Source organism: Natronorubrum sp. A-ect3, from assembly GCF_041821125.1.
In the GTDB taxonomy this organism is placed as follows: Archaea; Halobacteriota; Halobacteria; order Halobacteriales; family Natrialbaceae; genus Natronorubrum; species Natronorubrum bangense.
In genome coordinates this window covers 1-115,343 of the sequence record NZ_JBGUBB010000007.1, presented here as the reverse complement: position 1 = coordinate 115,343, position 115,343 = coordinate 1, and the positions used below count along the sequence as shown (strand labels likewise).

At 55.2% G+C, this 115,343-nt stretch carries 92 protein-coding genes and 9 pseudogenes (1 of these 101 running past the window's edge); 49 read left to right on the top strand and 52 right to left on the bottom strand.

What is annotated here, in order from left to right:
* The 6 genes from ACERJA_RS17045 to ACERJA_RS17020 all read right to left on the bottom strand — a co-directional run.
* On the bottom strand, positions 1–964 hold the 5' portion of the coding sequence (locus ACERJA_RS17045; RefSeq protein WP_373609440.1) for a signal peptidase I. Its footprint begins 20 nt before the window's first position; 964 of the gene's 984 nt are visible here — the first part of the coding sequence; its start codon is at positions 962–964; the stop codon falls past the left edge of the window.
* A complete protein-coding gene (locus ACERJA_RS17040; RefSeq protein WP_373609439.1) occupies positions 965–1,930 on the bottom strand; it encodes a hypothetical protein in 966 nt (321 codons plus the stop codon).
* Entirely contained in the window at positions 1,927–2,634 is a 708-nt protein-coding gene (locus ACERJA_RS17035; protein ID WP_373609438.1) for a hypothetical protein, read from the bottom strand. The genes ACERJA_RS17040 and ACERJA_RS17035 overlap by 4 nt, the downstream gene beginning before the upstream one ends.
* Positions 2,635–2,906: 272 nt before the next feature.
* Positions 2,907–4,262 carry a SipW-dependent-type signal peptide-containing protein gene (locus ACERJA_RS17030; protein WP_373609437.1) on the bottom strand — a complete coding sequence of 452 codons (1,356 nt, stop codon included), beginning with the start codon at positions 4,260–4,262 and terminating at the stop codon, positions 2,907–2,909.
* A gap of 121 nt (positions 4,263–4,383) precedes the next feature.
* Entirely contained in the window at positions 4,384–6,114 is a 1,731-nt protein-coding gene (locus tag ACERJA_RS17025; protein WP_373609436.1) for a SipW-dependent-type signal peptide-containing protein, read from the bottom strand.
* Positions 6,115–6,258: 144 nt separating this feature from the next.
* Positions 6,259–7,008, bottom strand: coding sequence for a SipW-dependent-type signal peptide-containing protein (locus ACERJA_RS17020; protein ID WP_373609435.1), 750 nt, complete (start codon positions 7,006–7,008; stop codon positions 6,259–6,261).
* 363 nt (positions 7,009–7,371) lie between these two features.
* On the opposite strand from ACERJA_RS17020, the gene ACERJA_RS17015 reads away from it, so the two are divergent.
* A complete protein-coding gene (locus tag ACERJA_RS17015) occupies positions 7,372–7,899 on the top strand; it encodes a hypothetical protein (protein ID WP_006067120.1) in 528 nt (175 codons plus the stop codon).
* A gap of 412 nt (positions 7,900–8,311) precedes the next feature.
* Here the strand turns inward: ACERJA_RS17015 and ACERJA_RS17010 are convergent, their stop codons facing one another.
* Positions 8,312–9,043 carry a DsbA family protein gene (locus tag ACERJA_RS17010; RefSeq protein ID WP_373609434.1) on the bottom strand — a complete coding sequence of 244 codons (732 nt, stop codon included), beginning with the start codon at positions 9,041–9,043 and terminating at the stop codon, positions 8,312–8,314.
* Positions 9,044–9,282: 239 nt separating this feature from the next.
* Here ACERJA_RS17010 and ACERJA_RS17005 point away from each other — a divergent pair, with 239 nt between their 5' ends.
* Positions 9,283–9,831: a hypothetical protein gene (locus ACERJA_RS17005; protein WP_373609458.1), complete on the top strand. Its 549-nt coding sequence runs from the start codon at positions 9,283–9,285 to the stop codon at positions 9,829–9,831.
* Positions 9,828–10,382 (top strand): hypothetical protein, encoded by a 555-nt coding sequence (locus ACERJA_RS17000; RefSeq protein WP_373609433.1) that lies wholly within the window; start codon positions 9,828–9,830, stop codon positions 10,380–10,382. Before ACERJA_RS17005 ends, ACERJA_RS17000 begins: the two co-directional genes overlap by 4 nt.
* A 205-nt stretch (positions 10,383–10,587) precedes the next feature.
* Here the strand turns inward: ACERJA_RS17000 and ACERJA_RS16995 are convergent, their stop codons facing one another.
* The gene (locus ACERJA_RS16995) at positions 10,588–10,806 is read right to left on the bottom strand and encodes a hypothetical protein (protein ID WP_373609432.1); all 219 of its coding nucleotides are present in this window, start codon (positions 10,804–10,806) and stop codon (positions 10,588–10,590) included.
* A gap of 351 nt (positions 10,807–11,157) precedes the next feature.
* On the opposite strand from ACERJA_RS16995, the gene ACERJA_RS16990 reads away from it, so the two are divergent.
* The 3 genes from ACERJA_RS16990 to ACERJA_RS16980 all read left to right on the top strand — a co-directional run bounded on the left by ACERJA_RS16990 (position 11,158) and on the right by ACERJA_RS16980 (position 12,589).
* Complete coding sequence (locus ACERJA_RS16990; protein ID WP_373609457.1) at positions 11,158–11,517, top strand: ArsR/SmtB family transcription factor; 360 nt, start codon at positions 11,158–11,160, stop codon at positions 11,515–11,517.
* Complete coding sequence (locus ACERJA_RS16985; protein ID WP_373609431.1) at positions 11,517–11,783, top strand: hypothetical protein; 267 nt, start codon at positions 11,517–11,519, stop codon at positions 11,781–11,783. The genes ACERJA_RS16990 and ACERJA_RS16985 overlap by 1 nt, the downstream gene beginning before the upstream one ends.
* Before the next feature lie 101 nt (positions 11,784–11,884).
* On the top strand, positions 11,885–12,589 hold the full coding sequence (locus tag ACERJA_RS16980; protein ID WP_373609430.1) for an SCO family protein: 705 nt from the start codon (positions 11,885–11,887) through the stop codon (positions 12,587–12,589).
* A 376-nt stretch (positions 12,590–12,965) separates the two neighbouring features.
* On the opposite strand, the gene ACERJA_RS16975 is transcribed toward ACERJA_RS16980, so the two are convergent.
* Positions 12,966–13,814, bottom strand: a complete 849-nt coding sequence (locus ACERJA_RS16975; RefSeq protein WP_373609429.1) for a hypothetical protein — start codon at positions 13,812–13,814, stop codon at positions 12,966–12,968.
* Positions 13,815–14,019: 205 nt separating this feature from the next.
* Between ACERJA_RS16975 and ACERJA_RS16970 the strand changes: the two genes are divergently transcribed.
* Positions 14,020–14,610: a hypothetical protein gene (locus ACERJA_RS16970; RefSeq protein ID WP_373609428.1), complete on the top strand. Its 591-nt coding sequence runs from the start codon at positions 14,020–14,022 to the stop codon at positions 14,608–14,610.
* 180 nt (positions 14,611–14,790) lie between these two features.
* On the opposite strand, the gene ACERJA_RS16965 is transcribed toward ACERJA_RS16970, so the two are convergent.
* Positions 14,791–15,351, bottom strand: a complete 561-nt coding sequence (locus ACERJA_RS16965) for a TATA-box-binding protein (RefSeq protein ID WP_136350985.1) — start codon at positions 15,349–15,351, stop codon at positions 14,791–14,793.
* A 257-nt stretch (positions 15,352–15,608) separates the two neighbouring features.
* On the opposite strand from ACERJA_RS16965, the pseudogene ACERJA_RS16960 reads away from it, so the two are divergent.
* Positions 15,609–16,433: pseudogene (locus ACERJA_RS16960) on the top strand (RNA-guided endonuclease InsQ/TnpB family protein); the annotation flags it as partial.
* 59 nt (positions 16,434–16,492) lie between these two features.
* Here ACERJA_RS16960 and tnpA read toward each other — a convergent pair.
* Positions 16,493–16,891 (bottom strand): annotated as a pseudogene (gene tnpA / locus ACERJA_RS16955) (IS200/IS605 family transposase).
* 53 nt (positions 16,892–16,944) lie between these two features.
* Here tnpA and ACERJA_RS16950 point away from each other — a divergent pair.
* From ACERJA_RS16950 to ACERJA_RS16920, 7 genes and pseudogenes are all read left to right on the top strand, one after another.
* Positions 16,945–17,100 (top strand): DUF2080 family transposase-associated protein, encoded by a 156-nt coding sequence (locus tag ACERJA_RS16950; RefSeq protein ID WP_373609427.1) that lies wholly within the window; start codon positions 16,945–16,947, stop codon positions 17,098–17,100.
* A complete protein-coding gene (locus tag ACERJA_RS16945; protein ID WP_373609426.1) occupies positions 17,097–18,377 on the top strand; it encodes an RNA-guided endonuclease TnpB family protein in 1,281 nt (426 codons plus the stop codon). The genes ACERJA_RS16950 and ACERJA_RS16945 overlap by 4 nt, the downstream gene beginning before the upstream one ends.
* A gap of 40 nt (positions 18,378–18,417) precedes the next feature.
* Positions 18,418–18,864: pseudogene (locus ACERJA_RS16940) on the top strand (RNA-guided endonuclease InsQ/TnpB family protein); the annotation flags it as partial.
* A gap of 69 nt (positions 18,865–18,933) precedes the next feature.
* Positions 18,934–19,482, top strand: a complete 549-nt coding sequence (locus ACERJA_RS16935; RefSeq protein ID WP_006067124.1) for a ribbon-helix-helix domain-containing protein — start codon at positions 18,934–18,936, stop codon at positions 19,480–19,482.
* Positions 19,483–21,004: 1,522 nt separating this feature from the next.
* Positions 21,005–21,427 (top strand): DUF2214 domain-containing protein, encoded by a 423-nt coding sequence (locus ACERJA_RS16930; protein ID WP_373609425.1) that lies wholly within the window; start codon positions 21,005–21,007, stop codon positions 21,425–21,427.
* The gene (locus ACERJA_RS16925) at positions 21,420–21,881 is read left to right on the top strand and encodes a hypothetical protein (protein WP_373609424.1); all 462 of its coding nucleotides are present in this window, start codon (positions 21,420–21,422) and stop codon (positions 21,879–21,881) included. Before ACERJA_RS16930 ends, ACERJA_RS16925 begins: the two co-directional genes overlap by 8 nt.
* Positions 21,882–21,983: 102 nt before the next feature.
* Positions 21,984–22,550 carry a hypothetical protein gene (locus ACERJA_RS16920; protein ID WP_373609423.1) on the top strand — a complete coding sequence of 189 codons (567 nt, stop codon included), beginning with the start codon at positions 21,984–21,986 and terminating at the stop codon, positions 22,548–22,550.
* Between the two features lie 114 nt (positions 22,551–22,664).
* Here the strand turns inward: ACERJA_RS16920 and ACERJA_RS16915 are convergent, their stop codons facing one another.
* The 6 genes from ACERJA_RS16915 to ACERJA_RS16890 form a co-directional block, all read right to left on the bottom strand.
* On the bottom strand, positions 22,665–23,426 hold the full coding sequence (locus ACERJA_RS16915; protein WP_373609422.1) for a hypothetical protein: 762 nt from the start codon (positions 23,424–23,426) through the stop codon (positions 22,665–22,667).
* Between the two features lie 81 nt (positions 23,427–23,507).
* Positions 23,508–25,844 (bottom strand): cytochrome c biogenesis protein CcsA, encoded by a 2,337-nt coding sequence (gene ccsA, locus ACERJA_RS16910; protein WP_373609421.1) that lies wholly within the window; start codon positions 25,842–25,844, stop codon positions 23,508–23,510.
* Positions 25,841–26,311, bottom strand: a complete 471-nt coding sequence (locus ACERJA_RS16905; RefSeq protein WP_373609420.1) for a thioredoxin family protein — start codon at positions 26,309–26,311, stop codon at positions 25,841–25,843. The genes ccsA and ACERJA_RS16905 overlap by 4 nt, the downstream gene beginning before the upstream one ends.
* A 120-nt stretch (positions 26,312–26,431) precedes the next feature.
* Entirely contained in the window at positions 26,432–27,748 is a 1,317-nt protein-coding gene (locus tag ACERJA_RS16900; protein WP_373609419.1) for a cytochrome-c peroxidase, read from the bottom strand.
* A 139-nt stretch (positions 27,749–27,887) separates the two neighbouring features.
* A complete protein-coding gene (locus ACERJA_RS16895) occupies positions 27,888–28,568 on the bottom strand; it encodes a heme exporter protein CcmB (protein WP_006067132.1) in 681 nt (226 codons plus the stop codon).
* A complete protein-coding gene (locus tag ACERJA_RS16890; RefSeq protein WP_006067133.1) occupies positions 28,568–29,323 on the bottom strand; it encodes an ABC transporter ATP-binding protein in 756 nt (251 codons plus the stop codon). Before ACERJA_RS16890 ends, ACERJA_RS16895 begins: the two co-directional genes overlap by 1 nt.
* Positions 29,324–29,379: 56 nt before the next feature.
* Here ACERJA_RS16890 and ACERJA_RS16885 point away from each other — a divergent pair, with 56 nt between their 5' ends.
* The 6 genes from ACERJA_RS16885 to hemE all read left to right on the top strand — a co-directional run bounded on the left by ACERJA_RS16885 (position 29,380) and on the right by hemE (position 35,059).
* On the top strand, positions 29,380–30,057 hold the full coding sequence (locus ACERJA_RS16885) for a cytochrome c biogenesis CcdA family protein (RefSeq protein ID WP_373609418.1): 678 nt from the start codon (positions 29,380–29,382) through the stop codon (positions 30,055–30,057).
* Between the two features lie 259 nt (positions 30,058–30,316).
* Complete coding sequence (locus ACERJA_RS16880) at positions 30,317–30,772, top strand: cytochrome c maturation protein CcmE (RefSeq protein ID WP_373609417.1); 456 nt, start codon at positions 30,317–30,319, stop codon at positions 30,770–30,772.
* Between the two features lie 8 nt (positions 30,773–30,780).
* Positions 30,781–32,277, top strand: coding sequence for a molybdopterin-dependent oxidoreductase (locus tag ACERJA_RS16875; RefSeq protein ID WP_373609416.1), 1,497 nt, complete (start codon positions 30,781–30,783; stop codon positions 32,275–32,277).
* A gap of 425 nt (positions 32,278–32,702) precedes the next feature.
* Complete coding sequence (locus tag ACERJA_RS16870; RefSeq protein WP_373609415.1) at positions 32,703–33,449, top strand: cytochrome c biogenesis protein; 747 nt, start codon at positions 32,703–32,705, stop codon at positions 33,447–33,449.
* 6 nt (positions 33,450–33,455) lie between these two features.
* Positions 33,456–33,599, top strand: coding sequence for a CcmD family protein (locus ACERJA_RS16865; protein ID WP_373609414.1), 144 nt, complete (start codon positions 33,456–33,458; stop codon positions 33,597–33,599).
* 455 nt (positions 33,600–34,054) lie between these two features.
* The gene (hemE, locus tag ACERJA_RS16860; RefSeq protein ID WP_373609413.1) at positions 34,055–35,059 is read left to right on the top strand and encodes a uroporphyrinogen decarboxylase; all 1,005 of its coding nucleotides are present in this window, start codon (positions 34,055–34,057) and stop codon (positions 35,057–35,059) included.
* Between the two features lie 64 nt (positions 35,060–35,123).
* Here the strand turns inward: hemE and hemH are convergent, their stop codons facing one another.
* Both hemH and hemG read right to left on the bottom strand, forming a co-directional pair.
* Positions 35,124–36,188, bottom strand: a complete 1,065-nt coding sequence (hemH, locus tag ACERJA_RS16855; RefSeq protein ID WP_373609412.1) for a ferrochelatase — start codon at positions 36,186–36,188, stop codon at positions 35,124–35,126.
* 72 nt (positions 36,189–36,260) lie between these two features.
* Positions 36,261–37,526: a protoporphyrinogen oxidase gene (hemG, locus tag ACERJA_RS16850; protein WP_373609411.1), complete on the bottom strand. Its 1,266-nt coding sequence runs from the start codon at positions 37,524–37,526 to the stop codon at positions 36,261–36,263.
* Positions 37,527–38,984: 1,458 nt separating this feature from the next.
* Here hemG and ACERJA_RS16845 point away from each other — a divergent pair.
* Complete coding sequence (locus ACERJA_RS16845; protein WP_373609410.1) at positions 38,985–39,863, top strand: ParA family protein; 879 nt, start codon at positions 38,985–38,987, stop codon at positions 39,861–39,863.
* Positions 39,863–40,303: a hypothetical protein gene (locus ACERJA_RS16840; RefSeq protein ID WP_373609409.1), complete on the top strand. Its 441-nt coding sequence runs from the start codon at positions 39,863–39,865 to the stop codon at positions 40,301–40,303. Before ACERJA_RS16845 ends, ACERJA_RS16840 begins: the two co-directional genes overlap by 1 nt.
* A 22-nt stretch (positions 40,304–40,325) precedes the next feature.
* Here ACERJA_RS16840 and ACERJA_RS16835 read toward each other — a convergent pair whose 3' ends face one another.
* The 3 genes from ACERJA_RS16835 to ACERJA_RS16825 all read right to left on the bottom strand — a co-directional run bounded on the left by ACERJA_RS16835 (position 40,326) and on the right by ACERJA_RS16825 (position 43,095).
* Entirely contained in the window at positions 40,326–41,552 is a 1,227-nt protein-coding gene (locus tag ACERJA_RS16835) for a tyrosine-type recombinase/integrase (RefSeq protein ID WP_373609408.1), read from the bottom strand.
* Positions 41,553–42,343: 791 nt separating this feature from the next.
* Positions 42,344–42,958 carry a GAP family protein gene (locus ACERJA_RS16830; RefSeq protein WP_373609407.1) on the bottom strand — a complete coding sequence of 205 codons (615 nt, stop codon included), beginning with the start codon at positions 42,956–42,958 and terminating at the stop codon, positions 42,344–42,346.
* On the bottom strand, positions 42,955–43,095 hold the full coding sequence (locus ACERJA_RS16825) for a hypothetical protein (protein WP_373609406.1): 141 nt from the start codon (positions 43,093–43,095) through the stop codon (positions 42,955–42,957). Before ACERJA_RS16825 ends, ACERJA_RS16830 begins: the two co-directional genes overlap by 4 nt.
* A 335-nt stretch (positions 43,096–43,430) precedes the next feature.
* Between ACERJA_RS16825 and ACERJA_RS16820 the strand changes: the two are divergent.
* Positions 43,431–43,655, top strand: a pseudogene (locus ACERJA_RS16820) (DUF1254 domain-containing protein); the annotation flags it as partial.
* Positions 43,656–43,795: 140 nt separating this feature from the next.
* On the opposite strand, the gene ACERJA_RS16815 reads toward ACERJA_RS16820, so the two are convergent.
* Complete coding sequence (locus tag ACERJA_RS16815) at positions 43,796–44,620, bottom strand: DUF4397 domain-containing protein (RefSeq protein WP_373609405.1); 825 nt, start codon at positions 44,618–44,620, stop codon at positions 43,796–43,798.
* A 31-nt stretch (positions 44,621–44,651) separates the two neighbouring features.
* Between ACERJA_RS16815 and ACERJA_RS16810 the strand changes: the two genes are divergently transcribed.
* The 5 genes from ACERJA_RS16810 to phnE (ACERJA_RS16790) all read left to right on the top strand — a co-directional run bounded on the left by ACERJA_RS16810 (position 44,652) and on the right by phnE (ACERJA_RS16790) (position 48,988).
* Positions 44,652–44,921: a hypothetical protein gene (locus ACERJA_RS16810; protein ID WP_006067150.1), complete on the top strand. Its 270-nt coding sequence runs from the start codon at positions 44,652–44,654 to the stop codon at positions 44,919–44,921.
* A 338-nt stretch (positions 44,922–45,259) separates the two neighbouring features.
* A complete protein-coding gene (gene phnD, locus ACERJA_RS16805) occupies positions 45,260–46,408 on the top strand; it encodes a phosphate/phosphite/phosphonate ABC transporter substrate-binding protein (protein WP_161569821.1) in 1,149 nt (382 codons plus the stop codon).
* 95 nt (positions 46,409–46,503) lie between these two features.
* On the top strand, positions 46,504–47,343 hold the full coding sequence (gene phnC, locus ACERJA_RS16800) for a phosphonate ABC transporter ATP-binding protein (protein WP_373609404.1): 840 nt from the start codon (positions 46,504–46,506) through the stop codon (positions 47,341–47,343).
* 17 nt (positions 47,344–47,360) lie between these two features.
* Positions 47,361–48,182, top strand: a complete 822-nt coding sequence (gene phnE, locus ACERJA_RS16795) for a phosphonate ABC transporter, permease protein PhnE (protein WP_006067153.1) — start codon at positions 47,361–47,363, stop codon at positions 48,180–48,182.
* Positions 48,182–48,988 (top strand): phosphonate ABC transporter, permease protein PhnE, encoded by an 807-nt coding sequence (gene phnE / locus ACERJA_RS16790; protein WP_006067154.1) that lies wholly within the window; start codon positions 48,182–48,184, stop codon positions 48,986–48,988. The genes phnE (ACERJA_RS16795) and phnE (ACERJA_RS16790) overlap by 1 nt, the downstream gene beginning before the upstream one ends.
* A gap of 7 nt (positions 48,989–48,995) precedes the next feature.
* On the opposite strand, the gene ACERJA_RS16785 is transcribed toward phnE (ACERJA_RS16790), so the two are convergent.
* The 8 genes from ACERJA_RS16785 to ACERJA_RS16750 form a co-directional block, all read right to left on the bottom strand.
* Positions 48,996–50,459: a PAS domain S-box protein gene (locus ACERJA_RS16785; RefSeq protein WP_373609403.1), complete on the bottom strand. Its 1,464-nt coding sequence runs from the start codon at positions 50,457–50,459 to the stop codon at positions 48,996–48,998.
* 170 nt (positions 50,460–50,629) lie between these two features.
* On the bottom strand, positions 50,630–50,911 hold the full coding sequence (locus ACERJA_RS16780; protein ID WP_373609402.1) for a helix-turn-helix transcriptional regulator: 282 nt from the start codon (positions 50,909–50,911) through the stop codon (positions 50,630–50,632).
* Positions 50,912–51,234: 323 nt separating this feature from the next.
* Entirely contained in the window at positions 51,235–51,441 is a 207-nt protein-coding gene (locus tag ACERJA_RS16775; RefSeq protein WP_124194674.1) for a cold-shock protein, read from the bottom strand.
* 225 nt (positions 51,442–51,666) lie between these two features.
* On the bottom strand, positions 51,667–52,851 hold the full coding sequence (locus tag ACERJA_RS16770; protein ID WP_373609401.1) for an MFS transporter: 1,185 nt from the start codon (positions 52,849–52,851) through the stop codon (positions 51,667–51,669).
* Between the two features lie 52 nt (positions 52,852–52,903).
* Positions 52,904–54,154, bottom strand: coding sequence for an ABC transporter permease (locus ACERJA_RS16765; RefSeq protein WP_373609456.1), 1,251 nt, complete (start codon positions 54,152–54,154; stop codon positions 52,904–52,906).
* On the bottom strand, positions 54,154–55,368 hold the full coding sequence (locus ACERJA_RS16760; protein WP_373609400.1) for an ABC transporter permease: 1,215 nt from the start codon (positions 55,366–55,368) through the stop codon (positions 54,154–54,156). Before ACERJA_RS16760 ends, ACERJA_RS16765 begins: the two co-directional genes overlap by 1 nt.
* Positions 55,365–56,138 carry an ABC transporter ATP-binding protein gene (locus ACERJA_RS16755; RefSeq protein WP_373609455.1) on the bottom strand — a complete coding sequence of 258 codons (774 nt, stop codon included), beginning with the start codon at positions 56,136–56,138 and terminating at the stop codon, positions 55,365–55,367. The genes ACERJA_RS16760 and ACERJA_RS16755 overlap by 4 nt, the downstream gene beginning before the upstream one ends.
* An 81-nt stretch (positions 56,139–56,219) precedes the next feature.
* Positions 56,220–60,275 carry a S8 family serine peptidase gene (locus ACERJA_RS16750; RefSeq protein ID WP_373609399.1) on the bottom strand — a complete coding sequence of 1,352 codons (4,056 nt, stop codon included), beginning with the start codon at positions 60,273–60,275 and terminating at the stop codon, positions 56,220–56,222.
* 248 nt (positions 60,276–60,523) lie between these two features.
* On the opposite strand from ACERJA_RS16750, the gene ACERJA_RS16745 reads away from it, so the two are divergent.
* From ACERJA_RS16745 to ACERJA_RS16735, 3 genes are read left to right on the top strand one after another with little or no spacing between them, the layout of a single operon-like run.
* Positions 60,524–60,787: a hypothetical protein gene (locus tag ACERJA_RS16745; protein ID WP_373609454.1), complete on the top strand. Its 264-nt coding sequence runs from the start codon at positions 60,524–60,526 to the stop codon at positions 60,785–60,787.
* Between the two features lie 28 nt (positions 60,788–60,815).
* Positions 60,816–61,934: a DUF4350 domain-containing protein gene (locus ACERJA_RS16740; protein ID WP_373609398.1), complete on the top strand. Its 1,119-nt coding sequence runs from the start codon at positions 60,816–60,818 to the stop codon at positions 61,932–61,934.
* Positions 61,931–62,944 carry an AAA family ATPase gene (locus tag ACERJA_RS16735; protein ID WP_373609397.1) on the top strand — a complete coding sequence of 338 codons (1,014 nt, stop codon included), beginning with the start codon at positions 61,931–61,933 and terminating at the stop codon, positions 62,942–62,944. The genes ACERJA_RS16740 and ACERJA_RS16735 overlap by 4 nt, the downstream gene beginning before the upstream one ends.
* A gap of 50 nt (positions 62,945–62,994) precedes the next feature.
* Here the strand turns inward: ACERJA_RS16735 and ACERJA_RS16730 are convergent, their stop codons facing one another.
* From ACERJA_RS16730 to ACERJA_RS16720, 3 genes are read right to left on the bottom strand one after another with little or no spacing between them, the layout of a single operon-like run.
* A complete protein-coding gene (locus ACERJA_RS16730) occupies positions 62,995–63,894 on the bottom strand; it encodes a hypothetical protein (RefSeq protein ID WP_373609396.1) in 900 nt (299 codons plus the stop codon).
* Entirely contained in the window at positions 63,891–64,382 is a 492-nt protein-coding gene (locus ACERJA_RS16725; RefSeq protein WP_006068187.1) for a hypothetical protein, read from the bottom strand. The genes ACERJA_RS16730 and ACERJA_RS16725 overlap by 4 nt, the downstream gene beginning before the upstream one ends.
* Entirely contained in the window at positions 64,379–65,836 is a 1,458-nt protein-coding gene (locus tag ACERJA_RS16720) for a DUF58 domain-containing protein (RefSeq protein ID WP_373609395.1), read from the bottom strand. The genes ACERJA_RS16725 and ACERJA_RS16720 overlap by 4 nt, the downstream gene beginning before the upstream one ends.
* A gap of 216 nt (positions 65,837–66,052) precedes the next feature.
* On the opposite strand from ACERJA_RS16720, the gene ACERJA_RS16715 reads away from it, so the two are divergent.
* On the top strand, positions 66,053–68,134 hold the full coding sequence (locus tag ACERJA_RS16715) for a hypothetical protein (RefSeq protein ID WP_373609394.1): 2,082 nt from the start codon (positions 66,053–66,055) through the stop codon (positions 68,132–68,134).
* A 233-nt stretch (positions 68,135–68,367) separates the two neighbouring features.
* On the opposite strand, the gene ACERJA_RS16710 is transcribed toward ACERJA_RS16715, so the two are convergent.
* On the bottom strand, positions 68,368–68,847 hold the full coding sequence (locus tag ACERJA_RS16710) for a type II toxin-antitoxin system VapC family toxin (RefSeq protein ID WP_373609393.1): 480 nt from the start codon (positions 68,845–68,847) through the stop codon (positions 68,368–68,370).
* Between the two features lie 11 nt (positions 68,848–68,858).
* Positions 68,859–69,128: an AbrB/MazE/SpoVT family DNA-binding domain-containing protein gene (locus ACERJA_RS16705; protein WP_006068183.1), complete on the bottom strand. Its 270-nt coding sequence runs from the start codon at positions 69,126–69,128 to the stop codon at positions 68,859–68,861.
* 155 nt (positions 69,129–69,283) lie between these two features.
* On the opposite strand from ACERJA_RS16705, the gene ACERJA_RS16700 reads away from it, so the two are divergent.
* The 3 genes from ACERJA_RS16700 to glmS all read left to right on the top strand — a co-directional run bounded on the left by ACERJA_RS16700 (position 69,284) and on the right by glmS (position 73,461).
* Positions 69,284–70,390, top strand: coding sequence for a DUF1616 domain-containing protein (locus ACERJA_RS16700; RefSeq protein WP_373609392.1), 1,107 nt, complete (start codon positions 69,284–69,286; stop codon positions 70,388–70,390).
* 105 nt (positions 70,391–70,495) lie between these two features.
* The gene (locus tag ACERJA_RS16695) at positions 70,496–71,671 is read left to right on the top strand and encodes a sugar phosphate nucleotidyltransferase (protein WP_373609391.1); all 1,176 of its coding nucleotides are present in this window, start codon (positions 70,496–70,498) and stop codon (positions 71,669–71,671) included.
* A complete protein-coding gene (gene glmS, locus ACERJA_RS16690) occupies positions 71,671–73,461 on the top strand; it encodes a glutamine--fructose-6-phosphate transaminase (isomerizing) (protein ID WP_373609390.1) in 1,791 nt (596 codons plus the stop codon). The genes ACERJA_RS16695 and glmS overlap by 1 nt, the downstream gene beginning before the upstream one ends.
* Positions 73,462–73,550: 89 nt before the next feature.
* Here the strand turns inward: glmS and ACERJA_RS16685 are convergent, their stop codons facing one another.
* The 6 genes from ACERJA_RS16685 to ACERJA_RS16660 form a co-directional block, all read right to left on the bottom strand.
* Complete coding sequence (locus tag ACERJA_RS16685; protein WP_373609389.1) at positions 73,551–78,836, bottom strand: CARDB domain-containing protein; 5,286 nt, start codon at positions 78,834–78,836, stop codon at positions 73,551–73,553.
* A gap of 3 nt (positions 78,837–78,839) precedes the next feature.
* A complete protein-coding gene (locus ACERJA_RS16680) occupies positions 78,840–81,299 on the bottom strand; it encodes a PQQ-binding-like beta-propeller repeat protein (RefSeq protein WP_373609388.1) in 2,460 nt (819 codons plus the stop codon).
* 530 nt (positions 81,300–81,829) lie between these two features.
* Complete coding sequence (locus ACERJA_RS16675; protein WP_373609387.1) at positions 81,830–83,023, bottom strand: hypothetical protein; 1,194 nt, start codon at positions 83,021–83,023, stop codon at positions 81,830–81,832.
* A gap of 3 nt (positions 83,024–83,026) precedes the next feature.
* Entirely contained in the window at positions 83,027–84,469 is a 1,443-nt protein-coding gene (locus ACERJA_RS16670; protein ID WP_373609386.1) for a hypothetical protein, read from the bottom strand.
* A 377-nt stretch (positions 84,470–84,846) separates the two neighbouring features.
* Positions 84,847–86,148 (bottom strand): PGF-CTERM sorting domain-containing protein, encoded by a 1,302-nt coding sequence (locus ACERJA_RS16665; RefSeq protein WP_373609385.1) that lies wholly within the window; start codon positions 86,146–86,148, stop codon positions 84,847–84,849.
* A gap of 1,506 nt (positions 86,149–87,654) precedes the next feature.
* Complete coding sequence (locus ACERJA_RS16660; protein ID WP_373609453.1) at positions 87,655–88,515, bottom strand: succinylglutamate desuccinylase/aspartoacylase family protein; 861 nt, start codon at positions 88,513–88,515, stop codon at positions 87,655–87,657.
* A 418-nt stretch (positions 88,516–88,933) separates the two neighbouring features.
* On the opposite strand from ACERJA_RS16660, the gene ACERJA_RS16655 reads away from it, so the two are divergent.
* Together ACERJA_RS16655 and ACERJA_RS16650 are read left to right on the top strand one after the other, a co-directional pair.
* The gene (locus ACERJA_RS16655) at positions 88,934–89,692 is read left to right on the top strand and encodes a PGF-CTERM sorting domain-containing protein (protein WP_373609384.1); all 759 of its coding nucleotides are present in this window, start codon (positions 88,934–88,936) and stop codon (positions 89,690–89,692) included.
* A gap of 486 nt (positions 89,693–90,178) precedes the next feature.
* Entirely contained in the window at positions 90,179–91,300 is a 1,122-nt protein-coding gene (locus tag ACERJA_RS16650; RefSeq protein ID WP_373609383.1) for a hypothetical protein, read from the top strand.
* Positions 91,301–91,422: 122 nt separating this feature from the next.
* On the opposite strand, the gene ACERJA_RS16645 is transcribed toward ACERJA_RS16650, so the two are convergent.
* Positions 91,423–91,905: a hypothetical protein gene (locus ACERJA_RS16645; protein WP_373609382.1), complete on the bottom strand. Its 483-nt coding sequence runs from the start codon at positions 91,903–91,905 to the stop codon at positions 91,423–91,425.
* A 203-nt stretch (positions 91,906–92,108) separates the two neighbouring features.
* Positions 92,109–92,444, bottom strand: coding sequence for a hypothetical protein (locus ACERJA_RS16640; RefSeq protein ID WP_373609381.1), 336 nt, complete (start codon positions 92,442–92,444; stop codon positions 92,109–92,111).
* A gap of 609 nt (positions 92,445–93,053) precedes the next feature.
* Here ACERJA_RS16640 and ACERJA_RS16635 point away from each other — a divergent pair.
* The 8 genes from ACERJA_RS16635 (at position 93,054) to ACERJA_RS16600 (ending at position 100,834) form a co-directional block, all read left to right on the top strand.
* The gene (locus ACERJA_RS16635) at positions 93,054–94,373 is read left to right on the top strand and encodes a nucleotide sugar dehydrogenase (protein ID WP_373609380.1); all 1,320 of its coding nucleotides are present in this window, start codon (positions 93,054–93,056) and stop codon (positions 94,371–94,373) included.
* On the top strand, positions 94,373–95,452 hold the full coding sequence (locus ACERJA_RS16630; RefSeq protein WP_373609379.1) for a glycosyltransferase family 2 protein: 1,080 nt from the start codon (positions 94,373–94,375) through the stop codon (positions 95,450–95,452). Before ACERJA_RS16635 ends, ACERJA_RS16630 begins: the two co-directional genes overlap by 1 nt.
* The gene (locus tag ACERJA_RS16625; RefSeq protein ID WP_373609378.1) at positions 95,445–96,338 is read left to right on the top strand and encodes a polysaccharide deacetylase family protein; all 894 of its coding nucleotides are present in this window, start codon (positions 95,445–95,447) and stop codon (positions 96,336–96,338) included. The genes ACERJA_RS16630 and ACERJA_RS16625 overlap by 8 nt, the downstream gene beginning before the upstream one ends.
* A gap of 2 nt (positions 96,339–96,340) precedes the next feature.
* The gene (locus ACERJA_RS16620) at positions 96,341–97,576 is read left to right on the top strand and encodes a GNAT family N-acetyltransferase (protein ID WP_373609377.1); all 1,236 of its coding nucleotides are present in this window, start codon (positions 96,341–96,343) and stop codon (positions 97,574–97,576) included.
* A 59-nt stretch (positions 97,577–97,635) separates the two neighbouring features.
* A complete protein-coding gene (locus tag ACERJA_RS16615; RefSeq protein ID WP_373609376.1) occupies positions 97,636–98,652 on the top strand; it encodes a glycosyltransferase family 4 protein in 1,017 nt (338 codons plus the stop codon).
* Entirely contained in the window at positions 98,649–99,752 is a 1,104-nt protein-coding gene (locus tag ACERJA_RS16610) for a glycosyltransferase family 4 protein (protein WP_373609375.1), read from the top strand. Before ACERJA_RS16615 ends, ACERJA_RS16610 begins: the two co-directional genes overlap by 4 nt.
* Positions 99,753–100,074: 322 nt before the next feature.
* Positions 100,075–100,455: a transposase gene (locus ACERJA_RS16605; protein WP_373609374.1), complete on the top strand. Its 381-nt coding sequence runs from the start codon at positions 100,075–100,077 to the stop codon at positions 100,453–100,455.
* Between the two features lie 100 nt (positions 100,456–100,555).
* Positions 100,556–100,834, top strand: coding sequence for a transposase (locus ACERJA_RS16600; RefSeq protein ID WP_373609373.1), 279 nt, complete (start codon positions 100,556–100,558; stop codon positions 100,832–100,834).
* Positions 100,835–101,130: 296 nt separating this feature from the next.
* Here the strand turns inward: ACERJA_RS16600 and ACERJA_RS16595 are convergent.
* The 4 genes and pseudogenes from ACERJA_RS16595 to ACERJA_RS16580 form a co-directional block, all read right to left on the bottom strand.
* Positions 101,131–101,519: pseudogene (locus tag ACERJA_RS16595) on the bottom strand (IS4 family transposase); the annotation flags it as partial.
* Positions 101,520–101,919: 400 nt separating this feature from the next.
* Positions 101,920–103,344: an oligosaccharide flippase family protein gene (locus ACERJA_RS16590; RefSeq protein ID WP_373609372.1), complete on the bottom strand. Its 1,425-nt coding sequence runs from the start codon at positions 103,342–103,344 to the stop codon at positions 101,920–101,922.
* A gap of 51 nt (positions 103,345–103,395) precedes the next feature.
* Positions 103,396–104,562, bottom strand: a complete 1,167-nt coding sequence (locus ACERJA_RS16585) for a glycosyltransferase family 4 protein (RefSeq protein ID WP_373609371.1) — start codon at positions 104,560–104,562, stop codon at positions 103,396–103,398.
* A gap of 27 nt (positions 104,563–104,589) precedes the next feature.
* Positions 104,590–105,423, bottom strand: a complete 834-nt coding sequence (locus ACERJA_RS16580) for a hypothetical protein (RefSeq protein ID WP_373609370.1) — start codon at positions 105,421–105,423, stop codon at positions 104,590–104,592.
* A gap of 141 nt (positions 105,424–105,564) precedes the next feature.
* Between ACERJA_RS16580 and ACERJA_RS16575 the strand changes: the two are divergent.
* Positions 105,565–105,985, top strand: a pseudogene (locus ACERJA_RS16575) (IS4 family transposase); the annotation flags it as partial.
* Between the two features lie 1,808 nt (positions 105,986–107,793).
* Here the strand turns inward: ACERJA_RS16575 and ACERJA_RS16570 are convergent.
* From ACERJA_RS16570 to ACERJA_RS16560, 3 genes and pseudogenes are all read right to left on the bottom strand, one after another.
* The gene (locus tag ACERJA_RS16570; protein WP_373609369.1) at positions 107,794–109,731 is read right to left on the bottom strand and encodes a hypothetical protein; all 1,938 of its coding nucleotides are present in this window, start codon (positions 109,729–109,731) and stop codon (positions 107,794–107,796) included.
* 78 nt (positions 109,732–109,809) lie between these two features.
* Entirely contained in the window at positions 109,810–110,493 is a 684-nt protein-coding gene (locus tag ACERJA_RS16565; RefSeq protein ID WP_373609368.1) for a hypothetical protein, read from the bottom strand.
* An 830-nt stretch (positions 110,494–111,323) separates the two neighbouring features.
* Positions 111,324–112,322: pseudogene (locus tag ACERJA_RS16560) on the bottom strand (transposase).
* 215 nt (positions 112,323–112,537) lie between these two features.
* Here ACERJA_RS16560 and ACERJA_RS16555 point away from each other — a divergent pair.
* Entirely contained in the window at positions 112,538–112,870 is a 333-nt protein-coding gene (locus ACERJA_RS16555) for a transposase (RefSeq protein WP_373609452.1), read from the top strand.
* Positions 112,871–113,702: 832 nt separating this feature from the next.
* Here ACERJA_RS16555 and ACERJA_RS16550 read toward each other — a convergent pair.
* Positions 113,703–114,527, bottom strand: a pseudogene (locus ACERJA_RS16550) (IS5 family transposase).
* Positions 114,528–114,879: 352 nt separating this feature from the next.
* Between ACERJA_RS16550 and ACERJA_RS16545 the strand changes: the two are divergent.
* Positions 114,880–115,094: pseudogene (locus tag ACERJA_RS16545) on the top strand (IS630 family transposase); the annotation flags it as partial.
* Positions 115,095–115,343 lie beyond the last annotated feature (249 nt).

Genomic DNA, 115,343 nt, shown 5'->3' with positions numbered 1-115,343 from the left:
GGCTGTCTGTCGCCACTGGTTCAGTCGTCTCCGCCCATTCGAGTTCCGAGTCGATCGCCGTCGCTTGCGCTGCTGCAGTGTTCTCCAACCCTGCCGGCGCAGACTCGAGCGTGTTCACGTCATCGCCACTCGAGCCGCCGTCCGTCGCTGGCGTTGAATCGTCTGCTACCGTTGAGGCGGCTGGTTTCATCGTCGCCTGGTCGGCTTCGCCCGTCCCAAGACGTGTGGCCAGCAACAGCCCACCGGCAGCGAGCGCCGAGAGCGTTGTCGCGAACGCGACCGAAATTGCCACCGTGGTCTGAAGTTCGAGGGCGACGTAAATCGTGTAAGGCGCGGCGAGTGCCAGAACGCCCGTCGAGAGTCGTAGGTCACTCGTGGTAATGGTGATCTCGCCGGTGGTCGCCGTGGCCGCAGGCGACGCCGTTTCGGCGCTGTCGCTGCTGTCGTCTTCAGTCGAGGGCTCATCAGTTCGGCCGGCACGGAACAGCGACCACAGCTCGGTCACGACAAGCAGCCCCATGGGGACGGCGACGAGCAGCACGAATCCGAGCGGCGTGCTCACGGCCTGGATTGCGTAGCCGAGGTATGGAATCGTCAGGACGACGACGCCCAGAACGTTCACTCCGGGGACCAGACTTGCGTCCACGTTGCTGTTTGCATCTCCTTTCGTTTCGAAGGCAAGTCCGTCCCCGGCCGTTTCGACACCCACGACACGGTGTGTTACCGGTGTCTCTTCGGTGCCTCGAGTGAACGTGACCACGTCGTTCGTTTCGATCGTTGCGGGATCTCGGTCAGCGACGATCACTACGTCTCCGGGTTCGATCGCCGGAGACATGCTTCCGGAGAGTACGACGAAACTGTACTGTGCGCCGATCACACCCGGAATCGCGTAAATAACGAACGGGATAACGAGGGCGATTAGGAGGAGCAATCCAACTCCGTTTGCGATTTTTCTGTAATTCATTTATTGAGTCACCTCACAGAGGTGGTTGCCCTCAGTGTCGACCGCCTCGAGGACGGTGAGGCTGTACGTGCCGTCAGCGATCACGAGCCCCGGACCGAACGGCTGTGAACAGCTGATGTGGAAGTCGCCGATGGTGGTTCCGTCGACGACGACGTCGAAATCGGGGCCGCCCGTGATTCCGGGCGGATCGTGGAAGATCGCAGTGAACGTATCCCCGGGTTCGACCGTTCGCTCTGGATTGTTCGTGCCTGGGCTCCGAACGAGCTTCAGGGGTACCTCACCGTCTGGACCGTCGTACTCGAAGGTGGCCTGTGAGATGCGGTTACCATCCTGTCGAGGACAGCTGAGACACGCTGGCGGCTCGTCACATGGAGCCACGCCCACGAAGGGGTCGACAACGCTCTCCTCGTCGATGTGGCGACACTGTTCGGCGACCAGTTCGACGGTGAAATCGGTCGTCTCACCCGCCAGTGCGTCCGATACGTCGGCGGGAAGTTCCCACGTAAGCTCGAGGTCGATCGACGTTCCGGGTTCAGTACACCCCTCGAGTTGGGTGCCAGTGGCGAGCGACCGCGACACGGCTGTCAGGCTATCTGCAGCGAGCGTCGCACCATCGATACGGACATCCACCTCGAGTGCGTCCCCGAGCGGATCGCTGGCGGGTGGACAGACCGTCCGGAGCCAGAGTCGTGCGGGATTCGTCTCGATCGCCAACGAGATGGTGACTGTGTCACCTTCTCCACGATCGATTCCATCGAACGAAAACGAGAGTCGATCGTCGATGATCGAACACGCGTCGCAGTCGACGCCGATGGTGATTGTTCCGGCGGCGAGTGCGTTCGTGAACCGCCCGCGGTCGCTGAAGAACGCCGCAGTGCCGGCCCCAGCGATTGCGCCAGCGGTACCGATACCGCCGACCGCAGCGAGCACTCGCCGGCGGCTGAGCCGCACCCGATCCTGGCTCATAGACGACCTCCACACTGCTCTGTACTGACCGCGAGCTCGAACTCGAGCGATTCGCTTTGCCACTCGTTCGTGACGGAGTCATCGATTCGCCAGGCGAACCCTAGACAGAGTCGATCGCCCTCTGCGAGACAGTCTTCGATGCCGTTTCGAAGTCGGAGACCGTCAGTTCCCGGCCCGTACGTCCGGCCAAACTCAGCGAGCGTCATCTCGATTTCAGGAGCTGTGGGTATCGACCCCGTCCCGGCACAGCCGCCGATGCCGAACAGCCCAGTATCGTACCAGAGTGCGATATCGACGACCTCGCTAAGCTCGCCCGAGACTGCCGGGACCAGACGCACGCGTGCATCCATCTCCGCTGCGAGGAGCCCGAGCGCGATCGTCCCGCTATCTCCGGGCAGGACGTTCGACGCCGCGATCAGGGGCCCATCCGATGTCGCGTCGTAGCCGTCAACGTACGCGTCGGTGGGCGCGTCCCCGGTCTCGTTTGTGACCGGCGCTGCGTTCACCACGCGATCGTTGTAGGTACTGTACCAGGCGACGCGGAGCCGCGGTCCATCGTCATCCGTCTGAGCATACGTATAGTTCGTGTACTCCGGCGTGTTGCCCGTGACGGTCGTTCCCCGAAATCCAAGGGTCACGAGTCCAGCGGCACCGACGCCACCGAGTAGCTTCCGCCGAGTGAGAGTTGTTGTACGTTGTGTCACTGTCGGTCCTCAGTTGTGTTTGCCGGCCACGCAGGCCAGCCACGGTTCACTCCCGCAACACGCGAGATGTACGGCCAACCGTACCCCTCCTGTACGGATATGAATGACAGTCATACCGCTCACGCCGCGTCCGGAGGGATCATACTACCGTCTTTCTCAACCGGTGGCAAGGCGTGCCTACCGCCAGTCATGACAGGCCGCGGCGAGCGATCTAGCCAGTGTTCGTCAACTCGGCCGAGCCGCTGTCACAGCCGAGTGAGCGACTCGAGCGATCACGCTCCGAAAGGGTTGGCTGGATCGGGGTTGTGTCGGCACTGCTCAGTGTAGAACGACAGGTTGAACGCCACGCTGTCGCCTTGTACTTCGTTGCCGACGGTGGTCGGGAGGTTCCATTCGAAGGCGATGAATCGGGTGTTCGACGGCTGGAAGCAGGGGATGTCGTCCGCCGGTGGTTCTTTCGGTGGCACCACCTCGTAACAGAAGCTGATATGGCTCACGCCGTATCGCTGCTCGGCTGTTCTGAACGGTGCGCCAAGTCCCTCACCCGAATCCGCAGTGAGGGAGCCAGTCCCGTCCGATTTGCTGTAGACGTTCGCACCCGCGCCGCCTTTGACGATGACCGCGCTCACCTCGAACCCCTCGAGTTCGAAGTCGAACTCGCGGACGTCGTCGTCGGAGACGGCGGTCACCGTGATCGTGACGTCCCCGACCGGGGTCGGGTAGGTCTCGGAGTCGCCGACGGTTTCCGGCAGGTCCTCCGATTCGATCTTGATCGCTCGGAACAGCCCGAGGTCTTCACACGTTGGGTTGCCCTGGATGAGTTCGTCGTCACCGTCCCCGAGCGTTTCTCCGTCACTCGACACCCCTGTCTCGCCGTTTGGAACGCCGAGGTCCGGATCGGGATCGGGCACGAGCATGACGCCCTCGTTTAATGCCTCGAGGACCTCTCCGAGCGTCCCGGAAACGATCGCCGGCTCGCCCTCGTCGAACACGTTGTTCCCGTTCAGGTCGTACCAGGCACGGGCGGTCATCATGTCGGCGAGTTCCGGGCCACCGCTTTCGGGATGCTCGCCGTCGCCTTCCGCCACAAGGTCGCCGTGGAGCCAGATGTAGCCGGGATTGTCACAGAGTTTGATACCGAAGATTACTTCGCCGGCATCGCCCGGTTTCACGTCCTCGAGTTCGATAAGCGCGTCGTCATTCGGGGCAAACGACGGGTCATCGAACGTCGCGATCTCCGCACAGGAGAACTCGAGGTTCGTTCCCTCCTTCGCCGCCTCGACGGGGTCGGAATACGCGGCCAGATCCACGTATTCGTCGACGCCGTCGTTACGCTCGAACGACTGGAGGCCGTTTCCGTCGTGATCCGGGTAGGCGTTCACGAACGGTCGGCCCACACTTCCGTAATCGCCCGGGCGGACCGATTGGTCTGCGCCGTAGTACAGCTGTTGCCAGGTGACGCTGAGATCGAGTTGCCCCGCGGTGAGCGTGTTCCCGGCGAACGACTCCTGGTCGCTGAAGTAGGCGGTCGTCCCGAGTCCTGCACCCGCCGAGGCGATGCCGACGGCACCGAGGCCGGCGAGCACGCGCCGGCGGGAGAGTCCGATTTCTGTCGTGTCGTTGGTCATGATATGTCCCTTGTGGGGAATCCCACCGGCGGAGTCGAACCGCCGTACTCCAAGTGGGTCCGTGTCCGAATATCGCCCCGCGGCGCGGGGCAGCCGGTGGTCGTCTCGCTATTCGGGTGATCTACGACTCCGCGACGAAGTTGTGCCGGCACTGCTCGGTGTAGAGGCCGAGATCGAACTCCACGGACGCACCCTGAACGTCGTTGTTGTCCATTGTCGCCTCGTGATCGTTCGAGCGAATCGGGAACGACCAGCTAAAGCCAACGCAGTAGGTCCGGCCGGGTTCGAAGCAGTCGATCCCGTCTGCTCGTGGCACGGCGTCGACGATCCGTCCGGGATCGCTCTCGAGGACAGCGAGCACGTCGGCGAGGGTGCCACAGGCGATCACTTCCTCCGGAAGGATCTCGAGGGCGACCTGTGCGAACAGGTCGGGGATCGATGCCGGGTCGTCGATGTTGAAGAAGAACGCCGGGTCGCCGCCGTAGGTGAACGGATCGCCGCTGAACGTCGCAGCCGTCGCGCCGCTGACGTCGATCGGGAGGCCGGCTGGCCCAGCCATTACGCGCTGGGTGAACTCGGCACGGGAGTCACCGGTGTCGTCGCCGACGATGAAGATGCTCGTCGCGTAGTCGGGATCCGTGCGGGCCGCGTTCGCGGCGACCAGCAACTCCTCGAAGCGATCGTTCGTCAGACTCCCGCCAAAGTACGGCTCGCCGTCGGTGAACGTAATCGATTGCGGCTTCCGGCTGCCGTCGACGCGCTCGTCGAAGAGGTCGATGAGTTCGCCAAAGCCCTCCTCGAGGGCGGTTCCAGTACCGTCGAACAGGTCATCGAGTTTGTCACGCAGGTTCCGCAGCGGCGCCTCGCCGTCGCTGTCGAGTGTCACCAGATCGGTGATATCCGACGTGAACCCGTCGCCGTCGGGGTCGCCCCAGTCGGGGACGTCTGCCGACGTGACGACGTTCGCCCCGGGGTTGCTCGAGTTTCCGTCGTTGCTGTAGCCGTCGAAGAACACCGCACCGACGCGGAAGTCGTCGGCATCGATGTCGGAATCGCCGTCGATTTCGGTTTGCAGGAGATCGATGAACTCGATCAGGCCCTGCTCGACGAGATCGATCTTCGTCGTGGTTGGGTAAGTCGTCTCGCCGTACTCATTGTCGCCGACGGTAATCTCGTCGCTGGAGACGACGCCGCCGTACTGGGAGTATAGCATCGATCCCGAGAAGTCGACCATCAACACGAGATCCGACGGCTCGAGGTCGTCGTAGACGTTGTCACAGTCCTCATCACGCCAGATTTTCCCTCGAAGGTAGTCCGCAAGCTGTCCCTCGCCAGCGCCGGGCGTCTGCTCGGTGACTGTTCCGTTCATCCAAACATAGCCGGGGTTGTCACAGAGCGTGAACCCGAAGGTCACCTCGCCTTCATCGCCGGGTTTGACGTCGGCAAGCGAGATCGCTGGACGCGGGGCATCTCCGAGGCTCTCGAAGTCGCCACACGAGAGCGGGATGTTGCGTCCGTCCGCCGGGTCGTCGCTTGGGTCGTCGACATAGGTCAGGTCGCCGAGCGACTGGATGCCGTTGTCGGTGTCGTCGGGGTAGGCGTTGACCCATGGCCGGCCGGCCGCGCCGTAGTCTTGTGGCCGAACCGACTGGTCTGCGCCGTAGTAGAGCTGTTGCCAGCTCCCGTAGAGCTGGAGTTCGCCAGCAGTGAGCGTGTTCCCCTCGAACGATTCTCGGTCGCTGAAATACGCGCTCGTCCCGAGCCCTGCACCGACCGACGCGACGCCGATTGCGCCGATGCTACCGAGGATCTTTCGGCGGGAGAGGCCGAGCGTGTCGTTGGTTTCTGTCATGATGTTGAACCCCCTCTGGGGACTCCCACTGGCGGAGTCGAACCGCTCTTTGCGAATGCGCCGAAGCCGTCGGCTGCGGCGGATTTCGCTGGTCCTCGAACGCGCGAGCGCCCGATAGCGGGTGGGTGGTGGTTAGTCGAACGCCTATTCTGAGCCCGTCGCGGAGGCCAGGACGCCTGCCGCGTCGTTGTGGCGCGCCTGTTCGGCGTAGAACATCATACTCGAGGTCAGGGTTGCCCCCTGGATCTCGTTGCCAACGTCTGTTGGGATCATGACCTCCAGACAGACGGTCACCGCCTCGCCGGGTTGGAAGGTGACTGGCCCCTCGTCGTCGGAGACGATGATGCCGCTCTCGAGACTCGAGAGCAGTTCAGCCAGCGAGTCGTAGGCCTGTTCGTGTTCGACGCTGTCGACGGTCGTCGTAAGTGTCGCCGTCGCCGACTCGCCGATCGTCGAGAGATCGTCCATGTCGTCGATGTCCCAGAGGTCGGACAGTTGGACGTTCTCCGCGTCGACACCGTTTTGTTCCATAGAGTCGCCCACAACGACGACGTAGCCGGGGTTGTCGTGGACCGTGATGTCCCAGCAGAATTTGTACTCGTCACCGGGTTTTGCGTCTTGGATATCGATCTGTGACGATCCCCAGACGCCCTCGTCATCACTCTCGTAGGCGATTTGGTCCGGACCCATTCCACCCTGGTCGATGTTCTCGACCGATTGCTCGACGGTGAGCGCGAACGAGCCCGCCGTGATCGTGTTGTTCTCGAAGGTCTCCTGGTCGCTGAAGTACGCTGTCGTACCCAGTCCCGCACCCGCGGAGGCGATGCCGATCGCGCCGATGCCACCGAGCACGCGTCGTCGGGACAGTCCAATGTTGGTGTTGTCGTCAGTCATGATTGTGCGTCCGAGCGATCAGTGGGTGCCTCGAGGCGCCTCATGATCGTCGGTTATCTCTCCAGGGGTTGGCATCCCCCGTAGTTACGAGCAGATACGTCACTGCTGAACGATACAATCGGACCTGCAGTCTCGAGTCGAATCGACCGTTCGGCGGTGGTAGGGCCACCAAGCCGGGGTTTCGTCCCGGGTCGTGGCCGCCGGAACGGTGACGCTACCGGATCGCTCGAGTGACGGTCGGGACCTCATACCGCTCGCTGGACGAGCAGATGGGGCAGCCCGTACCGTGGCAAGCCGGCAGTACCGCCAGTGGTATATGATACATGCTGACGTGTCTCGAGTGCTAACTGTTCGGCGATACTGATGTTCCGAACGAATACCCTCTCCGAAGGGGACATCTACGAAATTCTCTCGAACAGCCGGCGCCGCGAGACGCTCCGTCACCTGACGGCGACACGAGACTGCTCGATTACGCTACGGGAGCTGTCGGCCGGTATCGCAGCGACTGAGACTGGTCAGTCGCCACCACCGTCGGCGGCCCGCGAGAGCGTTCGGAGCTCGCTCCATCAGACACATCTGCCGAAGCTCACCGAGTTGGGCGTCGTCAACTACGACCGCGACGCCCGGACTGTAACCCTCTGTGATCACGCACGTGATGTCGACCACTACATGGCGGTCGTCACCCCTTATGGGCTCACCTGGGCAGAGCTGTACCAGTCTCTCGGGGTAGTTTCGCTGCTGCTCGTCCTCGCGTCGCTTCTCGAGGCTCCGCTCGTCGGTGCGATCGATCCACTGTTGTGGGTCAGCAGCTCACTCGCCGCGTTCGCCACGGCGATAACAACCCAGCTCTGGTCGAACCGCTGGGTCGTACTCAAAGCATTTCGACGCTGAATTGGCACACATCTGACCAGTCGTGAGATCGTATTTTTCAGGACGCTCGAGCGTGATCATACGCTACCAACCGGTGGCCCGACGCTGGACGTGTCCGATCTCTCCTGGCCAAATTATCACTTTCGAATGTTGTTTCTATTACAGAGAGGATTAGTGTCGAACGGGCACAGCCAACGATTCGTAGTTGAGTACGCGAAATCGATCTACAGGCGGTTCAAGGCGAGTGCCTCGGGGTCGTACGGAAATCTCTGATTTCCGTGACTGAGCGACGCGGAGCTTCGCGATGTCCGCGAAACCGTTGGTTTCGCTTGATGACGAGAATCTCCGATTCTCGAACCACGTGACCCCGAGGTGGTTCACGAGTTGTGTCTCGAGCGTATCGAGTTGGTCGCAAGCGAGATTGAACTTCTCGCTACGCTTCTCGTATCTGCTCGAGTGCATCTGTGAACCGCTCTAGTGGCTGGGCGCCAACTAGCGTCCCGGCCGCCTCTGTTTCCGGATCGAAGACGACGAACGTCGGTGTCCCGCGGATGTCGAACGCCCTTGCCTGTTCCGCGTCGGCTTCGACCACATCTTCAAACTCCGAGCGCTCGTCATCGAAACACGCCTCGAGTTCGGCGGCGTCGATGTCCGGGACCGAGTCGGTGATTTCGAGAAGGCTGTCGGCGCTGGCCCATCCCGAATTGCGCTCGCCCTGTTCGGCAAAGACCGCAGCATGCCAGTCCCAGTAGGCAGACGGGTCCGATTCGTGAACCTGCTCCCAGACGCACCTGGAGGCCATAGCGCTGGTCATCGAATCCGGGCCAAAGAAAGGGAGCGTGACGAAGATGAGACGGAGTTCACCGGACTCGACGTACTCCGAGACGAATTTTGGGAGCGTCTCCCGCTCGAACTGCTCACAGATCGGGCACTGGAAATCAGTCCAGTAGTAGACCTCGATCGATGCGTCCGAATCGCCCATGATCGGTTTTCCTGCTAGGTCGACACCGAGTGCTGACGTCTCTTCGCTCACGTGCATCGTCGGCGAAAGGGAGCCACCGTCGTCGGTATCTTCCGAGCGGGAGAGATAGTAGACACTACCGCCACCGAGCGCGAGGGTCGAACCGGCGAGCACGGCCCGACGGGTCGTCTGATCAAGCGACATTCGTGTTCGGTTGCTGGTTCACATCGCTTCCTCGTAACCGACACGCCGATTTGCCGAGTCAGCAAAACGGAGAAGTACCTTTGTGGTAATCGTTCGACGAGACACTTACTCGTGGTATCGAGCACGCTCAAGACAGTTCGGAGACGGGTTGTGAGTCGTCCGACCTCGAAGCCCAGCGTCGACCGTCGGTCCGTGAAATCCGTCGGAAGATGTCTGTCCACAAACTGGGTGAAGGTGTTATGAACTGGAACGGCTCGACCGCCAGATTCGGTCGGAACCTTTCGGATGCGCTACGGTATCCGTTCGAGTCCTGGTTCGGGACAGTCGGCTTCGTCCTCGTTACGGTCAGCACCTATAGCCTGTTGATACTGAGTACGATGCCGGAGTTCGCGCTGCAGTTGTTGGGCGACGGCCTCCACTGGTTCGATTACGTTCTCGTCTCTCTGACGGAGTCCGTCTACCTAACTGACGGCATCACGGGACTAGCGATTATCGTGTCTTACGCGCTCCTGACCGGCGTCGCCGTCGTCAACGCCGTCGCACAGCTTCAGCTTGTTGGCCTCTCGGGTGCGACGAGTGTATCCGGTATCCTTCCGGGTCTCGTCGCATCCGGCTGTGCGAGCTGTGGGGCAGGTCTACTCGCCTTCCTCGGGTTTGCCGGCGGGCTGACGCTACTGCCGTTCAACGGCACGCTCCTCCAACTTGGGGGTCTCGCACTCTTGCTGTTCTTTCTCGGACGAGCAGGCCATCCCGAACAATGCGTCGTCTCGCGGGAGGGGTCACAGTGACAAGAAGAGGATACCACCGATTGCTCGGCACAAACCGACGCGCGATCGGCTGGGGAGCCGCCACGTCGACGGGTGTGTTTGCCCTATTCGGACTCGTCACCGAACTCATCCCGAATCCACTCTTCGTTCGGATGGTCCCGCGGACGGGCTTCGATTACCTGTTTCTCACGCTGACCGCGCTTCTAGCTGGCGTCTACGTCACCCAACGGCTGGCAACTAACGTCCGCAACGTTGGTGACCTCAAGGACGAGACAGCCGACCGGGACGAACATGGCGATTACGATCCCGCCCTCAATCACGATCATCGACACGGTGAGAACGCCGAATCCGATACGGATCGGCTGGCGTTCGGCGGTTTAGTCGGTGGGTTTCTGGCGGTCAGCTGTCCGATTTGTAACGCCGTCCTTCTGGCGCTCTTCGGTTCGTCCGCGCTTATGACGTACTTCGATCCGCTGCGGCCCCTGCTCGGTGCGGTCTCGGTCGCACTGCTTGCGGGGTTGATTTACCTTCGTCACCGACGGTCGTGTTCGATGTGTGCGTCACAGGCGTGACCAACAATCAATCCGTGTCTTTCCACTCGCCAGCCTCGACCCCACGAAACTCTCCTTTGGCCTCACGTTCGCGCGGCCAGAACATTACGACGCCTAAAAGATGACGAGGAAGTCGACCGGCTCAGTGACGACTTCCAGTCCACAGACACGCCCGTTGACGTTCCCGAAACGCACGCTAAAGAGTGACGATGACGGATCGCTTGAATTACTCACATGCCGAACAGCCCGCCCGCCAGCGGACGACGAATCCGATGACTCCCAGTGTTAGCATCGTCACGATGATCTGTCCGAGACCGGCGCCTAGTCCAGCCGCGGCGCCACCGCCTGCCAGCCCAACAGCGCTAGGAGCAAGCGCTAGACAGCAGAGACTCGCTGCGCCTGCAAGGCCAAATAGCGACCGTCGTGATGCGGTCTTTGAATCCATACAGATACTCTATGTGGATAATACAAATAGACATTGTGGACCGGAATCGAACGAACGTCGTGGCAATGTCGAGCGACGGATCATACGGAAATTGGTCTCCGCAATCATCCCCAGAACGAAGTGTGAGATATACTGTCAACAGCCCTGGGGTCAAGCCCCGTGGCATCCGCCTTGCTGATATATAAAATACCCGACAATGCTACTGTCGGTGGTTTGCGTGATCCAGTGACGGCGCGTATCCCCGTGCTGGAGCACGAGGTTTTGCACCTGCTCCTCGTACAAAACGCTCTTGGTGATTTGCTGAACTAGCAAATCGTGGCCTATTTGACGGTAACTGACGGAATGTACTGCGTGCAACACGGAGGTTCCAGGGATTCGGTAGACATTTTCGAGCTTCTCGCCGACGAGTACGCACGGAAGATCCTCCTCGCCGCGGATGGCGGACCGAAGACCGCAAAAACACTCAGTGAGGAGTGCAACGCCTCACTGACGACGATCTACCGCCGCGTCTCGGTGCTACAGGAACACGAACTCGTCGAGGAACACCACACCGTCGACTCGGACGGCTCTCACCGAAGTAAGTTTGAAACGTCGCTCGAGGAACTTCACGTCGAGATCAGCGACGGACAGATCTCGCTGACGGTCGAAACGCGCGACAAACTCGCGGACAACTTCACTTCGATGTGGAGCGACCTCCGGGGTGAGGACTGATGGAAGTCTCGTTCCTGCTCTCGAAGGGAATTACGCTTGTATTGAGCCTCGTTGTCGCGTATCTCGCGTACCACGGCTACCGGAGAAGCGGCCAGAAGCCGATGCTGTACGTCTCCGGCGGGTTCGTCTTCATTGGCGTCGGTGCGATCTGTGAGGGGCTCATCTACCAGGTTTTCGGAACGACGATTGCGTCCGCGGCGCTCGTACAGGGGATCATCGTCTCGAGTGGCATGGTGCTCGTTCTTCTATCACTTTGGAAGCAGTAACACGAGTTGCGGTGGCGATGTTTCTTTCCCGACACGCTGCAATTTTTCCGAGCCGGGGAATCGCCGGATAGCGTTTATCAATCGGCTCAAAATACCGAACTATGAACCGACGTAGGTACCTCCAGTCGATCGTCGCCTCGAGTGTCGTTGCCACTGCAGGCTGTCTCAAGTCGCTGTCGTCCAGTGACGACGAGTCGAATCGAACACGCGCTGATGGCGTCACGCTCGAGCCACCAGAACTGGATTTGAGCAAGGCATCACACCCGAGTTACGGCGAAGAGTTTCCAGCAGTCGAGTTTCCGAACCCGTTCACGGGCGAGACCATTTCCACCGAGCAGTTCGAGGGCGAGCGAGTCAAACTGATGACGTTCTTTTACACATCATGTCCGGACGGGTCATGTCCCGCGCTTCTCCTGCGGTTGCGGCGAGCCCAGGAGGTTGCAGCTGAAGAGGGGTACGGCAATGACGTTGCCTTCCTCGCGATGACGTTTGACCCCGAACGCGACACCAAAGACGAGTTACGAGCATACGCCGACCAACAGGGCGTCGACCTCAACGCTGGAAACTGGCACTTCCTCCGTCCGAACCGATACGAGGAAGCAAAAGCGAGCATCACTGAACAGTTCGGACTGCCACTCGAGAAACAGGACGTTGACGAGTACGACAACCTCGAGTACATGTTCCCTCACTATAACTACATTTTTCTCGTCAACGAACAGGGACTCATCGAGCGAGTCTATCCGGATGGGGCGACCGTCGACCCGTCGCAGGTGGTCGACGACTTCGAAACGGTGGTAACGGCGTGAACTGCCTCGGGGTCAAGCCCCGAGAAACGTTTGAATCGGTAGTGGGTGGGGCCGACCAGAGAGCGCTGCCCGATGAGTCACAAGAGGCCCTGGTTATAGGTCCAAGAAGGTAACTCAACGCCGCTGCGACGTTCGAATCCAATCCACTCTCCGTTCCAGTTCCTGCTTCGTCGACGGTTTGTCGTTCTTCGTGGGACATTGTTTACTCCTCACGGTATAAAAACAATCATTCAACATAGGTATGACTTCCATACCGCCTCGGATAGAATCTGAAGGCGGCTCGAGCGAGCTCGAGTCAGACACGGTCATGACAGAGTCTCAGAAACGCGCCCCACGTCGTCACTATTACACGAGGAAACTAACCACTGGTCGTTGCTCACTCAGTCGCAAGCACATCGGGATCGACATCCACTTCGAACAGCCGGGCGTCACACTCGAGACACGTCGCAGCGACGACGTTACGAGTCCGACAGCAGGATTCGACGACGTCCTGAGAGAGCGCCACCGATCCATCACAGGCAGGACAGCGCTCGAGGAACAGCCGTAACACCCCAAGGAGATCCGTTCTGAGCGAAAGTGGCCGCCGATCCCAGTCGGGGTCGCACTCGGAAAACGCCATCGCGGCGGCCGCGTCGGCGACACATGCAGCTCGCGACGGCCAGTTCGCCAAATGGACGCCGTCCGAACGGACGACGAACGAGTACGGACGTGCCTCGAGTTCGAGGGTCGTCGGGTCGACGTCAGCGAGCCAGCCGAGACGCTGCTTGACCATCACATCGTCGGCCCCGTGGACGTCGATCGATCGACGCCACTCGTCGGCGAACGTTGGCTCGAGTGCCAGATCGTCGGCGAGTGGATCGTCAACCACGACACCGATCTCGAGCAAGATCGACTGTGGATCGCCATCGACCCACTCAGCACGTGCTGGTGCCTTGTCGAACAGCGTGAGGACCCGGGCTGGAAAGTACCGCTTCGTCAGAGACGGCGTACCAGGGATCAGATAGCCACGAAAGTAGATGACTGCGATAGCCCCGACGAGGACTGCAACACCAGTGCCGAGTGCAAAGGGGGCTTCAATCGCCATCGCGATGACCACGATGACGGCCGCTGTTGTGGCTGCGATAGCGAGGTTCAACAGCGTGCAAGGTGTGCATCGATTTTCGCCAGTGTATGTCGGGTTCTTCAGCGCCAACAGTGACGTGAGAACGCGTCGGACGGAACTCATAGCCGACATTCTCCGCAAAATATCGTAGTTGTAGATATCCTACCACTGATAGATACACAACACGTGGTCATTCCCGGAATGATTTTCCAGAAAGTGATAAAAACACGAAAAGATATACGACCAACGGTGATGAACATAGGCCCATACTCTAGAATATAATATATAAACAGAAAAATATACACTCTAGAGAGTGTTGATACCTTTCATGGGGGATCGGAGCTCGTCACCGGGTGGGAAGCAGAAAGCAGCGGGTGGAGTTCAGACGATAGAGAAGTCCACAAGCGATGCGAAACTGTCTCGAGATACGGTGTTCAAAACACTCTCGAACCGTCGTCGTCGGCTCACACTTCGGTATCTGTTCGAATACGACGTGAACGGGGAACCGGTTCGACTCCGCGATCTTGCCGAATGGATCGCAGCTGCGGAAAACGACGTTCCCGTCGACGCAGTCACATACAAACAACGTAAGCGCGTCTACACATCGCTGTACCAGTCTCACTTACCAGCACTCCACCGAGACGGCATTATCCAGTACGATCAAGCCCGCGGAACAATTTCGGTGACGCCAGTGACCAGCACGTTCGACACGTATCTCGGAGTCGATCCACAGATGGGGGCCGCCTGGTCAACATACTGGCTTGCACTCGGTGTCTGTTTGACACTCATTGCGGTTCTCTCCTGGTTCGATCTCTTCTCTCTCCCGATCTCGAGTCATCTCCTCACTCTGTTGGTATCGCTCGTGGTATTCGTCTCTGCGGTTGTATTTGCATACCACAACGATCGCGGGCAGGAGTGAATAGACAGCGGTTTGGACAGCTCTCTCGAGTGACCTGGCGCTCACCACCGCGCTCAACTCACGTATCCAGCCGAAACGGCATAGGAATGGCTGGATATAGTTTCGGCAAGCGAAGCCGACGGTGTGCGTGCCCGAACGCATTGCTATCAAGTATCCGATGTTTCGGAAAGGGAAGTTACGTTACTCGAGCAGGCCGAGATCCTCGAGGCGCTTGACGATCACGTCGACGGCCTGTCTGGCGTCTTCGACCTGCTTCCCACCAGTGATGACCAGTTTCCCGGAGCCAAAGAGCAGGGCAACGACCTCGGGTTCGTCGAGTCGGTACACCAGTCCGGGGAACTGCTCTGGTTCGTACTCGATGTTCTCGAGGCCGAGTCCGATGGCGATTGCGTTCAGGTTGAGGTTGCGCCCGAGGTCGGCACTGCTGACGATGTTCTGGACAATGATCTCTGGTTCGTCCTCGACTGGAATCTGAAGGTCACGGAGTTCGTCGAAGACGATATCCAGACTCTCGCGGACGGCGTCGGTGCTTTTCGCGCCGGTGCAGACGATCTTGCCCGAGCGGAAGATCAGGGCGGCGGACTTGGGATCCTGGGTCCGGTAGACCAGTCCGGGGAACTGTTCAGGATCGTAATCGGCTCCCTCGAGGTCCATAGCGACACTCTGCAGGTCGAGTTCCTGTCCGATACCGGTCGATGCAACGACGTTTTCGATGTTGATGGAGTCCTTTGGGTCTGTCATAAGTCGTTAAGACAGACGTATTTAAGGTTTATAAATCTCCGCACTGTCCGAATATTCGTTCTGTGCGAATAGAGTAATATAAAATACACAACGGGTCCTGAAGAGAGATTAGCTGAAAGAGAGGGCGCTAAGCCCCCGTCCTCAAGGAGCGAGGTGGAGCCGAGCGAGTAGGGCGGGGATACAGCGCCCGCACACATTTCAAACAACTATAATCAGAACATTCAACAGACCACAATCACTAGCAGAGGACAAGTCGCATGGAGTACAGTCCAAAATACCGACTCTTCCCCTCGGCCGAGCAGCGGGAGAGTCTTGACTGGACTCGTGACATCGTGCGACAAGTGTACAACCACGCACTCCACGAATTCAACAAAATACCAGAAGATGAGGGAACACTTCGACAGCGCGTCTGGCAAGTCCGAGACGACCTTCCCAGACTCAAACAACAGTGGACTGACCTCAAACAAGTCTACTCAACCGTGTTACAGAAGGCTGTCGAGCGCATCCGAACCAACATCAACAACCTCGGCAAACTCAAAGCCAAGGGATACAACGTTGGTTCGTTGAACTGGAAAGCGCCGCGTGAGTATCGGAGTTTCACGTATCGGCAATCGGGCTTCGAACTCGACAAGAAGAGTGGCCCGAGAAACCGAGCAACTCTCCGACTCAAAAAAGTCCGCGGCGAAACACTCGAGATCCCCATCCGACTCCACCGTGACCTTCCCGAGCACGACGCTATCAAGGAAGTCACGGTGAAGAAAGAGCCAACTGGAGCATGGTACGCCTCGTTCTGCATCAGTACGAACAAACCAGAGAAATCAGCGCCAGAAGACATCGATACAGCGGACGCTGTTGGTCTCGACCTCGGCGTCCGTAATTTCATCCATGACTCAGACGGTCGCTCTATCGATCGTCTCGATTTGACCGATGGGCGCGAGCGACTCGAACGAGAGCAACGCTCGCTCTCTCGTAAACAGTACGAGTCAAACAATTGGGAAAAACAGCGGCGTCGAGTTGCCAAGATTCACGCTCGGATGTCGAACAAGAAGCGCGACTACAAGCACAAACTCGCGCACTTCTACAGAAAAAGCAGGCCGAGTGCCTCGGGGCTTGACCCCGAGGGTGAAGGCCGTAAGCTCCGCTAAACGTGTTCCGTTCGCTCAATATACTGTTCAATCGTCTCACTCGACACTGTGCCTGCCGTCCCAACGTAGTACGACTCTTCCCAGAACCCACCACCCCACAAGTAGCTCTCCAAAAACGATTCGTGCTGTTCCCACATCTTCCGCGCCGTGATGCTCTTGACCGTTCACACAATCTTACTCGGTGCGTGCTTCGGATGCGCGGACAGGAACAAGTGTACGTGGTCAGGAGATATGTGCAACGATTGTAGGTCATAGTCGTACTCATCGCACACCTTCTGGAAACACTCATCCAACGAATCCTCAATTGGTTCCAGTATCGCGTGGCGGTATTTCGGACACCACACGAAGTGGTAGTTGACGTTGTACACTGTGTGGTTCGACCGCTTCTCCCCCATATTGGACACACCACACCGACACACTTATGTATATCCAAAGGATATACACAGATATGGCGAATCGCTTTGAAATAGACGGCGAAGAAGTTCTCGACGGAGAGGTCAAGGCGTTCGGGAACAGCGCTCACGTCACTGTCCCAAAACGCTGGCGTGGCGCGGACGTGAAAGTCGTTCGCACCTCAGAACCTACCGAACAAGACGAAGAATGACAACCCAAGAGCCGACTCTCGTGAAAACGCTGGACTTCCAACTCGACATCCAGAGTGACAACGAGAGTCTGCTCAAAGATGCCACCCTCGAAGCCCGCTGGGTGTACAACGAAACCATCCGCCTCGCCAAAGAAGGTGTGGACTGGGACGACATTTCTCCTCGCCTCGAAGACGAGGCCGACCTCATCAAGAACACGACTCAACGCATCGTCTCCAAAGCCTTGGAAGCGATGGAGAATTACTACGACTACGACGATTACAACATTCCCAGCCACACCAAAGATGGCGCGTACCCACTTCGAGCTAACTACGAGGAAGGCTACAACCTGTCGCTCACTGACGATGGAGAAGTGGCGTTTCGCATCAGCGCGAAACCCTACAACCACGTCAAAGGCATCCTCAAAGGTAGTGACGCCCACCTTGATTTGCTCAAGAACGCACTGACGAGCGATGAGTGGAAAGTCACGACCAGTGAAGCCCTGTGGCGCGAGGGAGAACCTGAACTTCACGTCAATATTCGCAACACCGAACGTACTGTGCGAGACAAGCAGGACTCTCGGACGGTTATCGGTGTCGATGTGAACGAGGACAACGTGGCCCTCACTGCACTCTCAGCGGATGGTATTGAGGACACGTTGGTCATTGATTTCTCCGAAATTAAGTTCGAGCGCCACCGCTATTTCACGATGCGGAAGCGCGTCCAGAACGCGGGGAAGGACAGCATCCACGACACGCTGGAAGGGCGTGAGGAACGGTTTGTCCGTGACCGACTCCACAAAGTGAGCCGTCATATCGTGGAATGGAGTCAGCAGTTTGAGAACCCGTGCATCGTCTTTGAAGACCTCAAAGAGATGCGCGACAGTATCGACTACGGCACGCGGATGAACCGACGCTTGCACCACCTTCCATTCCGCGCTCTCCAGTTCTATACGTCGTACAAGGCTGCGTTCGAGGGAATCCCCTCGGATTCGATTGACCCGTACAAGACGAGCCAGCGGTGCCCGTTGTGTGGGCACGCTGAACGGGCGAATCGGCGGAAGAAGCGGTTCAAATGTAAGGGCTGTGGTCATCAAGACCACAGCGACCGTGGTGCAAGCGTCAACATCGCGGTGAAAGGCATCAAGAAGTATATGAGTTGGAATGTGCCTGCTCTCAACAGCCTTCCACAAGTTCGGAAGGTGCGACGGCAGGCATCGGGGCTTGTGGACAGCCCGACCGTGACCCACCCGACCGTTCGAGGCTACCCTGCCGATGGTCAGGTGGGAGTATCTGATTAAACCACGGGAAGAAGCCTCAGGGCTTGACCCCGAGGCGGTTCACGCAACGGAGTACGACGCCGTGTTTGTCGAGAACCTCAATGTGAAGTCGATGCTGGAAGGTGATGGGAACGCACGAAACAAGGCCGAAGTCGGATGGAGTTATTTCCGCCAGATCCTTGAACACCACTGCGACAAACACGGTACACACTACGCTGAAGTTCCTGCTCGCGGTACGACGAAGGAGTGTGCCAAGTGTGGTTGTGAATCGGAAAAGCCGTTGTGGGTGCGTGAACACTCGTGTCCGTCGTGCGGGTTCGAGCTGGACAGGGATTGGAACGCAGCGTTGAACGTGAAGTCGCGTGGTCTGTCGAAACTAGGAGTGGTTCACTCCGAAGCAATGCCTGTGGAGGCCGCGACCGCTGTGGACTCTTTTGCGGTGTCTGCAAGTCGCGTCGTTGAAACAGGAAGCTCCGCCCTCAAGAAGCCAGCTTCTGCTGGCGAGTAGGGCGGAGTAGTTCACTATTATGTAGATGGAGTGAGATGGTTAGGAAAACGAGGCTTTGAGGAAATCCGTATGCCACCAGACCGATCAAGCGCCGAGGAATATATCGAGTACCCCGATCGAGAACACACTGCAGAATCCGAAGGTGAGTGCGAAATCTGTGGGTCAACAGAATCGCTACTGGAGTATTCGATCGACTCCACAGCAGAGACTGACTCGACGAGCTTGCTCTGTCCAACCCACTACAAAATCGCGGCCATTCTGAATGGCTCTCGGTATCCGGATCCAGATAACCCCCCGAATTATGATTTGCAGGAGACGCAGAAAATAACGGTTCGTGTTCCGCGAGCGCTGGTTGAGAGTGCTGACTCGATCGCTGAACAACAGGGGCAAACGCGGAGCGAGTTCGTCCGCGATGGAATTCAGATGGCCATCGAACTCCAAGAAATCGATGAAGCGTTTGACGAAATCCTCTCGGAAGCGGTGCAATCGCCGGACGAGACGGAACCCAATACGGACCAGACGGAGGTGGATACGGACGCAGAGACCGACACCGAGTTCCTCAAAGAACGTATCCGAACGCTCGAGTCGCTTCTCGAGGATAGTATTGGAAAGATTTGATTGAATGGCGTCCATTCCGTGGTTTGGCCGACACGCATGCGAACAGAGTCGATACTGACATCCTCTGTGCCCTGAGACGTGACTTCCCCCAAGCCGACGCTTGCTGGATTGAGCGAGTTACTGTAAAAACACAGTCAGTAAAAACAGCTAGCTCAATTGTAAAAATACTACAAGACTAATTAGGGAGAGACGCATTTATTCTTGGAGAGAAACTCTCCAATGCGAATTCGACTGAGATCACACTAAAGAGTGCTATAGAGCGACTAGATCGAAGATTATACAGCTCCAGTAGTATCTATAACAAACTGGTTTTGTACACAGGTCAAATTCGGACAGAACCCTCATAGAGGCGTTTAAACGACCTAGGGGCACAATAAACTCGTCATACTCTCCTGCGGAGTGCCCCTCTAAGTTGTATGCTAAAGAGGTGCAGTAATAACGCTCAATCTTGTATACCATATACATTATAGCTTCGCAAGAGAGATGTATTGGTAAAGGATCTTTCATAGTTTAGCGTGTGCCGATCTAGCGAATTTTCTGGCTCCAGCATGCAAGTTGAATCGCTCTCTTTCGATCAGTGCGCAATATTCAACTCTTGACTGTTTTACAGAGGTATGTCTGTATAAGTTTCGCCGACACAACCGTGATGTGGGTTCTCGAGTTCGTTATCGACACCGAATAGATGTTCCGGACATCCGTTTCAAACTGAATATCGATGGGTCGGTTAGTTGGACCGGATCGCTGGAAGTTCCGACAGCAGGCGATCCACTCGTCGATTGTTTTGTTCGGAACAGTGAACTGGAGATCGGCTTCTGCATTTTCGCAACTCACCTCCAGCAGTTGATAGTGGCAATAGTACCCAAACAATAGGCTAGATACTCTAGCGTTTATTCGGAGGTATCAGTTTTCAATATAACTCGCAAAACAAATAATCTGATTAATCATGGGATAGAATAAAATTGCTTTTGCTGTCAGCAGTGATCAAAGAGGTCGTGGGCCACCACATTTGAATAACAATTTTATTTATGATGGTAAGCCAGAGTAATCATGGGTCAGAGCATCTGCTACAACTGTTTTAGACAAAATGGGGGAAATTCAACCACTTCAGCGATCTCATCTGCGTCTAGAGAGGACTCGAGGTGGAGCCGGTATATTCGTGCACTTCAACCCCCATACAACGGTTTATTCGGAATAGCGTCTTCGATAGCTCGAGCAATCCAGTGAACCGCCGTTACCGACCGAACAGTGGATGGAACGATGGTCAAGCCAGTGTAGAGGGCTGTCAAATACATAACTATAATGACACGATTCAGTAGATATCAATCCATAAACTGTGTTAATAACGTCAAACCTTATATTATTAACACAAAAATTTCCATTTGTCTCTTCAAAACACATTTTGTCAATAATCGACAAAACAGAGACATCTGTGGATGGGTAATAACGAATAACTGATGATTAGTTAGGTGAGCACCACTGAAAACCACGACCTACTTGTTCAACCGGTAGTAACAGAGTTGTAATGGCTGTCTCTCCCCTTGTCATTCGGCTCCTCCATGTGCTCGCTGTCGGGGGACTGCTTGGCGGTACGGCCGTCATCTGGCTCGCGTTCCGGGTCGACGACGGCATCTCCGTCCCACTGCTCTCGTGGTTCGAAGGCGTGTTCTGGGGGGTTGTCGGCGCGATCGTGTTTACTGGTCTTGGAAACCTCGCTGCGTTCGGTGTTCCGGGTCCCGACACGACTCACGGTATGGTTCTGACGATCAAACTCGGCTGTCTCCTATTCGTCGTTGCTGGATCGGTTATCCGAACGTTCGCCGTTGTTCAGCTTTCTCGAGGTGGTGTCTCGAGCGTGACGGCCCCTCGCCTTCGCTGGATATACGTGGCGACGGGCTGGAGTATCGTTGCGCTCGTTCTCATTGCAGGGGTGCTCACACGTGTCTGAGAACGGCCTCGAGACGTGGACAATCGGCACAAGCACGCTCGTTATGGTCGTCCTTGGCGTGATTCTCATAGATTACGGCACACAAGGTATCATCCAGATCCTTCCCGAGGTCGATACGCCCACTGCAGCACTCCTCTTTGGATATCTCTGGTTGTTGACGATCGTTGCTGCCAGCCAGATTGAGCTGTCCCGTCTTTGGGAACGAGACACAGCGACTGTCCTCACGGATGCGACAGTGGGCGGTGCAGTCGTCGCACTCGTGTATCTTACGGTCGTGTTGATCGTCGGGTTCGCTGCGCCAGTGCCGAGTCAACTTGACCCTGGTTCGATTCCCGTGTTCCGTGTCGTCGCTACTGGAACTGTGGTCGGTGCTGTGGCAGGCTGTGCGTTCGTGTTGCTCTTTGCTGCCTGTGATCGGATCGCAACGGCGGTCGTGGCAAACACACACCAGTAAGCTGTCGATCGAATCGCGCTTGGCTTGCCACCCATCGAACCTGCTTCCACGAGCTGGGAACGAACCACGAGACTTTTTCAAGTACAGACGAATCCATAGCTAATGGACGCGACTAGCAATCCCAATAGACGTCACTTTCTCGCACTCACCGGGCTCGGCACCGCTGGACTCGCTGGCTGTGCAGACCGACTGGATAATGACGACAGCGCTGAGTCTGCAGACCCCGATTCAATGCCCGACGAGACTCGAACGGTTACGGTTCTCGTTCAACCCGATCCAACCGCGTTGCGAGAGGCACAGATCGCGATTGTAAACGACCTCGAGGACGGCGAATACGACGATCAAGAAGAAGCCGAACAGGAACTCGCAGCGCGTGAACGAGAGTTAATCGCAGCGGCAATCGACGACGCACGTGCGCAGATCGAAGCAGCCGGTGCAGTCCATGTGGACACTGTCGAGGCTGAGGGAAGTCTCCTTGTCGAGGGAGACGCAGACGACATCCTCGACTTGCTCGAGGCACCGTTGATCAGCGCCGTGCTGTCCGAGAGCCGATTCGAGATGGCCAAGCAGCGAGAAGCGGCTGGTGAAACTGGGTCTGAGACGGATAGCGAGCTCCCAGACGACGTCGATGATCTCGAGGACGACGACAGCGAGCACGAAAGCGAATAGAACTCGAGGCAATCTCGTATCGACGAGTTTTCTGTTGTCACCGCGAGTCGTGCGGTAGCTGGGTGTACGACGGCCTGAGAACGTGTCTCGTGCGTGTTTCGAGTGCTGTTTTCGCTACTCCGTCTCGCTCATCTCGGCCACGTCCTCGGGAAGTGAGATCTCACCAGCGTCGTTGTGGTTCGTAAACGTCGTCTCAATCGTCACACGAGCGGGCTCACCGCCTTGGCTCACGTCCATCCGCAGATCAGTGCCATAGAGTGTGTTCGTCTCGGTGTCGACCAGCACGTAGTAGACGAGATCCTCTACGGAAACTGCGACGTGTTGTGAGCTGTCGGCTCCCGCCAGTTCGTTTTCGCGATCGTCACTGATGTTGGCGGCAAACATCGTCGTCTCGGTTCCGTCTGCCGTTTCGGTACGGATCCGTTCGAACTCGGCATTCTCAAGCGTCTCAAGGGCACCCTCGAGCCGGTCAACCTCGTTCCAGGTCCCGGGAGCCGTCGTTTGCTCCCAGCTGCCTCCGCTTTTGGTGTACTGCGTGTCTTCGATGATGTACTGCTCCGACTCGGAGATTCGCGGGCCGAATCCGACGTCGGTTTCACTTGTACTCGTCAGCTGTGCTCGTTGATCACTTCTGTCGACGATTCCGTTGACGGTCGCTGTTTCGTTGACACCGCCTGATTTGAGCGTCCGGGTAATTTCGACTTCATAGCTATCGGTCGACTCGATAGTCTCACGCAACTCGGCCTCGTCAACTCCACCTGCACCGCTTTCGTCGGAGAGTATCCCACCAGCACCGATACAACCAGTAAGCAACAGTGACAGTACGACACCGACCGTTGCGAGGGCTCGTCTCGATAGCACCACGTTGGTAGTCACTTGTAACGAGTCACCCCTAAACGTTTCTACTGCTCTCGGCGTGCTATACCATCACTTCCGTTCGAAACGTGCGTGGCTGCGCTAGCGCCTGCGGAACCGTGTGTCCGCAGCCGTCAGCGCTGCCATGCCGATCAGTAAGAGGGCAACACCAAGCCAGATCTGGTTTGCAAGCGGGTAGTTGTCGATCGTAATCGTTGCACCAGCCTGATTGACCGTGCCGACGACGTACGTATCACCCGTCAGGCCTCGTTCGATCAACGCGTCGTTGGTGTTCATCGACGAGCGCTGATACTCCTGTTCGGCGATCGTCCCCTCAGCGACCTGTTCGTCACCGTTGTAGACAGTCACGTCCATCTCATGAGAGATAACGCGCGGTGTATGAACGTCCGTCGGTGGATCGGAGGCGGTGCCCATGTTCTGGGAATCGGTGTAGACGAACGCCGACATGTCGTCGTCGGCGTTCTCAAAGACGGACCCGCGTGCGATGACGTCCGTTCCGATTTCGAACGACGCCTCACCGTCGGCGCTTGCCAACCAGACCGTCGAGTCGTCGAGTCGGGCGACGTTCGTTCCCTCTATTGTATCCGTTTCTGTTATCTCTCCTCTCACGAGCGAGGCGTCTTCATCAACTCGAAGCACCTCCGAAGGAGAACGGGCTGCGTCTTCGATTGTCGGCTCCTCAACGGTGTCGTAGTTCGTCACGTGGACCGTATACTCCGACTCGGGGACGTCCTCGACGACCGGCTCCGAATCGTTTCCGACTTCGTCGACACCGATCACGGCCACGGACGCTGAACTCGAGAACAGATAGATAAACGAGACGGCGACGATGAGTACGGCCCCACCGACGTGGATGAGGACGATTCCAGTCTCGCGAAGTTTGAACAGTCGCGAGGGGACACCGCGGACTCGAGTAACGTAGCGGCCGGTCCAGGCGGCGGCGAAGAACCCGGCGGGAGGGACGATCGAGAGCACACTCAGATTGCCGACGATCCGATAGACGAGCGGGTCGTGTGCGTTCGGCGAACTCAGATACCAGTTCGCCGACGGCGTGATGAACGCAGCAATGATCGTCAGCACAGCAACTGCAGCCGTTGCTTGTATTGCGAGTCGGCGTCGACCAACGTCAAGGATCGCGTACAGGCCGCCAGCCAACAACATGACTGCGACGACCGGATAGCTCCAGAGGTTGTAGTGATCCTGACCAACGCTCACTTCGACACCGGTTGCAGCGTTGCGAAGCACTGGGAATGACAGTCCCCAGATCGAAATAAACGCGAGGATACCGAAAGCGAGGACGGCCCCATGATAGACGGTGCGCCGACTCAGCCAGGATCGATCGCCACGCTCGTCCCGTTCCGTTCCACCCTCGAGGAACCAGTATACAAACGGGAGCGCGAGCGCGGCCGTCCCGGTCACGGCGAGCAAGAACAGGATTCCCGTCCCGATGCCACCCGCGGCAAACGAGTGGACGCTTCGGAACACACCGCTTCGAACGACTGTCGTCGCAAAGACCACCAGCGGGAAGATCAGTCCTGCGGAGGCAGGGGCAAAAATCGGGTACTCGCCGGTTTTCGCGTAGCGATTGATTGAGTGGAGCGATGCGGTGAGCGCGAGCCACGGGATCAACACCGCGGTTTCGACCGGGTCCCACGACCAGAATCCACCCCATCCAAGCACGCCGTAGGCCCAGATCCCGCCAAACGCGATTGCGGCCGTAAGCAACAGCCACGAGACGCGAAGCCATTGGACCATGCTTGGAAGCCATTCGTCGAAGACGCTGTCCTCACCACGGAACAGCGAGATAAAGTGTGTCACACCCAGTGCGAACGGGACGATCAACAGCGCGTATGCTGCGAACGTAATTGGGGGATGGATCGCCATCCACGGATCGATAAGCAACGGGTTCAACCCGTCACCGTCTGGCGGAACGAACCCATCGGGCGTGTCGGGGAAGGCCACCTCGATCGGAGTAAACGGACTCTGCGTGACGAGCATCATCGCAAAGATGGCGACGATACCGAGCGAGATCGACTGCACCAGCTTCGAGCCACGGCCCCGAAACTCACTCGAGTAGACGGTCCAGGTGGCAACGACGGCAGTCAAGGTGGCCCACAAGAGAATCGAACCTTCGTGGTTCGCGTATGCGCCAGTAACCCGATACAGCAGCGACAGATAGTCAGCAGAGTTCTGCCAGACGTACGCGTTCGTGTAGTCTCCGACGATGAACTGGTAGGTTAGATAGCTGTGTGCAACGACGAGTGAACATGTCGATACCACCGCGGCGCCAAGGGTAACACGTCCAAACGCGTCAGTCCGAGAGACGTAGCTGTACAACAAGAGTACCGCCGCGAGACTGCTCGCAAATGCGGCGACGATGATCAGTACTGTTCCGTAAGTCAGTGTGTCCGGTATCATTGGTCTGTCTCTGTCGTGTGCCCACGTTCAAGCTCACTGAGGAAACGGTCCTTCTCTACGTAGCCGCCGAGTTCGGAGATGGTTTCCCCGTCATGGGTCATGATCACGTGCTGTGGGGGATAGCTTGCACCGTGATCTGAAACCAGTTCGCTACCGGGCCCAGGATTATCGAGATTGACCGCGAGTAACACGTACTCGTCTAGTTCGGACTGGACGGCATCGTCTCGATAGTGATCGTTTTCATAGTCCTGGCAGTACGTACACCAGGTTGTCCAGTAGTAGACGAGAACGGGTTTTTCCTCCTCTTCGGCGAGTGCCATTGCTTCGTCAGGATCCTCGTGCCACTCGATACCACCCTGATAGGTGTAGTCGTGATCGCTCAACACGGGAGCGGCGGTCATCGAATAGTAGCCAAACCCCAGAATGGCCACTAGAACGATGATCGTCAGAAGCTTCTGTGGAGTCATCCGTTGAATATCGGCTCTTTGGACTGGGTCTTCAAAGACATGTCGATACTTCCCATCTCTAACTCCGATCGCTCAGCGTCGGCGGACTGACACGCAAAAAAGTGAGTGAATGCTGCGCTGCTACTGGTTCTCGTAGCGACTGTAGCCGACAAGTGCTGCTGCCGTCACGAGCGCAAGTGCGATGATTGCTGCCCCAATCGCAAGGAGCGACATCCCATCATCGTCTTCGTCGCCTTCAGCTTCCTCTTCCATGTCCTCGAAGTCACCCTCAGCGTCCATCGGGATCATCGATTCGCCACTTGGGTTTGGCAGTCGTGGCATCTCCTGCTCTGGGTACTCGCCAGTCAGCGTCGTCAGGAACGCAGCCACGTCTTCGACTTCCTCGTCGGATGCCTCATGGTCGAGCTGGCAGGCAGACATCACACGGATGGACTCCTCGAGGGTCGGAACCTGTCCCGTGTGCATGTACGGTGCAGTGTGCTCGACGTTCCGAAGCGTTGGCACCTTGTAGTTGTACTCGTCACGTTCGTCGTCAGTGACACCCATTCGACCGGGGTTTTCCATCAGGTCGTACTCTTCGATGTACTCCTCACACTGGGCGTTGTCCTCGAACGTTGGGTGCTGGTTGTAGACACCTTCACCGGATTCGGGATTCTCCCACTGGCCACTGAACATCGGGCCGGAGTGGCAGCTCTGACAGCCCAGTTCCTGGAAAGTCTCCATGCCGTCGAGTTCCTGTTCGCTCAGTGCGTCAGCATCGCCTTCGACGTACTGATCGTACGGACTGTTCGGCGTCACGAGCGTGCGTTCATATGCGGCGATTGCATCGACCGTTCGCTCGAGTGTGACGATATCGTCAGGGTCGTCGCTGTCGATCTCGTCACCGTAGACGTCTTCGTAGGCTTCGACGTAGCCGTCGACAGCTCGGACGCGGTCGAGAGCGGCCTCATGGTCAGGCATGCCCATCTCGACGTCGGCAACGATCGGTCCTTCGGCCTGCTCAGCGAGCGTGTCCGCGCGGCCGTCCCAGAACTGGGTGTGGTGGAACCCGGAGTTCCAGACCGTCGGTGACGCGACTGGACCGGTTTCACCGTGGACACCCATCGCAGTCGGGCGGCTGTCGTCGCCACCCTCCATGACGTTGTGACAGGTGTTACACGAGATCGTTCCGGTCTCGGAGATTCGTGGGTCGAAGTACAGTTGTTCACCGAGTTCGATCTTCTCCTCCGTGTCATCCTCCTGTTGGATGGCCTCGTAACCAGGATGTGACTCTTCAGTCGGCGGCTCGACTGGGAGCTCATCCGTCTCATTATTTTCTTGAACCTGTAAGACAGGCCCACTATTCGATGCATCTGTTGCTGACACAGCTCCGGCAGCAGCGGTTATCAGAAAACCAATGCTGGCTATGAGCAACGCTGTTTTCCAAAGTTTGCCCATATCGGGTAGATTAGTTCCGCATTTTATAAATATGCGGGTTAGTCCGCCGATAGCGGCGCTTAACCGCGGACATATGAGGGGTATCAATCGAGTATGACAGCGCGGGTGTTTCAGACGGGACCGCCAAAACAGTGTCCACTCATTCTTCGACGACGTACTCGAAGGTCATCCAGCCGGCCAACAAAACGAGTCCGTCGTAGGCAATCAGAATCCGGAACCAGGCCATCGTCATCTCGGACGTCATCGATGGACGCGTAAGCTCGACGCCACCGAGGATGACCGGGATCACGAGGGGAATCAGGAGAATCGGGAGCAGCGACTCCTGAAGCTGGGAATGAAGCATCAGAATCGAGAGTAAGACACCGACCGCACAGAAGCCGAGTGCGGCAAGCGGAATCACCAGCAAGATCGTCGTCAGCGTCTCGAGTGGGAACGAGTAATCGAGGAAAACGACGACGAAGACGAGACTCAGCAGGCCGACACCGGTCACGAACACCGTCGAGCTGAGGACTTTCCCGAGATAGATCGCGGAGCGATCGACCGGTGCAAGCAGGAGCCCTTCGATCGCATCGTTTGCACCCTCGAGGGCGACCGTGTGGCTCATGCCGACCGCGCCGGCGAAGACGACCGCAAGCCAGAGTGCCCCTCTGGCGATGACGCCATGATCTTGGACCCGTTCGCCGAACACGAACGAGAAAACGACGACGATGAGCAACGCGAAGACGAACGCCGAGTTGCTCAGTTGCTTGCTCCGTGATTCGACGAGCAGGTCTTTCCGGGCAATCTCGTAAACGACCCGGAGATACGATCGAAGATCCATCAGTGGCTGCCTCCGTGCAGTCGCTGTCTGTCCTCGAGTCGGTTCCCGGGAGCCGCCGAGCCGCCCCGGCAAAACCGCTCATAGCTGGTCAGCAGGTCGTCGGCCGTCTCGAACTCGTTGGCGTCGATATCGCCGATGAGGCGGCCGTCGTTCATGAACAGAAACCGGTCAGCAAGGTCGAACCCACGCTCGAGATCGTGTGTCGCCGCAAGGACCGTCCGATCCTCGAGTTCCTCGAGGACCGTGGCGACTCGCTGCAGCGACGTCTGATCTAGTCCGGTGTATGGCTCATCGAACAGGAGCAGATCAGGATCGTGGACGAGCACTCTTGCGAGCGAGACACGTTTGCTCATGCCGTGTGAGAAACCACCGACCCGTTCGCTGCCACGGTCGGCCAGCCCGACTGTCTCGAGGAGGTCGTTACAGACAGCGTCGTCGACGCCGTGGAGGCGAGCGTGAAGGCGCAGATTTTCACGGGCGGTGAGTTCGTCGTAGAGCATCGTTTCGTGAGAGAGTAGTCCGATCCGTGAGCGGACGTTCGCGTCGCCATCAAAAAGCGGTTCCGACGCGATTTCGATCTGGCCACTCGTCGGGCGAGCGAGTGAGGCGAGCAGTCGGATGAGTGTCGTCTTTCCGGCACCGTTGGCTCCAACGATGACGGCCGTATCCCCTTGCGGGAGTTCGAACGAGACATCGTCCACACCGATCTGGGTCCCGAACCGTTTTGAAACGCCTGAGACGGAGACGAACGACATTACGTCACAGTTGGAGGACGCATGACTTAAGGGTTGTAATTCCCTACCCTTCGCCGATGGAGACTCCAATGCTGTCTGTCGTCTTTCTGGCTGGCGTGGCGACAATACTCACTCCCTGCTGTCTTCCCCTGATCCCGCCCCTACTCTCGGGGAGCGTCGGACACCGGTTTCGCCCCCTTGCGATCGTTTCGGGGAGCCTCGTTTCGTTTACCGGATTGGGGCTGCTCGTCGGGACGCTTGGATCGTTCTCGCCCGACACGTTGCGTGCCCCTGCGTTCATCGCAATCGTCGCGTTCGGGGCAGTCATGGCAGACAACGATCTTCACAACATCTACTCACGGTACGCCTCACGCCTTTCGAGTGTTGCAACCCGCCAATCGACGGCGTTCGACAGCGAGAAGCGTCCGCTCGTCTCAGCGTTCTTGCTAGGTATCCTGCTGGGTGTGATCTGGCTCCCGTGTGTCGGCCCAATACTGGGGGCGGTGTTAGTGTATGCGGCGACAGCCGGAGCCACACTCGAGAGCGGGCTCTTGTTGTTCGTTTACGGGGCTGGCTTCTCGGTTCCATTGCTTGGTGTCGCCTACGGTGGCAAGTTCGCTGGTCGATCGATCGCCGCTCGGCTCGGAGCCCTTGGTCGGACCGACGTGATTCGACGGCTCGTCGGGTTCGTCTTGCTTGCGACCGGCGTCGCGTTGCTGTTCGATGTCGATCGAATCCTCCTTTCGGCGCTGTAGCCCCCTCGTTGAAGCCGGCGGTGCGCTCTTGCAGTCGACGGTCGTCGGTGACACTCAACTCACGGTCAGATGGGCGCCGCGATTTCGCCTGGCTAATCGAACGGATCGATCGCAAGCTGGGTCGCCACGAGATCTTATTTCTGGCGTGTATTGGGACTGCGCCGTGGTACCTCGACTCTCGAGTCGCTTCCAGATACTGTGCAGGAACACACTCGGAATAGACGAAGCTTTGATGTGAGTACGCACGAACCGTTTGCATATGAACCGGAAAGTGAAACTTATCGTCGGCAGCGTTGGCATCGGCGTGCTGATCACGATACTGGCGCTGACGACGATGGGGTCGGCCGCGGAGTTCGTCACACCGACGGACCTCTCCGAGAGCGACGAACACGATGGCGACTTCGTCAAACTCGAGGGCAACGTCCAGACCCTCGAGGACGCCGATCAGATCGAGTTCGACGTGACCGATGGGAACCATTCGGTCGGTGTAGTATACGACGGTGGAATGCCGGAGACGATGTCTGAAGGGCGGGTTGTCGTTGCCGAGGGGCATTTCGACGGTGATGAACTGGAGGCCAGTGACCTCACCGTCCGCGCACACGAGGGCGAACACCCTGATGACCATCCCGACACGGGGACTCATAACGAGAGCCACAACGACAGCTACGACGATAGCTACGACGACAGCCACGACGAAACCACCAGTGACGAGTGAGACAGACAATGAACCGCTCGATTAGTCGAGAGGGACTCACGCTTCTCGCAAGCGGAATCTCGGCAGTTGCGACGTCGTTTGCGATTTATGCCACGGCTGAACAGTTCGTCGTCACGTCGTTCAATCGGGTGCTCCTCGAGTACCTGCCCGGCTGGTTCATCGCAACAGTGATCCACCGGTTCGGTGACTTCGCGCTAGAAGGCAGTTTGCTCTTTTCTGGAGTTGTACTCTCAGTCGGTGTCGGAGCCGTTGCGCTTGCGGGATACCGACTTGGCTCGAAAGCGGTGCCGGCGAACGCGCTGCCGGCTGGATTTGCCCTGTCGACACTGTTCGTCTTCGTCGTTCTGTTCGTGGTCGTCCGGGAGGTCGTCCCCGTTGTGGGCCCGTCCATCGTCGGCGGTGCCGTCGTGACGATTCTGGGTGGCTTCTCGACGATCGTGTCAACTGACGACGTGAGTACCCAGCGACGCACACTGATGAAAACCATCGCTGGAATCGGCGTCTTCAACGTCGTCGCCCACGCTGTCGGGCTTGTTCGGCGGAGTCAGACCGAGCGAGCAGAGCGCGAACTCAATGATCGTGCAGCCCGACTCGAGGCCCAGCACATGGTCTCACAGGCAAACGAAAACGGGTTCGATGTCGAGGGAATCAAGCCGCCGGTGACCGAGATTGACGACTTCTACGTCGTCGATATCAATCCAAGTCCACCGTCGATCACCCCGACAGAATGGCAGCTCTCGATCACGGGACTGGTCGAGGAGGAACTGGTGCTCGACGTCGACGACGTCCGCGAGCCCGAAACAGTCCACCGAGCGAAGACAATTCGTTGTCTCAGTGACGATATCGATGGCCAACAGATGGATACGGCAATCTGGACTGGCAGTCGGCTGATGGACCTGATCGATGACGCAGACCCCAACGGCGAGTACGCAATGCTCTATGGCGCAGACGAGTACTACTACTCAATCCCATTGGCAGACCTCGAGGACGCACTGATCGCCTACGGGATGAACGGCTGGGAGCTACCAGCTGAGCATGGGTTCCCCGTTCGGGTCCTCGTCCCCGACCGCTGGGGGAAACTGCAAGTCAAGTGGCTCACGGAGATCGAAATTATCGATGCCGAAGCGGGCGGCTACTGGGAGGAACGAGGCTGGCATGGGATGGGCCCAGTCAACAGCGTCACCAAGATCGATCGAATCAATCGGCCGGGAGATCACATCCAGCTGTGTGGACACGCCTACGCGGGTGGACGCGGTGTCGAGACAGTCGAGGTGTCTCTCGATGGTGGCGAGACCTGGGAGGAGGCGACGCTCGGAGACGCCTTGTCGGATCCGGATGCCGCACGGCAGTGGATCTACGAGTGGGAGTCGGACGAAAGCGACGGTGAGTACGAAGTTTACGCGCGCACGGTTGACGGTGAGGGGACGACCCAACCCGAAGAGCGAACAGAACCGTTCCCGGACGGGGCGACTGGTTGGCCGAGCCGAACGATCGAACCGAACTGAAGCTGCAGCCGCGTTTTTACACTATAGTAACAACCGGAGCAGTTTGCACACTGATTGCACTGCCCGCGGCTCTCGCTCGAGCCCTCGTTCCGAACTGCGCACCCGTCGTGCGATCAGGTGTGCATTGAGATTCAGTGGCTACGATAGTTATACAAGAGGTTCTTGCCGGATGTCTCACCTTCGACCCCGCATACCGCGGGTTACACGAGTATGGTTGTAAAGCACCTCTATAGAAGGGGCTTATATATAGCAGTATGAAAGTCGGTCGTGAAAGACGAACGATCACGTGGGTCCAGCACGGATGCTATTTGCCCGCAACTGAGACGAGACCACCGACAGCCAGGGTTTCAGCTACCGGTGTGGGTGTTCGGGATGACGGCAGCCGTTGCGTATGTTTTTTTGCTGCCGGACGCATAGCCCCTCGTATGGGTTCACTCGAACAACGACTGATCGGACTCTTTAGGCGACTCTTTCGGAGCACGATCACGGGCTATCTGACGTTGCTCTTTGGCCTCGCATCGCTCGGGTTGGTGTTTGGCTATGCATCTGCCTCGATGTACGGCGTCGAACACGGAATCAACCTCATCGCATACTGGCACATCCCCCTTGCACTGGTCGGTGGGATTGCACTCACGGTCACGTTTGCTGGGTGTGTCCTCTTTCTGGTAACAGGAACCCGATTCTGGGAACAACTGGCACACGCCTCCGGAGAACTCGGCTTCATCTTCGCGACGCTCACGCTGGTCACCGGCAGCGCATGGGGGCGTGTCATCTGGAATACGTGGTGGGATTGGTCCGATATTCGCCTCGTGACATTCCTGTTTGTCTGGTTTATCTACGCCGGCTATCTGCTCATTTACTCGAGTGCAGGTGGCTCGGGACGAGTGTCACGACTCGCTTCGGTCTACGGCGTCGTCGGGTTTATTACAGTCCCAATCTCGTATGCGTCGACGCGGCTGTGGACGACTCGACTCCACGCGCCATCGATCGGTAACCCGGACGCCGAAGCAGCGATTTCGGCGTCCGTCCTGTTCGTCTCCCTCGTTGCGTTCTTGCTGCTCTACGTCTACTTGCTCGGGAGCCGGGTTCGCCTCCACGCGCTCACGACTCGAATGGGCGAACTGAAAAACCGATCACAGACAGAAACGTACAAATCGACGGAGACGAATTAGTCACCCATGGAGTACCTGTTATTGGTCGCGTTCGGTTCGATCTTTGCAGCGCTCGTGATGTACGTCCTGCACCTGCGCAGCCGACTCACCGAGATCGAACAGCGTCTCGAGGACGTCACCACCAAGTACGACTCGGAGCACGGTGACTGAGACGGGCTGCAGTCCCCAGTTCCCGGTGGTCTCACAGTGATGCAAGGAGGAAGCCCACGACTCAGTCGTGGGCAACTGATAGGTCGACCTCGATTGCACTGGAACGAAGCGGTTGTCTGGGACCATCGACTGTGCAACATTTTTGACGTTGCTACACATCCATACGATTGTGTCAGAACGCAGTGACTGTCAAAGGTCTGGTATCAGACACCTTCGGCAACTCCGCTCTCCCTGTCTCGTTAGCGTCGAATGTCGAAGCAGTGTGCTTATTTCAATCCAGTCCTGTGGCCAGGAAGCCGACATAAAACACTTCCGTTCAGATGGTGTCGTCGACATGATCAACGGTTGCCAGAACAGTCGTACGAACCGTCAACGCCACGTTATTGTGGGCTAACAAGCGGTGATCGGCGTGGAGATTCACAACTATTAGGCTTCCACCCCGCCTTCGTCTGAGTATGAAAGATCTCTTCCTTGCGGCGGCCCGAGGCGAACAGACTGAACGGCCGCCAGTATGGATGATGCGACAGGCCGGTCGATACCTCCCCGAGTACCGCGAACTCCGGGAGGACTACACGTTTCTCGAGGCGATCTCGACGCCCGAAGTCGCTGCGGAAATCTCGCTGCAGCCCTGGGAACGCTTCCAGCCAGACGGAATCGTTATGTACTCGGACATCCTCACGGTGCTCGAGCCACTTGGCTTTTCATATCACCTCGAGTCCGGCGTCGGGCCGGTCGTCGAAAACCCGGTCGAAACACCCGCTGATACGGAGCGTGACCACGGAGATGTCCGCGAACAGCTCTGGTACGTCGGGGACCTTATCGAGCGGCTCTCGGCAGAGCTCGGTTCGAAGGCGGCAGTGCTCGGCTTTGCGGGCGGTCCGTTCACCCTCGCAGCATACGTCTGTGAGGGCCAATCGTCGCGTTCTTTCATGGAGCTTCGGCGACTCCGCGCAGAACATCCAGCGGCGTTCGAACGCCTCCTCCGGGCGTTCACCGACGTGCTCATCGAGTACGTCACCTATCAAGAAGAGGCGGGTGCAGACGTGATTCAGCTGTTCGATACGTACGCTGGACTCCTCTCGCCAGCGGACTACCGGGAGTTCCTGTTGCCCCTGCACCAAGAAATCCTCAACGCGGTCGATCTCCCAACGATCATGTTTGCTCGCAACCTGAGCGGCAACCTCGACCTTCTCGCCGAGAGCGGTGCCGATGTCGTCGGATTGGACTGGACAGTCGACATGACACAGGCTCGTGACGAACTTGGCGACATGCCGGTCCAAGGGAATCTCGATCCGGCACTGTTGTACGGCGATCCGGAGACGGTCACGGATCGAACCCGCGACATCATCGCCGACGCCGGCGATACTGGACACATCCTCAATCTCGGCCACGGTGTCGATCGAAACACGCCCACGGAGAACGTTGAAGCGTTCTTTGAGGCGGCAAAGACTGTCGAGTAAGCCACGGCGATCAGTTTCTGCTGAAAACGGCGTCGAGTGACTCGGGGTTACGTCCCGATTGTGGTTACTGCTGGGGTGGCAGTCCGGCGTTGAAACAGTACGTTCCCGGTTCGGAGCGACACTCACACTGGCGAAGCTGGTAGTACGACGGCTCAAAGCCTGACAGGAACGGTTCGATGACATCGGACAGGAGCGTCGGGAACCGTGGGTCGTCGTGTGGCACAGGCACTCGATATAACTCGAGTCCGACAGCTTCGGCATCCTCTCGGAGATCAATATCGAGTTCGACGAGCGTTTCAGACTGCTCGTGCATGAAACTCATCGGCTCGATGACGACGCGCTCGGCTTCGCCCTCGAGTCCTTCGACGACGTCTTCGGTTTCCGGTTCGGTCCACTCGATCCCACGGTTCGTGTGGTTCTGGTAGCCGATTTCGTAATCGTCGATCCCGATCATACTGGCGATCGTTTCGGCGTGTTCCTCGACGTACTTGTCGTAGCGGCTTCCCTCCTCGAGATACTTCGTCGGCGTCCCGTGTGCGGAGAAGACAAATACGGTTTCGGGATCCTGCAGGTCGATCCCTTCGTCCTCAACGAACGTTCTGATCCCCTCGGCTCTGAGACGATTGTAGGTCGGCGCTCTGTGCCAGCCAGTGATCGCGGTAAACTCCGGCTCGTAGCCATCGATCTCGTCGATCGATGCCTCGAGTGCGTCGATCGAGGAGACTGTCGTCGATGGGCCACACAGCGGGTAGATCGGGACTGCGATGACCGAGTCGAACTCTTCGTCAGCGAGTTCCGCGGCAACGTCCGGAATCAACGGCTCCATAAACTGCATCGCGTGATAGACGGTGACGTCGTGTCCACGGTCCGTCAGCGTCGCCGTCAGCCCTTCCGCCTGTGCAGTCGCCTGCTCCTGGAGCGGCGAGCCACCGATCTCTTCGTACTCTTCCATCAGACTCGGCAAGCGCCGCTGGGCTAGTTCGCGCGAGCGCTCCCACTCTTCTTCTTCGGTCTCTGCCTCTTCGAGTGAGGCGTTATCGTGAAAGATTCGCGTTAGATACTCGAGAACCTCTTCACGTTCCGGAGTGGCCGGTTCACCGAAGTTCAACAAGACAATGCCGATTTCCATACGAGGGCGTTACGATGCGAGCGGTATAGATACTTCGAACCCGGCAGTCCGGTCACTGCCGCTGGCTGACAGTCAGCCGTCGGTGAGTTCTGCTGCGAGTCGGGCTGCGTTCCGGACACGTCCAGGTATTCCAGCCCGACCAACGAAATTCGAGCAGAGATGGACTCCAGATGGAAGCTCGAGATCATCCATTGACGTCCACGACCGATCGTACGCTGGCATTCCCGGGTTCCACCGATGGACATCGATTGGTGTTGCCGGCGAGCCCGTAATCCGCTCGAATTCGGTTGCAGCGAGCGTTCCAAGCTCGTCGTCGGATCGCTCGTTCATTCGAGGATCGCTTCCGGGGTCGATATAGCAGGTAAACACCCGATCCCGACCGAGAAAGCTCGCGTTCCAGGTCAAACCGCTAATCTGGGAATCTGCATGCGAGGGGACCAGCGTTCCGATCCCGTCACCATCGAACGCTGACTCGAGAAACACCATTCCGATCGGGTTATAGTTGAACCGCTGTAGCGTCGCCTCGAGATCCGAGTCAACGGATGCAAGCAGCTTCGCGCTCGTTTCTGCAGGCGTTGTCAGGATGACTTCATCGACGCGTTCGACGCCAGCATCGGTGACGAGTTCGAACCCGTCGTCGACGTCCCGGATGTCGTTGACAGCAGTCTCGAGAGCGATCGTATCAGCATGAGCATCATACAGCTTCTGGGATAGTTGCCCAAGCCCATCTTCGAACGTACAGATCGGTGGTGTCTCGCGTCCGGACAGAACTTTTCGGCCGACCCACACCAGCACACTCCCGTCGATTCCTGCGTTCTCGAGTGCCCGACCGAGCGAGTACTCCATCAGCATATCTCGTGTATCAGTGCCGTACAGGCCGCTGTACAGTGGCCCGAGATATCTCCGAGCAGCCTGTCGGCCAAACTTTCGAACGAGATATTCGTCGACTGTTTCGCCTGGCTTTGCGGGGCCAGTAAGTGGCTCTTTGAGAATCCGAAGCTTGCCAAGCGGGCTGAGTAGATCCGTCGTTACTGCCTCACGGACCGAGAGCGGAACAACACTGAGCTCACCATCGTGATACACGTACAGCGGTTTCGAGTCATCACCCGTTCGAAGCTGCTCACGGAGGCCGAGCTCGTCGACCATCGATTCGATCTTGGGCGTGAGTCGAAGCCGCTGGGGTCCTAACTCGAGGACGTGTCCGTCGACGTGTCGACTCCGCATGATCCCGCCCGGCTCCTGGCGCGCTTCGAACGCAACGACGTCGACGTCTCGGTCGGCAAGCGAGTGTACAAGGGACAACCCGGAGATACCGGCCCCGACGACACCGATTTTCATCTTAGGCCACCGCGTGATTCAACATGCTGTTGCTCGCGTCCACCTCGAGTGTCGTTGCGCCGACTCGCATATCCATTAGCGGGTGTTGCTAACTGAGCGATATAACGGTTCCGTTGTTGTGAACGATGGCGCTCGAAAGCTATGCGCAGACGTCATAGATTGCCATACCGTGGCTTCGCTGTGTGACGTCTCTCCATTCGTATTGCAGATTGTGGTAATCTGTCTAGATCCACATTCTAGAATGTGGCCACAGTACTTCCCTTCGGTCATGTCACTAACTTCTTTGCATCCGGCACATGCATTCCAGTATTGCATGCCAAATGATTCGGGATCGAATCCCGTAACAGATCTGTGCTCCGCTGTTTGACTGACCGGTTTGTTCTTACATTCCTGAATGTAAGTACAGTACTACACTTCTATCATGTCACTAACCTCCCTGCATCCGGCACATGAATTCACGTATTGCTTGCCACGTAGTTCGGGGTCGAAACCCGTACCGAGTCTATGGTCCGCTGTTTGATGCAGCTCGCCAGTATACTGCTCGTTTTGCACTTACATTCTTGAATGTAGGTACAGTGCTGCCCTTCTACCATGTACCAACTTTACTACATTTATCACATGCATTCCAGTACTGCATGTCAAGTGTTCGGGATCGAATTCCGAAACAAGTCTGTGTCCGCTGTTTAAATATAGTTCGTCAGTATACTGTTCAGTTTTTCACATTCTTGGATATGATTACTTTGGATGTGTGTATTCATGTCATGAATGTCTCTACCTCGTTTACATGCACCAGTGTCATAGCTCAACCATCTCTGAGTCGCGACGTTTTGATAACGCTGTTTGACGTCGATCTGTTCGACATAGCTATTTTACTATGCTAACATTTCTATCTCCACATTCTCTGATGTGGCTACAGTGTAGAAATTCAATCATTTCTGGAATTGTACTACTCTCATCACAGGTGTTCTGGACTGCATCCCAACGAACTCTGGGTCGCAGTGCTACGACTCTCCGTAATAAAGATATTACATTCTCGAATGTAGATACATTACAGAAAGTCACTCATGTAGTACATCTCGATCGTTGCGGAGGCAATTCTCCGTGAGCTGTTCAGCCAGTCGATCGACTCGCGATTTGCACGGACTACTCTGCTTACATTCTGGAATGTAAGTACATTACCCACACTCTGATTCTCGGTGTCTCGAGTACGAACAGATGTGTTCCAAAGTGCACGTCAGCTAGCTATCTCAAATTTCGCGATCTCGACTCCGGATGACGTTCAACAACTCAACAACGCTGAAGACTGTGACAATACTTCTCTTCTCACATTCACTCACGTACTGCACTTAGTTACTGTTGGTAGATGGGTGAATGTGCATACGTATCCTCTTGTCGTAACCTTCCCACAATGATTTCTTTCCGCTACATTTTATACTATGGCCGCGTGAACAGTCAGCTATGACTAGCAAACCAGACTCGGCGACGGAACCCCGAGCCGTCGCGGTCAACGTCCTCAAAGGTGGCTTCGGAAAGTCGACCACCGCAATCAACCTTGCACGAGAACTGGCGGAACGCAATGGCCGTGTTCTCCTCATTGATCTTGACGACAACGGACACACCACGTTCAATCTCGGCTACCGCGACCAGTACGAATCCGACAACCACGTTCAACAAGTCCTGCTTGACGGCGAGGATCCGTTGGACCACGTCGTCTCGGTTACCGATGACCTTGACCTCTTGCCATCTCATGAAGCACTCGAGGAAGTTGAAACGAATCTGAAATCGGCAATGGCCTCGAGTCAACGTCTCAATCGCAACGTCGTCGATCCCCTACTCGGTGACACCTACTCCTACATCGTTATCGATACGCCGGCTAACAGAGGGAAGATCAACGACAACGCGCTGTTCGCGGCGAAGAATCTTCTCGTTCCGCTTCGTCCAGAAAGCGGATGGGAATCCGGAATCACACAGACGAACAAACGGCTGATACAGGAAGCGCGGCAGTACTTCGATCTGCAGTTGCTTGCGCTCGTTCCGACCGACCTCAGCGAACGGCTCGATCAGAGTACTCGTGACCGGAACCTCTTGTATGCGATCAACAGCCGTGACGAACTCGCATCGTTTGTCCCGAACTTCGCCCATCTCTCTGCAGCGGATTGGGAAGCGATCGACGATGGCAACTACGATGGCCCCCTCCCAGGTATCCGCCACCGAGCCAGTATCGACAAAGCACACCGCGCCCGCAAGCCACTGCGCGACTACGATCCAGAGTGTGACCAACTCAAGTGTTATGAAGAACTCGCTCAGATCGTTGAGAACGGTGGGGTGAGCCGATAATGCCGTTTGACGATCTCGCCGACGAATCTGACGAAGCCGATCCAGGTGATGAGGCCCTAGACGAACTCGCTGGCACCCTTACCGAGGACTCTCCGGCAGATGACGCAGCTGACACAGACGAGACCGAGTCCGCAACACAGAAAGATATCGCATCATACGATATACAGTCGGAGCCAGCGTTTCCGACCGCCAAGACACAGACACAGCATTCGGTTTACTGTCTTCCCGAGACATGGGATACGATCGACGGCGCATCTGGCCTCCTGTTCGAAGCCGAAATCATGCTCCGGCGTGACGATTACGAAGCCGTGCAGAAACGCGAACTTCACAACGCGTTGCTCCAAGCCGCAGCACAGCAGCTCACTGCTGCAGATATCGCTGATGCCTTCGTCGAGACTCGAGAAGATCGAACTTCGGGACCACTCCTCGACGACGAATAGCAAGCCACCTGCCTGAGGAGAACTACTGTCCAAACGCCTCAACGAGCCGATCTCGCATGTATTCACGCCGGTATTTGCGCCGTTCGGACTCTGAAAGGTAGTTTTTCAGCACAACAGATGGGTCTGCACTCCCCTGTTCGGCGGCGATCGTTCCCAGGTTGTTAAGTAACTCATCGATTGCTGCATTGTACGTTGTATACCAGAACCGCCGACCCATCTTCGACGTCGGCTCGTCACCATACACGCGGACGCCAGCACGATCAGCCAGCCGCTTGAATCGTGCCTGCACGGTTTCACCCGTAATATGGCCGCTCGAGGAGCGTTTCGACGGGAACAGATACCCAGTCCACTCGTCGCGGTCCTCGAGCGTTTCGATTCGATCGAGGAGTACTGACACGCCATAGATCAACGCGACCGTTCCTGGACCGTTCTTTCGTTCCTCGCCGAACGTGATGTGGGGATCGTCGCCCTCGAGGACGAGTTGGGAGCTATGCAACGACGCAACCTCGCTTCGACGGAGTCCCCACCCACAGAGTGCAAGGATGAGCAGTTGCTCGTCGGGCGTTTCAGCGGCATCATAGAGGGCACCGACCTGCTCGCTCGAGAGCGCTGGATTGTCCGTTTCACCCTCAGTGTCCCAGATTTCGGCGTGGTCAACGTTCGCTCCCGGGTTGAATTTCGCACCGTGTCGATTCTCGAGATGGTCGTAGAACTGGCGAATGTCGCTTAGATACCGGCGTTTCGAGGCATCACTCTCGAGGTCGTCGTCAAGTTCGTCGAGAACAGTTTCAACACGTGGGAGTTCATCGTACTGGTTTTCCCCGTCCATAACGCGGTCGACGATTGCTGTCGTTCCGTGGACCGTATCGTATAGGCGGACGTATGTCGCCAGCCGATAGCGTTTCGAATCGGCAGTTGACTGTGCCCACTTGCGTTCGACACGCCGGAGAAACGCCTCGAGCGCGTCGATAGTCGGGTCGTCGTCGATCCCCCACGAATAGCCGTCCGGCGACTCGCAGTCGTCGTATCCAACAGTCGCAAGAAATTCGGTTAGTGTCAGTCCGTGATGCTCGCGCAGAGCGTAGGCAATCCCCGAGTAGCCAGCGTCGGTGATCTCCCGGTACGTTGGTCGTGACTCGAGGTCGACGCCGTTTCGCTCGAGATCGAGTTCGACATGGCCGTTCCAGTACTGCTGGAGTTCCTCGAGAGACATCCGCGACCAGTTGATCTGCGCTTGCTCGTGGCTCATGCGCTCACCGCCTCGAGAAGGCCGTTTCCTCCGGGTTTGGTGTGTTCTAAGACCGCCATTTTCACGAGTTTCAGTATTCGTGATAGTCACCTAAAACTATCGCTTACATGGGTGTCTGGTGTGGACACACGAGTTAAGCAAGATAGTAATAGAGTATTGCCCAAATCAGATGAACTACATGCCGCTATATAGAATATAGCCGGGCGTCACAGCTTCGAGATGTGAATTTCTACAAACCGCTAGTCTACTAACAAATTAAGGGGAGTGGCTCCCTCCAAACCCCATTTTTAGATGCTCTTTCAGTGAAGCTACCACTCACTACACATGCGAACTGATCGCTGCAACTCCTCCAGTTGCAGAAGATGTTTCTAACATCGTGCGAGATACAGGGTGCGAATGTCGCATGAGTTCTGGCTCAATTTGCGAAGATGGTGATCGTTCAATACAGATGAAAGACATAGTGCGATTAGTAAGCCAGACAGGCTACGCTGATTACCAGCGATGCCGACGACGCTTGCTCCGCCGGCCGCTCTCAAAAACCGTCGACGATTCGTATTATTTCGCTCCTGTCTATTTGCGTGTGATCTTCGCGGCATCTTCCACTCCAACTCCCCCCGAAGGTCGTGAAGTAGGTTTCCGGGGGCTGGCGTGAGTTTCCTCGCCCTGAAACGGTAACGAATCACAACAGACCGTAGCAGTGCTGACCGCGACGGTCGCTATCCGTACACAGTACTCGAAGCACCGTTTGCTCGTGGCATCTCTGACGCCACGCTGTACACAGCGATAGGGGATCACCCGACGATGTTGTTGATGCTGATCGCGACGAAGATGAGGATCACGATTTCGCTCACGATCCACGAATGTGTGTTCATCCACGTGCGAACCTTCGGAAGGAGCGTCTCCGCACGGTCGCCGATCATAACCAGGGCGAGCGAGGGAAGAGCCAGAAACAGTAGCGTCAGTAAGACAAACCCGGTCGCATACCACAGCGGATCGCCGTGACTCGCGAGGTAGGCCCCGACGGTGATCGACGTGAGAATGTCGGTCGGAAAGAACCCCATCAACAGGAATCCGAGTTGAAACGAGAACTTCAGATTCGCGGTCTCGAGTTTCCCCATCCACGTCGGTGGCTCCGATTGCTCACGCTTCAGGTAGACGTTCACCATCGCGGCGAGGAGAACGACGAGCACGAGCAACTGGAGCGTCTGGTTCGACCCGCCCTGACGAACGCCACTGCCGAGATAATACGCGAGCGTGACGACGAGGCTGATTGAGAGGGAGGCACCGAACACGAACGCGGCCGAGTTCCGCCGCCAGTCCTCGCTCGTGGCCAGAAAGATGGCGCTGAGGATTTGCGGCCCGCCGATCATGACGAATACCAGGGGTAGAATTACCAGGAAGTTCATCGTTCGAGGATTACACGCGTGATCGCAGCCGGTCCGTCGACGCTCGAGATTGTCGACTCACGGCTGTGACTGGCGGCGATCGGAACGCCACGGTTCGTATGTCGGCCGTCGTCAACTGTGTTCATGCGAGATTGCATACACTTCCCACCGACATTATACCCCGCTCTTGCGAAGGACGTTGTTGCTATTGTCAGCCAGCGCCGTCGCTGAAGGCCGAAATGAACGAGTACACCGTTCACACGGTGGTAATCGCGACGAGTTGAAAACTTGACTCACGCGGAATTGACCTCCGTTTTGCGGGGGCGAAATCCGAGGTTGTGCAGATGTTCGAGACGACGGGACTGGCGGCGAACGTTGGCAGCGTGAAGCCCGAGGAATCAATCGACGACGTCATCGACCACTGGAGAGCGGTCGTCCTTGTAGACTCTTTCGTGATTTCAACTACACGCAGAAAGAGGACAGCGACGTCTTCGTGGGCGTCAATCGGTTGTACTATCCCAACGAGGGTCGACCGATAACGGCCGATTTCACGGCAGTTGTTACTCCGAACGCCATCACCCTGTGCGGACAGGGCGTCCTTGACCTGCAGGACGACCCCATCATCATCGAAATGCCCGAAGTTACCGACCGCTACTTCTCGCTGGAGTTGATGAACCAGTACGGGATCTTTCTCCGCTACGCCGGGAATCAGTTCACTGGCACCGACGCGCGATCGTACCTGATCCTGCCGCATGACTACGAGGGCTCAATAGAAGGCGAGAATGTCGCACGAGATCTGGCCCGATTTGCCATCTCGATGCGGCAGCGAGAATCTTCCACGGCGAGTAGGCGGCAGTATCACTTAGCCTTTTTCTCCGTCTCAGGTTCGTCTTCTTTCGGCTCCTCTTCGTCCGGCTCGACGTCCGCTTCGTCCGGAAGGGAATCCTCCGTGAGGAGTATCTCGAACGGTTCGTCGGCGGGCGCTCCCTCCGTCTCGAGGTAGCCAATCGCGAACGCGGAGTAGACGGTCCCTCCAGCGAGGGAAACGTCGATTTCGAAGGCGCTGGCCTCTCGATCACCCGCAGGATAAATTTCGAGCGTATACTCGCCTTCTGGGACTTCGGTGTAGCCGGATTCGCCGAAGGCGACGTTCTCGAACAGCGCGTCCCCGTTTTCACCGGCAACGACGTCCACCGCTGGCGCGTCGGGTGAGGCGTGGAGGACGCGAACGCGAGCGGTACCCGGATCGACCGGGCTGTTATCGTCGTCGAGAAACAGCGCCTCGAGGGGCTGGTTTTCGGCGGCCACTTCGCCGATCACTGCGAGGAGTCCGTCGACGGTGGGGTCCTCGTCGCCGGCCTCGACGGTCTCCTCGAGCACTGCTTCGGCCGGGTCTTCACCGGCGGGAACGACCTGAATCGTGTACGTGCCAGGCTCGAGGTCGCGGTAGTCGGTGACCGTCCCGTACGGGATGCCCTCGCGGACCCGCTCTCCGTCGACGTAGATGTCGATGTTGGGCGCGTCGGGTGAGAGGTGTGCAACTCGAGTCCGGAGGCCGGTGTCAGTCGGCTGGTCGTTCGTTTCGTGATCACTCGAGGCGGCCGTAGTACCTCCGATGCCACTGACCACCACGAGGCCGCCGATCTGTATAATTCGCCGTCGACTCACGCCATTTTCAATCATTCGGTTGTCACGAACGGCGATATGGGTAATAGTGCTACCACTTGCAGGCGCAGGCCAATGCAGTTCCGAGGCTCGATATCGAACGCGTTGGGCCGTCCGAGCGAACCACCCGATATGGGAGAATCCGGATACGTTCACGCCCTGCCGTCACCGTCGAGTACGGCGACTTCGAGGTGCAATTGCGTTCACATCCGTCGAGACGGAATGTGGCCTCGTCCTGATCGACGTCGGCCCCGAGGGGTTCACCGATGCCCTCGAGGTCCACCTCTCGGATCTGGGCTGGGGACTCGAGGACATCTGACTGGTGACCCTAATTTACCACTACGGGACCACGTCGGCGGGACCGAAGCGGTCCGTACACGTGCCGATCTGACGGTTATCGCCCATCCGGAAGAGACTGCGTTTCCACGGGTGAACGTGAGCCGAGAACAGCGATTTACAGACGTTCAAGACAGAGTGTATCGGGGCTTGACCCCGAGAGTGAATGCCGACAACGCCTATAGATATACATGTGCGTTAGTATGAGGGACGTTCTCAATATCCACCGTACTCGGCTGAATAGATGTGAATTTATTTATACCACTCGTAATATATTACTCATAGTAATCTGCTTATATGTCCAATTCCACGTTTCGGTTGATGACATCCACTGACCCGTCAGGGTGGAAAGGTTCACGACGAAAGTATCTTCTTGCGACTGGTGCGGCAGGGATCGCTGGGTTGGCCGGCTGTCTCGGTGGTGACGACGGCAACGGTTCTGGAGGCAGCGGTGGCTCTGGAACCAACGATTTTCCGGATTTTAACCCTGACCTGGTCCCAGGCGACGGTGCCGATTACGTCGAGATGTTTCCCCAGCCCGCAGAGAAGATGTACGAGATGGGGAACTACCAGGCCGACAAAGAGGGTCTCCTAGGGCCACTCGAGGACCCGCGGGACGAGCCACGGTACGGCGGTGAACTCTGGGAAGTGTCGGACTCGAGTGAGTACATCGATCCGGATCCGATCGAGATGACGTTCGTGCCGGACGAAGATCCGGCGGCATTAGAGCGGGCGATGGAGCCACTCATGGACCAGATCGAGGAGTACACGGATCGGTCGGTCAGGTACGTCCCGCTCGACTCCTATGCAGCGATGGTCGAAGCGATGCGCAGTGAGCGACTACACTTCGGCCGAATGAGTGCAGGCAATATGCCATACGCAGCTAATCTCGCGGGTGCGGTTCCGATCGCACACATCATGGCCGACGACTATTACGGGAACGCCTTCTGGATGATCACCCACCGTGACAACAACGATATCAACACGGTGTACGACCTCGAGGGCATCGAGGTAACGCACGCCGACCCGGGCTCTGGTTCGGGCAACCTCGAGCCCCGTGTGTTCATCGAGGACGACGCCGGACTCGTCGCCGAGGAGGACTATGACGTCGACTTCTCTGGCGGTCACGACACCTCTGTCAGAGGCATTGGTCAAGGCGACTACGAAGTTGGCCCCTGTGGCGGTCCGACGTTTGCGAACATGGTCGAACAAGGGCAGATCGATCCTGAAGACTACAAAGTGATCTACATGGGTCCGGTGATGCCACGTGGTCCGATGGCGCACATCTACAATCTCAAACCCGAGATCGTCGACGGGATCACGAAAGCGCTGCTTGATCATGACTACCACGGAACGGCCATGGAAGAGGAGCTGGGGTACAACAACTTCATCGAGGTCGATTACTACACGACCTACGACCCGGTTTTGCAAGTCCACGAGGCACTGGGTGAAGAGTACGACGACCTGTAACGTCTACAATCACTAACACACGGACCTGCTTCGTCTCTCGAGCAGTCGAACTCGAGGGCGATCACGACTAATTCAATCTTTAAATAACCCACATAATGTTAACTGTACGAAACGTATCGAAGACCTATCCGGGCGGTGAAGAGGCGCTGAAAGACGTCTCTTTCGAGGTGAGCGGAAACGAGATCGTCGCGATAATCGGCCCAAGCGGTGCCGGAAAGAGCACACTCATCAACTGTGTCAACCGACTCACCGAACCCACTGCAGGAGAGATCCACATCGACGACCTTGAGGTGACTACTCTCTCGAAGCGACAGCTCCGTCGGGCCCGCCGGGACATCGCGATGATCTTCCAAGAGTACAATCTCGTCGAGCGACTCACTGTCATGGAAAACGTGCTCTCGGGGCGACTGGGCTATCTGAGTACTTGGAACGCATTCCGCCGGAAGTTCCCCTCCGAAGACATCGAATTCGCACGCGAAACTCTGGAGCGAGTCGGTCTCGGCGGACACGAACGCGACCGCGCTGACGAGTTATCTGGTGGCCAGCGCCAGCGCGTGGGGATCGCACGAGCAGTAATCCAACGGCCGAAGATCATGCTCGCCGACGAACCGACGAGCAGCCTCGATCCGGAAACGTCTCACGCCGTAATGGAACTGTTGACCGAGATCGCTACCGAGGAAGATATCCCCATTTTGATTAACATCCACGAAGTCGATCTCGCACTCGAGTACGCAGACCGTATCATCGGTCTCACCGATGGTGAGATCGTCTTCGATGGACCACCAGAGGTACTCGACGAGTCTGCCAAAGACCGAATCTATCGGAACGGGGACTCTCGAGATCACACTTCCGACGCGAACCAGTCCGACGAATCTCGAGATGCCGACGAGCAACCGACCATCGAGGGACAGAAGATCCAGCGGGGGCTCGAGTAACCGTGGTTCGGGCGCTCGTGGACCGGTTCCGGCAGACCGACGACACGGAGTACATCGTCTGGCGTCGCCCGACCGTGTTCCCCAGCTACCGGGTGAAGTACCTGACGTACATTCTCCTCGTCGGGTTCGTCCTCTGGAGTGCATGGGCGATTCGCATCTCGCCGGAGCGGTTCATCCAGGGGCTGGGCGCGACCGCCGAGTTCCTCGAGTCGATGTGGCCGCCGGATTTCGGCGAACGTGAACGCGAACTCATCAGAGAGGGTATCGGCGAAACGCTCGCAATGGCGGTTGTAGCGACGATTCTCGGCGTCGCGGCCAGCCTCCCCGTGGCGTTCATGGCCGCAAGAAATCTCGCGCCGTGGCCGGTCTACTATTTCGCCCGGAGCCTGATCATGATCTCGCGGTCGTTTCACAGCCTCATCATTGGGATCATCTTCGTCGTCGCCGTCGGCTTTGGTCCGTTCGCTGGTGCGCTCACGCTTTCGTTCGCGACGGTCGGCTTCTACGCGAAGATTCTCGCTGACGACCTCGAGAACATTGACATGGGGCAACTCCGGGCGATCGAGACCGCGGGCGCGAACAAACTTCAGGTAATTCTCTACGGTGCCGTCCCACAGGCCTTACCGCGGATGATCGGGCTCGCGATATACCGCTGGGATATCAACGTTCGCTCGAGTACGATCATCGGCATCGTCGGTGCCGGTGGGATTGGCTTCACCCTGCTCAACGCGTTCGACCGCTACCAGTACGATTTCGCCGTCGCGATCCTCATCGTCATCGTCGCGATCGTTCTCGCCGGTGAGGTCGCCAGTGCGATGATACGGAGGCGGATCCGCTGATGTTCGAACCAACCGCCGAAGAGTACGAGCGCTGGCAACGCTACGACACCCGAACCCGGCTGTTGCGCTTTGCCGGTGTCCTCCTTACGATTCCGATCGTCGTCTACGCCTGGCAGATGCTCGGGGTCAACTACGGCTACCTGGCGAGTTCCGTCAGCGCCGTGAGTGACTTGCTCACCAGGATGTACCCGCCGGACTACGGCTACACCGGAGAGATCATCAGCCCCATGATCGAGACGATCAACATCGCGATCCTCGGCACCGGGCTTTCGGCACTTCTCTCGGTCCCGATCGCCTACCTCGCAGCGAGCAATACGACACCCAACCGGCTCACCTACGCGATCGGCCGGATGATCATCACGATCACGCGAACGGTGAGTACGATCATCTGGGCGATCATCTTCGTCATCTTGTTCGGCCCCGGCGCGTTCGCCGGCGTCCTGGCCGTCGCCATTCGGTCGATCGGCTTCATCGGCAAACTCCTTTCGGAGGCCATCGAAGAGATCGATCCCGGTCAGGTCCGTGCCCTCGAATCCGCTGGTGCCAACGGTCGCCAACGGCTGCTCTACGGCGTTGCACCTCAGGTGATGCCGCTTTTCGTCGGGATCACGACCCACCGCTGGGACATTAACATCCGCTCGTCGACTGTCCTCGGCTTCGTCGGCGCGGGTGGGATTGGTCTCGAGCTCACCGCGCTCATGAACTTCTACGAGTGGCGGTCGGTCTCCGTTATCTTGCTCGCGATTTTGTTTACGGTCATCGCGAGCGAGTATGTCTCGGCGAAAGTAAGAGGGATCGTGAGCTGATTCACTCTCAGAAATTAGCAATCGTGGGCAGGTGAACGGTGATGCAATTTCCGCGATCGTCGTCGCATCGCTCGTAGTCTAGATGCCCACCGTAATCTTCGATGATGAGTCTAGCAAGCCAGAGTCCCATCCCACTGCCGTGTTTGAGTGGCGTAATCGGATCTTCATTAAACATTCCGGCCTGCTCTGTCTCCGGAATTGCTGGACACGAATCGATGATGGCGATACCGATGGTATCATCCGCATCTGAGTGAACGAGACTCACCTCGACCGACGGCTCTGGGGTATCCACGTGAACGATCGCGTTCTCGAGAAGTTCTCTGAAAGCAGTCTGGAGTCGAGCATCTGCAGGGACAACGATATCCGTTGGAATATCGATCACGATCGAACTCTCAGGATACTGGGTCTGGAGTTGAGCGACGGTTTCCTCGAGGACATCCTGCACGACGATATCCGTCCGCGAGTAGTCGTTGTTGAGCGTGATGGTCGCGAGTTCTTTTGCGGTCTCGTTCAACCGGATCAGTCTGGACGACGTCTCAGCGATCCCAGTCGCATACTCCTCGAGTTCGTCATCGGTGAGCTCTTTGGCTAGAAGTTCTGCGGATCCGTTGATCACGTTAAGATCGTTTCGCAGGTTGTGTCTGAGCAGTCGATGGAGCAGTTCGAAATGCTGTCTGCGAAGTTTCAACTCGGTAATTTCTCTGCCCTCAGGAACCAGCAACTGTGTCTCACCGTCCGAATCGGTTATCGGACGGACCGAAAAGTCGATGATCGCTGTTCGGTTGGAGCCCTGTAGCCGGAGTTCTTCGCGAAAGAACTTCCCGTCTTTTGCATCTTCGACAGCGGTACGGGCAGTTCGTGCGGCCTCATCAGTCAACTGAAACCAGTACGTCTCCCAGAGTGGCTTGCCGACGACATCAGCACGATCAAGGTCGGCAAACGACAGCGCTGCCTCGTTCGCTTCGAGGACAGTACCATCACAGTCGACGAGACCAGTGAACTGATACGTATTGTTAAAAACCGCTTCGAACCGCCGCTGTCTCGTCTTCTGTTCGGTGAGATCACGAAAGATGCCGGTGAACAGCCGCTGGCCGTCATAGGAGTGTTCTTGCAGTGAGATCTGGACTGGGACTTCGTGACCCTCTTTGTGTAAGGCGGGCAGTTCAATCCCGTTCCAGTCGATGTGTTTCTCTCCCGTCTGAATGTATGCCTCGAGTCCGCGTTCGTGTGCCTCGCGGAGCCGCTCTGGGATCAGCATTAATTTTGATTGGCCGACAAGTTCGGATGGATCATACCCCAAGATAGTCTCTATTGCTGGGTTGGCAAACACGATCGTGCTCTGCTCGTCGATCGTGAGAAACCCGTCCGATGTGTTTGCAACCAGTTCCTCGAAAAGCGTCACTTCAGTCGATTGGAGAGTAAGCGAGTCGAACAACCCATCATAGCTGCTAGATTTCTGTCGATCGTCCATTATTTTGGGAGCCGTCAGTCACACGGCATATCTGACAACACAGAGTGATACGTGTTTTGATATGATTTTGCGACGATGCGATCCAGTCCGCGAGCAGCGGCTCAAGCAGCAGACAGTTCGAGAGAACTGTGTCTCTCGTCGGGCTGTACTGTCGAATCGTCCCCGTCGAATCAAAGGGTGTCCTCGACGTACTGGTCCTCCCAGTTGCGTCGGTCTTCGATTTCACGGCGTCCCCGACGAGTGACGGTGTAGAAATTGGTTCGCTGATCTTTGGTCCCTTTCTCGATCAGCCCTTTGTCGACGATGGTATCGAGGTTGGGGTAGAGTCGTCCAGGATGAATTTCCGACTCATAGTAGTCCTCGAGGTCCTCTTTGATCGCGAGTCCATGGGGTTCGTCCAGTCCCGCAGTTACATACAGAAGATCACGCTGGAAGCCAGTCAAGTCGTACATGGAGTGTTTGTACGTGACTCCCCACATTAAATTCACGGGTTACCGACTGTTCAGAACGGTGTGATTTCGGGCTTTGGTGTCAGCTCAAGTGAATAGACGAATGGGTAAATGAGAAGAAATAGCTCTGTAGAAACCCTTGATCAGTGATGTATTTCTGGAGAACTGCCGAATACTGGGCGCGAATGTCGCACGAACCGGAGGGCGGTCGACACGGGAGGCTGTACGCTCAGTACAGAGTGTACAGATAGCATCAGCTCGGACGTGTGACCGTCTAAAAATCGAGATTGTTGTCTGTCGCTGTGAACGACAGTTGTGTCTCAGTATTACAGTCGGACGACGTTCGTCGCGCGAGGCCCCTTAGGCGAGGACTCGATATCGAACTCGACCTCAGTACCTTCCGTGAGGTCTTCGCCGCCGACATCCTCCATGTGGAAGAAAACATCTTCGTCGTCGTCGAGGTCGCCGTCGTCAGTCGAAATGAAACCGTAGCCGCCAGTGTCGTTGAAGAAATCAACTTTGCCGTTTGCCATTACAAACAGACAGAGGGTCGGATGAGGGATAATCCTTCCGAGGGTCGCGGTACCACGAGTCCCCACACTACGTTTGCATGCCTCCCACCTCGAATAGTTCAATCAATATGATATGAAAGGAAGTCAACCGTCGTGCTGAACTCATGCTCTCCATTCAGAAGTCAGCTCCCGTCATCTGCGGAAATTTCAATAGATCGGAAGAGATCAACTCGAGGAACTACCAACTCATCGAGCAGTTCCGACAGCAATTGCCCACAACCCAACCACGGTTGCGAGAAACGTCAGAAGAATCGCAATCGTAAACCCATCTGTGTATGCGACGCTTGCCGTTCCAAGGGGTGGCATCGCTAAGGCGGCAACGCCGATTGCAACGTTGAACACACCGACGATGGCAGTGTCTTTCTCGGGCGAGTAAATCCCCATCAGAAGCGGGATATACAGTGTTGCGGTGCCGCCCAGGCCGAGTCCGATCAGGAAAATCGCAACCGGCAGTACCGAAAAGACAGGAACGAACAGCAGCGCAATGCCGACAGCTGCACAGACAAGCGATGCGAGGAAGGCCCGTCTCGAGCCCATGATATCGGCCAGATAGCCGCTTCCGATCCGCGAGATGATGCTGACACCACCGATCAGACCGAACGCAGTCGAGGCACTGGCCGCCGTCAGTCCGCGGGCAGCGAACAGATCGACGGCGTAGGCGGCAAGCAGCTGATACCACGCAAACGAGAGCGCCATCCCGACGAACAGCAGCTGAAACGTCCGTGTACCACCGAGCCGAGCGAGCCACTCGAGCAGTTCGCCGGCGGTCGCACTCGACTGTACTGCCCACTGCGGTCGGCGGCAGACGAGAGCGGCGAGGAGAAACGCAACTGTAGTCACCGACATGATGATAAGAAAGCCACGGCGCACGCCGACCGTAGTGATGGCCCGCTGCCAGATTGGGGGGAGCACGAACAGTCCAAGGCCGTTACCGACAAAGATGAGCCCCGTTGCCGCACCGCGGCGGCGCTCGAACCATCGCGGGACGACCGACGCGATGAGAACGAACACCGTCCCCAGTGCAAGTCCAAGGACGGCGAACACGACGGCCAACCCGGCGAGCGAGTTCGTGACATACAGCGAAGGGGCGACCGCAGCGGTTGCAAGCGAACAGACGAGCAACACCACTCGAGCCCGGAATCGGGCACCGAATACGCCAACGAGCCCGGAGCCGATAAAGAACGTAAAGAGCATGATGGCGAAGACGCCAGAGAGTGCAACCGACGAAATACCGAAGGCCTCGCTGAACGGCTCACGGAAAATGCCGTACGACAGCGGCGTGCCGAACGTAAAGACCATCGCCACAGCGCCGATAACCGCCACGACCCAACTGTAGCGACTGTCGGGACGCTCTACATGATCAGCAGTCACGCCTTGACGTCGGCCACGTGCAATCGAAAGGGTTCTGATCTCCTCGAGATCATCACAGGTACTCGAGTGGCGGCGTTCGGCTCAGTCTCCATCCTGCCAGCGCTGCTGCAACCGTTCCGATCACGATCGCAACTGCCAGCGCGCTCCCGAGAATCATCGGTGACGTCTGGACCAGTCCATCGAAGCCGACAACAGCTGCTGCGAGTCGATTCAACAACTCGACTGCAGGAGGAGTGAGTGCAAGGCCGAGAACGCCGCCGATGAGCCCGATCGAGAGCCCTTGTCCGACGACTGATGCGATCAGCAGCGACGACGAAATTCCTTGAGCGGAAAGTGCCCCGAAAGCCGCCCGTTGCTGAAAGATCACGAGTGTAAGCAGCGTGTGTGTCAGCGCGATTCCGGCTCCGAGTGCGAGGACAACCAGCGCCCCACCCGCAGCGAGGACGAGTACCTGCTCTTGAAGAACTGCCTCGAGTTGCTCTTGATTCGATCGAATCTCGTATTCGGGATAGGTTTCGGAGAGATCCGCCTGAACAGCATCAGGATCCGCACCGTCCTCGAGGGTGATCGTGATGAACGTCGCGGGCTCAGTTCGGGTCGCTCCCGTTGACTGATGGAGTTCACTCAGTGGCATCACGACAGTCGGGGCGCCGAGCATCCGTTCGAACGTCGAGGAAATACCCACGACGGTCACCTCGTTGTTCCGGGCAGCGGCGAGTGAGCCGCCGACGTTGATCGTGTCTCCGACTTCGACGTCGAGGGCTCGAGCGGTTTCCTCGTCGATGAGTACCTCATTAGTTCGCTCACCGTCGTAGCTGCCGTTGGCGTAATGTGGGTCGCCGCTGAGCTCCTCACCCTCAGTGACATGGACAGCGCTGCCGCTTCCGGGAACACCCGTTCCGATAAACGTCTGGAAATCGTCACTCCCGTCGGTACCGACATACACTGTCTCGAACGCGAGCGGTACCGCGTTCCTCACGCCATCGTGAGAGCTCATATCAGTGGCAACGCTCCGCGAGTCAGTCAACGAGTTCTCGAATCCACCACCACCGGCGGACGTGAGTCGTGTCTCACCCGCTGTCACCCACAGATCCCGATCAGCGGCCTCGAACTGTTGCTCGCCAGTCTCGAGGACGCCCACTCCAACGCCGGCAAGCAACGTCATCGAGAGGACAGCCAGTCCGACACCAATGATCGCAAGGCCGAGTCGAAGCCGATGGTGGCGAAGTTGGCTGACCGTAATACTGGTTGCGACACGGAGTCGAGCGCTCCATCGCTTGAGAAGGGACCAAAACCGTCCCATCATGGGACACCTCCAGTGACGCGTCGCGTCAGTACGAGCAAGACTGGCAACGAGAGCAGGCCAATCAGGAGGCCTACGACCAGTCCATAGGGGACGAACAACAGATGGGAGACGGCGATCGGACCAGTGGTGATCGTCTCGGTCGCGACGTAGTTAGCCAGCCGGATCCCGCCGAGCCCCGTGATTGCACCGACTAATCCACCAAGACCGGTAACAACGAGCGTCTGGACGCCAATAAGTCCGAGCTGACTGCGTGTTGAGATTCCGAGTGCTGATAGCGTTGCCAGCTGTCGGCGATCGGCGACCACTTCGAGACCAGTCGTTGTGAGGACGAACAGGGTGCCGACCGAGACGGCAACGACAAACGCAGTCAACGCAAGTGCAAACGGCAGTCCCGAGTCCATCGTTGCGCTGGCGGTAAGCTCACCTCGAGTGAGGACCTCAGATTGCGGGTAGATTCCCTTGAGTTCATCTTCGACGGCCGGCGAGTTCGTCCCAACGATGAACTGATCAGCCTGATCGTGCTCGTTGTTGCCAGTCAGCGTCTGGAGTTCACTGAGTTGGACCACAGCAGTCGGCATATCGCCGGCCGAACGCGACCCGTCATCGGTTGCCGTGACGGTGAACGAGTCGTTGCCAGCCAACGTCACCTCATCGCCAGCGTCGGCCTCGAGTAAGTTGCTGGCGCTCCGGGAAAGAGCGATCTCGCCGGTCCAGTCGCCGTTGTACTCGCCGTCAGTGTAGTATGGATCGTCGTCTGTGAGGCCAGTAGTCGAGACATCGGCGATCGTTTCGAATCCGGGTTGGTTGATCACCCCGATCACGAGGATATACTCACTCGTCCCATCCACCTCGAGACGGTTTACGTCCGAAAGAACTGGTGACGCGAACGTCACGTCATCTATGGCTCGAATCCGATCGCTGGTATCGTGGACGGAGCCGAACTGCGGCTGGTCGGTCGCAAGCAGTGACGAGCGCTCGCCGTCGTTTTCAGGGACGATCCAGTAGTCGACGTCGTCGTCGTACACTGTCGTTCCGGTCGCAAGCCCAATGCCGATTCCCGTTACGACGACCAGCAACGCAATCACGACCACGACGCCGAGAATGCTAAAACGGATTCGCGTTTGATCTGTCTGGGTTGCACGAGAGATCGTCTGGCGCACTCCGACGCTGATGAGACCAATCCACCGGGCGAACAGTGTCCGGAGGCTCATGCGTCGCCGTCTCCGCGGATCGTCCCGTCTTTGAGCCGGACGATTCGGTCGGAGATCGCCAGCGTTGGCTGGTCATGCGAGGCGAGAACAACCGCTCGATCCGCTGCAATACGTTCGAACTCGTCTAAGACTCGGCGGCCCGTTTCGGTATCGAGTTCGCCCGTTGGCTCGTCGGCGATCACCAGCGTCGGGTCAGTCACGAGCGCACGGGCAATCGCAACCCGCTGTTGTTCGCCGCCACTCAACTCGCCAGGGCGATGTCCAACTCGGTCACCAAGCCCAACACGCTCGAGCAATGCGGTTGCTCGCTCGCGACGCTCGCGTTTTCCAACTCCAAGTTCGACCAGCGGGAGTGCAACGTTCGCCCGCGCAGAGAGTGAGCCGACGAGATGGAAGTGCTGAAAGACGATCCCGACGTGCTCAAGTCGAAGTCGGGTTCGCTGGCGAGTCGAAAGCGTCTCGAGATCCGTCTCCTGAAAGGTCACCGTTCCCTCTGTCGGGAGTTCCAGCCCAGCAAGCAGGTGTAACAACGTGGATTTGCCACTGCCGCTTGGACCGGCGAGCCCGACGATCTCTCCCGGGTTGATCGAAACGGAGGCGTTCTTGAGGGCGTGGACTCTCGGCGCCTCCGGGCGGCCAAGCAGCTTCCCGAGTCGTCCCGGATCAGACCCTCGCGTGTAGACTTTCGTCACGTCGGCAGCGCGAACGACGGATGGTGGGTCAGTCACCGGTTCGCGAGTATCCGCAGGAGTCGCAGACGAAAGCAGCATCATACCAATGAAAGTTAGCCAGCCCTAATTAATGCTCCCGATTTCTAGAATCCAACGAGTGTTCAACACGATTGCTTCCGGTCAGTCGGCCTTTCGAGCGATGAGCAGTCCGACCAGCAGGGAAACGACGGCGACTGGGATACCGAATCCGGGTTGGCCATCACCGGCCTCGTAGAGAACATCGTCGTCTTCGTCAGTCTCATTCTCGCCCGTTTGCTGTACTGACTCATCATCCTGAGAGACGTCGTCTGCTTCATCATCGACGACAGCCAGGGAGGTCACATACTCGTCATCAGCTGTTTCGACAGCCAACTCATAATCGCCGGCCGTGTCGGGTGCCACAACGTCGAATGTGAGCTGTTCTGTATTCCCATCGAGGATGAACTGTGAAGCTTCAGCGCTGATCGTGCCGTCGATCGAGACGGTGACGTTGGCGGTATCGCTCTGTCCACCGACGTTTTCGACGATCGCGTCGACCGAGAACTGGGATCCGGCGTCGACTTCGGTCGGTGTGTCGACTGATTCGAGCATGAACTGTGCAGGATCGGGTTCTTCGGGTGGCGAGAGTGAGGGCAGCCCACCGCCACCACCTTGGCTAGCTGGCTCGAGCGAGAAGTTCTCTGTCGTCGTCGTGTTGGACTCGAAGTGTGTCGCGTTGGTCGCAGATTGGTAGTCATCAGCGCCGGCGTCGATCGTGTATTCGTCGCCAGTCCCGGGGACGGTATCGACGGTGTATGTGCCGTTGTCCGCAGTCGTCGCCTCGTATGGGCCGTACGGGCCACTCACGGAGATAGTGGCTTCCGACAGTGGTTCGTCCGTCTCGGCATCGGAAACGGTGCCTTCCACGGCGGCATTTCCAGCCAGTGTGACGTTTTCGGTTGTTGGTGTCTCATTGACAGTGATGCCTGCTCGACTATCGGCTTCGAAGCCATCAGCCTGAACCTCGAGGTCGTACTCCGTGTGGGTGTCCAGTCCTGTGAACTCGTACTCACCGCTTTCGTTTGTCACTCGAGTCTCGATTGACTCGTTGTCGGCATACAGATCGACCGTTGCGTTTTCGATCGGATCGCCGTGTGTGTGCTCGGTCACAGTCCCATTGAGCACAGCGTGCTCGTCGTCCTGTTCATCAACAGTGATCGGGTCACCGTCATCTCCGAGGAATCCGACAATCCGCGGTGAGTCGTGTTCGGGGTCGTCGATTTCTAGTTTCCAGCCGTACTCACCCGCCTCGAGATCTGCAGTATCGATACTGAACTCGAAGAAATCGCTGTCGGCATCGTTTGGCACGTCTTTCGTCAGTACCGATTCAGGCGAGCTGTCGTTGTCATCTAGCTCGAGGAGGTCGAAGGTGACTGACCACGACTCTTCAACGGCGTCATCCCGAGTGAAACTGAGCGAGATACTGTCCGTCGTTCCGTTCTGCTCGAGTTGGGCATCGTATCCGACGCCGATGAGTCGGTTGTCGGTCTGGGACAGCGGTAGCTCGCTCTGGCGATCGACAAAGGAGACGGAATAGCTCGAGAACGTCTCGTTTTCGAACATCGTCTCGGTACCCGAGACCGATACATTGAGCGGGTCGCTCTCGGTACTGATAGGTTCTACAGTCGGTTCGGATACGACGGTGCCTGTCCCATCATAGATGGAGAGCCGAAGGGGTTCATCGGTCAGCGTCTTCGATCCCTCATCCGGTGTAAGCGTCACTGACTCGTTCGTTTCTGGATTGCTGATTCGAATATCGGTTCCTGCATCAGCCCCAAGTTCGATCGGGTCACTCGACTCAGTCAGTGTCACACCCAGCACTTCCGCGAACGCATCGTCAGTCCTGGTCGGCTCAACCAGCGTGTGCTCGAGGTCAACGTCAGGGAGCACTGTCACGGTCGTCCTTGCGTCGTCGCCACCGAACGTGAGGAGTGCTTCGTAGTCACCAGCACTCACATTTTCCGTCTCCCACGCCATGGAGATGTTCGCCGACGAATTCGCCTCGAGATCGATTTCGCGTGAGTCTACCGTGTCGCCATCGATTTCGAGAGAGACGTTCTCGGTCACGTTCGTTTCATCGGTGTTCCTCACCGTCGCGTTGATCGTCGCGACGTCACCGGCAACGACCGGCGACTCCACCTCATCGATTTCGACGAAGAGCGTTTTCGGCTCGAGTGAAAGATTCGCTGTTGCCGTTGCACTCGACTCGATATGTGTCGAGGTGGTTGCTGGCAGATAGTCGTCGGCGCTGGCATCGATCGTGTACTCATCGCCGGTCCCTGGAACGTTGTCGACAGTGTACGTGCCGTTGTCAGCAGTCGTCGTCTCATACGGACCGTACGGGCCGGCCACCGTGACCGTTGTGTCTGGAACTGGTTCGCCCGTCTCCGCATCGCCGATCATTCCCTCGAGTGTGGCGTTTCCGACGAGAGAGACGTTCTCGGTTACTGGCTGGGCCTCGGGCCCACCGCTAACCGAAATCGTGGATGGAGTGCTGGGTTCGAAGCCGGTGGCTCGAGCCTCGAGATCGTATTCACCAAGTGCAAGCCCAGAAATCGCGTACGAACCAGTTTCGTCAGTCTGCACAGTATCGACGATTTCTCCGTCGTCATCGAACAGTTCGACTGTCGCGTTTTCAACCGGATCATCATGGTGGCCCTCAGCCACTGTTCCCCCGATAGACCCACCGGTTGTGAGATGGTCCATCGCGGCTTTGGCATCGATGATTCCGTGTCCGTAGCGGGTGTCTTTGTCTTCGGGTTCGCCGTCAGGTTTCCAGGCAGTTCCCTCGAGACTATCAAGAATTGTTTCTGGCGCAGGCTGATCTTCGATGGCGCTGAGAATCAATGCAACTGAACCAGAGACATGTGGTGTAGCCATTGAGGTTCCCGACTGGTGTCCATACTCTCCGTCCGGCAGTGCACTCCAAACACCAACACCCGGTGCAGCGACGTTCGGTACAATATACTCATCAGGCCAATCATATTCGTTTTCTCCCCACACATCTTCAGTGACGATTTCTTCACCACTCGAGAACTCCGCGATTGCTCCAGTCTGGTCGGATGCTCCTACGGCAAATGAGTCATAGACGTTTCCAGGAGATCCGCTGCTTCCCTCGCCACTATTACCGGATGCGGCAACGACAAAAACTCCAGATTCACGCGCATTCTGGACTGGTTTGATTAGATCGGGACGATACTCATCCGAACCGAGGCTCATACTCAAAATGTCAACTTCTTCCTCGACAGCCCATTCCATCCCGCTTATAACGTCATCAAACGAGCCACCACCTTCGCCCCCGAGTACTTTTCCGTGATACAATGTCGCGTCAGGTGCAACGCCGATGTACATACCTGAGCTGTTGCCACCGACCACCGTTCCAGATACGTGTGTTCCGTGCCCGTGGTCATCGTACGGTTCAGTCCGATCGCCGATGAAATCGGCCCAGTGCTCCTCGTTGATATCGATATCCGGATGCTCTGGGTCGACACCAGTATCGAGCACCGCTACATCGATCCCTTCACCGCGGGTCTCGTACTCATTCCAAACATCCGGTGCGTTGATCTGGTCAAGTCCATACATCGTGTCCCAACCATCAGTTGTCGATAGGTCGGTGTTCCTGACTGAGTCGTTCGCTGTTGGCCCCGTTTGATCGGAGGTTTTGCCGGCAACATCGTGTTCAGAAATCTGTATGTTATAATTCTCGTGAACCCCAGTCACGCCCTCGAGTCGAGCAAGCTGTTCGATCGGGACGCGCTCGGTGTCCACGCTCACTAACACCGCGTTGGTGATCCAGAACGTTTGCTCGAGTTCTACACCGTCGGTCGATTCAGTATACCGTTCGATCGGGTCCTGTGCAGCCGCGGCGTGAGCCTGTAACGTACCGGCCGTGTCGTGACTCTGTGCAAGGATACGGTTGTCAACGTCCTCGAGTTGGAGAACGGCCTCGACAGTTCCCTCCGCAGCACGTAGTTCATCATCGATCGGTGCCGGTTCCGCGTTAGTACTGACTGTCTCACCGACTGATCCAGAGTCTGATGTGTTCGAAGCGTGCCCTGTCGCTCCCGCTGCCCCAACCGGAGCAAAGACAGCGCAAACCATCATGACTGCAATCAGAATAGTCAGTGTCGATCCTCCAACAACTCCTCCCTTTACCATTGAATACAGCAGTTATGTTACCTGCTACAAGAAAGTCTTTCGACCAATATATACAATTTTGAGTGAATGACAGATCGTAGTAATTGTGGCCGTTATTCTGCGACCATCCGCCTGCTTGCATGCGGGACTCTCGTCTTCGAGAAAGAGAAGACAGCGAAGGGCTCGCTGTCAAAGGGCAGGTCAACGAAATCCCGTGGGTTTACAGTGACTGGCTTCGCCTACTGGAATAGATGCCGACGCACCGTCGAATGCGGTTTATCCACGGACAACTCGCCTGGATGGTTGCAGCAGTGCTAGTCTTGTCCGTGCTCGGTTCGTTTTCATATGAACTGTTCTTTGTTCTCTCGTTGATCGGCCTGCTGATCGTCACCGAGCTTACAGCTCCGTTTGCTGTCACGCCTGACTGGCGGCGCCGACTTCGGTGGCTGATCCTACTTGGACTAATCGGCTTCGGAGTCATCGTCGTCCGCCGCATCCTCGAGATCTTGCCACCGGAGGTACTTCCATGGTAGCTCATCGGTCTACGCTGGAGGTGACACGATGAACCCACTCGAGTGGATCCAAGACGATGCGGGGGTTGATTGGCCACGCATGTTGCTCGTCGCCCTATCGGTCACCGTACTCGTTGCGGTGTTCGTCGCCGCCGCAACGTCGGCAGCGGCGTTTGGTCCGTACAATCCCTCGTGGGACGGAACATCCGAACTTCGCGACGATGTCGAGTCCGAACCAGGTGTCGAGAGCGAACTCATCCGCGAGACGGACCGGTATGACGCCTACGACGCGAACGAAACGGTTGCGTTCGTCGTCGCACCGGACAAACAGTACACGGGAGATGACGCCGAACGCGTACAGCGGTTCGTCGAGAACGGCGGAACACTCGTCGTCCTCGAGAACTTCGGCACGAGCGGAAACGAGTTACTGGCGACTGTCGGAGCCGAGACGCGAGCCGATGGCGTCTTGCTCAGAGACGAACAGGAGTACTATCGCGGCCCGACGATGCCAATCGCGACTGGTGTCGAAAATCACACGCTCACCGAGGGAGTCGACCAACTCACACTCAATTACGCCTCGGCGCTCGAGCCGGGTGATGCGACGGTTTTGGTCCGGACGAGTGAGTACGCCTATCGAGACATCAATCAGGACGGAGAACTCAGTGGCGACGAAGAGCTAGCGGCTTCTCCCGTTGCCACTGTTGAGAACGTCTCCGAAGGGCACGTTGTCGCCGTCGGTGATCCAAGTATCGCGGTCAACGCGATGATCAACGAGCCGGATAATGCTGTGTTTCTGCAAGGACTCTACACCGATGCGGATCACGTCCTGATCGATCTCTCGCATGGTGAAGAGCTCCCACCGCTTGCCAGTGCGACGCTTACGGTGCGTGGCTCACCGCTGTTGCAGCTGCTTATTGGTGGGCTCGGGATCGGTGCTATCGTACTTGGCTCGAGAGGAAACGTTCGATCCGCCTTCAGACGCGTTCGAACAGCGGTCAGTGGCCACAGGTCTACCGACGGACCTGACGCCGAATCGGTCCTCGAACTCGACACCGAACAGCGGGCGGAACTCCTCCGAGAGCGATATCCCGACTGGGACGAACAGCGAATCCAGCGCGTGATGGCAGCGTTTAAACGTCATGGATCGAAACGAAGAGACGACGAATGAGCGTCGAGCACCCTGTTGACGGCGATCCGTCGAGCAACCCCGAGCAACTCTACGAGACGTTGCGCGACGAAATCGGTCGTGTCCTGATCGGAAACGAGCCCGCGATCGAGCATCTCACAGTCGCGCTCCTGACTCGCGGCCACGTGCTGCTCGAGGGGGTCCCGGGTGTTGCAAAGACGACGCTCGCAAATTTGTTTGCGACCGTCACTGGACTCGAGTACAACCGAATCCAGATGACGCCAGATATTCTACCTGCCGACATTACGGGAACCCACATCTACCGTGAGAACCGTGGCGAGTTCGAGTTACAGCGTGGGCCGGTCTTCGCCAATATGGTTGTTGCCGACGAGATTAATCGTGCGACGCCAAAGACGCAGTCGGCGCTGCTCGAGGCGATGCAGGAACGTCGCGTGACGATTGAAGGGGAGACGCTCGAGTTGCCGACGCCGTTTATGGTCATCGCAACGCAGAACCCACTCGAGATGGAGGGGGTTTTCGAACTCCCGGAAGCCCAGCGTGACCGCTTCCAGTTCAAACTCACGATCGATATTCCTGACCGAAGGGACGAACGCGAGTTACTCGACCGGTTCGATGAGACACCCGAACTCAGCACAGACGACGTCAAACAGGTCGTCGAGGTCGCAGATTTGCTGGCGGCGCGTGAGGCCGTCTCCGCGGTGTACGTCGCTCCGAAAGTCAAAGAGTACGTTCTTGATCTCGTCGAGGCAACACGACAGCATCCAGACGTCTCCCACGGTGGCTCGCCTCGAGCATCGCTCGCGTTCCTCGACGGTGCGAAAGCACGAGCAGCGATTCACGGCCGCGAGTACGTGATCCCTGATGATGTGAAGGCGCTTGCAGAGCCAACCTTGGTTCATCGGCTTATTTTGAGCACCGATGCCGATCTGAGCGACGTCACACCTACCGACGTCATCACCGATATTGTCGAGTCAGTTGAGCCGCCGGGTGCTGATGCGATCGAACCGCCAGCAGCAACAGTCGACGACTAACACTCGCCCGTTTCTTTTGCCTGAACTGCTAGCGTCCACGTCAGAAGGATTCAGGCAGTTTCCGTTTCTGTCTCCGAACCCCAGCGACAGGTAACCAGCCAGTCAGCTCGGTCATCACCAGCGGCGACCTCGAGCGTCACCGGTCGATCGAGCCCGGCGGCAAAGCCGACGGCAAGAAACGAGGGGATAGGATGATCAAACCGGTCGAGGGAGCCGAACGCACTCCCGGTGATTGCGATGGTTGCCCGCCCATTGGCTGCATCAATGTCAGCGTCGGCACTCTGTGCGAGTTCGAACTGCTCAACAAGGCCATCAGTCAACTGGGAAGCGATCACCGTTGGCTCAGTTCCAACCTTACCCGTCAACGCTCGCTCGAACTCACGGAAGAGTTCGGCGCCGGTCGCCTCGAGAAAGAGCCCACGTGAATCGTCGTCGACGACGATTGGTCCCGAGCGGTCGTCCGGGATCGAATACTCGACGTGTTGGGGAACAAAAAGGCGTGCTGGAACCGTCTCGCCGGGAACGTATACTCGGTTCTCGCGGAGGCCGAGCTCGTCACTGATCGAAGCGAGGTTTGTCATAGCGGCAGTGTAGACGCGCTCACCGACATCAGCAGCGATGAACTGACTCGGCATGAGATAGTAGGTCAACACTGCACCGAACAGGCCGGTTGCGCCGAGTGCAACGAGCACATCTCGTGTATCGGGAAAGAGCAGCCCACCAAGCGCTGCGACGATGCCAATCGCGGCAAGGCCAACTGCTGTCGAGCGATACCGCGACTGTCGAGCCTGAACGTACTCCTGGCGTAGCCGGTGGTTCTCTTCGGTTAGTAGCTCGACCTGTGCAGCAAGCTCGAGTTGATCAGTGCTGTCGGTGCTCTCGGAAGCAGATTCAGCCGTGTCTGTCGTAGTGGAGTGTGTATCACTCGTCTCGTAATCGTTACTACTCATGGGTCAGTTTTGGTGGAGTCAGTCGGCTGGTCAAGGGGGACGAGATCGAGGCGGACAAGCTCGTATCGGTGGAGCGTGTACGCCGTAAGCGCGAACACGGCAAGCAAGACGCCAGCGGCGATCCAGAGTGGCTGTGTCTGGCTGATGAGCCATGCCACGCCGACGAGCAAGCTAGCGCTCACAACGGTAGCGGCGGTATCACGCAACGGGCTCGTAGCCCGGACAAGGGAGGAACACAGAAACACCACGAAAGCGAGCTCGACGACTAAGAACGATTCAGTCGTGATCCCGCTCGAGAACGCCGTTGCGAGCACGACGTGTCCAGTCGCGATGGCGTACACGGTTCCCAGTGTATACCACGTTACTGCCGTCACCACTCCGGCAAGGGTTCCGAGAGGGCCAGCAACGACTGTCAGCACTGCGGTGAGTACGGCGAGGGCTCCGATCACTGGCCAGTCACGTCCCGGTGACACGTCCGCAGTACTCACGCACGACCACCTCGAGTTTGGCTTCGGTTCGTTGAGAGGACTGTCGACAGGCGGTCCGTCGGCCCAACCTCGAGTGCGGTCACACGACTCATCCGGGAGAGATCACGCCGCAGTTCCTCGAACTCGAGATAGCGATCGTAGGCTGATTCGAGATCTGCGAGCCCACCCGGTTCGTACAGAACCGTCGGTGCGAGTAAGACGAGAACCGTGTTACCGTCACTGCGAGCGAGTTTGACCGTTTCGCGAAGTTCGGCTGGCCGTGAATCGTCGGTGAAGATCACCGTCCACAGCGTGTCCGTTCTTCGACTCCGAGCCGTTTTCACGGCCCCGTAGAGCGGTTCCGATTCGATTCGGTCACGGTAGCCCTGTCGCGTCGCATAAAACGGACGGAGTGTCGCTGCAAACGTGTCGGTCTCTCCACTTAGTGCTGCCATACTGGCCCGGGCATCGGCGGCAGTGAGACGCCCGTTCATCTTGAGAGGGTGCCTGTTGGTGGCAGTAGTAGTCGATTCGACCTCAGCTGTCGGTTCGAGCCCGAGCAGGCCCTGTCGAACACGGGTATACGTTGCCGGCGTCGTCGCAGGCTCGAGTCGGGAAGTCACACCATCGTCACCGACGGTGAGCAATCCAACTGGATCACCAAGTCGACGTGCGCTTGCGACCATTGCCAGTGCGACTTCACGGAGATACTCGAGTTTCGTCTCACCAGCAGGACCCATTGCGAGTTCGGCGCGGTGGTCGACGATGAAAAGCGTTTTTCGGTCTGTTTCTGCTTCGAACTCACGGACGTGTGGCGTTCCCAGTCTGGCAGTCGCATTCCAGTCGATCCGATCTGCTGTGTCACCGGTGACGTACTCTCGTATTTCTGCCGGCTCGAGTCCGGATCCGACTTGGTTCGCGTCGTGTTCACCGTAGGCCGTTGCGATTCGATCGCCACTTTCGCCGACATGGATTGCCCGCGGACCACGCGGTTCGACAGTGACTGTCGATGCCTCACCGAGCGAAAGCGTCTCGCTGATGAGTTCATTCGATACCGTCACGGTTGGCTCGGCGAACTGGTGTCGACCCGCAATTGGCCACGACACATCAACTGTTCGAGTAGCGCTCGAATCGCCTGGCTCGAGTGTCAATGACAGTTGATCGTCCGAAGCGGCTGCCGTCGGGAGCCCGCCCTCAATCTCGACAGTGAACGGTGAATCTGTCTCGAGCGTCGCCGTGAGAGTCACCGGAACCGTGTCGTTCGTTCGGATACCGGACCGAGCGACCGACTGGCGGACCTCGAGTGAGTCGACGGTGGTCTCGAGTGTTTGTGTGAACTGATACTGGTGTACCAGCACCCACGCGCCGACCAGTCCAGCACCCCCGAGGAGGAGCAGGTTGGCGGTGACAACCGCGAGCACCGCGAGAAAGCCTGTGAGCAAGAGTGCCGCCCACAGCTGGCGCGTAGGATACATATGTCACCGATATGTGGGTGTCCTGTTGAAGGTACTGATTTCGCGGAAGTGGCTGCCGAGAGTGTGCTGTTGGTTGGGGTTGAAGCAGCCTGGACCAGTTTTCTGCGTTCGAAGGCGGGAAGCGCCTCGGTGGTGACGGTTCAAGCTGGCACCTTTGTAATGTGCGCAGACAGTCAAGAGAACAGTTTTTTGCTACCGGACTCGAATTCGGGAACTGTGACAAACGCCGTCGGTCGGACAATCGTCCTCGTGGTGCTTCTGTTCTGTCTTCCGCTTACTGCGGTCGGTGGCGCCGTCGCGGCGCCAGCAGAGAGTGGCAATGAGCGCGCGCTTGGAGACGTTGCGTTCCAGCAAGAGGCGCCAGATGACGAAGACAACGAGACCGTCCGCCACCAGAACCCCGACGAATATGATGAAGACGGCGACAGCGACTCAACTGAGCGCTGGCTCTCCGACTGGATGTCGAATCAACTCGAGGACAGCGCCAGAGAGATAAGTGAAGGAGAGTACGACCTCGCAAAAGAGTACATCGGCGAGGAGTACCGTGACCGATTCGAGCAGTATGTCGAGGTTGCCGGCGATACTGACGATGAGTCGAACGACTCCTACGAAGAAGCCCAGAACGAACAGGAGTCGTTAGCCGATTCGGTTGCGGAGTATCAAGAGACCAAATCCGAGTACGAGGAAGCACGCGAGGAAGGCGATGAAGAGCGCGCCCGCGAACTCGCCCGCGAACTCGAGGCACTTGCAGATGAGATCGGGTCCTCAAACGAACAGATACAGACCCATTACGATGCGATCAGTGAGGACGACGATATCGATCTGTCCGAGGCGAGCGCTGCAATCGACACCGTCAATCAAGACGTGCAGACGGATCAGGACGCGATTCGAGCAGCAGAGTTCGTCGAAACTGAGCTGGTACTCGAGCCAGCGAACGAGGAGATTTCGTTCAGTGATCCGCTTGTCGCCACTGGTGAACTACGAACGGCAGACGGTGAGCCGGTCGCAAACGAAATGATTCGGCTCGATATCGGCAACCAGACGCTCGAGGCAGAGACGGACAGCTCTGGATCATTTGACTTCGAGTACCGTCCGATTTCCGTTCCACTGTCTGCAGAGACAGTGACAGTCCAGTACGTGCCCGAGACACAGTCAGTGTATTTCGGCTCCGAGGCTGACGTGCCAGTTTCGATCGAACAGGTCGAGCCAACGATTACTGAGCCAGTGGTTAACCCCGAGCAGGTGGCATTCGGCGATGAAATTACCGTCGAATCAGAACTACACGTCGACGGTGAGCCAGTCGACGGCGTTCCGCTTTCCGTCTCGGCTGGGAACGAATTCTTGGGCGTCACTGAAACTGTAGATGGAACGTTTGTGGGAACAGCGACAGTACCCGCCGACCTCTCTGCCGGTGAGCAGTCGGTACGAGTTGCACTTCCCTTCGACGACCGAGCACTTGCGGACACCGAAGCGGAGACGACGATGACGGTCATGGAAACGGATCCAGACCTTTCCGTCTCTGCCAGCCAAGCCAACGACAGTGAGGTAACGGTCAACGGGACACTCGAGGCGGCTGGGACCGGCGTCGAGGGCCAATCCATACAGCTGCTCGTCGATGGAGAGGTCACTGAGACCGTCACCACCGACGAAACCGGCACATTCGCTGGCCTGGTTTCGCTGTCCGAGGAGACAACGGGCGATGTCCAGATCGTTGCAGTGTACGATGACGATGGGACGAATTTGGCAGAGACGGAGGCCGCAACGACGATCACGCTCCCCAGTACCGGCAGCAGTAGCGCGCTGTTGCCAACGTGGACGTGGCTTGTGCTTGGACTCTCTCTCCTCATCGCTGGTGGAGCAGCCGTCTACTGGTATCGGGATGGGGATGAGTCGACAGCCGAGACAGGGGTTGACGAGGACGATCCAGTTGCGGTCGCCGACTCGAGTGAATCGTCGTCGGTCTCTCGAGCACTGCTATCTCAGGCTACCGAGCAACTCTCACGTGGAGAGGCCAACAGTGCAGTCCAGAACGGCTACGCAGCAGTCCGTAAACAACTCGAGGCCCAGCTTGAGTCAACCCCCTCGCTCACCCACTGGGAGTTCTACCGACAGCACGTAACCCACGAGTCTGCCCCCGATGAATCGGCTGCCACGCTCAAGGACGTAACCGAAGGATACGAACGGGCGACGTTCAGCCCTGAAGGTGTCTCCGAACAAGAAGCCGAGACGATTCTGGAGCGCGCGCGTGAGCTCTGTGGACTCGAGAAGGATGCCCAGAGCGTCCCAGCAGACGATTAGTTTGAATCTCTAACATACTGATACATTCTGAACTCTACTTTGATGACTTGTCCCACGGATTCTCACCGAGGGAACAAGTGTAGACTGCAACCCTAATATTCCAATCCAGCGGTGCGGTGCGGTGCCGTGGGATTCCCGCGTTAACGAGACCATCGGTCTCGTTTGCACACCAGAACGCTCGCGTTCTGGGGACGTCTTCAGGGCGGGAGAATGTCAACTTATCACATAACACACTATCCATCAATTAGTGTTAATTTTTCACGTTTCTCAGTTGGAATGGGATTGACGTATTTCACATCTTCATCGTCACAAAGATCGTCGAAATCACTGTCAGTCGTAATCAAGTAATCGGCGTCATATGCTCGTGCAAGCGCAACGATGAATGAATCGTACACGTCGTGGTTTTTCTCAGCACTGATCTCGTACGCCTCAAGAAGCGTTGTCTCTGTGGCACTAACGATTCGTGCAGGGCTACGAACAAGTGATTGGATAGCATTTCGAGCAGCAACTGCGTCTACTCCAAAATTGCTCGTCATCAGATACTGCGCTCGCAATGGATAGTAATCGAATACGAGCAAGACGTTTGGCCCATCAATTGCGTTCTGTATCCACGGATACACATCGTCGTGCGCAGGATGATCATCGGTGAGCGCGATTGCTAGGACGTTCACGTCAGTGAGAACCGTCACTTCAGTCGGGAGAGAATCAGTCATCGGATAGTCGCTCACTGGTCCATCGGCCCGAAGAGCGTTTCTCCGGCATCAGTTGGTGTTGTGTTCTCCCAGTTCTTCCGACCGGCTGTTGCTGTCTCTAATTTCGAGCTCGGTTTGGGGTTGACTTCAAGCACCGACCCGATGAGGGTCGCAGGAATCTCATCGTTTGATTCGATTCCTAGTCGGTCCCGTACCTCTTTTGGAAGTGTTACCCGTCCTCTGTCGTCCACCGTGAGCGTGAGTTCTTCGCCGTTGTTCGATTCAAATGAGGACTTTCCCATTTTAGGTCACCTAATACCCACTACCTCACTGACATATAAAACCCTTGCGCCACTCGAAGCTGTCTTGGATGACCCACGAACGAGTTCGGTTTCGAAAGATTCGCTCGGGCAGCGACCGGTTGCCTTTTATTGATGTCATCGCTACGTAGGGACGAATGGTCGAATCGCGTTCTCTGGTGGCCATGCTTCCGCGACCAGTGCGGGCGCTCCCGGCCGATCTCGCAGCCGTTTTTGTCTTCGTAATTCTGACGAACATCGCAGTGCTTGCGCCCGTTATTCGTGAGACGCCACTTCGGGTGCCACTCGGCCTTGCGTTCGTTCTCTTCGTACCCGGCTACGCGTTTATCGCGGCACTCTTTCCTGAAGCCGGCGAGTCGCCGACCGACGAGTCGGAGTTCGAGCGCACTGAGGAAGACGATCCAGAGAGCAGTCTGTTAGAGGCGGGGCCGCTTAGCCGTGATCGCTCGGGCATCGACGGGATCGAGCGTGTTGCGCTGGCGTTCGGACTCAGTATCGCCATCACGCCGCTGCTCGGGCTTGTGTTGAACTTTACACCATGGGGAATCAGACTGGTTCCGATCATGATCGCCGTAAGCGGCTTTACCGTGATCGCAACCGCAATCGCCGCCGTTCGTCGATGGGAACTGCCTGAAGATGAGCGGTTCCAAGTTCCCTACCGTGAGTGGTATGCCGCCGGACGCTCGGAGGTCCTCGAGCCAGATACTCGAGGCGACGCCGTGTTGAACGTGGTGTTGGCGCTCTCGATACTGCTCGCAGTCGGCAGCGTTGGCTACGCGGTCATGGTCCCACCAGAGGGCGAACAGTTCTCTGCCGTCTATATCCTGGGCGAAGACGACGATGGTGAGCTCGTTGCCGACAACTACCCAACCGAGTTCACCCAAGGTGAGAGCCAAGAGATTATCTTGGGTGTCGACAATCACGAACACCGCACTGTCGACTACACAGTCGTCTTGGTCGAACAGCAGGTGTCAGTAGAGGAGAACCAGAGTGCCATCGAGGATAATGAAACTGTCTCGGTTAACGAGACAGTCGTCGAAGAGCAGCGTGAACTCGACCGCTTCGAGACACAGTTAGCTCACAACGAAAGTTGGCATCATCCCCACGATCTCGAGCCGACGATGACTGGTGAAGACATCCGTCTCGTCTGGCTGCTCTACCCCGACGGAGAGGTCCCCGAGGAGCCGTCGATGGAGAGCACCGAGTACACCGTTCATCTCTGGGTCGACGTTAATGAAAGATGACACAGTCGTTATTTCGACTGCGAATATAAGACTATATAATCTGTTTATAAATCAAGACTGATCAAACCAATACTAATAAGAGGGTACTCCACCCCTATTTGTCACATGGATTCTGTTTCCGCAGTCGTCCTCGCTGGCGGCGAGGGCTCACGGCTTCGGCCGCTAACGCGAAATCGGCCAAAGCCGCTGCTTCCCGCCGCGACGACGCCGATCCTCGAGCACGTATTTGATCAACTGCTCGAGGCTGGCGTCACGGATATCACAGTCGTTGTCGGTTACGGTCGCAACCGCGTGCAGGCTTACTTTGGTCCGACCTATCGAAACGTGCCGCTGACCTATGTTACGCAAGAACAGCAACTCGGAAGCGGACACGCGCTGCTGGCTGCCGAGTCCGAGATTGACGATACGACACTCGTTGTCAACGGCGACCAGATCGTCGAAAATCGGATTATCAGCGATGTTCTCGAGGCACACGAGAGTGACTCGGCGGCGACGCTTGGCCTGCTCAACCGACACGATGTCGAATCGTACGGTGGCGTCCTCCTCGAGGATGGTGCCGTAACCGAGATTGTCGAAAACCCACAGGACGAGCGAAGCTACCGGCTCAACGCCGGTGTCTACGCGTTCGAGCCAGCGATTTTCGATGCGATTCGCGCTGCTGAGTCGCGTGTCGGCGAGCAGTCCCTGACCGACGGGATTGTTGAACTCATCGAGTCGGATGCCGACGTTCAGGGTGTCGTCTCGGAGGGGCTCTGGGTCGACGCTACCTACCCGTGGGATCTGCTTGACGTCTCCTTCGAACTGTTCGAGGCAGGACTCGTCGACGGGCGTCACGAAGATTCCAGTGCCATGATTCATGAGTCGGCTGTCGTTCGCGAACCCGTTGTGATCGCCCCCGACTGTGAGATCGGTGCGGGAGCAGTCGTCGGCCCCTACGCTTGTCTGGGCGAGAACGTCACCGTCGGTTCGAACGCGGTCGTCGAACGGAGCGTCATCGACACGGATACACGCGTTGGGGCGTCTGCGACTGTCGCCGACTGCGTGACTGGCGTCGGCGTGACGATCGGCAACGGAACGGTGATTCCAGGCGGTCCCGGTGACGTCCGCGTGGGCGACCGCGTCTTTGAAGACGAAGCACTCGGAGCCTTGCTTGGCGACCGCGTCGACGACCAGGGTGGCAGTACGTACGTCCCAGGGACAGTCGTCGGGCCGGAAACCAACGTCGAGGCTGGGGCAACCGTTCGTGGAACCCTGCCAGCGGAGACGGAGGTGCGATCATAATGTGTGGGATTATCGGCTACACTGGCGACCAAGGGAACGTCCTCGACGTCCTGATGACCGGCCTGTCAGGACTCGAGTATCGTGGCTACGACTCAGCTGGAATCGCAGTGTCGAACTCTTCGCTTACCGTCCGCAAACGCGAGGGAGAGGTATCGGCACTCGAGGCCGTCGTCCCCGACGGAGATCTCGACGGGTTGGCTGGCATCGGTCACACCCGCTGGAGTACCCACGGGCCGCCATCGGATGCAAACGCCCACCCGCATACGGACGCGGACTCAACCGTAGCGGTCGTCCACAACGGCATCATCGAGAACTACCAGGAACTCCGCCGAGAGCTCGAGGCCGACGGCTACGAGTTCACGAGCGAGACAGACACCGAAGTCATCCCACATCTGATCCGGTCAGCGCTCGATGCAGGTGCTGGTCGCGAAGAAGCGTTCCGACAAGCAGTCCAGCACCTCGAGGGAAGCTACGCCGTCGCGGCTGTCTTCGACGGAAGCGAGACAGTGTATGCAGCGCGCAACGAGTCCCCGCTAGTGCTCGGGATCGGTGACGACGGCCACTACCTGGCAAGTGACGTGCCGGCGTTTATCGAATTCACCGATCAAGTGGTGTATTTGGAAGATGGCCAGTTCGCGCGGGTGAACCCATCCGGAATCGTCGTCACCGACGAGCAGGGAGCCGTCGTCGAGACGGCCATCGAGACGATCGATTGGGACCCCGAAGACGCCGGGAAGTCGGGATACGACCACTACATGCTCAAGGAGATCCACGAACAGCCGACGGCGATTCGGAAATGCCTCCGCGAGCGTGTTAACGAACTCGAGGGGACTGTCACGGTCGAGGAACTGGCTGATCTGGAGTGTGACGGCCCCGTACAGTTCGTCGCCTGTGGAACCTCCTATCACGCCGCGCTGTATGGAGCAAAAATGCTTCAGGAACGCGGCATTCCGGCACAGTGTTTCCTCGCCAGTGAGTACGACGTCGGGAAGATACCCATCACTGAGGAGACGCTGGTCGTCGGCGTCACCCAGAGCGGAGAGACCGCCGACACGATGAGCGCACTCCGGGCGGCAAACCGCGTCGGTGCGACGACGCTTGCGCTGACCAACGTCGTCGGGAGTTCGGCCGCTCGAGAGTGTGATCACGTGATGTACATCCGGGCTGGCCCCGAGATTGGCGTTGCCGCGACCAAGACGTTCGCAAGCCAGCAGGTCGCGCTGGCAATGCTCTCGAGCGTCCTCTCTGAGGAGAGTTCAATGGAGTTCGTCAAGCGACTACGTGATCTGCCAGATCAGATCCAGAAAGTGCTCGATGAGTCGAACGCACGTGAGGTCGCCGAGGAGTACGACGGCTCTGATGCGTATTTCTTCATCGGACGAGGCTACAACGCGCCCGTCGCGCTTGAAGGGGCGTTGAAAATGAAGGAGATTTCGTATGAACACGCCGAAGGGTTCGCTGCCGGCGAGCTCAAACACGGGCCGCTGGCGCTGGTCACCGATCAGACGCCAGTGTTCGCGATGCTGGCAGGTGACTCGAATCTCTCGAAGACACTCGGGAACGTCAAAGAGGTGGAGGCTCGAGACGCGCCTGTTGTCGCCGTGACTGATTCACCCGAGGAAGTCGATCAGTTCGCAGATCACGTCCTCGAGGTGCCGGATGCAGGGCCGCGGTTTACGCCGATCCTCGCGAACATCCAGCTCCAGTTGGTGTCGTACTGGGTTGCAAATCAGATGGGACGGTCGATCGACAAGCCGCGGAATCTGGCGAAAAGCGTCACCGTCGAGTAATCCTAGAACGGTTTTCGAGCGGTTTTCACACCGCAATCAGTCGGACAAGAAAAATACGAAGAGAATGGTCCGCGATTTCTCGTAGTCTGCTACCGCACTCGAGTTCTGAGCAGGTATCCACCACCGAGCAGTGCCACGAGAGCCGGAAGGATGCCGAATCCAGGTGAACCATCACTGAATTCGAAGACGGTTTCGTCATCGTCTCCGTCGTCCGTTCCAGTTTCGGTCTCGTCGGTCTCAGGTTCGTCGGCTTCTGGCTCCTCTGTCGCGCTTTCGTCTTCCTCGAGACGCTCTTCTTCGATCACAGTCAACGTAGTCGAGGTTGACTGATCTCGTGTCTCGATCGTGACTTCGTACTCGCCAGCAGCGTCTGGGGCTGCGAATTCGTACTCGACTTTCGTTTCTGTGCTGCCCTCGAATGTGGTCGTTTCTCTGTCGATGGTCATCCCGTCGAGCGAGAGGATGATGTGTTCGCTGACGGGCTCCTCAGCGTGATTTCCGACAAGGGCCGAGACCTGCACAGACTCCCCGATTTCGACTTCACTGGGTGCGTCGATGTGTCCGATTGAGACAGACGCGTCATCCGACGGTTCGGGGAAGGCAGGCAGACCGCCACCTGCTTCACCGCTCTCGACTGTCACCGTGTGCGTTGCCGAGTCGTTCGCGGACTCGACCGTGATCGGGATCGTATCAGCTTCGATGTCCTCGGCGACAGTATACGTGAACGTAATCTCGTTCTCTTCTCCAGCCTCGAGCGTCCGTTCTGCAGTGTCGTCAACGCCACTGTCTCCGACGTCGAACTCGATCGGCTGGGTCTCCTCGAGACCACCAGTGTTCGTCACGAGCGCCGTGACGGCTAGTTCCTCGCCCGGTTCGACCGTATCGTCGGTTGCATCTTCGTCGATAGCGACGTCGAAGAACGGTGTATCCGGTTCGACGACCGCAATCGACGTTGTATCCGTCGTATCCTCAGTCTCGACATCGAGGTCGTACAGGTCAGCGTCTACGTCCTCGGTGTCCCACGTAAGCGTCAATGGTTCGGTGGCACCACTGTCGAGTTCGAGTTGCTCCGAGTCGGCGAGATCTGTCCCATCGACAGACAGCCTGACGGTCTGGTCACCGACCGTCTCGCCGATGTTTTCAACGGTCAGATCAACATCTACTTTCTCACCAGCAGTTACCTCGTCTGGTGCCTGGTCGATCGTGACATCGAAGAGCGGTTCAGCAGCGTGGAGTTGGAACGCGGCATCCGCTTTACTCTGGTCGCTCGCAACTGCGAGTGTCGTGATCTCGTCGTCGTACTCATCAGAGAGCGTGGTGGTGAAGTTCACTGCCTTCTCTTCACTCTCATTGAGTTGGAGTGACTCGTCTTCGAGTGATTCATCACCAAGACGGAGTTCAACATCTTGGGTAGCGGGTCCACCCTTGTTCTCGACCGTGGCGTTTGCCTCGATGGTGTCGCCAGCGGTTGCCTCACTAGGCGCCTCGAGATCGGAGACCACGAACTCCGGTTCGGCGACAACGTCGACAGTGTCGGTTGCAGCGTCGTCGTCAGTGGTGACCGTGAGTGTTGCGGAGTCGTTGATATCCGTCTGCTCAGGCGTATACGTGAGGTTGATTTGGTCAGTCGTGTTGGCTTCGATTTCGACGTCAGTCTCTGCGGTGACAGCCTCTTCGTCACCAAGATCGAGACCGACATCCTGTGATCCGTTGTAATCTCCAGCGTTTTCGATCGCTGCTTCGACCGTCAACTCGTCACCGACGGTCACGGAGTCAGGTGTCTCTTCGATCGTCACATTGTACGTCGCTGTTTCGTATGGCTCTTCGACCTCTTCGTCGTCTTCGACGGCTCCTTCGGTGTTCTCTTCGAGTCCACCTGCACCGTAGTAGTTCGCGAAGCTTTCGAACGCGACGGATTCAGAGGTCGTCGCGGCGCTCATTTCGGCCGCTTCGAGGTTGTTGACGACGCTTTGGTTGTCTCCCTCGAGGTTGTTCTCGTTGGCAGTGTTCTCAGTGCCGGAATCGGCAGCAATCCGGATTGCATCACCGGTTACACTGATGTCGTTCATGGAGACGACCGTGTTGTCAGCACCGTCGGAAAACAGGATTCCGTTGGTCGCTGTCGTGGTGCTCGTAGAGACGGTGACAGATTCGCTGGCACCGGTCTCGATGACGTTGTTTTCGATCGTGTTGGCGTCGGAGTTGACAACGTCGATCGCTGTCTCGACGCTTCCTTCGAAGTGGTTGTGTGCAACATGACTCTCGTCGCTACGCAGTTCGATTCCGGTTTCGAGATCGACGAACGTGTTTCGCACGATGTCAGCACCGGGTTCGGTGACGGTGAGAGCCGTTGCATCACCGTTGTCCGCGAACGTCAGTCCCGTGATCGTGACGTTCTCTGCAGCGATATCGGCCGCCACATCGTCAGCAGGAACGACAACTGGGTCGTGGGCTGCGCCAGCGGTCTCGAGTGTGACATCTGCAGTGTCAATCGAGACTGTTTCCTCGTACTCGCCATCTGCGATGGTCACGGTGCCACCGGATTCGACGGCCTCGAGACCGCTTTCGATGTCCCCGTAATCGACAGCAAGGTCGTCAAAGGAAACATCGTCGTCGGTTGCAACTGCGATGTCAACAGCGTGTTCGCCGGCGCGCGGTTCGGACGCCACCTCGTGTTCGAGGTCTATCTCCACCGGTTCACCAGCTTCTAACTCGGCGTTCGTCTCATTGACGGAATCGCCATCGAAGTACAGTTCCACGATGTCATCGCCGGTACGGTCACCGACGTTCTCGATAGTTGCCGTCGCCGTTACCGTCTCTCCCTGTGTTGCAGTGTCCGGCACGTCAAGATCCGAAACCTCGAACGTGGCGGGTTGGGCTTCTCGAACGCGTTCAGTCGTCGTCTCGATGTCGTCGTCAGTGCTGACTCCGAGCGAGACGCCCGGTGTATCGTCGTCAGCGGTCTCGTATTCGAACGTGACAGGCTTGGTTTCGTCTTCCTCGAGTTCGATAGACTGGTTGTCGACTGTCTCGGAGCCAACGGTGAACGCAACAGACTGTTCGTGGACGCCGATACCCTCGTTTTCGATGAGTGCATCGACTTTGATGGTTTCACCGGCCGTGACGGGTGCAGTCGTGTCGGTAATCTCGACTGTGTAATCCGTGTTCGAGACGATGTCAACTGTCTGTGTGTCGGTATCGTCTTCAGTCTCAGCCTCGATAAGGAGTTCACCGAGAGTTGCATCGGCCGGGATCGTGACCGTCGTGTTGACGGGTTCGCTGTCGCCGCCTTCGAGCGTGATCTCATCGGAGACCGTCTCTCCATACTCACTGCTCTCGAGGGTCACAGTTTGCGTAGCCTTTTCGTCGCCGGTGTTTTCGACGATTGCGTCGATCGCGAGTTCTTCACCCTGACCGATGGTCTCGTTCACCTCGAGATCGACAGCGAAGTGAGCCGGTTCGATGACCTCGAGTTGCGTCGTTGCCGTATCGTTCGCTGTTTCGACGGCGAGATCGTACGTTCCAGCATCATCTTCGCTGGTTTCCCACGTTAGCGAGACGTCTGTGGTCTCGTTGCTGGCCAATTCGACGTGCTGTGCGTCAAGAGTCGTGTCGTCGTCGTACAGCCCGACATCTTGGGAACCGTCTGCCTCGCCGGTATTTTCGATCGTCGCGTTGACCGTGGCGTTTTCACTAGCCGTGATTGCATCTGGGGTCTGGTCAATTACGACATCGAAGAATGGCTCCGGTGGCTCGGTGACCGTGAGTGTGGTCTCATCCTTTGTATCGTCAGTTTCCACGGTCAGGTTGTACGTGCCACTATCATCTTCGCTTGTCTCCCACTCTGGGACGACGTGTTCTGTCTCATCGCCAGCCAGCGACACGGACTCCGTCGCCACGGGTTCGTCCTCGAGGAACACGGTGACGTTCGTGGCCGCTTCTTTATCCCCAGTGTTCTGAACTGTCGTATTGACGGCCGCAGTCTCTCCAGCGGTCACATCTGCTGGGTCGTGATTGACTGCAATATCGAAGTATGCATCCTCGAGTGGTTCAGCGACCTCGAGTTGTGTCGCTGCGTCAGCATCCTCCGTCTCGACTGTGAGGTCGTACGTTCCAGCATCGTCTTCGCTAGTGTTCCACGTCAGCGAGACGTCTTCGGTCTCGTTGCTGGCCAGTGCAACGGATTTGGTGTCAACACTGGCGCTATCAGCGAGCAGCGAGACGTTTTGCTCGCCATCTGCCTCGCCGGTGTTTTCGACCGCCGCGTTGACGACCACAGCTTCGCCAGCTGTGATCTCGTCCGGCGTCTGGTCTTGGACGATATCAACGTCGAAGAACGGTTCTTCTGGGTCTGGACTCGGAGCAGGATCGGCACTGCTTTCCATAACGTCGAACGAATCGACGTCCTCGTGAGAGACATCGTAGCTCTCGGTCTCGAGCGTGGTGAGTTCCGCGACGTCTCTGATCTCGAGTTCGGCAGCACCTTCGGCCTGGCCCTCAAGTTCGACGTTGAGGAGATCGATTTCTTCGGCCGGTTCGTGTGTCGCATTGAGCAGTGCAGCGGTAACGGTCAGTGTCGACCCATCGTCACTCCGTGTCGTGTTGACGAGTGGTCCCTCGTCACCCTCTGCAGTTGCAGTTGCGTTCTCGAGTGTCGCAACGCTCGCGTTGTCAACAGCCAACGTGAGGTTGTAGGCACTGACACCGTCGGTCGCATCCAATGCGCTGACTGTTGCGTTTGCTGTGTCACCAACCTCGAGTTCGTCGGGTGCCGAGACAGCTGTCTCCGCAGTGAGTGTCTCATCCCCGACCGTGAGCTCGTCCGACGCTACTGTCTGGATTTCGTAGCTTTCGTGGTCGATATCGGCGAGCTCAGTGACGTCACGAATCTCGAGTTTAGTCTCGCCGTCTGCATGGCCCTCGAGTTCGACATCGAAGAGGTCGATTTCGTCGCTCGGGGCGTGCGTTTCGTCGAGCAAGGCGACCGAGACGGTCACCTCGCTTTGATCGTCGTTGAACGTGACGTTCTTGAGCGCTTCATTTCCGTCGTCAGTGTCGCCAGTGTGGATTGTCGCGTTCTCGAGTGTTGCAACACTCGGATCGTTAACGCCCACTGTGAGGTTGTAGGCACTGACACCGTTGTCCGCACCAGCAGCACTGACTGTCGCGTTCGTCGTGTTCCCGACCTCGAGAGTCTCGTCCGGTGTCGAGACGTGCAGATCGGCTTGTGCGTTCGTGTCGGTCTCCGATATCGAAGCCGCAGCACCAGCTGGGACCAGACTACCGAGCATCAGCAGTGAGAGAGTGATCGCCAGGAACGCCTGACGCGTGTTCTCACCGAAAGGCGTGTCCAGAGTGAATCGTGTGTCACTCATTGATTATCCCTGCAGGTCCTCCCAGAGTTCTTGCACGTCGCTCATGGTGACTTTCTCATCGTCGTTCCCGCTGAAGTTGAACGCCGCAGCGTTGTCCTGAACCGCGTCGCTGTCACGGTTGTCGAACAGCGCCTGCACGTCGGCGACCGTGAACGAACCACTACCAGTGACGTCCTCGTAGAGGCCATCATCAGACAGGTCCTGTGGTGGACTATCTCCTGTTACTGGTGGCAGGTCTGAGTCAGTTTCCTCGAGTTGGACTGTCTTGGTCATTGATTCGTTGACGGTGAATTCGTCCCAATAATTCTGATCAACGAATCGGTCGTCGTCTTCAGGTGGAAGTACCCACACGCCAGCGTCGCCGGCGATTTCGATTCCGGGTTCGTCGGCGCTGTGGTGGTGGAACAGCCCGTCTTCGGTCGTCAATTGTGCGGCAGCTCCGACTCCAAACTTATCCCGAACGTCGTAGACGTTGACTGTCGCGTCCTCAACAGGAGCCCCGCTCTCGTCGGTGACACTGACGTTCAGCACGTTGCCCTCGGGCACCGTGAAATCCGCGTTGGTATCGTCCGCGCCGATATCGACTGGCTCGAATTGGTACAGGTCCGCGATCCCGTTCCGTTCTGGCGTGCTTTCGTAGAAGACCGACTGTGTGGTGTTCGCTTCGACAGGCACACTGTAACTGCCGTCAGCATCAATATCAGTGGAGGTTCTGTCACCATCATCATAGCGAACTGTGAGTTCATCGCCGGCGATGTCGGCTTCGTTAGCAGCAGACACCGTTCCTGAAAGCGTGACCGTGTCGATCGTCGGTGGCTCGAGTGCAGTGATTGACGACGGGAGTCCAAGGTACACTTGGTCTTCGTCAGCTGCAGTCCACGTGATCCACTCATCAGTCTCGAAGACCGTTGTCGATTGGCTGGTTTCAGCGTTGATCGAAACTACAGTGTCGTGGCCATCACTGGCGACACCAACGAGACTGTCTTCGATTTCGACGATGGTTCGTGGTTCAACGCCCTTTTCGAACCAGACTGGCGAGTACGTCTCATCGAGCCGGATTAGCTCATCTCCGGATAGATAGAGGCCAGTCTCACCGTCGTAAAACTCGTTTGCACCAATATAGTGTGACATCACGATCTCAGCACCGTCGGACGAAAGGTGAACGAGTTCCATCATTTCGTCGTCAGGGTACTCGATAATGGCAAGATAGCCGTCGTCAACAGCTACCACATCGGCAATCTGCACATCGCCGTCAGCGTCGTTCTCGAACGAGGTCGTACCATCAGTGGTATTGTAACGTTCGACTCCCTGTTCATCCCAGACAAGCACTGTTTCATCGGCGCCGTGTTCGATGTCCCAGTAACTGTTTTCCGTCGGTGCTGGCTCGTTCCACAGCACGGTTCCATCAGGATCGATTGCGCGAACTTCGCCTTCAGCATCGGAACTGCTCAAGTTCTCACCAACGGCGTAGATGGTATCTGCGTCGTCAACGACAGCAGTTGGCGCGAACTCCGTGACCTCCGCTTCGGTCTCGCCGCTCGTCGCGTTCAGGACAGTCAGAGACTCATTGGATGGTGCGTACACCGTATTCTCATCGGCGTTCACTGTTGTATCCTGCCAGTCGAAATGGCCAGGTGCGTTGTACGACCACTCCTCTTCGCCAGTCGCAGGGTCGTATGCAGTGATCTCACTGTCACTCTCTCTGTCTTCAGCAGCAACGACGTACTCATCAACACCGACAACCCATGTCCATTCGTCATTCGTGACGTTCCAGCGCTCACTTCCGTCGTTTGTTTCGAGCGCTTCAATGACATATTCATCAGATGTGTCATCAGCAGCGACCGAGTAAACAGCTCCGTGATCGACTATCAACTCACTCTCTCCGATCGAGCCCTTGAGATCAGATTCCCAGATTGGGTCCGAAAGCGGTTCGGTGACTATCAGCACCGCACTGTCAGCGTCGTTCACGTCCTCGTAACTATTCCCTTGACTGTCATCAACCGCTGAACGAGCCGTGCGAACCAGTGTCTCACCCCGGCTGTTGGTTTCGACCGTTACCGTCGCAAGGGTCACCTCTCCGTCTTCGTTTGGATCAAGTGCATTCTCATCGTAAGCCGCATCGACATCTGCGTGATCACCGTCAGTAATCGTCACATTCCCGCCAAGGGCAGGATCGCCATTTGGTTCAACATCAGTGATTTCGGCAACGTCGTTTTCGGCAACGATAAGCTCAAATTCGTACGCACCGACATCACCGTCTTCGGGAACTGACGCAGTAATATCGATTTCGACTGTATCGTTAGCTTCACTCTCAATCACATCTGACGCTGACCCAACGACAACTTCGTCGCCACTTCCTGCCAGTGCAACACCACCAACCAGTGCGAGGCCAGTAGCGACAAACGCAGCGACGAGCAGCAGCCGTCTGTCGATGGTGAGTGACTCGAGGCGAGTCTCAGTCACTGTGACCACCACCGTAACGGCTGACGTGTTCGTATAGTACCTGTACGTCCGTTGTTGAATCGCTCGACTCTACTGAATTAGCAGTTGCCCCTGTGATGGGTGCTAAGCCTGCTGTTCCGAGGAGTCCTGAGACTCCTAATGCGGCCAAAAATGACCGTCGGTGATATCCTCCCACTTTCATACATTATATAGCAGATATCACAACCTTATTATTCTGTTGACAGTATTTTTCTCTGATAATTTCGACAATTTTGCCAGATAATAGCTATAACTAACCGGGGTATCCATGCGAGAAACAATCTTACTAGAATATATTAGTTATAAAATATACGCTCTGGCAGTAATATAATATATATTTGATTTTGTGAGAGGAGGTTTCGGCTAATAAAGAACAAGGGGAATACCCGCGCCTTCAGGCACAAGAGGACGTCAAGGTCGTCGCATCTCCTGCTTTGAAGTGATCGTCGTACTCATCGCATCCTCTTGTTCGCATGCTCTTCGCCTCGCCAGAAGAGCTGATGAACCGCTGTTCAATCAGTGACGCCGTGAATCGTAATCGAGATCTCTTCGACAGCGGTGCGTCCATCCTCAGACGCCGGATCCTCGCCAACAGCGATCAGCAATTCGCCCTCGCCGTTCGTGAGTGGGCCAACGCTGAGACTGACCGATGTACTGATCAGTGCATCTCTATCTGCGACGACAGCACCATCTCGTTGAATAGCGATATAGGCTCGGTCCTGGTCGTTGATGGTCCCAGCAATCTGGGTATTGTTTTGGTCATTTACCGTTACATCAACGTGGTCAACGAACTCACCGTCTTCCATGAGTGGTTGGCCCTCTATGGTCATATTTTCGAACGTTGGAGCGCTCTCAGTCTCGTCAACAGTAGTCTCGGTCTCACCGACAACAACCAGTGGGTCCAACGTTTCCGAGTCAGCAACGCCATAGAACGCAGCGGCGTTGACGGCAACGAGCGCAAGCACACTGAAGACGAGCAAACCACCGACAGCAACTGCAATGATTCGAGGCACAGATCGCCCGCCTGAACGCTCCGAATCCGAGGGCGTCGCACGCGGTCGTGAGGACGTGGACGGCTGGCTGTTACTCGAGGAAGTCCCACGGCGCTTTGCAAACAGAGACTCAGTCCGATAAATCGGCGTCAGTTCGTCATCACCGCCGACTTCAATCGCGAGATTGCAGTCATCGAGTTCGTCAAGCCGTGCGTTTTCGGCGATCGCAAGCGTGCTTGCATTGCCCTGAGCGTACTTATACAGCAGCGCAAGTGCGTTATCAGCGCTGCGTGTCCGACACTGGAGTGACTCTCCGGATTCTAGCAATGAGCTGAGCAGTCGATGATCTTCGTTCGACCCTGGGACTGCCTTCTTTCCGCTGTCGAGCTTTGTGAATAGCTCGACATCATCGCTCGTCGTCTGGAGCGTCATTCCGTACTCGGTCTCGACACGATGCTCAAGATCGTCTTTGAAGCGAGTGAATAGGTCACTGGCCGTGTTCGTCTGGTAGACAGCGTAGTACTGTTCAGCTCGCCCACTTTTGCTCTCACGAGCACGGAAAAAGACCACAAGCTCGGTCTCAGTGCCAATGTCCAGATAGACGCGGACACCCCCAAAGAAGAAATTCTTGATTCGTTCGCTGACTTCGTGTGGATCGCTGTCGCTGCTGCGGTATCGGTTCCCCTGCGAGTCGTAGATCGTGAGTTCTGCCATGTATTATCCACCAAGTCGCTGCAAGAGACGACGGAAGCCGACTGTCACAACCGATCCTCTGTCGTCGCGAACCGGAACTCGCTCGTTTTCGTCGTTCAACGTCGTTTCGTAGTAGACTGGATGAACTTCCGTCTCGGGTGTCTGCCGAAGGAGAGCACTGAACTGTTGGCTCTGGCAGAGTTCATCCTCGACGTACTGCTTGAACTCATCGAAGGATTTCTCAGGATCTGTTTCGGTCTCCTCCCAGAACTGGTCGGCGAGGATGTCGGCTTTCGTAGCAACGAGGATGATGCTCTTGTCCTCAGCTGCCTCGAGGATCGAGAAGTACTCGGCAAGGCCAAGTCCCTCGTTGTTGACGAACCGTTCGACGTCAACCAACAGGATCAGCTTGTTCGCACCACGAATACCACTCGTTAGCGCCTCGATTTCTTGATCCGGGTTGGCAATCTCGTCGTTCAACGCATCGGGAATCCGGCTTAGATGCTCGCCTGCATAATCAACACTTGAGACGGTCACGTTCTTTGGGAACAGCGACCCTCTCACGAACTTGAACTCGAGATTTTTGAGTTCACTGCGTCCCGTTGCCTCGACGATCCAATCCGTTGCATCTCGGTCGAGGTTTTCGACCAGTTCCATCAGATCTTGGCTCGGGTTCAACGCTTCGCGCTTGCTGCGCTTTTTGTTCTTGTCACGCTCGAGGGCCTCGAGATAGGCACCAATCAGGAGGAGACTTTTGCCTGAGGCGGGTGGGCCGAGAACAAAGAAGCTGTCGTCGGACTCGTACCGTGTGAAGCGTCGTGTTGCGCCGACAGCGATACCTGCCGAAACGATGTTTAGCAGCAGTCCATCACCTTGAAGCGACACTGACGGATCGTCGACTGAAAGGATCGCAAAGCCTTGTTCAGTAACTTCGAGGAACTCAGGATAAGCCAGATGGGCCTCAATCAGTGAGACGAATACGAGAGCGAACAGGAACATATACACGCCCCACGTCGCCCGTCGATACTCGGTTGGCCCGTTTTGCTTGAGCGTGAGTGCTTTTGCTCCCCCTCCGAACAGGAGGCCAAAAGCAACGCCAGGGAGGATCCAGATGGCGTCTTCGGCTCCGGTGACGTCCGGGACAAACACTCCTGCCGAATTGAGGATAAAGAGCGTAAGCCCGAGTCCGATCCAGAGTAGCAGTGCTTGCCAGCGCTTTTTCGGATCGAGCGTCATCAAAGCGAGCAACCCGACGATGATGCCGAGGAATACGAGGTTGATCATATCCTGGCTGATCCCCACCAGCTGTCCAAGCTCCATCAGCGAACGGAGGGCGTGGCTCTCGGCCCATGCGGTTTCGAACAATTGGGCCAGTATCGGTGTAACTGCGATTGCAACGCCGAGATATGCGAGCAAGGCCAGTTTCTCGCCATGGCGTCGAAGGATGGTTAGTATGGTCTCTCTCAACATCGTTCACCGTGTTTCGATGACTGGGCAGGCAACTGCCAGAACTGGCGGCTATCGGAACGATTCATCTGCTGTTTTGGCTGGTAACTGATCTGTTTCGGAATCCCCACACTGGACCCCACCGGAGTTACCTCATCACGTGATAATTTCATATATCTATACGTATCGGGATAGAATAGTTATTTGGATGTCTTATACTCTTTGGCCGATTGACTGGTTCACAGTATATTTAAGCAAAACAGTATTTCGGAATTTGCCACTAGATCGTTCGGGTCATGCCCACGAAGCCACCGAAGGTATTGGGATAAAGAGTACAGTCGCTTCGAAATAGATAGGCGAGGCAGGTCAATTTCTACGGGGTTTGACTCCGAATCGGTCTATTCGGTGTTACGAGAGGAGTACATCATCGCGCAGACGACGCTCACAAGTGCAACTAATGTCACTACCAGTCCAAACCCGGGAATTGACTCATCGGTAGCCGTCGACTCCTCTTCGGCTGTCGACTCGTCCGTAACCGTCAGCGACTCGGTATGCTCTTCGGTCCCGATCGTGACTGTCTGCTCGAGATCGCCTGCTTCGGTGTCGGGAACAACGAGTTCGAGTGAAACGCTCTCAGTCTCGTCCGGAGCGACAGTTAGGTTTGCAGTTGTAGTTGTGTCTTCCGCGCCCTCGAGTGCGTACGTGAGTGGTTCGGTCACTGACGTGGTCCCGTTGTTAGAGACAGAGACCGTAGCCGTGATCGTCTCGCTTGGTTCTGCTCGAGTTGGTATGTCGACTTCTTCAAGCGAAAGCACTGGGTCAGCCTCGAGGCTGACGATCGCACTGGCAGTTGTCTCACCACTGGTCGCCTGGACCGTCACCGTCTCCGTGTCGGCTGTCGAATCAGGGACAGCAACGGTCGTATTGTGAACGGCAGTTTCACCGGGCTCGAGATCGACGGGCAGTGTCTCAACAACGGTGTCGCCGACCTCGAGTTCGATAGTATCGGTGAGCAACGCATCACCATCGTTTCTCGAGTTGATTGCGAGATCGATTGTCTCCGGACCCGTTGAAGTCGCCTCGAGATCGAGTTCGAGGTCCGATGACTCGGTCTCATCCGGCGCTGTGGGTGCTGGCGTTCCCTCGTCAGTATCGCCCACTTCGAAGGACGCTCCGTCTGTCTCACCGATCGTGTACTGATTGATCTCGAGGTCCGTAACTTCAGTCACCTCATCGACTTCGATGGAAACTGCGCCGTCGGTGTGGCCCTCGAGAACGACATCGAAGAGATCGATCTCATCGGCAGGCTCGTGGGTCGCCTCGAGGAGGGCAACAGCAACTGAAAGCTCCGTACCGGCTTCACTGTGCTCGATGTCGGTCAACGGTCCGCTTCCGTCACTGGCGTGTACGTCGACGTCCTCGAACGTCGCCGCGTCATCCTCGAGTGTCAGAGTGAGTTCGAAAGCGCTGATACCCTCAGTTGCGCCCTCGGCTGTGACCGTCGCCATTGTCGTCTCGCCCGGGTCGATATCATCAGTTCCGGCGATCGTGAGATCGACCGGCTCGTCAGTTGTCTCGGCGAGTCCGATCGGTACGACAGCGCTTGCACAAATGAGTAGCGTGACGGTCAGTAGAACCGAGAGACGCCGCCGAGGTCCCGTCGCAGTGTTCGAGGTCGGCTGTCTGTGGCGTGGTTTCATCGTGTTTCCTCCGCTCGCTGGATAGCTTCCGACTGCTCATCAGAATCACCGATTTGGACGATAGTGCGTCGTCGCTGAGACACAGCATCGCGTTGTTGTGACATCACGTTCACGAGCGGGTTCTCACTCCGAGACGATAATTCCACTTACAGGAGGCACAGCGCAATGCCACGGCCTTTAGGCCGTGGATACGCGCGTAAGCTTGATAGAGTTATATCCCGTAACCGGAAGTGCCGGAGTTCCCACGTTGAGAAACGCCGTCTTCGACGGTACCAGAGCTTTGCTCTGACTTCTCACGTGGTAACAAATCCGACCGAACCAGTCCACGACGTAACGCTTCGGGCGACGCGAATCGTGGTACCGTGCGGGCTGAATACCCCGCCGTGGAGCGACGAACGATATTCGTCGCGTCGAAATGCCGACCGAGTGTCGGACGGAAGGCCCCATTGACAGGGCTACACGCACTGCAACGCACTCCCTCGGTCATAATTGGGAGGCAACCGCTGACGTTCCACGCGAAAGCGTACTTGGGAACCGAGGAAACGTGCAACCTTGAACTCCCCTTCGGGGATTCCCGCGACTTTAGGCGTGGGAGGATGTCAATCTAGCAGTTTCTGCGCCAGTACTGGGAGAGGTTCGTGGTAATTGAGTCAGGACAAGCGGCAAGCTAATGACCGTTCTCAGTTCATCAGTGAACCGGAACCAAATCTTCTCAATTACGCAATAATATCATTCATTAGTATTACACCAAATATTAGTAATGGAATCATTCAATCATACTATTTGATATATATGTTTCAGCGAAAGTGAGTTTATATTCAACAATGAAAATCTTTATACTATGCATTCTGGTTTTGACAGAGCAACAAATGGTGGAGGATTCCAAAGCGAATTCGACGACACAATCAACGACGGGGAACACGGAGACTCGAGCCTACTGTCCCACCTGTGACGCTGAACGGGAGATCCGGAAAACGGTACCATGGCAGGCGGACCTCTGTACCGTATGTGGATCGGATATCGATTGAGGACACTCGAGTCGTTGCTTGAGGACAGCGTCGAAAGGCTCTGATCGAGTCGCTGCTCGGCTACGCTTTGAGAAGAATCGACTGCTTCGAGTTCGTCCAGAGAACGTACCACCGCGTGCCGGTGGCTCAATACTGATCTTGAAACGTCGGCCGAAGCCGACGTGAGAGCCCCCTCGTTCGGTTGCGGTGGGAGTGGCAACCAAACGGGGATGCGATCGTCAGTCGCCGGTCGACAGTGTCACGATCGCGTTGATGACGGGGGGTGCGATGTCTCAGTGTCGGTGAAGACTGTCGATGTCGACAGTACTCCGTGCCCCGTCAGGCGACCCTTTCGCCCACTCCCAATTAAACTTGTTGGCTATTTGATTTCTAATCAGATACTGAATTAACAGAATATACACCAATTGTCGTTCGTCGTGCAGAAACGACGCTGTCACCTGGGACACCTCAGCAGTCCGATCGGCAGTGACAACAGTTCTCAGGCGTCGTCCATATCGTCGTCGCGGCACTGGTCGATGACTGGTTCCTCACCAGGCTCGTCCGATGTATCCTCAGCCGAGTCGTCGGTCTCCGTCCCGGTCGTGAACAGTTCTTCTTCGATCAAGGATGTGACTAACTCTGTGTGCCAGCGAATGCGCGTCTCGAGGTCTGGACCGCGCGAGTAGGTTTCGATGAGAAACGACCGTGCGTCTAGGTCTCGAGTGGCCTTGTGGACGAGTAATCCGCTCGGTTCGTTTTCTGGTCTGGCAAAGGAATCAGTTTTGAACTCGAGTCTCGGTTCATCGACGTGGTTTCGGTTGACGGTGTCGGCAGCCTGGTTGGCTTCTTTAGCAGTCTCGGTACTGCCCGAGTGGAAGATCGCCTGTCCGACGCCGTCGACGGGGCTGCCGGCGTAGATGCCGATCGACTCGTGGAGGTCGATAACCACGTCGGGATCGTAGTGGGCGACGAGGTTCCAGAGCTCTCGGGCGAGATCCGTGGTTGGCTCCTCTCCGTCGGGGAACTGTCGGTTGAGATCGACGCCATCACTACCTGTGCGAGTCTGCTGCTCGACAGCCTCGGCGTCCGCGTGGGGGATCGTTATCAGCGTGCCGGCATCGATCTCCCACTCAGCAATCTGGCTCGCTGCCTCGTATCCTGCAACCTCGTTGCCGTGTACCCCGCCGATGACCAGTACGGTTGGTCCATCGGCGTGTGCAGCCGTCTGGTACACTGTCGTTTCGTGATCGGTGCCTTCGAGAATCTGAAATGAGTGTCTTGAGAGATCGGTTCCGGAGTCTGCGCTCGAGTCAGCACCGGCGATGCCGGCGAGCGTGCAACCGACTGCAGCTGTCAACACTGTTCGTCGAGATGTCTGCAATGGACCCATGTAATCGCTACCTCGGCTGAGTCGGCCTTTATTATGGCACCGATAGAGCGTTACACCTCGTTCGGTCGGTGAAAGCGACCGGTCTCGCCTGGGTAATCGAGTGTACACCCGGTAGGTCGGGAGAGCTGCCGTCTTGAATCGCGATTTCACTGCTTAAAACAGTCCGCCGTCGTGTTTGTGTAGACTAAAACTGTCATGAAATCATCGCTATCTCGAGAGTAAATATAACCGAGTGGATCCGAGGAGATCGATAGCCGGCGAATCCAAAACGCGGAGGCGATCGCCCTCGCCGATTCGGAACGAACGCAGTCGCGAAACGGAGACGGCGTGGCATCGCAGACGGCGCCAGTGATTTGATGGAAATTCGCTCAGACACCACCCAACACACATGACATTCGAACCAGCAACTCGAGAAACACGATGGACCGTACTCGTTACCGCAGTGATGATCGCGTCGATGGTCGCGCTATCGACGGTCGCCGCGGGCGCAGCAGTTGCGGGCGCTGCAGACGCCAATGGAGCTGTTGATTCCGACCTCGAGGTGACGGTCGATGCACCGAATTCGATTGGAGCGACTGAAGCGGCCACGTTCGACGTTACCGTGACCACGTCCGATGGCGAGCCAGCCACGACTGACGTCGTTTTCGAGATCAGTGGTGATGAGATGCAGGAAGAAGTCGTTGGCAACACCGACGACACGGGGGCCGTTACCTTCACCGCTGAAGGGATTGCCCTCTCTGAGGGTGACTACGAGTGGACAGTCACCGCCAGTGACGAGAACCGTTCGGGGACTCTCACTGTGACCGATGCCACGGACGGCGGTGCTACTGACGACGCTGCCGCTGACAACGACTCCACGACCGACGCCGACAACGATACTGCGATCGCAAGCGAGTCTGTGGAGAACGACACCACTGCTGACAACGACACCACGGACGCTGACGATCCTGTGGAGAACGACACTGCTACCGCCGACGATTCTGCAGAGAACGAGACTGCTGACGCCGACACTGCTGGGGGGAACGACACCGCTGCTGACAACGACAGCGAGACCGAAGAGGATGAACCGATGCCCGGCTTCGGCATCGGCGCTGCGTTCGTTGCCCTGCTTGCAGGAACGGTGCTGGCAGTCCAACGACGTAGCTGAACGAGTCGACGACCGAGATTCGACCTCTCTTCTCGACGTGTGACGTTCTTGCCGATCAGTTTCACGTTCGTCGAAGACGCCGGTCACAAACGATCGCCGTGGAACCCCACAACTCTGCGTCACAGCACACTCTGCAACCGCTGGCGACCTGTGGCCGACAGCCCGCATGCCCTCGCTTGCAAGGTGGCTCTCGAAACGGTCGCAACCCGGCAACCGAGTGAATGTATTGACTGACCCGACAGTCACTACAATACGCAATTGGGCTGCGTTCTATTTGTGGGATGGTTTGAACGGCGCGAGTGCTACCTGCTGCCTGTCGGTTTTGTGGAGACGTACCGCTGGCGTTAGTCGAGTAGAACAGTCACGTTTGCAGAGCGGTCAGACGAGCAGGGCAGTTCTTTCGAGGACGAAGGCACCGATGAATATCTCACGGCCAGCGACTGGCGGTGCATACTGAAGGGCACGGCGCTGGTGACTCGAGTCAGTATGGACGGAACCAACCGGCCACGTCTTGGCCGCCGATCGTATCTCTTCGGCGCTACACTGGGTGTGGGCACACTCGTTGCAGGCCGCAGGTATAGTGGCGGGGATGAGACGACCACAGATCCGGCTGGACAGGAACCCGAGACGTCGGCCGATCAGGCGGAGAGTGAGGCTGACACGACCGCAGCCCAAACTGGGGGCGAAGACGGGACAGCGACGGACCAAGAGGACGAGGCTGGTGATGTATCGTTCCAGATCACGGCGACGAACGCACCCGTTAGGGGTGGTGATGAACTCGAGGTCGTCGCCGAAGTCGAGAACACGGGCGAGACGGTACTCCGCCCAACGATCGATTCTCTCGTCGATGGTCAACGACGCACGACCATCACGACGACGGTCCCACCGGGGGAGACGAAGCCACTTGACATTGGGAGCGTTCGGACCCCTCCAGTGGCAGAAACCGGTACCCTAACCCTTGGGCTCGAGAGCGAGACTGCGGTGGCCGAACGCACAGTTGAGATACTCGCTGTCGATGAGGTTGCCGCCGCGCAGACGCCTGCCCGCGAAATCACTGTGCAGCCGGACACATCGATCCTGTTCGACGTCGAATCAGATGCACTCGATGCGTACGGCGGCGGCGCGTACTGGTTTGTCGATGACGCGTACGAAGGACACTCTCAGGGGGTCTGGAACGCGGCCTACTATAGCCATCAGAATGCGGCATACTGGCGCCACACCTTCGACTCGACGGGGACCTACGAGGTGACTGTCGCCATCGACGGCGACGAACAGAACGCTCGAGCATCCTGGACGGTCCACGTGACTCCGACTGGGACCGCCGCGCCGGCGATCAATGGGAAACGTCCGACCGCCGACTCGCTCGAGGCTGGTCGCGACGGGGACCTCGAGTTCGAACTGGACGTCACCCATCCCGAGGGGGATCTCGAGCGCGTGGTCTGGTGGCTCGGGCATGCGGATCGCCTTCTGGGGGTGAGCGATGTCAGCGGGGCAGCCGACACCGCAGCGCTGACACTCGAGGGTGGCTGTCACGGCTGTCCGATCATTGCCTGGGTGATCAGCACGGATGGGACGATCACGGAAGAACAGGTGTGGCTACTCGAGTGAGCCACGGCCGTGTGAGCTATCGTTGCGGATGATTGGTCACGGACGGTGGTGAGACATCACGTCTGTTGGGTGCTTAGTGTCGGGCAGATCGGATCGAGAGTCGAGAAGAGTGGGCGGCTGTCTCAGTCGTCGATAGCGGTTCGAACCAGCGGATACCACGCACCGAGGACGGTGCCGTAGCCGATGAACGCCAGCAGACTTGGGCCGTGTTGGTACGGCAGCGGCAGGTGCCCGCCGGTGGCCCCCATCCAGAGTGGCAGCCCGTATGCGACGATGGCAAGCCAGCAGACAGTGCCGTAGGCAACTCCGAGGCACCCGCCGAGAAACGGCGACCGAAGCGCGGCCGTAAGCGGTACCGGAGCGTATCGATGGTTTGCAACGTGCGTCAACCCCGCGACGAACACCACCGCGCCGAGGAGGCCGTGGATGATAACGAGCAGCCAGTCGTGGCCCTCGAGGCCATACACCGTCGCGACGGCCTCGAGGTGTCCGGTGGCGGCTAACATGCCGCCGAACGAGACACTGGCGAGCAGCCCGGCGACGATCGCGCCGGAGATTGCCCTGCTGGACAGAGTCTCAGATTTTCGTGATCGTCTGTACGACACGACTGCTTGATTCGACTGCCCATACAAATACTTACTTAAATGCGTGAAATAAAGTGTAGGTATAATACACGACTGCTGTCTCGTTCGACACGCAGGATGGAAATCGGCTGGCACAGGATCCCCGTCGGTTCAACAGTCGAACTCGATTCGCGTATTCATGAGTTCGGCTGGTGACAGTGCAGTCCCCAACTGGTGCAGTCGCACTAGTACGGCCCACCGCGCCGACTCGAGAGCGCGTATAGATCGAGCACGTTGAGGATGATGATCGTCAGCGGAAAGGCCACGTCCGCGAAGGTGGTGTGCTCGAGTCGGAGGGTGGTGATGATGATCGGTTCGGTGAGCGACCCGTCGGTGAGGAGCGTGCCGGTGCTGAGAAAGACGAGCGCCACGCCGCATAGTGCGGCCCAGCTGAGGCCGCGTTTCCACTCTCGAGCGACGACGTGTCCAGTGCCCGGGAAGCAGACGGCCAGGAGGTACGCCGGCCACGTTTTGAGACGCGTGCTGCGGGTCGGGCGTCTCGTTGCGGATCGCGTCGACATGGGTTATCGCCTCCGGTGGTTCGTCGGTCGGTGTTCGTGGTGGTGGTCGACGATCGATAGCAGCGCCATAGCAGGTGTGTCCACGAACTCCCTGAAGAATGTCAGTCAGACGATTGTCCGACATGGCGGGGGTTGTGCTCGGGATCTTGGGCGCTTGTGTGGTGGGGCGGTGTTTTTCGGTTGTCTTTCGTGGCCAGTTGTCGCCGCGACAGTATTGGACCGTTTCGGGTTCTTGTGCCGCGGCCGCCGAGGTCACGTTCTTGAAGCGATATCAATGCATATTCTTATTATGATACTCATTCACACCCGAGTCAATAGCCAGTAACTATTTATGTTCGCTATTTATACTATTCAGCGACTAAGAAATTCGTTCGTTACTGGAATCGGATCTCTAGACTACAGCGATTGAAGTGCCATATCATGATTGGAACGCAGATCGGATACGAAGATGCGCTGACTCAAGTCCTCCAGTTATGGAGGCTGATCTAGTGATTGTGCAGGTCGGTATCCACGCCACAGTTCATTTCGATCGCTGTCTGCTCACTAAAAGAGCTACCAGATAGAGAGACAGCTACAACCGGTTCCGGAAGAGCGATTTCAGCACTACAGATGAGCAATAACGTTTACACACACTCAAAATCGAAGGGAGACACAGCGACGATCTGTATCGTAGGACTCGGTTATGTCGGCCTTCCACTGGCATACGAACTCGACGAGGAAGGGCACAATGTCTTAGGATACGACGTCAGTCAAACCAAAGTTGATACGCTCGAGTCCGGCACGGACCCAACTGGTGACGTCGGGGACGACAGTATCGCCGCCAGTGAGATCGATTTCACGACCGATTCAGCTGCGATTGAACAGGCAGAGTACGTCATCGTTGCCGTTCCGACACCAGTTGACGATCTCGAGAAACCCGACCTAGGCCTCGTCGAGAGCGCTGGACGGACGATCGGTGAGCATCTCGAAAAGGGGACGACTGTCGTCCTCGAGTCGACAGTGTACCCGGGTGCAACACGCGAAGTATTCGTCCCAGCGATCGAGGAGGCATCTGGACTGGTCGCTGGTGAAGAGTTCGGGGTTGGCTACTCGCCCGAGCGAATGGTTCCGGGTGATAGCGAACACGGGCTTCGAAACGTCGTGAAAATCGTGAGTGGGCTGACTGAAGAGACGCTTGCTGACGTCGCTGGCTTGTACGAATCGATCGTCGACGCTGGTGTGCATCGTGCACCGACGATCGAGACTGCAGAGGCCGCAAAATGTGTCGAGAACACACAACGGGATCTGAATATTGCGCTGGTCAATGAGTTAGCAGTGGCGTGCGACCACCTCGGGTTAGATACGGAGTCTGTCCTCGAGGCTGCCGAGACGAAGTGGAACTTCCACGACTACCGTCCTGGGCTCGTCGGTGGACACTGTATTCCCGTCGATCCGTTCTATCTAATCTACGAGAGCGAACAGCAGGGCTTTTCGCCGGAACTGATCCAGAAAGCTCGCGAGGTCAACGAGTACGTCCCAACCCACGTCGCCGACATGACGATCAAGGCGCTCAACGAGAGCGAGAAGGTGCTCGGAAACAGTCGCGTGCTCGTGCTTGGACTGACGTACAAGCCTGACGTTGACGACATCCGAACCTCTGCGATCGACGGTGTGATCGACACGCTACACGAGTTCGATATCGATGTCGTTGGGTTCGATCCTCACGCCGATGATGAACTCATGCGAGACGAGTTTGGGATCGAGGTTCAGGAAGAGCTCGATGTGGAAGGGTTCGACGGACTCATCATTGGGACCCCACACAGTCAGTTCCACGGGCTCAACTTCGGTGATCTGACGTACGATATGCGTTCGGATCCGGTCATGGTTGACGTCGATGGAACGTTTGAAGAGGACGCGCTCAAGAACGGATTCACGTACAAGAAACTGTAATGTATCGGGAACATACCGTTGGTGTTGTTATTCCAGCGTACAATGAAGAAGGGTTCGTCGGTGACGTGATCCGGGAGATGCCTGATTACGTCGACCGGATGTACCTCATCGACGACTGCTCGACAGATGGCACGTGGGACGAGATCCACGAGGCTGCTCGTGCGGATGCTGATGGGTTAGAGCTCGAGTACACCGGTGGACTCGACGACAGTAGAGAGAAGGCAAAGGCCATGACTGATGGTGGACAGACGATGCTCGAGCAGCGGGCAATTGTCGAAGGTTCGATTGGCCGTGTCGTGCCAATCCAGCACCGCGAGAACCTCGGTGCCGGCGGTGCGATCAAGACTGGGTATCTGGCTGCGCTCGAGGACAAAGTCGACATCGTGCCGACCGTCGACGGTGACGGCCAGATGGACCTCTCGCAACTGCCGCGACTGATGGACCCGATCGTTGAGGACGAGGCCGACTACGCGAAGGGCAACCGGCTACTGTACAAGGAGTTCCGTTCGGAGATGCCAGCGTTTCGCTTCTTCGGGAACTCGATTCTAACGTTCCTGACGAAGATCGCCAGCGGGTACTGGAAGACGATGGACCCACAGAACGGGTATACGGCGATCTCTCACTACGCGCTGGCGAACGTCGGGATCGAGAACATGTACGAGTACTACGGCTACTGTAACGACATCCTCGTGAAACTCAACGCCAAGGGGATGCGCGTGGCCGATGTCGCGATGCCAGCCGTCTACGGCGACGAGGAGTCCTCGATTAACTACATGACGTATATTCGGAAGGTTTCGGGGATGTTGCTCCGGAACTTCTTCTGGCGACTGAAGGTGAAGTACCTCGCGCTGGACTTCCACCCGCTGGCGTTGTTCTACCTGTTCGGTGCGGCAACAGCGATGTTCGGGATCGTCGGTGGACTATGGGCGCTCTATACGAGTATCACGTACGGTGACTCACTGTTTATGCGTGGGTCGGCGAGTCTGCTCCTGTTTGCAGTCGGGAGCATGTTCGTGATGTTCGCGATGTTGTTCGACATGCAGGCAAACGAGAACAAGGAGGTGCAGGTCCGTGACTGACGGCCAACTCGCGTGTGTGACACTCGACCTCGAGAACGACTGGTATTTCGACGTCGAGGGCTACGACCACCTGACGTTCGAGTTCATCGACGACTACATAGAACTGATAAAAAACCTGGACGTACCGGTCACGTTCTTCGTCGTCGGCCGGACGATCGAACGCTTCCCCGACGTGATCGACAAGCTGAGTACGGAACTCGAGTGTGAGTTTCACCTCCACTCCTACCAGCACGACACGTCAAAATCCTACGATTTCCGCGAGGAGATCCAACAGGGGAAAGCAGCGTTCGAATCGCATTTTGGGGTCGAGCCAGTCGGGTATCGCGCCCCACAGGGGAACATCGACCCCCACGAGTTCGAAATCCTTGAAAAGGAGGGGTTCGAGTTCGACTCGAGTGTCTTCCCCTCGTACCGGCCCGGTACCTACAACAACCTCGATAAACCGCTAGCACCGTACATCGCCGAGGGAACTGAAGAGCTCATCGAGGTGCCGATTGCGGCGACGCCCGTCACGCGGGTCCCGGTCTGTCAGAGCTACCTCAAGCTGCTGGGGCGGCCCTATCTCGCTTATCTCAAGTACGCTCCACTCCCGGATCCACTGGTGTTCAACACGCACCTGCAAGACTTCTACCAGACCGACTCCCACAATCAACTCCACCAGCCCAAGCGGTCGATCATGAAAAGAAACCTTGACGACTCGATTGAGATGTTCACGGAGGCGATCAAGCGGATTCGCGGCCGCGGGTATTCGTTCGGGACGATGACTGATATTGTGGAGACAAGCGTGTTACCCGGCCTGGGATACGAAACGGCTGAGGACCCGTCTGTACGAAAGAGCGAACGTACTTCGTCAGAGGTATATTCTACTGACGAGAGTGACGATTAGTAATGCGCGGAGAGTTTCGAACCGGTGATATCGAGCAATCGCAGGTACTATCCCTTCTGAATGAGTCGTTCGAGGACTGGGGCGACGAGGAACTTTTCCAGTGGAAGTACAATGAGTACCCCAGGTATGATCCTGACAAACACTCGTTCTCGATCACCATCGACGGCGAACTGGCTGCGTTCCGACGGGTATTCCGGAAAGAATTCGTCACTGACGAGGAGACAATCCCGATCCACATCTATGGAGACACGGCAGTTGCACCAAAGTATCAAGGTCGAGGACTGTACTCAAAACTCTACGAGCGCACGAAAGAGTACAGTGAACAAAGCGACGCGAAATACGTTGCTGCGTTTAATCGAAAGGGGAACCTCACGTTTGATGCCAACCTTGAGCGAGGATGGTCGTACCAAACGCTTCCGCTACAATTACGGATTATCTCTCCGAAGCCAGTGCTTAAAACATACGCTTCTTACATTACTAACAACACCCCTGTAATTGATTCGGTCCTAAAGACTGTTGGACACAGATTACATATCACTACCAGCGATGGTATCCTAACTGTAGAGGAAATGGTAGCTAAAAATAATAAATCTGGTTATCAATCGATAGGTCCCGTTCTTTCTGATATAGCTATAGCTGACTACGTTGAGGAAGTAAGTACAGATGGTAATACTCTCAAGAATATTCTTACTCGGTCTTTTAGCCTAGCTATTAATGGACATGTCTCTATAGATGGGACGTTAGATGATACAAAACCCAAATATGATGGTCTAACCAACATAGAAACACGTGTAAAAAACAAAATTTCGGGCGAGGAAATAGACAGAATTATATCTATATCTGGCGAGGATGAGGTATTTCGTCGGTCTGCTAGAAATTTACACCATCTAATTCAATATCCTAAATCAGATGTCATACTTGCTTATGATAATAACAATAATATTATTGGGTATGCAATTTTAGGGCCACAAAGAACAAGCGACGTGGTTGAGGGACGTATTCTTGAAATACAAACAAAAAATAACAATAACAGAATTCGTTCAGCTTTGCTTAACCGTGCTCTAGATAGGTCAATTAATAGGGGTTTCGATCTCTTGTTAGTGATATCGGAAGAATCTCTTGGAAGGAAGTGGGCAAGAGTTGATTACCAAACAATAGTATATAATAATATGAATGACGATTACATGAATGATGACTTTATTTCTCCTTCTAGATTTTCCTTTTATGATATCGTTTAACCTCAACAAGCCAAATAGAAATGGAAAGAATTATGTGTCCAAATGATTCGTCATCAAGTATGCCAATAAAGGTTTTACAGATTTCTACCACCAGTAATCGAAGCTTTTTACAGAATCAAATTAAAACGCTGGAAAAGAATGGAATTGATTGTGATCTTGTGACTGCTAATAAAGGGATGGAGAATTTTTCAAATAACGCTAACCCAGTGATAAAAAAGATTGTGGGCGAACCTGGCTATAACCCACGCTACTATTCCTATATGTCCATCAATCTATACCGGAAAATCCTTTCCTCCATATACAATAATGATTATGATTTGGTGCATGTTAATTCTGGTTTAGCAGCTCCATTCGGCCTACTTCAGCCAATTCGACCGGTTGTTATTTCATTTTGGGGATCAGATGTGATGGGTGAATATCTTAATGGATATTCAGCTGGGATATGTGACTACTGTGCTAGAGCATGTAATGAGGTCATTGTAATGTCAAGAGAGATGGATAGGCAGTTATCGACTGACTGTAGTATAATACCACATGGGGTTAACTTAGATGAATTTCGACCATTACCTAAAGCTAAATGTCTTGAAAGAGTGAACTGGAACAGTAATGAATACAATATACTATTTCCATATAATAAAGATAGGACTGAGAAACGATATGATCTAGCAAAGCAGATAGTCAATAACGTTAAAAATAATATCAATAAACCAATTAACCTTCGAGTAGTTACTGGTGTCCCGCATGAAGAGATTGTATATTATATGAATGCTAGCGATGCTCTCCTGCTAACCTCTAAACATGAAGGATCACCAAACACAGTAAAAGAAGCAATGGCGTGTAATCTTCCGGTCGTTTCAACCGATGTTGGAGATGTTGCTCAGTTACTATCTGGTGTAGAGAATTCATTTGTATGCAATGATAAAAGTGAATTGATTAAATGTCTACATGATGTCGTTGTCTCAGAAGAACAATCTAATGGGAGAGAGTTTGCAGCTGAACTTAGCCTACAAACAATGGGTGAAGAAATTATATCCGTATATCAGGATGCGTTAGAGAATAGGGGTAGTTCAAAATGAAAAATCCACATATCTGCTTTGTTGCTCCTTATTTGGACAACTATTTTGACTCACAAGCGCGAGATTCAGCGGGTGGTGCAGAGCGACAGCAATATTTATTGGCAAAAAATTTAGCTGAAGATGGTTATGAAGTATCAGCTATAACTTATAAACATGAGAATTCAAAGATCGACATAAAAGAAGACGTAAAGTTATATAAAATATTGCCAGAGTATTCATCTAAATTAGATATTCCCTTTTTAATTTCAAATTTGGCATTTTATATGTGGAAGATAGATGCAGATTTGTTCTATACACGAGGGAATACAGATTTGTGTATAGCGACTAGCTATTGTTGTGATTTTCTGAATAAAAAGTTCATATATTCTTTAGCTGATGACACTAATGCCTCAAAATCAACAGATAAATTCATTAATAAAATTTATGAGAATATATATTCCAATTCATTGAACATTTCAAATAATATTATATCACAGACTAATAATCAGAAGGAACTACTAAAAATAAATTATAATATTGAGTCCACAACCATTCCAAATATGTATCCTATTCCGAATAGAAAGAGAATTAGGTCCCATGAAGAGAGAGATTATTTCTTATGGGTGGGTGATATTAGTAGAGAACAAAAGCAACCCTGGTACTTTTTAGATTTAGCTGAGAAATTACCAAAAGTTGAGTTCATAATGGTTGGTCCAGGAAATGGAGATCCGTTATACACTAAGACAAAACAAAGGGCTCAGGAAATTCCTAACTTAGAATTTGAAGGGTTTGTTGAACCTGATGAAATTGGAAGATATTATAATAAAGCTATTGGGCTGGTTAATACCTCAAAATATGAGGGGTTTCCGAATACCTTTTTAGAGTCTTGGAGTTATGCCACACCGGTTATATCATTAACATTTGATATAGATGAGATCCTTTCCACCGAGAATATTGGATACAAAGCAGGAGATCTTCAAAACCTTAAGGAGATCGCAGAGGATCTGTACATTAATCCTGATAAGCGAAAGAGAATTGGCTGGAATGGGAGAAAATTTTTAAAGGAAAATTATAGCTTTGAGAAGATTTATCCCAAATACAAATCCATTCTCACTCCATAATCTATTGCACGGATTGTACAGGTCGTGACAGTCAAGAATGTCGTAGGTGCTGTCTCCAAGCGTCTAGATCGATGTTTCGATGTGCGCACCACATGTGACGTGCACCGCCGTCTCTTGGGACGTCTGTTTGGTCTCTGTGAACTCTTCCGCGATCGTGATCTTTGAGCCGGTTGAGACGATCGTACAGCCGCCACTGTCTAAGTCATGTGTCATCAAACACGTATACGAGGTTTTCCTGTTTATGCCACAGCCCCAGCGGAAACGTTACTTATGTTCTTAGGAATTAACCTCCACGACCACGAAGCACAAGTTGCCGTCGTGGATGACGACGGCAACTTGGAGACGAAGATTCGCTTACCAACCAACCGACTTGACGACTTGGCCGAAATACGCTGGGAGAGAAGCAGTCATCGAAGCTTCGAATAACTACCGTGCCGCTTATGAGTTGCTTGACGGGCATCTTGACATTACCGTAGCGAACCCGGAGAAAAACCGGCTTATTGCCGAGACTCCAGCTAAAACGGACCGTCTAGATGCAAAGCGTCTTGCTCACCTGCTTCATGCGGGAATGGTAGCCGAGAGTTACGTGCCCGAGGACGAGATCCGCGAATTTCGGGATCTCGTCCGCACACGTAAGTCGCATCGTCGAAGAACGGACAGCAGAGAAAAACCGTGTCAGGGACGTTCTCAAACACACCAATAACACCTACGATAGCGAGCTATTCGGTCCGACGGGACGAGAGTTCCTGGCGAAACTCTCTTTAATCGGTCCTGATCGAACGATTATTGAAGCCCATTTGGCTGTGATCGACGAGTTGGATAAGCAGGTTGAGGTGCTGGAAGGGAGGATCGAAGATCGAGTGTTGGAATCGCCAGCAGCACAACTACTGCTGACGATTCCGGGCGTTGGACAGACCAAAGCCGCAGTGATCGTGGCGGAGTTAGGTGAGATTGAGCGATTCGACACCCACAAGGAGGTGGTGAGTTACGCTGGATTAGATCCAGTAGTGCATCAGTCGGGTGAAACGGAGATTCATGGAAGCATCAGCAAAAGGGTCCAGGCGCGTTGCGCTGGGCCCTGATGCACGCGCACGAATAGCAGTCCAGTGTGATGATTACTTCGGGAATTTCTATACGTGATTGAAGCGGAGGAAGAACGATCAAATTGCGATCGTAGCCACACCTCGGAAGAGCTGGTATCAGTCTTCCAAATGCTGAAGCAAAACGAACCGTTCGATCCACCTGAGGTGAGTGCCTAAAGAGTGAAACTGCCACGGTTGGTGAGTACCTCGCCGCACAGCTACAGCTACCGCAAAAGATGTCTCCCGCCTGCTGGCTGTATACTCTGCCACATTCAACTGCTGTTCGGTGGTTTTGTGGTCGCTGGAAACGCTGTAAGGAGCCGATGCAACCTGAACACGGTTGCATCGGCGATCATCGTATCGCGGAACTGGGTGAGTTGCGGTGCGATGGTGTGCAGAACCGCGACCTCCTCGAGCGCGTGCGCGAGGAGGTCGTCCAGGAGGTCACGAAGCTCCGGCGTAAACCGCTCGTAGAAACTGGAGCGAGCCACGGTTTGGTTAGTCGCAGTCTAGTAGGCCCGCTGAAACGCGGCAATAGAACGGGTTTCGCCGTCCACAGCGAAGCCCAAAATGAGCGACCAGACGAGCATCGTGATGTCGATCGTCCGATGCCTTCGATGAGGTTTGCGGGAAAGAGGGAAGTCAACCGGCGTTGTATAAGTATTGGCGAGAGTTCAGGTATCACAACCCCTCTCTACGCGGTTTCTGAAGATAAGCTCATTAAGACGCTGATGTCTGTCGATTTCGCATCTTAACCGAACACGGATGCTGTCCGGGGATAGCTCTGGAGTTCTTTGATCTTCCCGGTGCATGGGAGGACTGCGATCCACTCGTCCGACCGGACGAACTGTCGCAGCTCATGGACAAGACACGACTCTTTGTGCCCAATTGTGCCGTTGTAAGAGGGTCCTCTATCGGCGATCTCAATGTCGGGTAGCTTGGTCGTCCTGCTGACTTCGTTCGTCTATGAGGTTTCCTCGCTCCGTTGTCGGGACTGTCGTTCGTGTATTCGGGCTTGAGATTGACAACGGACATCGCCAAGTCGAACTCGCCGTCGGAGTCCGTCGTGTATTATAGACATAGTTTTATATATTTGGAATGTTGGAAAAGACTGTTGTTCGAAAGCGGTTTGATATCCCAATAAGTAAGGAAAAGTAGACTATTGCTCCAGTTCCTCCAAGTAACAAAACCAACATAAGATTATAATTCCCAACAAGAGTGGTCTCACTAATCATACGTACTAAATATACAACTATCCCCATGGTCATAGCTGCTAATAGTTGTCTGAAAATTTCCGATGACGGAATCTCGATATTAATAATGGAATTCAGGTAATAATATGAAACGAGAAGCCCTATTCCTGCAGAAAGAAGAGTAGCAACCGCAGCACCAATCCAACCTAAAGTTGAAATCATTACCAAATTAAAAAATACACTTGATATTATGAATATACAATTAGCGCGAAATGCCAGATCAGGGTGGTCAACTGCATTCAGTGAGTTCACAAGCTGTTTGTTATAGGTGTATATGAGCAAAGCTAACACAAGAATAGTTAAGACTTCAAATCCAGACACAAAATTGTCTCCAAACATCAAGAGTATTAAGTCCCCGATTACAACCGATCCTATTACCCCTGGTATTAATATTAATCCACCATATGCTAAAGAAGCTTCTGATAATTTAGCCACCGACCTTTGATCATCTTGAGACGAATTTTTACTTATTTCGGGGAATAATGTTTTACTAATTGCCTCACCAAATATATTTAGGAATGTTCCGATTGACCATGCTACAGAATATATGCCAACTGTTCCTGCCGGAACAAAGAGCCCCAAGATAGCTATATCTAAAGTGTTAAACGTTCTACCTCGTATACTTCCCATCCAAGCATACTTCGCATAGTTAAACAAACTCAATAAATGCTTTCTTTTAGGTATAGATATAGAAACTCCAAGAATAAATAAACCGACTAATGAGGTTAGAATGTACCCAGTGGCATAACCAAGTAGCATTCCGGTGAGTCCAAACCCAAGACCGACTAATAGGATTTGAATGACAGCCCTTATTATTTGTTTCCCAGTCGACAATATCGCATATACATGGACAAGATGTGATCCTTGCAAGTTAGCGTTTATAAATGATTTGAATAGTGTAACAAATAAAAGTAATATAACGAAATCAGAGACCGGAACTCCAATATATTGGTTTATATAGTCGCGGAATACATAAACTAGAAGAGACATTGAAGAAATCATAACACACATAATTAACAAACCCGCACCTGCGAATTTTTCAGGTTCATTCCCCTCACTGATCCTTTTTGTAATTGCTTGAGAGAATCCAACCTTCCCTCCAATTCCTAACCAGGTGACTAATGCTAAAACTAATGAGTATTGCCCTAAAACAACTTCGCCAGCTACCCTAGCAATGTATATTGTTGCAATAAATCCTAAAATTGATCCGATTACCTTAGAGATGAAGTATACTATGGATGTTTGACCAAGTCTCATATCTCTTAATCTCTCCTCATAGTTTCTAAATATGGCTCTTTCTAAAGTATATTAAATATTTGAAATAAAATTAAGTATATTATTTGCCCTATTGTCCCAGCTATACTGCTGGACGTTCTTTTTTGCATTTTTTGATATTGCTTTTGATAGCTCTTCATTTGATAGTACTTGTTGAATAGCGTTTGCCAGCTGAGAAGAGTCCTCCGGATCAACAAGCAGAGCATTATTTCGGTGATCTAGTACCTCTTTAATAACATCTATTCCTGAAGCAACAATTGGTTTTCCAGCAGCCATATATTCAAATAGTTTTAGAGGGGATGGCATCCAAGCATCTGTTGTATAGGGTGCAATTAGCACATCACTAGCTAGTTGATATTTGTGCACCTTATTTGGTTCAACAAACCCTGTATAATTTATATTGTCACAATTTGGGGAATTTGATTTCAAACGTGTTAAATCCTCTTTATAGCCGCCAATAATATAAACTTCAGCATCAATATCCACGGCTGCTCTTGTAAGGATCTGGGGCCCCTTTCGTGGATAGAGGTGTCCAGTATATGCCACTATCTTAGAAGACAGAGGTAAATCTAACTCTTTTCTTAAAGAATTCCTACTCCTGGTATTAGCTCTCTGGTATGGTCTCAGGTCAACTCCATCTGGCGCCACAAAACACTTTCCATCATCTATACCGGTGTTTTTCTTTGTAACATTCTTCAACTTTTCAGTTATAAACACCACACCGTCAACGTTCTCACACAAATGTTTCTCTAGCTTTTGAGAGTATGGATTGTGATGTTCGTAAATTATTTTTGGTGAAATACTATCTGGCAATATATTGAACCAATTTGATAGTAGAATAGTTGAATAAAAAGATCGGCTATAAATCACATCAGTATTATCGATTTCTTTTGATAATAAATAATACAATAACCTTAAGTTAATCATACCTGATTGTACTCCTTTTTTAAAAATCCGAGCTGGCAGAGAGCCTCCTGGTTTAAATGATCGTACTTTAGATATATTAAATTCATTTTTGACATCATAAAACCCAGATATATGGCTCCACGAAGTATGGTTTTCCTTGTAGAGTGTGTATGAAGGACAAATAAATTCTAATTCTTCGCCTGACTCAACAAAAGAGTCACACATTTTCATCTGCTGGATTGAGTGAGCTCTTTTACTAGGAAGATCAGCAGTAGAGAGGTAATAGATAGTCATTTATTAATATAGTAGTTGTGCTTTTTCTTAACTACTATCTTTACGCAAATCTCTATCATGCGTTCTATTCAAATTTATATCTGGATGGTTCTTATATCTTTCTTTTAGGCTTTTTGGGGAGGAATGCATTTGTGTATATACGTTATATTTGGTTTCTTGCCATTTCTTATGCCTTACTAATACTCTAACAGGTATTTTTTCTATTCCAAGAATCTTCGCGATCGAGACTCGATGTCTTCCTTCATCTAGGATTAACTCACCATTTCGACCAATGTTTATGGCAACTTCATGATATTCTGGTTGTGGATAACGAACTTTCTTTGGGACATTCTCATCCTCCATTAGTAGCTCTCTCTGAGTTTTATATCCTTTTTCCTTCATACTATTATATAGTTTATCTAAATAACATAATCTGCCCTGAACTTGTTTTTTTGACCCCTTCCACCTAGACACTTCTAACATTTTTTCATAGATCTCTGTATCCTCCCATGGAACCCCGTCTTCAAAATGATTTTTTAGCGAATGATATCTCCAATACTGATCAAGTTCTTCAAGCACATGTTCATTATCAGTTGATTTTTTGTCCCATTCTCCGGCCAATATGTATGTTCGATAGGGACTTAACTTCGAATAGAAATTTGGCCTTATTTTATAGTTTATATTATTTAAATTTACTAATAATAACTGATCCGGTTTAGGAGCAGCAACGTCATATTTGATTTGGTGGTGTTTATCTTGGACTCTTCGTAATATATGATATTCCCACAGGTAATCCTTTGATGAGAGGAGTGTTGAGAGTACACCTCGATCGTTAAAAGAGTTAAGAATAAAAGTTATTTTGTCCCTCATATTGGAATCCACTACACAACCAGTGTATTTAATATTTCTTGTCTTCTGAGACAGTTTCTGTCACATACCATCCGTCTTTAGTTAGGCTCGAAACCGCACGATAGCGGCGGCGTATCGAGAGTTCTTTTCGGGAGGAATGAGGAGGTGTTAGATATGCACTCTGAACCCTCATCATGTGAAGTAGAACGCTGTCTCACTAACTTCCTTCCATCTGAGACGCTCGAAGACTCCGCCGATACTGTCGGCGTGGTCGAGCGCGATCAGAAGCTGCAGATTCCACCGCTTGTCTGGTCATTTGCGTTCGGCTTTGCCGGCGGCGCAAGCCGAACGCTCGCCAACTTCAGACGAAGCTACAACTCCACTGCAGACAAGTCGCTCTCACCAAGAAGCTTCTATCAGCAGTTGGCGCCGACGCTTGCAGCAGATCTGCGCGACCTCGTCGAGCCCGTACTCGACGAGGTCGCTGTTCCCACACTGTCTTAGAGGAGTCAACTGATTCAGAGACGTGATGATCGCAGATGCAACTGTTCTCCGCCTCCATAAGTTGCTTTCTGAAGAGTATGAGGGTCGCCACGTACTTCCAAGCGAAGTGTGAAACCGACTCACCAGTTTGTGAGTGATTGTTGAAAGATAGCGACAACAGGACGATCGTTCTCTATCAGATCATAACAACTTGTCGAGTTTGTTAGAAAGATGGTGCGGTAGGTTGATGTGTCCATGACCAACACCGCACCGGTTGGAACTATTGTCTCGACGAATGAAGAATTACCGGTTCTGCGTCTGTCTCAACCGGAGTGTCCTGACTGCGGTGGTCCAGTGTCTAAAAACGGTGAATACACGCGGCACCCGCACGGCTGCCAGCCCGTGCGGGTGCAGCAATACATCTGCGCGAGCTGTTGCTCGTTCTCACCAACACACCCATCGGTTGAGGATGATCATCACTATCCACGAGCAGTCACGCAACTTGCGACCGCAGTTGATCTCCTCACCGACTCTTCGCTCGAAAATCGGCAAGATCTCCTCACCATCCACTACAACGTCCGCCCTTCCGATCAACAGATCCACAACTGGTGTACTGAGCAGACGGCGGAGATCGTCGAAAACGATCTCCCGTCTACTCCGGCGTCTACACCTACGACGAACAGTACCTCACGATCGACGGCAACCGTGCGTATCGACTCACCGTCTACGACAAACTACCCGTGCACCGGTCGCCGAGACCATCGTCGACCGGTGCACCAAGGCGGCAGTTCGTGAGTTTCTCACGACTGTCCTTGCCGAGAAACCGGTCTCTGTCATCACAACCGACGGTCGATCAGACTACCCAGAGATCATCGAGGATGATTTCGACGCTGTCCACCACCGCTGTAACTTTCACTTCATCAAGAACGGTGAGAAGAAGCTTCGTAACACCGTTCTCGAGAGTGTTCATTACAGTAACACAGAACGTCTCCAGGGGGCAATTGTCTGGAGTGAGTTCAAATGAGTGTTTGCTGCACACTCGTATGAAGCCACTATCCGTCGATTTGAGGCAGTGCTCGATAAAATCGAGCAGAGCTGCAAAAGGAGTTGCGAACAGCCGTCAAAGAGGTGATAGAGGAGTTCGATACGTTCCTCGGACACCTTCGGCATGAAGCGATTCCGAGCACGACAAACAACCTGGAGCGATACTACGGCCATACGAAACCGACGCAGATCAAGCGTCGGTTTCGCTCAGGTGAGCACGCACGAGCATTCCTGCAACAACAGATGCGTCTGCGCACGGTCAAACAAGGTCTCATCTCTCGTGAACGGCCGCTTTCGCTTGCGCGTGAACTCTTACCAGCCGTGTCGATGGAACAGCTTCAGCCGCTGTTTACCGAGTCGAAACAGCGGTACCTTTCGTGGCGAGATCGAGAGACGGGCTAAGGATTCTCGGCCAGCGCTAGCCGCTCTTGCCGAGCGGCAGCGCTGCCCACTCACGTAGATATCGTCGAATAAAAGATAGAATGAATTTACTTCCCGTATGACTTTCCTATATTTCCCGTCATTTCTTTAGCAGAACTTGCTCGGTAAGCTCGTGGACTAACTCGATGAACACTTCTTCTACAACGACTGCAAAGTCAGTGATGAACCGATCAAGCGTCCGCTGAGACCGCAGTCGCTCGAATCCATACTTTCGCCAGACATCTTCGTTCCGTAGCTCTCGTCCATTGGCCGAAGTCGGTAGATGTCACGGTAGAATCAATGAAGGGTGCCTTTCAGTAATTCTGGGGGTTCGTATACCCGTGCTCGTCCCCTCAAATTGGGGTCGAACACGGGATAGTCTGAAAGAAACGAGAGATCAAGCGGCACAAGACTGCACTACCGTCGAGGCCTAACTAAAGACCAATGCGTCACATACTAACTAGCTTTTTCCACAATGATGTTTGCATTATTGTAGATGGATACACTCTCATTTGTCCAATACCCAGAAGATTTTTTATAACCCTGTTTGGAGCTGATATATGTTGCTTGCGATCCTCGCGATCCAACTGGCACACCACTATCATGTATCGCATCTATTCTACTAACTCTATAAGTATGTTCAATACTACTTTCAGGGTTATCAATTACAACTGTTTCAAAGGGCAAGTAATATCTATTGTTGTCTATAGAAACATGCCTATCAAAATAACGTGTGACATACGAATCAGATTCAATAATAGGTTCCTCTGAATAGTGATCTTCCATATACTCTAGCCCATTCATTTCTGCTTCAGTAAAGTGCTTTTGCGGACCAGTCCATTCCAGATCAAGTGAATCGTCTGACGCACTGCCATATGTGGGGGTAGTCATTGCAGAGAAGATGATGAGAAATAGGACAGGAACAACTACAATATGATAATAATTTATGTCATCTCTATATTCTATAATTCTGAATAATCCAATAGAACAGAATATGAATACAAATGGACTCACTAAAAGCATGAATCTGTCAAATCTTAGAGTCCATGCCAACTGGTCTATGACATGAATTGGACTAGGAATAATAAGAGGTGTTATTAATATAATAAAAAACCCTAGCGGGAATAGTAAATCATTATCATAATTGTCTATTGAATAGTCTATTCCAAGAAAGAGAGTAACTACAAGCGTGTATACATATATGTATCTTGTTATATGGTCTAAATTTGATTCACTAGAATCCGTGCTACTACCACCAGAGTAACGATCGGCAGCATATCTTTCTGGATCCAGATATGCTGACATTATAAATTGAGTGAAATCAACAGATACGTATAACCAATAAACAGCTGCTGATATAATTGTAATTAATACGATATGTCCTATATGGCGCTTGAGATTATAGTTAAGGCTGAATAGTAAATACGGTGCAGATAAAAGAAAGAGCACAACCATTATCTGTAAAATCGATACACTATGTGTCGTCAATATGAATAAAATAAAGACGCAAGATAATATTATTTTCGATTGAGTATCTAATACTTTATGTCTGAATATCAAATATACGAGAATAAAGAAGCCCATATATGCGAATGTTCTTGTAATGACGTAACTGCTATAATAAATGTATAGGGGAAAAGTTGAATACATCAAACAAGATCCTATCGCTATTCGGTTGCTTCTAGTTATCTCTTTAGAAATGTAGTATAACAAAGGCATTGTTCCGATAAGGGCGAAAGGTGTAGCTGTCGCAGTTGACAGAACAATGCCATTGCTTGTCAGAATAGACACCATTGAAATAAATATATGATAAAGAGGAAATTGATTATATTGACCAGCAATATCCATTGGTGCTACATAACCACTTTCTTCAATGATTGATGCATATTCATAGTGGCCAAAAAAGCTTGTTCCAGCAAAGTAAAAATTGTATTTTAACCCAACTGAATAGGATATAACTAGTGAAAGGAGAGCTATTTTCAAAAGAATAAGTGCATAGTTCGGATCTTTGGCAAATATTGAATTAACAAATATGATTGTAAAGCAAATAGACACTCCTATAAAGAAATACCATGGACGGTATGGTTGATTAAACAAAGAGAGTATAGAAAAGATCAAAACAATGCTATAAATTTTTGCTATGCGAGATTGGTTAAACGAATACATATAACCCTCTAGATCAAGCTGTTTTGTTTTCGCGCCCAAAGCATGTATGAATGCTGCGGAAATAAGAATTGGCAAGCCAATTGTGATGAATGAAGTTATGACCATCCCCCTCCCACCGATCAAATAAGATGTCATAAGACCAAGAGGCACTAATAGAGCCAAGAAATACGCAAATAATGCTGAATTCACACTTGATATCTTATGCTTGCTTTTATTTACAATACTCATAATTCTAATGAAGTCTGTTAAAACATCGGAAAAAGTGCTTCTGGCCTGGAACAATGGAATGCATTATATGTTGTTGTATTAGCTTAAATGCAATCCACATTCTATGGACGGGCATAGTTCATGTTTTACACAAATTTGTACTGGTATTTTATCGATCTCTAGTATTTTTGCTATAGATAATCTATGTCTACCATCTACAAATAGAGGTTTATTTTCCCTCCCAAGATCAATCATAACTTCATTAATTATTGCTTTTCTAAACCTATTCCTGATCTGCTTTTGTGGTTTATACCCATTATTTTTTATTTCATGGAATAGTCTATCTACTTTTTCCCCCTTTCCTAATAAATCCTCCTTATTTGAACACCCATCCCACGTATAGTGACCTTCATTCACCCGATTTAATGACAATTTGAAATGTTCAGTTTCTTCCCAACTTTTCCCTCTCTTGTACCGATCTATCATTGATTGGTGGAATACTGATTGGTTATAATTAACTGAGGGGCGGCGGGTTTCATGCCATTCTTTGCTCTCATAATTTGGTTTATAGGCGTGGCATGAACGTACATCCCACTCCCCCTTGCGAATATTCCCATAGTCACTCCATTTTCTCCTCCAAAAGGGAACAGGCCGCCTGGTAAATTCTTTTATTTTGCTAGGATCTATATACGCTTCCTGGAATAAAGGGGGGTTTGTTCGACAATTTTCTAATTGTCGCTTCTTTATTCTCTTATTTATATCACTAGATACTGCCCAGTACACCGAATGTACGGCATTTTTGCACCCATTACACATCATTTTGTTAACCCAATCTCAAGTCCTATGGATAGCATTAAATTCATAGAGTAAAAATCTACTGTTTGAGTAACATGCGCAAGAGGGTTTGTATATAGGGCGTAGTTGAATAGCGACCTGCCGCCAGACCGACTTCGTAGCAGTCTCATGAAGGGTCACTCAATGGTGAACCAAGTGTATCGCTGGGGGCTGGCAGATTGCCGTAATTAAAGATTCCGCGATCCGCACCGAGGACGGTACGCACTTCCGCCAGCAACTCATAGTGCAAAAGCTTGGTGGTGTTCCACACTGCTTCCGAGGATAATCAGGCGTAGGCTGAGAGGAGCTATCTCCCGGATGGTCTTCACGACTGTTGATCATCATGCTGACCGTGCTTGCTCACAACAACGTCCCCGCTCGCCGATTTCTCACGAGGTTCAAGTCAGCGTTTACAACCCGATCAGACGGGCCCACGTGACCGAACTGGGAACGGATCTGGATCACGCTGATCAGTACTTTAGAGCGCTGCTTCGTCCTGGCAGGCGCAAGTACATCACAGTATTGGCTTCTGGTGTCGGTGTCCAGCAGGAACGATTCGAACGGTTCATTCGAGAGAGTACCTGGGAGTCCTCGGTGATCTACGACTAGCTACGGACCACTGTTCCCGACTCGGCACAAGGACCCGACGCAGCGATCATCGTTGATGGCGTGGGTCTTCGAAAAAGGGCGATCACAGCGTTGGTATCAGCTCCCAGTGGTGTGGCGCCGCCTCCGTCGACAACTACTAAGTCATGATCGGCGGTGGTGCAGAACAGTTCTCATAGCGTGATCGTTGAGCTAGCGACATCGTTTCCTCGATGGTGGTTAGCGAGCGCAACGGCAACCCGGAGGCAAAGAGTGAGGAAGACGTGCGATTTGACTCTGACTCGGCCTCGGACTCGTGGAGATCCGAGGCCGAGGACCTTGCAGACGCCGATCGCCGTTTCAACACGCGATCGCTGTGAATACGTTTCGTCGAGCTGACGCTGCCAAAGACGGACTGTCTCGCTATGCTCTTTGATTCGGTCTTCAACCCGCTATTCGATATCTAGCGGATCGTCAGTATTCCGTGGATTGTATGGTGCAACTGGCACGACCGCCTGCTCCAGCAGGTGGTCGTGCCAGTTCAGCATGTCAAACTCGGAGTCACCAACCATCCATCGTGGAGTTTCAACGGCGAGCGCGTCACGCGTGACGCGCATCGCCGTCTCCTGGTCAACCTTCTTCCCGGACGTGAACGCTGCTGCAATCGGAATGTTGTTTGCTGCGGTCACTACACAGCATCCATAGCCGTAATAGAAGTCATCGTCAGTGTGATCGTAGTTCCACTGAGCGTCTTCATCACGCTGACTAACCGGGATATCAGTTCCATCGATTCGGAAGAGCTTGCCGAGCGGGACTGGCTCGGCAAGCTCGTGAACTAACTCGATGAACACCTCTTCTGCAACGACTGCAAAGTCAGTGATGAACCGATCGAGCGTCCGCCGAGACGGCGGTCGCTCGAATCTACATTGTCGCCAGACATCTTCGTTCCGTAGCTCTCGCTCCATTGGCCGGAGTCCGTAGATGTCGCGGTAGAAGCAATGGAGGACGCCTTTCAGTAATTCTGGGGGCTCGTGTACCCGTGTTCGCCCCCGATTCGAGGGGGCGAACACGGGATAGTCTGTGAGAAACGAGAGATCAAGCGGTTCAAGAAGTGCCGTTGTCTCTGTCTCCAGAGCTTTGAAAACCTGTGCGGCCGTATCGTTACCCGGTAGGACGGCTTTGCTGCTGGACACATCAAACTCGTCCTACCACCTCCTTGTGAAGACTTCTGCACCACCGCTCAATCAACTGTACGCTCGCCCGGCCAGGTGCTGATCGCAACGCCGACCACGCACCGACCGCTTGGCTCTCAGCTCTATCTCCCAAAGGGTGGACTGGCGAGGACGAATCAGTCTACGACTCCCAACACGAACGTGAACAGTACACTCAGCAGTAAGCAGACGCCTTTATTTCACCAACCATCGGTCACCAACCCAAATACAATATCGCGGCTGATCGCGTCGAACAAGCCGTCGACGCCGACATTGAGTACGCCTGTATGCTCGGCGATGCCAACTTCGGCAGACGCTCGGCGTTCAGAGAACGACTTCATGAACTTGACGAATCATACGTCCTTGCCCTCGAAACCACAGGATTGCACGTCGTTGGTGAATTAGCGGAGGTGCTCGAACCAGGACCAACCGACAAACGAGGCCCGCCACGTCAGTATCACACCGTTCCGGACGATGTCGACACAGAAACAGCCGCAGAGATCGCCGATGAACTCGAAGAGGAAGAATAGACAGAGGTGACCCAGAGCGGGGGTACGGACGGCAATCTCACAGGGTTGTTCTTCCGGAAGTGCGTCCGAGTGTACGGACGCGTACTTCGGTCGGGTTGGCGAAGAAACGGGCTGGCTGGTCCTGCAACGAGATCATCACTCGGGAACCAACGACAGCGAGGGCGAACTGGCAGCCTGGCTCTGCTGGGGACTCGACGACGCATCGCTCAGCGAGCTTGTCGAGTGGGCACATCTCTGGTGGACGATAGAACAGTACCACCGTGACATCAAGCAGGTGCTGGCCGCTGACGAGTTTCAGGGCGGACCTGGCGCGGCTTCCATCACCATATGTCAGTGGAAATGCTCACTCAAGCGTTCGTTGCAACCCACCGCCTCGAAACCGGTGGGTCAACGGTGTCTTTGACTCCTTCGAGTCGGTCGCCAAACAACTGGTCCGGTTCGCAGCGATCCAGCGGTTGATCGACGAGCATGGGCTGGACAGAGCGACAGCTGAAACGTTCGGCACAGACATGTTGCGCAGATTCTCTGAGTGGAGCTAATTTGATCGGCGGCGGCATCTGCTTGTACCGAACTGCTGGGCTCGGCCGTGACTGGATTTACTGTTGTCTGCGTCTGCTCACATCGTCGCCTCGGACGGAGACGACCACGAGAGAGACCTCACGCATTCATGCACTCTCGTCCGTCGCTCCGCTGAGTGATCAGCGAAACAGCTGAACTCCTCAATCGAAGGCAAATTGATACTCAATCGGTGGTGTCGCCGTTTTTCCCGACCGATGTATCATCGATATAAATGAGTAGGCCGTGGTGAATCGCCATACTGCGCTTGATTTCACTAGTTGACGGCATGCTTGATGTTGTAGACGACACACATCAGGACGATTTCACGGAACTCACGATACCAGCTTCGCGCACGCACGGAATCGCCGAGCGTGCGCTTGATCACCGAGAAGACGGTCTCAGACAACGCTCTCTGGCCGTAGAGAGTCTCATCCATCCGCGCGTTATGCGCGTGATCGATGGGACGGAACTCTCGGTGCTTAATCAGCGGCCTTACGTCCTCTTCCCGGAGCTTATCACGCAACCGTTGTCAGTCGTAGCCTTTGTCGGCGGCGAGGCTGTGCAACTCGCCCGCGTTGCGGCGGGCGAGTTGCCAGCCGATCTGCGTGTCGTGGCGTTTCTTGGTTGTGCAGTGAGCGTCGAGAACAGCCTGTGACGCTGTATCGATGAGAGCGGTGGTTTTGAGCGTCTTCAGGCGGTAATTCGTTCGGCGGCAGTAGTGTTTGCTGGCGTTCTCTCGGTCGAAGAACGTCGCATCCATCGCTGCATGACCAGATGGCCCGTGCAGCTGCGCCGACAGGCGCGGCAGCACTCGCCAGACTGCTATCTTGATCCTGTCAAACGCCTTCACTAGCGTCGAGTGATCTGGGAGATCGGCCCTCTCAAGGCCGATCTCCGCCAGTATTTGTGGCATCTCGCTCAAGAGATTGAGCGCTTCGCGGTAGGACTTCTCCAAGTAAATCCGCAGACAATGCAGCGAAACGACGGCGTAGTCGGCGAATCCGCCGCCACCCTGCGGGGTGGCGGATTCGCCTCGGCCACCAACAGCACTTTTAGCCAACGTCACTACCTTCCCAGTGAAGCGGGAAATTTTGGACATAGAGCATCAGCCGTTTCCCGCTTCAACTCCCTAGTTCTGACGGTCGAAGTCTACGCAGTCATGCGATTCACCAGAGCCAAGGAGTACGAATCTGCGGGTGTTTTGAGGAGATCCGCGAGCAGAATCCGCTTGCCGTGATTCTGCTCGTGTTGGATAACTTCTCATCACATTGGTCTTTAGTTAGACCTCAACAGCCGGTTTGATGGCGGTAGCGAGTTGTTCCTTGTTCCTGGAGAAAGTTTGGGGGGACAGCGAGCTCGTTGAGCACGGACTCGACGAGGTCGCACAGATCTGCTGCAAGCGTCGGCGTCAACCGCTGATAGAACCCTTCTGATTCTTTCAGCCGATAGTATCATCACACATCTGCAAGTACACGCGCAAGCGTGCTCACGAACTCTAGATTCATCTCAACCCAGTCGAACCTGTCTGGAAAAGTCTCAAGTGGGAGTCTTCGCCGCTAATCGTCAACAGCGAAGACGAATACCGGAGACACCTTGACGAACTACTCAACCAACTACCGTAAAACTGAGTTTCGTTGCATCATGGCTTGACAATCACCTCAGTTGATTCCTCAATAAGATTCGCTAATTACTACGGGGTGAGCGCGACCTGCCCGAGGAATTCACGTTGCCGTCTTGCGATCAACGCGGAACTCTATTTCCTATTCACTCAGTTACCACACTGACGTTCACTCCGTTCGTCCATGACTCAGCACAACTCACGAAGCGACGTTCTGGAAGTACCGATCTTCCTCATCAGACTAACACTGTAGCTTCAGCTTTCACACTAGTCGGGAAGTACCCAAAATAGGTAAAA

Coding starts and splice junctions, on each gene's coding strand:
- ACERJA_RS16700 (WP_373609392.1), top strand. CDS start 69,284: ATGGTCGAATCGCGTTCTCTGGTGGCCATGCTTCCGCGACCAGTGCGG.
- ACERJA_RS16695 (WP_373609391.1), top strand. CDS start 70,496: ATGGATTCTGTTTCCGCAGTCGTCCTCGCTGGCGGCGAGGGCTCACGG.
- phnE (WP_006067154.1), top strand. CDS start 48,182: ATGTTCGAACCAACCGCCGAAGAGTACGAGCGCTGGCAACGCTACGAC.
- ACERJA_RS16705 (WP_006068183.1), bottom strand. CDS start 69,128: ATGGGAAAGTCCTCATTTGAATCGAACAACGGCGAAGAACTCACGCTC.
- ACERJA_RS16975 (WP_373609429.1), bottom strand. CDS start 13,814: ATGAGTTCCGTCCGACGCGTTCTCACGTCACTGTTGGCGCTGAAGAAC.
- ACERJA_RS17010 (WP_373609434.1), bottom strand. CDS start 9,043: ATGTCGCTTGATCAGACGACCCGTCGGGCCGTGCTCGCCGGTTCGACC.
- ACERJA_RS16685 (WP_373609389.1), bottom strand. CDS start 78,836: ATGAGTGACACACGATTCACTCTGGACACGCCTTTCGGTGAGAACACG.
- ACERJA_RS16950 (WP_373609427.1), top strand. CDS start 16,945: ATGGCGAATCGCTTTGAAATAGACGGCGAAGAAGTTCTCGACGGAGAG.
- ACERJA_RS16745 (WP_373609454.1), top strand. CDS start 60,524: ATGCGGTTTATCCACGGACAACTCGCCTGGATGGTTGCAGCAGTGCTA.
- ACERJA_RS16965 (WP_136350985.1), bottom strand. CDS start 15,351: ATGACAGACCCAAAGGACTCCATCAACATCGAAAACGTCGTTGCATCG.
- ccsA (WP_373609421.1), bottom strand. CDS start 25,844: ATGATACCGGACACACTGACTTACGGAACAGTACTGATCATCGTCGCC.
- hemE (WP_373609413.1), top strand. CDS start 34,055: ATGAAAGATCTCTTCCTTGCGGCGGCCCGAGGCGAACAGACTGAACGG.
- ACERJA_RS16980 (WP_373609430.1), top strand. CDS start 11,885: ATGAACCGACGTAGGTACCTCCAGTCGATCGTCGCCTCGAGTGTCGTT.
- ACERJA_RS16900 (WP_373609419.1), bottom strand. CDS start 27,748: ATGGGCAAACTTTGGAAAACAGCGTTGCTCATAGCCAGCATTGGTTTT.
- ACERJA_RS16840 (WP_373609409.1), top strand. CDS start 39,863: ATGCCGTTTGACGATCTCGCCGACGAATCTGACGAAGCCGATCCAGGT.
- ACERJA_RS16920 (WP_373609423.1), top strand. CDS start 21,984: ATGGACGCGACTAGCAATCCCAATAGACGTCACTTTCTCGCACTCACC.
- ACERJA_RS16635 (WP_373609380.1), top strand. CDS start 93,054: ATGAGCAATAACGTTTACACACACTCAAAATCGAAGGGAGACACAGCG.
- ACERJA_RS16675 (WP_373609387.1), bottom strand. CDS start 83,023: ATGGCAGAACTCACGATCTACGACTCGCAGGGGAACCGATACCGCAGC.
- ACERJA_RS16740 (WP_373609398.1), top strand. CDS start 60,816: ATGAACCCACTCGAGTGGATCCAAGACGATGCGGGGGTTGATTGGCCA.
- ACERJA_RS16735 (WP_373609397.1), top strand. CDS start 61,931: ATGAGCGTCGAGCACCCTGTTGACGGCGATCCGTCGAGCAACCCCGAG.
- ACERJA_RS16570 (WP_373609369.1), bottom strand. CDS start 109,731: ATGAGTATTGTAAATAAAAGCAAGCATAAGATATCAAGTGTGAATTCA.
- ACERJA_RS16730 (WP_373609396.1), bottom strand. CDS start 63,894: ATGAGTAGTAACGATTACGAGACGAGTGATACACACTCCACTACGACA.
- phnC (WP_373609404.1), top strand. CDS start 46,504: ATGTTAACTGTACGAAACGTATCGAAGACCTATCCGGGCGGTGAAGAG.
- ACERJA_RS17040 (WP_373609439.1), bottom strand. CDS start 1,930: ATGAGCCAGGATCGGGTGCGGCTCAGCCGCCGGCGAGTGCTCGCTGCG.
- ACERJA_RS16890 (WP_006067133.1), bottom strand. CDS start 29,323: ATGTCGTTCGTCTCCGTCTCAGGCGTTTCAAAACGGTTCGGGACCCAG.
- ACERJA_RS16655 (WP_373609384.1), top strand. CDS start 88,934: ATGACATTCGAACCAGCAACTCGAGAAACACGATGGACCGTACTCGTT.
- hemG (WP_373609411.1), bottom strand. CDS start 37,526: ATGAAAATCGGTGTCGTCGGGGCCGGTATCTCCGGGTTGTCCCTTGTA.
- ACERJA_RS16785 (WP_373609403.1), bottom strand. CDS start 50,459: ATGGACGATCGACAGAAATCTAGCAGCTATGATGGGTTGTTCGACTCG.
- ACERJA_RS16640 (WP_373609381.1), bottom strand. CDS start 92,444: ATGTCGACGCGATCCGCAACGAGACGCCCGACCCGCAGCACGCGTCTC.
- ACERJA_RS16755 (WP_373609455.1), bottom strand. CDS start 56,138: ATGCTGCTTTCGTCTGCGACTCCTGCGGATACTCGCGAACCGGTGACT.
- ACERJA_RS16825 (WP_373609406.1), bottom strand. CDS start 43,095: ATGCAATCTCGCATGAACACAGTTGACGACGGCCGACATACGAACCGT.
- ACERJA_RS16765 (WP_373609456.1), bottom strand. CDS start 54,154: ATGGGACGGTTTTGGTCCCTTCTCAAGCGATGGAGCGCTCGACTCCGT.
- ACERJA_RS16970 (WP_373609428.1), top strand. CDS start 14,020: ATGGGGGATCGGAGCTCGTCACCGGGTGGGAAGCAGAAAGCAGCGGGT.
- ACERJA_RS17030 (WP_373609437.1), bottom strand. CDS start 4,262: ATGACCAACGACACGACAGAAATCGGACTCTCCCGCCGGCGCGTGCTC.
- ACERJA_RS16865 (WP_373609414.1), top strand. CDS start 33,456: ATGGAGTACCTGTTATTGGTCGCGTTCGGTTCGATCTTTGCAGCGCTC.
- ACERJA_RS16830 (WP_373609407.1), bottom strand. CDS start 42,958: ATGAACTTCCTGGTAATTCTACCCCTGGTATTCGTCATGATCGGCGGG.
- ACERJA_RS17005 (WP_373609458.1), top strand. CDS start 9,283: ATGAACTGGAACGGCTCGACCGCCAGATTCGGTCGGAACCTTTCGGAT.
- ACERJA_RS16710 (WP_373609393.1), bottom strand. CDS start 68,847: ATGACTGATTCTCTCCCGACTGAAGTGACGGTTCTCACTGACGTGAAC.
- ACERJA_RS16870 (WP_373609415.1), top strand. CDS start 32,703: ATGGGTTCACTCGAACAACGACTGATCGGACTCTTTAGGCGACTCTTT.
- ACERJA_RS16930 (WP_373609425.1), top strand. CDS start 21,005: ATGGCTGTCTCTCCCCTTGTCATTCGGCTCCTCCATGTGCTCGCTGTC.
- ACERJA_RS16665 (WP_373609385.1), bottom strand. CDS start 86,148: ATGAAACCACGCCACAGACAGCCGACCTCGAACACTGCGACGGGACCT.
- ACERJA_RS16630 (WP_373609379.1), top strand. CDS start 94,373: ATGTATCGGGAACATACCGTTGGTGTTGTTATTCCAGCGTACAATGAA.
- ACERJA_RS16780 (WP_373609402.1), bottom strand. CDS start 50,911: ATGTACGACTTGACTGGCTTCCAGCGTGATCTTCTGTATGTAACTGCG.
- ACERJA_RS16895 (WP_006067132.1), bottom strand. CDS start 28,568: ATGGATCTTCGATCGTATCTCCGGGTCGTTTACGAGATTGCCCGGAAA.
- ACERJA_RS16610 (WP_373609375.1), top strand. CDS start 98,649: ATGAAAAATCCACATATCTGCTTTGTTGCTCCTTATTTGGACAACTAT.
- ACERJA_RS16905 (WP_373609420.1), bottom strand. CDS start 26,311: ATGACTCCACAGAAGCTTCTGACGATCATCGTTCTAGTGGCCATTCTG.
- ACERJA_RS16760 (WP_373609400.1), bottom strand. CDS start 55,368: ATGAGCCTCCGGACACTGTTCGCCCGGTGGATTGGTCTCATCAGCGTC.
- ACERJA_RS17020 (WP_373609435.1), bottom strand. CDS start 7,008: ATGACTGACGACAACACCAACATTGGACTGTCCCGACGACGCGTGCTC.
- ACERJA_RS16935 (WP_006067124.1), top strand. CDS start 18,934: ATGCCACCAGACCGATCAAGCGCCGAGGAATATATCGAGTACCCCGAT.
- ACERJA_RS17015 (WP_006067120.1), top strand. CDS start 7,372: ATGTTCCGAACGAATACCCTCTCCGAAGGGGACATCTACGAAATTCTC.
- ACERJA_RS17025 (WP_373609436.1), bottom strand. CDS start 6,114: ATGACAGAAACCAACGACACGCTCGGCCTCTCCCGCCGAAAGATCCTC.
- glmS (WP_373609390.1), top strand. CDS start 71,671: ATGTGTGGGATTATCGGCTACACTGGCGACCAAGGGAACGTCCTCGAC.
- ACERJA_RS16995 (WP_373609432.1), bottom strand. CDS start 10,806: ATGGATTCAAAGACCGCATCACGACGGTCGCTATTTGGCCTTGCAGGC.
- ACERJA_RS16615 (WP_373609376.1), top strand. CDS start 97,636: ATGCCAATAAAGGTTTTACAGATTTCTACCACCAGTAATCGAAGCTTT.
- ACERJA_RS16875 (WP_373609416.1), top strand. CDS start 30,781: ATGAACCGCTCGATTAGTCGAGAGGGACTCACGCTTCTCGCAAGCGGA.
- ACERJA_RS16985 (WP_373609431.1), top strand. CDS start 11,517: ATGGAAGTCTCGTTCCTGCTCTCGAAGGGAATTACGCTTGTATTGAGC.
- ACERJA_RS16720 (WP_373609395.1), bottom strand. CDS start 65,836: ATGTATCCTACGCGCCAGCTGTGGGCGGCACTCTTGCTCACAGGCTTT.
- ACERJA_RS16750 (WP_373609399.1), bottom strand. CDS start 60,275: ATGGTAAAGGGAGGAGTTGTTGGAGGATCGACACTGACTATTCTGATT.
- ACERJA_RS16885 (WP_373609418.1), top strand. CDS start 29,380: ATGGAGACTCCAATGCTGTCTGTCGTCTTTCTGGCTGGCGTGGCGACA.
- phnD (WP_161569821.1), top strand. CDS start 45,260: ATGACATCCACTGACCCGTCAGGGTGGAAAGGTTCACGACGAAAGTAT.
- ACERJA_RS16945 (WP_373609426.1), top strand. CDS start 17,097: ATGACAACCCAAGAGCCGACTCTCGTGAAAACGCTGGACTTCCAACTC.
- ACERJA_RS16605 (WP_373609374.1), top strand. CDS start 100,075: ATGACGACGGCAACTTGGAGACGAAGATTCGCTTACCAACCAACCGAC.
- ACERJA_RS16845 (WP_373609410.1), top strand. CDS start 38,985: ATGACTAGCAAACCAGACTCGGCGACGGAACCCCGAGCCGTCGCGGTC.
- hemH (WP_373609412.1), bottom strand. CDS start 36,188: ATGGAAATCGGCATTGTCTTGTTGAACTTCGGTGAACCGGCCACTCCG.
- ACERJA_RS16775 (WP_124194674.1), bottom strand. CDS start 51,441: ATGGCAAACGGCAAAGTTGATTTCTTCAACGACACTGGCGGCTACGGT.
- ACERJA_RS16590 (WP_373609372.1), bottom strand. CDS start 103,344: ATGAGACTTGGTCAAACATCCATAGTATACTTCATCTCTAAGGTAATC.
- ACERJA_RS16835 (WP_373609408.1), bottom strand. CDS start 41,552: ATGAGCCACGAGCAAGCGCAGATCAACTGGTCGCGGATGTCTCTCGAG.
- ACERJA_RS16880 (WP_373609417.1), top strand. CDS start 30,317: ATGAACCGGAAAGTGAAACTTATCGTCGGCAGCGTTGGCATCGGCGTG.
- ACERJA_RS16620 (WP_373609377.1), top strand. CDS start 96,341: ATGCGCGGAGAGTTTCGAACCGGTGATATCGAGCAATCGCAGGTACTA.
- ACERJA_RS16815 (WP_373609405.1), bottom strand. CDS start 44,620: ATGATTGAAAATGGCGTGAGTCGACGGCGAATTATACAGATCGGCGGC.
- ACERJA_RS16650 (WP_373609383.1), top strand. CDS start 90,179: ATGGACGGAACCAACCGGCCACGTCTTGGCCGCCGATCGTATCTCTTC.
- ACERJA_RS16585 (WP_373609371.1), bottom strand. CDS start 104,562: ATGACTATCTATTACCTCTCTACTGCTGATCTTCCTAGTAAAAGAGCT.